Source organism: Flintibacter muris (assembly GCF_943192995.1).
Taxonomy (GTDB): domain Bacteria; phylum Bacillota; class Clostridia; order Oscillospirales; family Oscillospiraceae; genus Lawsonibacter; species Lawsonibacter muris.
In genome coordinates this window covers 225,155-317,948 of record NZ_CALPCP010000002.1, presented here as the reverse complement: position 1 = coordinate 317,948, position 92,794 = coordinate 225,155, and the positions used below count along the sequence as shown (strand labels likewise).

Here is a 92,794-nt window from a genome sequence, read left to right as displayed (position 1 = left end):
GCGGTTACCTCCGGCATGATCTTCTCCGTAATCTTCGTCACCAGGTCCGGTGAGATTTCCACATCATACAGTTCCTTGATCTGCTCCGCGATGTCCCGCTGGCTCATTCCGCAGGAATACAATGCCAGAATCTTCTCCTCCATCCCCTCCGCGTTCCTGCTGTATTTCCCGATGATCTTCGGCTCGAAGCTCCCGTTCCGGTCCCGAGGGACCTTGATCTCTACCTCGCCCAACTGGGTCTTCACTGTTTTCTTCGTGTACCCGTTCCGGTAGTTGGGCGCGCTGGTTGTCTCTGCACGCTGGCAACGTTCCCGTCCCAGCTCCTCGTCCATCTCCACTTCCATCACTGTCTGGACGACATCCCGGAACATCTCCTTCATTGCTGTCATGATCTCTGCTGTGCTGGTGAAATGCTGGCTTTGGACGTACTCTTTCAACAATTCCTGCGGTGCTGTAGTCATGCTTCTTCGACTCCTATCTTGAATTGGTTCTTATTTCCATTCTTGACTGAGTCGTTGCTTTTCATACTTGCAGTTTTTGTCGTTTACACAGATTTTTCGGCGGTCTCTCGCTATCTGGGCTGCTATTCGTACCTAACTTGGGTAGACATCATCTAGGGATCCATTTCATTATTCATTGCTCTTTCAATCCATTCCATCGTCCTGCGGATTCCGTCTGCAAAAGATACCTCCGGTGTAAAACCTGTATCTTCCTGCAACTCCCTGATACTGTACATCTCTTTTCTTAAAGAAACGCCCTTAAAAGAGAACTCTCCAAAGACAAGTTCCGTTTTGGGAGCAACCAATGCCGCCAATTCTGTTAAAAATTCTTTCAAGGGTTTCACCGTACCGCTTGCAATCGTATAGCTGCGCCCTGACTTTCCATATTCTCCAATCAGGCGAAACGCTTTTGCCGCATCAGAAATATAAATAAAATCATAATACTGTTTTCCTTCGCTTAGATACTGGTGTTTTCCCGAAAGCAGATTTTGAATCATACTGTTAATCAAGCGCGGCGAGAACTCTCCCGGGCCATAAATATTGGTTATAATCGGCCAGATAAATTCTATTTTATGCTCAGAGGCAACACTACAGCCTATATATTCACAAGCCATCTTAGCCGTCTTATAGATACGATGCTTGTCATACAAATCCCCCGTCCCATCTACCAGAAGTTCAAATTGCGTGATACTTCCTGAACCGATAAATTTTTTGCAGTTCAATTCTGCCGCAGTTACGATCGCATCCATAACCCATTTGATATTCATAATCTGCGTTGTGTAATCGACAAGTGGTTCTCCTAACAATCCATCCCAAGCAAATTGATACCACACATCAAACACCGGAGCCTTAATCCGATTTTTTATTTGCCCTATATCTTTGATATCGCACTCCAGAACCGCCACATCTAATCCTGCTAAACGGCTTTGTTCCATTTTTTCTAAAAAGCCCGGGCGAACAATAACAGTTACTTCTGTATGATTGGCAAGCAGTTCCTTGACTACAGCACTCCCTACAAAACCAGCTCCTCCACATACAATAGCACGTTTCACACAAATCCCCCTGTTCAGGTTATTTCAAAAAATTTCTGAATTTGATGTTTACAAATCGCTGCCTCTGGAACTCCAGCTGTTTGCTGCTTGAAAAAATTCACCACATCATAAATCGCTTCATCACAGTTCATCTGCGGACTCCAGTCTGTGTCGCGCATTGCCCTTGTACTGTCCAAACCTAAAGTCTGCGACTCCTTTACCTCCAGTGCAGCCCCTGGCACATAATCTGCATCGGAAAAATGTTCCTTTATTTTTTCCATCACCCACACAACTTCTCGGATCCCATCCAGCGTGGGGCCGATATTCCAATGACCGGAATAGTGATATGGGTCCTGCATCATCAGACGTCCCAGAGAAAGATAACCATTCAAAGCATCCAGTACTGACTGCCAAGGACGTGTCTGGTACGGATTGCGCAGCTCCACAGACCTTCCGGCTGAAATTGCGTTCAGTATGGCTGGAATCAATCGGGAGGGAACATGGTCACCCCCGCCCAATACATTGCTGGCTCTCGCTGTAGAAATTCCAACCACATGCTCTCCTGCCTGAAGATAAGAACGCTTATAGGCCTCTGCGATATACTCCACACAAGTCTTACTGCTGGAGTATGGATCGTCACCGCCCAATGGGTCAGTTTCCACATAGGCGGCTCCATCACCTTTGTTGAGATAAACCTTGTCCGTTGTCACAATTACCACACTTTTTACGCTGAGACAACAACGAATCGCCTCCAGGAGGTTGACAGTTCCCATAATATTCGTCTCATAAGTATCATGTGGGTTTTCAAAACACTCTCTTGCCGGAACCTGCGCTGCCAAATGAAAAACCAGCTCTGGCTGAACCTCTGCCAGCGCCTGCTTCATGTGTCCGGCATCTCTCACATCACCAATAATATGGTTGAGCAGCCTTTCACCGCCGATCTTCTCAAACAGACATCCAGCTTCAGGTGCTAAAGCATAGCCGGTTGTCTGCGCCCCCAGTTCATGAAGAACTGCTGTCAGCCATGCACCTTTAAAACCTGTATGGCCGGTAATAAAGACACGCTTATTCCGGTAAAAAGAACAGTTCTTGCGGCTTGATTTTTCTCCTATCACAGTTTTATTCACCCTCTGCATCTAAAAACGGAGCTAAATCGTCATAAGCAGCCGCTTTCAAGCTCCCATCTGGCATCACACGGGAAGCAATACGAGGAGCAAGCGGACCAAATTCCTCCAATATAACTTCACAGACTACAGGCCCGTCCATAGAGAGAACCTGTCGTATCTTTGCTGAAATATCATCGCCGTATTCAATCCGAATAGACGGCAAACCATATGCCTCTGCCACACGGCAGAAATCCGGCAGCTCAACACCGCTGTCAGGTCCTACACCCAGAAAACGATCGTGCATATAATTATGCTGGTTATGCCGAATTAACATATATCCATTATTTTTATACACAAACAGCTTTACTGGCAGCTGATAATGCTTCAGCGTAGCAAATTCCTGAATATTCATAGACACACTGCCATCGCCGGACAAGGCAATTACAGGCTCCATTGCACCGATTGAACCGGCCCAAAAGCCCATACATGACAGCCCACCAGATATGAGATACCTTTGGCCCTTTTTTAAATGCCAGGACTGAGACACAACATTGCAAACACTTCCAGTGTCCACTGTGATTACTGTATCCTCCGGAACCTCTTTTGCCAAAAGGCTGGTAAAATAGTAGGAGTTCAGCGGATTTAATTGTTGATATTCCCGAAGAACCACAGGATAATTTTCCCGCATTTCCCGGCAATATCCTGTCCAATCCACATGCTCAGGTGCCGACACATTCTTCATAGCTTTAGCAAAATTCTGCACTGTATTGTGAATTTTATAGTCAACCGGAACATCGGTTTTATCCAATTCCTTCTGATCGACATCCACCTGCACTTTTACTGCATTCCTGGCAAAATCGGCCGGGTCGTAACCAACTGTTGAAACGGAGAGCCTGCACCCTAAAATTAGTAAAAAATCCGCCCGCTGAATGGCAAAATGCGCCGCACGCTGACCATTTGTGCCGGGACGTCCCACATAATAAGGGTCATCTGAACAAATACACTCAATCCCCATCCGGGAGGTGACCACAGGAATGTGCAGCTGATGGCTGATCAATGCAACACTTTCAGAATCAGCACCGCCGCCAGCCAAAATTAAAGGTTTCCCAGCCTGCGCAATCAGCTCGCAAACCTTATCTGTATCAATCTCATCATATTTCTCTGGAACCGCTGCAAATCCTTTCATCTTCTCAGGCACCTGCTTATTTTGAATATCCACCGGAATATCCAGCCACACAGGTCCCTTTCGTCCAGACATAGCCTCATGATAGGCTCGCTCCAAATGATACCGAATATCTGCCGGATTCATGACCGCTGCAAAATATTTTGTAATTGACGAAACAAGCGGTTCCAGATTTAAGCTCTGCGTTCCATGCTGCCGTATCCCGGTACTTTGTTCATAGGCAAGCAATTTTGAGGATGCCTGCCCAGACAGCACCATCACCGCACTGGAATCCAGATATGCCTGCGCTACGCCGGTGATGGCGTTTGTCGCACCTGGCCCAATCGTAACAAGTGCCGCTCCCAAACCACCGCTTACCCGTGCATTTATATCCGCAGACATAACCGCTGCTTGTTCATGGTGATTGCATATCGCTTTGAGTTTTTGATTGCGGCATAATGCATCTGTCAGCCACATTGCCGAACTGCCGGATACCATAAATACAGTATCTACACCTTTTTCTTCCAGAAAGCTAAATATATATTCTGATACTGTCATTATGTTACTCCTTATCTCTCCACCACTGAATTGTCCTTTCCAATCCTTCCCGGAAGGTGGTAGGACACTGATAATGCAGAACAGATTGCATCAATTCTACATTTGCCGAACAGACATGATACTTTGTCATTCGTTCATCAAATTTAAGAAGTTCCGGACAGCCTATTATGTCAGCAACTGTACAAAATACATCTTTCATCATTCTTGGATATCCTGACGCAATATTCATCGGGCCACAATACTCGCTTTCCAGCAGTCTCACTGTGGCTTCAGCAGCATCATCAACATAGATGTAATCCCAAATATTCCACGGCGCTTTGCACTCAAATACCCTACCTGCCAGCATATTTTGAATTGATGCTGAAAGCGCGCTATAGACAGGACGGTTATCATTGGGGCCATATATTGAAAAATATCTTCCAGATACAAACTCAATGTTGTTTCTCTCACAGAAATTAGCTGCAACCTGTTCAAACGCTAATTTACAAGTTCCATATAATGTAGACTTTTCTGCAATATCCCATTCCACCCGGCCAGAGTAGCCACATCCATACTCGGTATGAGAACCTGCTAAAATAAAACGGGACCCACCATGTTGCTGGAAAAGGCGGCATAAATGGGAACTAGCCTCCAACCATTTTAAATTTTCCTCAGAATACCAGAAATCTTTCCCCACCAGTCCCCAAGCTAAATGCAAGATTATATCTGGTCTGGTATCTCTCATCAACTCCTCACGCTCATTTTCATTCAGCAGATTTGCAGTCTTTACATGGATATTTGAGGGGAATTCCACAGGGTGCCTGCCTGAAATAACCGCTGTTGTCACATATTTGTCCAACTTGGCAAGTCGTTCTATCACTGCGCTTCCTAAAAAGCCGCCTGCTCCAGTTACTAAAATTTTCTTCATTTCATCTGTACCTCCTGGTCTTTACTGTGATACAGCCTGTATAATGGTCTCCGACATGTAATCTGCCTCTGCATCTGTAATACCTGGATAGACGCCGACCCAGAAGCTGTCTTGAAGAATTCTGTCTGTATTCTCCAATTCACCGACCACGCGGTAAGTTTTCCCGTCTCCATAAACCTGGTCAAAGCAGGGGTGCTTGAGAAGGTTCCCACTGAACAACATCCGTGTCTGAATCCCTTTTTCCTCAATGTAGCGGACGATCCGCTCTCTGCTGACACCCTCCCGCACCGTCATCAAAAATCCAAACCAGCTTGGGCAGCTGTGAGGCTCTGGCTCTGGAAGAATCAGCTTATCCGCCGTACAATCCAGATTTCGACGCAGCTGATCCCAGTTGTGACGCCTCCGTGCTACAAAATCGGGCAGCTTTTTAAGTTGTTCGCAGCCAATCGCAGCCTGCAAATCTGTTACCTTCAAATTATAGCCGAAGTGGCTGTATACAAACTTGTGATCATAACCTTTGGGGAGTCGGCCAAATTGACCATCGAACCGATGTCCGCACAGGTTGTCCTTACCAGAGGGACACATGCAGTCCCGGCCCCAATCCCGGTAGGATCTGATCAATCGGTGAAGCAGCGGATCATTGGTATAGACGCATCCACCTTCTCCCATAGTCATGTGGTGGGGCGGATAAAAGCTGGAGGTGCCAATATCGCCCACTGTTCCTGTCAGTCGCTCGTCACCATTCAGTTTATAAACACTTCCCAACGCGTCACAGTTATCCTCAATCAGCCAAAGATTATGCCGGTCACAGAACCCTTTCACCTCTGTCAGATCGAAGGGATTTCCCAAAGAATGAGCAATCATGACCGCTTTTGTCTTTCCGCTCAAGGCTTCCTCCAGCTTTGTCACATCAATGTTATACTGCGGAATCGTCACATCTACAAAAACTGGAACCGCTCCATATTGCAGGATGGGCGTCACCGTTGTGGGAAACGCCGCAGCAACGGTAATGACCTCATCTCCCCGGCAAATCTGCCGCTCTCCCAATTCCGGGGCAGTCAGTGCCGAGAAGGCAATCAAATTCGCAGATGACCCGCTGTTCACCAAGCTGGCATACCGAACACCAAGCCATTGAGCAAACTCTGTCTCAAACCGCTCCGCAAAACGGCCTGACGTCAGCCAAAAATCCAACAGAGCATCGGTCAGTCCACACATCTCACTTTCATCAAATACACGCCCTGCATAGGCAATTCGGTCACCAGGCTGAAATCCTTCTGCCTTTTCTATGTATTTATGATAATAAGATGCAACTAAATTTTTGATCTCCTGACGTGCTTTTTTCTCGTTATCCCACATAGGCATCGTCTGATCCTCCAATCCAACTCAATTTTCATGAAAGGCCGCCATAATATTCCATAAACTCATGAAAGCTCGGAAGATTTTGATCCTTCTCTGATAATATAATCTTTTCCCGCCCACCTGCCAGCTCAAGCGGCCACTGAATACCAAGCTCAGGATCATCCCACCGGATTCCACAGTCATATTCTGAATAGAACTTCTCGCTGTATGTACAGATAGTAGAAGATTCTTCCACTGCCAAATACCCCATTGCACATCCGCAAGGAATAAAAAGCTCCATATCCTCCTTAGCTTTTAAATGAAAGCCCAACCATTTTTTAAAAGATGGGCTATTCTTTCTCAAATCAACCACTGCAATCCATATATGACCGGAAACACAGCAGACAAGCTTATCCGCTTGTTTTACGCGCTGAACATGCAAACCACGGATTACACCAGAATGACTTTTCACTACAATCAGTTCCTCCGATAAATCACACCGGCAGCCATTCGTTTCAAAGACTACCTGTGAAAAATTTTTTGTCAATTTACCACGGGTATCCTCAAAACAAAATGGAGTAATCTTTACTAACCCGATAATTTCAGTCTCATGAAAATCGAATTTGTTTATTACTGCCATAAACACGCCTTTCTCTTATTTGAACTGTCAGACAGGCTCTTTACCTGTCAAGCCTCCACCTTACTCCAAGCCGGCGCAAATGTCTCTTCCATTTGCAGGAAGGATCTTTTTTGGTTCCAGTTGCAATGTGAAGATTGGTAACAGCGCCGGCAGGGCTCGTCCATCCGAAACGTGTTGACCTGCGCCCGGTACTGCTGGAAGTGAGTATCATTCCACATATCCTCAAAGGGCCTATTCATATCAAAGGCGAAAAACTGGACCGGTGTAGACATACAGGGCCGCACCATGCCATCAGATCCCAGAAAAAAATCTCTCCAGGTCACAAAGCAATCCCGATGGAGCGCTTCACCCGCCGGGTCCTCCCCCTGTAAATAAGGCAGTTTTAAAGTAACGCCCAATGACTCTCCCAGTTCGGCGGCCTCCTGGAAAACCGCCTCAACCTCCGTGCGGCAATCCCACAAGCTCTCCTGACTCAGAATGCTGTCAAAGGCAGTCAGGTATACCACTTTTACCTCTTCTAACCCAATATCTGCGGCAAGGTGAACCAAGTCAGGCAGTTCATGCAAATTAGATTTCATGGCACAGAAAACGAAATTAACATACGGATAAGATAGTCCTGAAGTGCGCTGGCGCTGCTTGATCCTCCGAAGTGACTCTACAATTTTATTCAGGTCAGATCCCCTTCGGATACGGGCATTTGTTTCGGCCTTAGCCCCATCTACACTCACAGCAAAAACGTCAACTTGATTGTCAAAAATCGCATTTTCCAACTGACTGAGCTGCATTCCATTGGTGCAAAAATATATCCTGGCATCGTGCTGGTGAATCAGTTCAAGCATCTGGACAAAATCCTTGTGAATCGTAGGCTCTCCCCATCCCATCAGGGTCACCTCTTCCACCGTATCCAGTATAGGTTCAAAATATCGCAGCCAATCCAGTTGAAATACCGTCGGCTGAAACGTTGCCGCATTACGGCCGCACATCATACAATTGAGATTACAAGCGTTGGTCAATTCCAGTACCAGCCTGCGAGGCATGGAGCGCAATACAGTATGCCCCGCCTGAAGTTCTTCCAAATTTAGGCGGGAGTTTTCCCTCTGTTTGGCGCTCAAGGGCCGCCCATGGAATAAATCTTTCGTTTTCGCCCGTATAATCATTGATATCCGCCTTTCTTATGCCCATACCTTCCAGGGAGCCTGACCAGAAGCCCACATTTTTTCCAACTGGTCCTTTTCCCGAACAGTATCCATACATTTCCAAAATCCATCATGCCTATAGGCCATCAACTGTCCAAGCTTTGATACTCTTTCCAACGGAGCCTTTTCCAGAATAGAATCGTCTCCGTCAATGTAACCGATAAACTCTGGCTGGCAAACCATGTAACCAATATTGATTAGATTTCCATCTCCCTGTGCCTTCTCACGAAATTCACGGACACTTCCATCTTCAGCAATACCCAGTATGCCAAAACGCTGTCCAGCATTATAGGAAGAAATTGTAACCAGCTTCCCATGAGATTGGTGGAATTCTACCAACTCTGCAATGTTTACATTTGATACACCATCACCATAGGTCAGCATAAATGGCTCGTCCTCAATATATTCCCGCACCCGCTTTATCCGGCCGCCAGTCATAGTTTGCAACCCAGTATCCACCACCGTCACCTTCCACGGTTCAGAGACATTGTGATGAACAATCATTTCATTTTTCCCACTTGCAAAGTCAAAGGTAATGTCTGAGGTATGGAGAAAATAGTCTGAAAAGTACTCCTTAATGACATGCTGCTTGTAGCCTGCACAGATAATAAACTCATAAAAGCCATAGTGACTGTAAAGCTTCATAATGTGCCACAAAATTGGCATTCCTCCAAGCTCTATCATGGGCTTTGGCTTGAATTGAGACTCCTCTGATATTCTCGTCCCGAATCCGCCAGCTAAAATTACTACCTTCAAGCCGCAAATCAACTCCTTTTCTCTAAAAACTCCTTTACCCAACCACATAGGTCCTTCTCAATTCCTTCAAAATCTATCTGCCCAAAAGGAGTCCCTTTGTCAAAATGGTATTTTGCTACCTGGGCCTGCAAAGAAGATAAAAGGTTTTCTTCTGGAGTGCATAATTTTTGTCTCCGCTTGCAAACCAGCCAATTGAACGCGGTCCTGTTCATCTTTTCAACAAAAGGCAAAATATCTTTTACCCCTAGTTCCTCTATAAGCTGATAATAATTTTTATAATGCAAGGTACAAATGTTTATCCAACTGTACATTTTCTTAAAATCATCGGAATATTCCGGAAGCTTATAATACAGGGAAAGCAGGTCATAATATGTATTCATGCGGTTTGAAAAAATCTCCAGCAGATCTTTTTCGGAAAGCTGACCCTTTACTAGTTTTACTGCATCCACTGATTGGAGAGACCTGCTCTCTGGAGTTTCTGATTTGCGAATTACCCCTTCCCTTCCCCAATCGTCACTCTGTGCTCTTTCTTCCCCAAAATGCCACAGCACAATATTTGAATCTACAACTTTAAACTGAAGAGCCAAAATCACCCCCAATGCGCAATGTGTGTAGATTCTATAGTAGAAATTATTTTCGATCTCCTTCGCGCTTCGGAACAGATCCCGTTCTTTTATGCTATCTAAGTTAAAACAGCAACCAGTCACATAGTTCATGTAGTATGCTCTGATCACCGCATCCGGGCCAGGCTCAAATACCTTTTCCTTATGGACTGCCCATTCTTCAGTTCCGCTGCCGCTGAATATACAAGCGCCAACACCTTCCCGATGATTGCTCAGCCAGTTCAGCGCTGTTCCAATATTCTCTGGAATGATTGAATCTTCATCACTAATAAATAAGACAAATTTTCCCTTTGCCTTTTGAAGGCAATTTAAAATGTTGTTTTGATAGCCTCTGTTTTGTGGAGATCTGTAATACCGAAGGCGCGAATCTTTCATATTTTCAATTTCCTTATACTCCTGTGCCCCTTCTGTTGAACCATTGTCACACACAATAAATTCGATCTCCGCATCATAGTCAGAAGTTAACGCAGTTTTTATCGACTTTAATGCAAGTTTTCCTCTATTATAGGTGGGAATACATATTGATAAAAACTCATTGTTGGAAGGAACTCCACTTTGGATTCTCGCATCATGGATATCCTCAAAAATTTTCTGATACTTTTCCGGTTCCAAAGCAACTATCCTTTTTGGTAAATAGGCATCATGATCTTCCAAAAAGTATTGGCGCATTTCTTCCGTTGTACCAAAAAATTTGATATTTGCAGGAAAGATCGATAGGAACTCTTTTATTTTAAAGAAAGAAGCGAATTTATTGACCTCTTGATTAAAAACAAAATATACATATGACCATTTCTTTTCCAATATAGCGGGAAGTACTTTACGCACATCCCATTCATCAGCAATCAAAATGCTGGAAATTGTCTCCTCACCGCATTTATTTTCCTCAAATGGACTAGGCGTAAATGTACCCAGAATTTTTCTGATTTCTTTGTCTATAATCAAATATTCCCCATCCACCACAGGAACAAAATCCAAAGTACAACTTTCAAATTCTACTGTGCTCCAAATACAACAATTTTCCAAATAGTTTTTTCTAAATACTACTTCATTTGGCTGCACATACCGCATATATAATCTATTAATCGCATCCGGAGAATCACATGCTAGTTTACTGATACGTTTCATATATAATACATCCTCTCGAGCAGTTATCACTCAGTGAGAATCTCTCACTGAGTGCACGGAAGGAGCCTTCCGTGCCAATCGTATTTTTATCTAAAAATACTACAGATTTCAACCGCTATCCGTTCAGCGCCCCTTCCATCGACCGCCTTTTGCATTTGCTCTGACATATGTTGACGCGATGCAAAGTTGTTTGCCAGTGTATTCAGCGATTCAAAAAAGTGCCTTGGAAAATGTACATTTTTCCGTATATCACCAGCACAAGGCATCAATCCCGCTCTTTGAAATGCCTCTGCCCCTTGAATCTGGTTGTCAGCCAAGATATATGTCACCGTTGGTAATCCACAGGCACACAACTCATAAAGGGTAGTTCCTGCCGCAGAGATTGCTATGTCACATTGCAGCATCAGGGAACACATATCTGTTACTTGACGGTGCAGCCTGACAAGCGGAAGTTCCTCTGCAATTATTTCCAGCTCTGCCACATCCTGATTCATGGCTCCAAGTACAAAGTGAAATACCATATTTCCCTGTGGTGGATGTTCTCGCAGGTATTCTGCACAGCGCAAGGCCACATGATATTGATCTGTACCACCGGTGGAAATCAACACATTCTCTGCCCGCTCCCGGACAACACGCCGTTCCAATCCCTGAAACTCCTTACGCAGAGGAGCATACCGGGGACCGAGAAAATATCTTTTATTTTGCGGATATGGAAGCTCCGGTCCATAAATATTGTAGTTCACAACAGCATCCGCCGGATAATCAAATGCGTCCATATCATCAATATAGAGAAGCGGCGCAATATTTTTAATTGCCTCCATGTACTTTGGCGCGACAAAGTAGCTGTCCAATATCACCAGCTCAGGCCGGTCCCGCTCTAAAAGCGGCAGGAAAACAGAAAGCTCCTCCTCCATTTGGTCATAGGCTGTTCCCAACACCGTACATAAATAGCCACGTGCTTGGATTAAGTTCTGAACATATGGTTCCGCTGTAACAAATGCAGCTTTTATATCCTGCTCCCGAAGGGCATCCGCCAGTGAGAGACAGCGCATGATATGGCCTGTCCCAATAAATGGATTGCCATCAGCACGAACAAAAATCATAACTAAACCGCCGTTTGTTTTTTCACAAGTTTTCGATATTCTTCAACTGACATATCATAAGAAACAATCATCCGATGTAAATGTTCTCCATCTTTTAATGAATGATAGCTTCCTTCTCCTATAGCTGTTTTTCGCATCTGAGGCCAATTTTGGTACCACTGAAACGCATCTTGAAATTGTTCTCGAGCCGCTCTGTCTAATGTATCGTAGCTTGTTTTCAGCGTATCTTCTGAAGATAAAGGAACCAGCCTTTGAGCAATGATGTCGCCTTTATCCAATCCCGACGATACGTAATGCAAAGTTACACCTCTTGGACAATCACTTACAATACTCCACAAATTCGGATCTGCGCCACGGTTCCACGGTAAAAACGAATTGTGAAGATTTACTACATTAAAATGGAATATTTGCAGCAGTTCCTCTGGAATAAGGTATCGGTAAGTATAGCTAACTACAAGATCAAAGTTATGCATATGGCTTACCCGCAATCACACCCCTCGGGGGGTAAGTGCCCTGCAAAAAACACTACTGTCCTGCTCTAACTCTATGTCAATTTGTCGAAACCCATTTAAAAGCAGAACCTTTTTCGACGCCTCATTATCTTGTTTCGTGCTTGCACAAAGCTGTGATACATTCAGCTTTCTTTCTGCATAGTTTACTGACATACCAATCAACTTATTACCCAACCCCAAACCTTGATAGTTATCATCAATACTATATGATATTTTTGCCTGTACACCTTGACATTCAAAACGAACAATACCAACAGGACGCTTGCCTAAATATAAAATCAAAACTTTTATGTTCGGATTTTTTAAAACGGAATAAAACCAGCTATGGTGTTCCTCCGGTGTAATTTCGTGAGTTGTAAATGACTGCCGCCGAACTTTTTTTTCATTTCGCCATGATAAAATTTGCTGCTCATCATCCGCGCACGCTTCTATTAAGAACAATTTACAAGTCCAATCACAGCATCCTTGTATCGGTTTGCCGCCAAATCCATCTAAATCCAAAATAAAACCTCATTTCGAATCTGAATTTAATGGACTTCCCCTTAAAACATCTTTAGAAGTCCGCTGGTCTAGCAAGTTAAAATAATATTTGGGCTTAGCTCCATATCCAGGCCGGATACATCTAATATTTTCTGCTGTAAATTGCTCTCCTTTTTGAATATCCTTCACAGCAAAAATCGACCTGCGAAACACAGTGGACGCTCTTTCCGATTCTGTCAGCTCATAGCTTACTCGGCCCCGAATTTGAACAGCGTCTTGCACATCCCGCACCATCTCCGCAAACTCCTGCGGCTCCATAGAAAATTCACTGTCCGGATTCTTGATAGCTCGGCTGAGGCAGAAATGCTTTTCTATCACCTGTGCCCCCAAGGAAACACCCACCACAGCGCCGATGGAACCCATGGAGTGATCGGACAATCCTACCGGCACTCCGAATCGCTCCTGCATATCCGTGATGGTAGCAAGGTTCATATCTCTGTAGTTAGCCGGATACTCACTACAGCATTTCAGCAATACAACCCGATCATTCCCCTGCCGTTTACAAGCGTCCAGTGCATCTTGGATTTCCTCAATGCTTCCCATTCCGCAGCTGATAATCATCGGTTTACCTTTGGAAGCGGCGTATTCAATTAAAGGTATGTCTACCAATTCAAAACTAGCAATTTTATAAGCTTCACAGCCGATTCCTTCTAAAAAATCAACGGCAGTCCAGTCAAACGGCGTCGAGAGAAAGTCCACACCGCAGAGCTCACACTCCTGCTTGATGCGTCCCTGCCACTCCCACGGGGTACCGGCCTCTTTGTACAGGTCATATAGCTTATAGCCGTCCCAAAGTCCACCTTTGATCCGAAAATATTCGTTGTCGCAGTCTATCGTCATCGTATCTGCCGTATAAGTCTGGATTTTTACACAGTCCGCACCAGCTTTAGCTGCCTGACGCACAATCTCCAGGGCATTCTCCAACTTCCCCGCATGATTGGCGCTCATTTCTGCAATTACATAGACCTGATTCGCCGCCAGCTTCTCCCATAACCTAAACATGCTCCGCCTCCGTTTAATTTCGGAAATATTCCACCAGCTTTTTCACTGCCCGGATTACGTCATCTTGATCCTCATCTGTCATACCATAGAATAGAGGTAACGTCATGCTGCTCTCGTAATAAGCTTCCGCATTGGAGCAGAGCCCCTTTCGATAGCCAAGCGACTGATAATATGGGAACCAATATACCGGGATATAGTGCACGTTGACCCCGATATTTTCCGCCTGCATGGCGTCATAGAACTCTTTCCGTCCACAATTGAGGCGGTCAAGCTTCAGGCGAAGAATGTACAGATGCCGCACTGTATCGGAGCCTTCCACTTCTGTCTGAACAATCACCTCTGGAATTTCTTTGAATGCCTCATCATACCGCCGAACCAATTCCTTCCGCCGGGCAGCAAAACGGTCCAGCTTTTTTAGCTGGCTCAGGGCCAAAGCGCACTGTATATCTGTCATACGGTAGTTGTACCCCAACATTTGCTGCTCATAGTACCAGTTGGAATTCCCCTGCGCCTGCAAAAGCGCAGGGTCCCGTGTGATACCGTGCCTGGCAAATAACTCCACCCGCTTCGCCAGCGTGTCATCGTTTGTCAGAACTGCGCCTCCTTCCCCTGCCGTAATAGTCTTTACAGGGTGAAAGCTGAAGGTGGTCAAATCAGCAATACTCCCCACTGGTGTCCCTCGATAGGCAGTTCCTATGGAGTGGGCAGCGTCTTCAATCAGCAGCAGGCGGTGCTTTTCACAGACAGCGCGGATTCCATTGTAATCACAGGGGGCTCCGGTAAAATCCACCGCGATAATAGCCTTAGTCCGTTCCGTGACACACCGCTCAATAGTCTCAGGGTTGATTGTATAGGTCTTCGAATCAACATCCGCAAATACAGGAGTTCCGCCACAATATAAAATTGCGTTGGATGATGCCGCAAAGGTAATCGGCGTAGTGATTACTTCATCACCTGGACCGATCCCGGCGGCAAGACAGGCCACATGCAGTGCAGCGGTGCCATTAGATACCGCTGTACAATGCGCAGCGCCAGTCAAGCTACACAGCGCAGTCTCCAATTCTGACACTTTGGGACCACAGGTCAGGAAATCGCTTTTTAAGACCTCCGTAACCGCTTGGATATCGTCTCTATCTATGTATTGGTGCCCATAGGAAAGCCGCGCTGCACGGACCGGTTTCCCACCATATAACGCTAAATTTGACATGGTCTACATACTTCCTTTTTACTAATTCAAACGCTGAAATCCAGTGTGGCAAACCGGTCCATCCAAATGGTCAGCAATATTTTCTCCCTTATCAAGTATAGCAGCAATCTTCTGAAACACTTGACCGCAGGCAGAAAGGTAGCTGTCCACTATCTGTTCTGTGTGAGCATAGGAAGCATAAAAACCAGTATAGGCCAGATAGCCACTATTTAGCATCTCTTGAGTAAAGTATGTCTTACATGCCAAGGGTTGATTGTTTTCAAAGTCAAAATGGCTCAGCGGATAAATCCCGCCTGTGTGAATCTGTAACCCAACCACCTCAGCTTGACGCACCCATCCTTCCTGAATCAGCTTTCCCATAGACATGAGATGCTCCGCAACATTATGAACGCGATATTCCTGTATCGCTTTGACCGCCGCTGCCAACGCCACCCGTTCTGTCCAGAAAGTACTGCTGATAAACGTGTCCTGTGCGGCCGACATAATCTCCCTTCTGCCAATAATTGCTGCAACAGGGTAACCATTGGTCATGGCTTTGGCGAAAACAGCAATATCGGGCTCTACCCCCAATACCAAATGACTCCCACCACAGCACATCCGGAACCCGGAGGATATTTCATCAAAAATGAGGGGGATACCCTCTTCGGCTGTTATCCTGCGAATCTCTGTCAAAAATCCATCCTGGGGATAGTCATTCCGAATGGGCTCCATAATCACTGCGGCAATTTGCCCTTTGTTCTCCTCCGTCAACTGCTGAAATTCATCCAAACGATTATAGTGGAAAATCAAATTACTGCCAGCAAGCTCTCTGGAAACGCCAGCCGGCTCCAGCCCTTTCAAGTGCACTCCGGCCAAGGGATCGCCCTTGACCAGATTTGCGGCAAGATACCAGTCATGCCACCCATGATAGCCGCAGACAAGTACAATGTCCTTTTGTGTATAGGCCCGAGCAATTCGTACCGCAACTGACATCGCCTCACCTCCTGCCTTGGCATAGCGTACCATATCCGCCCAAGGGTGCAGTTCCAGCAATGATTCTGCAAGCTCTACCTCCTCAGGCGCATTCAGGGTACACATCCCACTGGAGGAAATCGCCTGCTTTGCCGCCTCATCCACCGGCTCATAGGCATAACCGAGCACATTGGCCCCAACGCCCATCAAACTCATGTCATAGTAATGATTGCCATCCAGATCCCAGACCTCACAGCCCTTTGCCCTACTGTAGTAGGCAGGCCACCGCTCCGGAAGAAACATCTCCGGGCGCTTGCTGAGCAACTGTGTACCGCCAGGTATGATCTCCTTGGCCCGCTTATATAAATGTTGTCCCTTTGACATCATAATCCCCCCTACTTTTAAAGCTGTTCCATAATTTTGTCCTCACGAAAAGATTTTTCAAGCCCTTCATTCCGGGCATATTTAGCATTGATCTTACTCAACTCCGGATGTTCGTTGATAAACTCCAGAATATCCTGGGTCAAAAAGTCTTCCTGTCCCATAGAAAGGAAATGGTCATATATTGTTTTAATAAAAACAAAGTCCTCTTGCTCATCCAAAGTCCAGCGCAAATAACCAAAATCTCCAAATGGGCAGACAAAATTTTTGTGTTGAAATTTCTCCGGACGCTTACGGATATACTGCGTCACATGCTCCCGCTCTGAGGCCAAGTTTGCCTTTTGCCAGGCAAGCTTCAACGCACTAAACTTCACAATTTCAATATCTAGGCCATCTGGCAGGGTCTCACCAAAATCAGAGAGATAGTCCGTCTCGAGAGGCATAGACTCTATCGCCTGATCTAATATGCTCCAGTCATAGCAAGGGCAATCCGCTGTAACCCTCACCACATAATCCGGCTTGATCAGCTTTGCCATCTGATAATACCGGTCCAGTACATCATCCTCCGCCCCCGCAAAAACCTGTACGCCTAAATCAGCACACAGACGCAGAACAGGCAGATTATTCTTATCTATGGAAGTAACAACAATAACTTCATCAATATATTTACTCCGCTGCACCCGCTCAATTACCCACTGGAGTACCGTTTTCCCTCCTATGTTCATCAGAATTTTTCCTGGCAAGCGTGAGGATCCACACCGGGCTTGTAGCATTGCGGCATATTTCATATTTTATCCTTCTTTGACAAATTGGTATATATCTTCTATATGCTCCTTAAGAATTCAGCGATAGTTCTAGCTCCTCTTGTATGATCACCGTGAATATTTCTTTCAAAATAGGCGTCCCCTTCACTTTCCAGCAAAAATGCTCTTTGAATCCATGGTTATTAACTCCTTTTCCATAAACTTGGCATTACAATTTCTGCCTCTACATTAGCAAAGCCTGATTTCAAAACTTCTACTACATCAGAAGATAAATCCTTGGAAAACATCATGATGTCTTCCTTCAACTGCTCTATATTTCTCACCCCAAACACTAAGTGGGTAACAGCCTTTTGCTGCTTTACAAACCCTACGGCCAGCTGTGTCCTGGTAAGGCCAGTTTTCCGGCATACCTCACCTACCGCTTGAAGAATTGGTGCTGCTTTCTCCCGCAAAAACAGTGGAACCTCTTCTGGCTCCATCATTACCAGGCCTTGAACAAAAGCACTGCGGGTATGCAATGGGAACCCCTTCGTTTCAGCCAACTCAAAAACTCCGTCATGCAGCATACGCTGGTCCAAAACACTAAAAGGCAGCTGCAAAAAATCCAAATTATCTCGGGAGATTCCTTTTTTTGCTTCATCGATCTCATAGACTGAAACTCCAATTTTTTTGACATACCCCTCTTTTTTCAGCTTCAACAGTGCATCAATGATCGTATCGTTATATACATAACGCGCGCTGTGAAGCAGGTAACCGTCTAAATAGTCGGTATGCAGTTTTTGCAAGGATTCCTCCAAATTGGCCTTCATGACCTGGTAATACTGCTCTGCCAGAACATCATCTAAAAGATTCGGACGAAATTTCGAGATGATATGTATCCTCTGTCGCATTCCTTGGTTCTTCTTTAGATAAGTACCTACTACATCTTCCGCTTCACCATAGGCATTGGCGGTGTCAATTGTACGGACGCCATGATGTATTGCATAATCTATCATATCTAAGGCATCGGAAAGAGAAGGCTTTCTTTTCCCTCGGATACCATAGTCCATGCCAAATTGAACTGTACCAAGACATAGTTCCATCTGCTTCACCTCTCATACCGCATATTGATGTCTTTTCATAACGAGTCAAATAAATCCTGAAAAAGATTATACCTCAACGATTTGCACGACAGTTTAAACATGGCTTTTTCAAATCCTGCCTGATAAAACTTTCCCTGAGTTCCTTCATCATTCTTGAATTCCAGGCATCTAAAATAGAAATGTCCTTTAGATTCCCTACCTTGAAGTAATGATTATACCCAAAGGAACAACACCCAAATATATCTCCATTATAATCTATAACTAATCTCTGGAAGGGATCAGGACAGTGATATTCTTTATATTCTCTGTCTTTCAGATATGTAGTATTGGAGAAATCGATATAGTCTTGAAAATCTACCATATCCGCGACTTTGGCCCATTTATTTAAAAATATTTCTTCGTCCATTAAATTATCTTGCTGTCTGCAAAAACTAACTCTAAGAAATGGTCTTTCACTTCCCATTTCAGTTCTGGCATCTAAAAAGTCAGCAATATTGCGTTCCAACATTTCCAGGCTGCCGCCCCGTATTTTTTTATAGGTTTCACTTGTGGCTGCATCAATTGATACTTCGAGTCTGTCCAGACCAAAATCTATCAAAAATTTTGACAGTTCTTTATTTAAAAGAGTCCCATTTGTAATCAGAAAGAAATCTACTGGATCGATCATACGAATTCTGCGTACGATTTCTTTGAGCTCTGGATGTAAAAGACATTCAGATTCCTGACCAATCAAAATTGCGGGCAAATGAAAATCTTTACATTGCGCAACGATGGTATCAACCATTTCCAATGGCATATTGATATGCTTGCTGTTCAAAGTTTCATCAAAACTTCTTGCACACATTTTGCAACGCATGTTGCAGTCAGAATTTATTGCCAGTTCAATGAAAAGAGGATATTCTGACGCTTCCTCACACTTGCATGTCTGATCCCATGCATTTCGATAATCTATAAAACGCTGGCCATGAATTCTTTTTAATTTCTCAAGCATATTCGATACATCATATCTTGTAACATGTCCTCGATTTTCTGCTTCTACATCGGTGACACCTCTATTAACCGAAATGTCATCGAGCACCCCCCCCCCGCATATTTTATCCATATTTTTGCTCATTTTTTCACTTTTTCCTTTCTTTTTTAAACTTTTTTGCAATTTTCTCATAAGTCAGCAATCAGAGCTCAAAAACCTTTTGCAACAGTTCCTGTAAATCATCTACAGACAACCACTGACTGTTTGTACCAGAAGAATATTCAAATCCACGCATCACCGGTCTTCCCCCTGGCACAGCATTCTTTTCTGTCCACCAAGACATGTGAGGATAAATAACAAAATGCTTACTGTACTCATAAGTATGTAAAGAATCTTCTTTAGTAATCATCACCTCATGGAGCTTCTCACCTTCACGAATACCAACTTCTTTCATTGTGCAGCCCGGTAGAATTGCCTTAGCCAAATCCGTAATTTTAAAGGAAGGAATTTTGGCAATAAAGGTCTCTCCACCTTTGGATTCCGCCAGTGCTTTAATAACCAACTCTACGCCCTGCTCCAGGCTGATCCAAAAGCGCGTCATTTCCAAGTCCGTAATAGGCAGCTCTGTCTCTCCGGCCTCCACCAAGCTGTGGAAAAACGGGATGACTGAGCCCCGGCTGCCTGCTACATTTCCATAACGGACAATGGCAAACCGAGTATCTTTAAAGCCAGAATATGCGTTAGCCGCTATAAATAGCTTGTCCGACACCAGCTTCGTTCCACCATACAGATTAACAGGGTTTACCGCTTTATCTGTAGACAGCGCAACAACCCGCTTAACACTTGTATCCAAAGCCGCTTCAATTACATTCATCGCACCATGGATATTGGTTTTAATGGCCTCGTTGGGGTTATACTCGCAGGCTGGAACCTGTTTCAGCGCCGCAGCGTGGATGACATAGTCCACCCCTTCAAAGGCCCGTCTCATTCTGGCTTCATCACGCACATCACCGATAAAATAACGCATAATTGAATCGTACTCCATCAAGCGGTTGCGCATTTGAAACTGTTTGAACTCATCTCGAGAGTAAATAATAATTTTTTTAGGTTTATAGTGCTGCAAAACATAGCTTGTAAAGTGGTTCCCAAAAGAGCCAGTCCCGCCTGTAATTAGAATTGTTTTATCATTCAGCATTATAATCCCCCCTTATCAAATCAGCTTAATTTCTCGTTACTAAAAGCTAGGCATAGATCTTTATTGAGCGGTGAAAATATCTCTTCAGTATTGTTGATGCAGTTTTGACATAAAAGTCCACTTAATTCATTTCGAAGATGCTTTCTTCGCAATTCAATCATTATTTCAGAATTCCATGCATCAATTAGTGAAGTTTGATGCAAGTCAATCGCTGACAAATATCCATCACTATCTGCACAGCAAGCATTGAGATATCCCTCACATGTAATATGAAGCCTATTAAAACACATTGCACAAGGAGCAACAGATCCGGGGAACATCTCGTCTTCTTTGACAATCCCTTGATCAAGCAGTTTCCTCTTCATCGTCCCTCCTTGATTTGCACAGGGAAAAACATATATTTTATCCACTACAGAATCAAATTCCCTCTCTAATTTTTCGACATCATGTTTATTGAGTTCATTTTTTACAAAGGAAATGAATAATGGCACATTGATTTTATTATTTTCCAAATACTTCTTTAAGTTAAAAATATTTTCCCTAACTATATAAAAATCATCTCTGCCATGAACGGCAATATAACTTTCTCTGGTCGATGCATTTACTGAGAATTTAATACTGCTAATCCCTGCAGAAATCAGTTCCTTACAACGTTCCACTGTTGCTAGCGCACCATTTGTCGTTAAGTAAATATATTCATAGCCAAGACCTTTGGCACAAGAAACATATTCCGCTAAATCGTTGCAAATAAATGGTTCTCCAATCATATAAAAACCGACTTCACGTGTGCCGTTTTCATATGCTTGCTTCATAATATCAAACATGAAATGCTTATCACACATCATTTTCTTGCGTTTCATATTTTTATAACCACAAAACACACATTCATGATTACAAATATTTGCTAACTCCATTAGCATATTATGCGGAAATGGTGGGGTCTCCGAAAAAACAATTGGCCTATCCAGCCTTAATTCTCGTTTTTGAGAACCCATTATACTTTCCTCCTTTGCAAATCTGATACTATCTACGCTACAAAGAATAACCAGCTATCCTAAAGCTCTATCTCATCAAAAATTTCACATTCTGTACGATTTATCTCTGGATGTTCCTCCAAATAACTCTCAGTATACATGTCACGAAACATCCCCTTCAGTCCTACCGGATTGACAGAAATAATCTCCATATCCGGATAGTGCTGTTCTGTAAATAATTTTAACTTCTTATATGCTTCTATCCATTGTGGTACAAAACGCTCCGCAGGTAATAAAACTGTTACTGACGAAACAAGAGGTGTACCATCAAAATGTCCATTATATGAGCAATCGCAACCAATCAGCAAAATTCGCTTTGGTCTTGTAAATACTGCAAATTGCAGTGCTTGAAAGATAATCGAATACCCCCCCATCAAGGGATAATAGGTTATATCCTCATATAATTCATTATTTGGCTCTCCAGTAAAAAATCTCCGACCATTATTTTCTTCAATCAGATACTCTGGAAATCTATCATAGTCATGATGCTGCTCAGTCCATTCATTTCTTGCAAAAAATTTTATAAAATTATATTCTTTTAACTTGTCACACCATTCTCGTTCATAATGACGTATAAAGTAGTAATCTAAGCTCATTCCTTCTTTTAAAAAACTCGCGTTTGTTCCAATGTGCGGAATTCCCTTCACCTGAGTATAATAATTCAGTGTAGGCCCCGTCGCCACTACTGCAACTGTCTGTCCCCGATGACAGCCCTTGAACTCTGCAAATGACGCTTTATGGATATCCCGCAACTCGTTGGCTAGGCACATCATCCGCAGCATGGGGTGAGCGGTTGGCATTCGACCAGGGTTATATAAGTCCTGAAGCATCTCTATTAGATAAAAGGGAGCAATAATAATCTTCTTAAAGCCAGCCGCCTCACATGCAGACCAAGCAGATGCTTCATTTTTTCGTATGACACATAATAAGATCGTCGCCTCCGGTATTAGCTTCGCCCAGGTATCAAGACTGCGAATGGGAAGTCTTGTATCCAAAAAAGTACCAGCATCCACTGTAGTAACTCTGCTGTTGGTCACGCCATGGAGTTTAATATCCGGTTCTTGTGCCAAATAGGGAATTAACATCTTTCCGATTCCGCCAGTTCCAAAGGCAATCAAATCTTTGCCTACAAGGTCGGCAATCAGCCGAGGGTCTAACTGAAGCATATAAACACTCTCTTTCCAGTTCACTTTGAATACAATCTTTCTGCGGTTTCACCGCAGAAAAGCGAAGGGAAGATCTTCCCTTGGACTACAGATCAGGTCTCATCCAACCATCTGAATCAACCGGGTCAGCCGTTCATACAGGTCATACCCGTCCCAGATCAGATCAAAATCCATGGTTTTCCCCACCGGGACAACCCGGTCGATTCCTTTAATTCCAGTCTTGAGCAGCGATATCAGCGTTCCCTTTTCCCCGATACAGGCGACCGTCTGACATCGAGGGTCATTACACAGCTCCCGCAGTTCCAGGATATTCCCGCAGTCATACTCCAGGAAATAACCGGAATTTCCCGTCTGGTCCAGGAGGTCTTTTGAAAGAGCAGGCACCGCAACTCTGTAAATCAGGTTATCCGGACGGGGCTGGACTTGAACACCCTCCTGCCCCGCTGCCAGCAAGCAGCTTTTCACCAGTTTGTCGATCCCCTGCACCGGCTGGAATTCATACCGGGACTTTACCAGTTCATGGAGCGCACCCCAGAACGCCTCCTTCGCCTCCGCCCGGCGTTCACCTAACCAGACAACAATCCTTGGGCTGGTGCAGGCGTTCTGGTCGGTGAGGAAGGTATCGTTGTAAAAATTCTGAGTGGTCCGGTGCCGGTCCGCTTTTTCCAGATACCATTCGCTGTCAATCACCGCCAGGGAGCACCGGTCTGCAAAGGTGATCTCCCCCGCCCTGGGGGCCAGCGGGGATTTTCGCAGCTCCGCAATGGTGGCGTCGCCTCCCCAGACGATTCTGGTATCCGCCAGACGGGACAGCAGGTCGTTGACATCCCGGTTCCGGTCATACCGGGCCAGACAGATGTAGGGCCGCAGGCCGGGGTATTGTTCCAGAACTGTGTTGACGGCCTTACAAATCAACTCCGCCTGAGGGAAACGCTTGGTGGGGAGCCGGACGATATTGGCGTTTCCGGTCAGCAGTCCCGCTGCCAAGGAATAAGCGAAGTTCACCGCCACGTTGGAGGGAGCGATATGGAAGGCCGTGCCCCGGCCAAATCGCAGGTTTCCGTCCTCCCGGGAAAATCGGTCCTTCAGACTTTGGGTAGACGCCTTCCGAATCCAAAAGGCAAAGGTCACCACATCCGGGTACTCCCTTCCGTTAGTGAGAAGGGGCTTGGAGACATCATTCAGAAACTCCAGCACCTCCCCGTCGAAGGGAGGACGGGTAGGCAGAGCGTCCATCCCGGCCACTGTATCCGGGTCTCCAGTGAGGTAGGTCAGCCGCTCCAAAACCGCTTGCTCCTCTTTACTGATAGCCTGCCGCATAGGTATCGCTGCACCCCCTCAGTTCCGCGTTTTTCAGTCTGCCGGTCACCTTGAAATACTTGCCCTTTCGGCCGCAGGGGCAGTCGTCCTCCCCCAGAAGAACCCCCTCGTCCTCCGTCAGCAGGGAGTGGCCTGGGTAGGATTCCGGTATGGTGGAGAGCACCTGTAAAATCCCTGGCTCCCCCACCCCGCACACGCCAAAGTCCAGAGGGCGGCGGACGATTACATCAGAGAAGACACTGGCATGCAGGTGCCCGCATTCGCACTGCATGTAAATACAGCCGGTCTGCTCCACCATGCCGTAGTAGTCATGGACCCAGTCCAGTCCGCACACCGCTTTCAGGCGGCGGCGGAACTCCTGCTGGCCTACCGCTTCGCTTTGCAACCTTTTCCAGCCTCCGCCGTGAATCAGGATACAGTCAGACAGGTCGAAGGTTACGCCCTCCTCTTTCAGCCGGAGCAGCTCCCGGTAAAAGTGCTGCCAGACCATAAAGGTGAAGCCAAACAGGAGGATGGTCTTGCCCTGGTGGACCTCCAAAAACTCCCGCAGTCCCTCCACGTCCAGCCCCATCTCATCATCCAGAGCGTAGAGCTTTTTGGTCCCAAAGATAGAGAAGCCCAGAATGCCCGCCCCCCGGGCGGAGAACATCCGCCTATCCTTCACCACCGACGGGCAGTCGATAATAATCATAGGCATCCGGCCGGAACCGGTAAAGCTGGACACAATTTTCACCAGCCCCTTCTGCTGGTTAGAGGCGGTTGTCCGATCCAGATCAATCTTAGATACCGCCTGCCCGCCGGTGCCGGAGGAGGTCATGGTTTTGACCACCGCTTCCTCCGGGACGCTGCGCAGAGTGAGCTCCTTAAACAGGCGGACAGGCAGAAAGGGAATGTCCTCCAACCCGGAGCCCTCCGCCGCCTGGGAAAAGCTGTTCAGAATACGGGCGTAGGCGGGGCAGTTCTCCCGGTGGAGCCGGGTGAGCTCATTCAGCCGCCTGGACAGCAGCCGCTCCTTCTCCCTGCTGTTCAGGGAGTAGGGCTCAATCTGTAAAAGCTCCTCAAATTCCATCTGTACCCGCTCCCCCCTCCATGCGGTCTACAATCAACTCCGCCAGCTCCTGACGGCGCTGTGTAATAAAGAAGTGGCCTCCTTCAAATTCCACAAACTCACACTCACCTTGAAAATACTTTCTCCAACCCCACATCTCCTCCGGAACAATATCCTGAGCTCCATACAGGCCGGTCAGGGGAATTTCACAGGCAAGGGTCAGTTTGTCGAAGTCGTAATTGGTAATCAGGGTGTAATCCGCCCGGTAGAGGGGCAAATACACCCGCCAGAAGGTCCGGTTTTCCAGCAGTCTTTCCGGCACGCCCCCCAGGGAGATGGTCCGCCGCTTGACCCACTCATCCGCCTCATCCCCCCGAAAGCGCAGAAGCTCCCGCTTGGTACAGGGCTCATGGGCCGCCAAAAACACCCGCTTTGGAGGAGGCAGCTGGCCGTCCTGAAGAACTCGAACCAGAACCTCCACCGCCGCAACGCTCCCCATGCTGTAGCCGAAGAGGGTATACTCCCCGCCGGGGCAGTACAGGCCCTTGACTGTTTGGTACAGGTCGTCTGCCAGCTGGGAAAAATTTTGATAAAAAGGCTCCTGACACCTTGCACCGTGGCCGGCATACTCCAGTTTTACCAGTTCAACGGAAGGGGGAAACCAAGGCTCCAGCTGGCTGAAAAAATCCGCTGTGCCCCCCGCGTAGGGAAAGCAAAACATCTGCATTGGATATCCCCCCTTCTGACTTTCTATAATCTGCCGCCACATGTATGGGCGGCCTGTGGCCGCCCGCCTATTGCAGACAGGCCCATTCGGTTCTGCGGGCGGCCACAGCCGCCTCCACAGCTCTGGTGTCATATTGCTCTAGGTATAATAGGCCTCCAGCTCCCGGTAAAGCGTCTTTCCCGCGTCGTTTTTGGGAATCTTTTCAATGGCAATCACCTGGAAAGCCGCCGGGTTCAGCTTGGTCCGGCGGACTAAAAAGTCCTTCACAGCCTCCCCTTGGGTCCTGTCTGTGATAAACACATACAAATGGTCATCCACCCCGGCGCTGGCACAGTCCAGGGCCGGGAATTTTTCCTTCACCAGTCCATCCACCTCATCCAGGTTCACCCGGTTGCCATAAATTTTCAAAAAGCGCTTTTTCCGGCCAGTGATGTAATAGTAGCCGTCCGCATCAAATTTTGCCATATCACCAGTCTGGAGCACACCGCCCCGCTCGTCCCCCTTGGCCAGGTCCTCTCCCCGCTCCGCGTAGCCAAGGGTCACATTTGCCCCCTCATAGACCAGCTCGCCGGTGACGCCGGGAGTGATAATCTGCCCGCCGTCAGCGTCGATCAGGCAGAATTTTCCTCCGGGGATGGCAATCCCCATGGACCCGCATTTCTCCACCGCCTTCTCCGCCGGCAGATAGGCCATCCGGGCGGTAGCCTCGCACTGTCCGTACATCACCACAAACCGTCTGCCCTTCTTTTGAGCATCCTCAGCGAACTTCTTATGCAGTGCCGGGGACAGCTTGCCTCCCGCCTGGGTCATGGTGCGCAGAGAGGGCAGCTCCATCCGGTCAAAACGCATCTTATCCAGCATCTCGTAGGTATAGGGTACCCCTCCGAAGGAGCTCGCCCCTCCCTGCTTGAAGAAGGACCAGAACTCCCGCTGCATCAGGGACTTCTCGGTGAGCAGCAGTGTCCCTCCCACCAGAAGATGACTGTTGATGATGGACAGACCGTAGGTGTAGCTCATGGGCAGGGTGGTAATTGGGCGCTCTGTCTTATCCAGCTCCAGATAGGCCGCGATAGATTCAGCGTTGGCACGGATATTTCTGTAGCTCTGGCGGACAAATTTGGGACTTCCGGTAGAGCCGGAGGTGGTCAGCAGCAGGGCCAGGTCTGGATGCAGGGGGTACTCAGTCCCGTAACCGGTCCGCAGGAGACAGCAGCCAAAGGCGCTGTACACCTGCGTCATACCCGGGAAAGCATCCAGCTTGTCCTCCGGCGCCCACAAATAGGGAGGCTGATAGGTTTCCAGCAGCCCTGTCAAGGCCTCACCGTCCATATGGCTGTTCAGCAAAAGGGGAACACATCCGCCGTTAATCAGACCGGTATAGCCCACCAGTGCGCCAATCTCGTTCCTGCACAGGACAAACACCAGACAGCGGCGTCCTATGGCATCCGCAAGGCGCTGCCCCTCTTCGGCCAGCGTTCCATAGGTCAGGGATACGCCGTATTCATCCAGTATGGCCGTATTGTCATGGTATTTTTGTAAGTCCCAGATCATCTGTAATCCTCCCTCTTTTGGACCACATAAGTTTCAGCGATAGGGCTTTTGCTTCCAGTAGTCCACAAATTTGTCGGAAAACACCCATTCACCTGGAATGGACGGAGCTTTGCTCCTCAGCTGCTCAAACCGCTGCCTGTCCTTGAAAAAGAACCACATACGCCCCTCTACATGATAGGCACAGCCTGCAAAGCCGTACTGCTCAAACAGCAGGGCCATACTCTTGTTTGTCCACAGCGTACAGTGTCCGCCCAGCAGATAGAACCAGTCCGGGTCCTGCGGCACCTCTTCGCAGACCAGAGTATGCATACAGAGCGTCCCCTTGTCGTTCAGCAGGCCGATAATTTCATCCACATCAGGCCTGCCCAGCAGATGCTCAAACACAGAACAGGAAACTACCATATCAAAGCTGCCGGGCTTCATGTCCTCATCCCGCAAAAAGTCGTTTTCTCCTTCCGGGCGGATAAATTTTTCATATTTCAGGAGCTTATGGGAGGAAGACATCCCTGTTTTGCTGACATTCAGCTCATTTTGCACATAGTCCGCCAGCTTCCCGTCTCCACAGCCGTAGTCCACAAAGCGCATCTCCGGTTCCCAAACACCTTGGTCGGCCAGCCCTGCAAACAGCTTTGCCTGACAGTTCAGCCGCTCTACCCAGCGAGGGTCGTCCGGGTCCTCATCATGCCCAAATTTTTCTCCACATCCGTCATTGATCTGTTTCCATTCCCTATCCGACATTTCATAAACCGTTTGGCAGAGGACAAGGCCGCAGTTTTCACACCGTACATATTCCCATTCCGGCATCTCCGGCAACATCTTTTTTCTAAAATAGCCCTTCATTTCTGAACCACAGACAAAGCACTTCATCAATCCACCCTCTCTAATCCTCAGAATTCAATCTCGTAACTCTTGGACAAAATCTCTTTTCCCTTCTCGTAGGAACTGAAATCAATAATGTCATCCGTGTCCATCATAATATCGAAGGCATCCTCCAGGGTGGCCACCAGACCCATGTGGCCCACGGAGTCCCACTGCTCAATGCCCTGGTATTCCAAACCGGGAAGCTGATCCTCCGAAATTTCCAGAGCCTCCACAAAGGCCTGGTTGTATTTTTCCAAATTCGTCATAGCAATCACCTTTTTACAATGTATTTTGGTTATACGGGCGTCCCATAGCTCTCCTCCAGCGGCTCCACAATCATCTCCCGGAAGAAGGTCTCCCGGTCAATAAAGGGGGACTGGTCCTCAATGGGACGGAAGCCAAACTTCCGCTTGCCGTAGGTCACCAGGGCGTTGTGGAGGTCGAACTGGTCCGGATCGCACATGACCTCACAGATAAAGGGGCCCTCAGAAACCAAAATCTGGTCGATTCCCTGGTCGATCTGTCCGGTATTCTCCACTTTGCAATAGGCGATACCGAAAGCGGCGGCGATTTTTCCATAGTCCGGAAAGTCCAGACCGTTGCTGGGATCGGTGCCAATGGTCTTTCCCCGGAAATGGGCCCGCTGGCCGTGGCGGACACCGGAATAGCCGTTGTTGTTCATGATGACAATCTTGATATTGAACTGATTCCGGACCACCGTTTGCAGCTCCTGCAAATTCATCATGAAGGAGCCGTCGCCAGTGTAGGAGATCACCGGGCCCTCCGCCAGCACGGCAATCCCGCAGGCCCCCGGCAGGGAGTAGCCCATCTCACCCTGGACAAAAGAGGGGATAACCCGGTCCGACGCCTTGATCCGGCTGGCCGCCGGAACGGTAATTCCAGTCAGGCCCGCGTCAGAAATCAATACGCTATGCTCCGGCATCTTCAGGGACAGCCGTTCCATAAATACCTTCAAATCAACCAGATGATCCGGCTCATCCCATTCGCTTTGATGCCGGAAAATTTCCTTCCAATGGCGGCATTTGTCCAGCCACACTTGGGAAGTCCGTCCCAACTCAACTGCATTCAGCTTAGTCAGAAAATCCTTTGCGTCTCCAAGAATAAAACGGTCAATTTTAACGCTTTTTTTGCTGTGTTCCACCCCGTCAATGTCTACTGCAATGATCTTTGCCTCTCTGGCAAACTTTTCAAACTCTGTCCCTGTCGTATCAGAATGGAGCCGGCAGCCGATACTGAGCACCAGATCAGCGTTTTGAATGGTAAAGTTCCCATAGCGGGAGGCTCCTCCCAAAGCACTCACGATTCCCATATGCAAAGGCTGGTCAGAGGGTAAAAAGTCATAAGAAAACCTTGTAAATGTCACAGGGATCGATATCTTTTCAACCAGACGCTTGAATTCCTCAATCGCTCCAGCGCTTCGGATACCGTGCCCGGCCAGAATCACCGGCCGCTGCGCATGCCTCAGCGCCTGCGCCGCATACTGCACATCCTCCTCGGCGGCCCTGGGCAACTCCACAGCCTCCGGTACAAAGCGTTCCAGCCGCTCCTCGTTAACTACAGCGTTCTGAACATTCAGCGGCACATCAACCCAGACCGGCCCCTTCCGCCCCTCTTTTGCCAGATAAATCGCCTTGTCCATGTAATAGCCGATTTTATCCTCGCTCTCTACGGTCACAGAAAATTTTGTAACAGGCTTCATGATGCTTTCCGTATCCGCTTCCTGTACACCAACAGCACGCAGAGGCAGGCCGGATGCCTTAATCGTTTGATGATAGTTCTGCTGTCCTGATATAAAGATGCAGGGGATACTATCCTGCCACGCATGAAGTACACCAGTCATGGTGTTCGTCCCCGCACATCCGGTTGTCACAAGGCAGGCGCCAAAGTTCTCGTTTATGAGCGCATAGGACAGTGCCGCCATGGCTGCCGCCTGCTCATGGTGCATTGCCACACCCTGGATGCCGTCAATTCTGCGCAGGGCGTCCGTAAGGTAGACACACTGTCCCCCCGGAACATAGAACAGATGCCGAACCCCTTCCTCATAAATCCGCTTCATAATGTAGTCCGCTACTCGTATCATTGCCATAACATACTCCTTACCACAACACAGTTAACTTACAACAAACCGCCGTCTACCCGCAGCACCTGACCTGTCATAAACCGGGAGAGGTCTGACCCAAGGAAGACCACCGCATCCGCAATCTCCTCCGGCTGGCCCAGCCGCTTCATGATATTCCTACTCAAGGCAATGGTTTTGACCTCCTCGCTGGTCATTCTGCCCATGTCCGTGTCGGTCAGGCCAGGGGCAACGGCGTTCACCCGGATACCGAAGGCCCCCAGCTCCACTGCCAGCCGCCGGGTCACACCCAACACAGCGGCTTTCCCTGCGGAATACTCAATATTCGAACCTCCGTCAAATGCGGCGGAGGAGGACAGAAATACAATACTGCCCTGTTTGACCCGCATCATACTCTTACTAATCAACTGCGTGAACAGAAGACCGGAAAAGACATTCACCTGAAAGGACTCTTTGACTGCACCCATAGGGGTCATAGCCAGCATTCGCTGAGGGAAGGCGATTCCAATATTGTTGACCAGAATGTCGATCTGCCGCTTGGTTTTCAGGATGCTCTTTGCGGCGGCGGTCACCTCGTCCTCGCTTTCAAAATCCGCATAAACAGTCTGGATTTCCACACCGTGCTCCGTCGAAAGACTGGCGCAGTGCTCAGCAAATTCCGGGCTCTCCCGGCGCACCACTGCAAACACATCCGCGCCGTTGGCGGCCATGCGCTCCAGAATCGCCTTGCCGATCCCCCGGCTGCAGCCGGTGACCACAGCCGTTTTTCCTTTCAGCAGCATCTCAATCACCTCATCCATAGACATACCGGCTCATGCTCTCCACCATTTTGAAGCCGTCCCAGGTAAAAGACAGCTCCATGGTCCCGCCCAGGGGGACTATTCGGTCCACCCCTCGAACACCCCTGGAGAACACCAGCTCCCGGACCCGCTCCCGGTCCACACCCAGCACCGCCACCGTCTGACAGCGCTTGGTCAGCACCGGGACGATCTCCTCCAGGTCCCTGGCGGCATACTCAAAGAAACAGCCGCCGCCGCACTTATAGTCCATCACATCCGCCGTCAGCCGGTCCAGCTCCGCCCGCACCACCAGGGTATCCCCGGGCACATACCGGACGCCGGGGCGGCTCATGCCCAGGGCACAGACAGCGGAATACTTGTCCACAGCCTGGATGGACTGCATGTGGTAGTCCCGTTGGACGATCTTCCCCAGCGCACCCCAGAACCACTCTCGGGCCTCCTGGATTCTGTCCCCCAGCCAGACCACCAGCCGTGGGGAGCTGCACGCGTTCTGGTCTGTGTAGTAGGTATCTGTGTAAAACTTCTTCGCAATTTCTTCCGGATTCTGCTCCAGATAGGTCTCCGTGTCAATGACAGCGATGGAGTACCGGTCCGCAAAGGCCAGCTCCACCGCCCGGGGAGGCAGCGGCGCCTGGCGGATGGTCTCAATGGTGCGGTCCCCGCCCCAGATCACCCGCAGGTCGCACATGGAGGACAGGGCCTGGGTAATCTCCCCGCTGTGCTCATAGCGCAGGACGCAGATGTAAGGCCGCATACCGGCACACTCCCCGTCCAAAAGGAGGTTGATGGCCTCACAGATCAGGTCCACCTGGGGAAAGGGCTTGGCGGACACCCGAACCACGGTACAGTTCCCCGCCAGAAGGGAGGAGGTCATAGACACCGCAAAGTTTACCGGCACATTGGAGGGGGCGATATGCAGGGCCACCCCCCGGCCCAGCCGGTTTTGAAAAACTCCCTCCCGGGCGGCCGTCTCCAGTGAGGCCCGGCGAATCCAGTAGGCGTAGGACTTCACGTCTACACTGCCCCGCTTATCCCGGAGAAGCAGACGGGACAGGCTTGCCAAAAAATTCACCGCCCGCTCTGAAAAGGCGGGAAGGGCGGGGGTCTCAGGCATCTGGCGCAGCCGCTCCAGATTCCCCACCAAAAAGGTCAAATTATCGGAACTCAGCCCCATAGGTATCACTGCACCCCCTCAGCTCCGCGCTTTTCATGCGCCCCAGAATCTGGATATACTTGCCCTTCCGCCCGCAGGGGCAGTCGTCCTCCCCCAGAATAACCCCCTCGTCCTCGGTGAGAAGGGAATGTCCCGGGTAGGAACGGGGCAGGATGGAGACCACCTGAATGATCCCCCGTTTTCCTGCGGGAAGAGGGAAAAAGTCCCGGTGATCCCGGATGATGACATCAGAATAGATACTGGCGTGGAGGTGGCCGCACTCGCACTCGGCGTAGATCGTGCCGGTCTGCTCCACCATGCCGTAGTGGTCCAGAAAATGGCGGATACCGCAGGTCTCCCGGAGCCGCCGCTTGAATTCCTCCTGAGAGACCGCCTCACTCTCCAGCTTCTTCCAGCCGCCCCCCGTCATAAGGAAGGCCTCAGACAGGTCGAAGGACTGGTTCAGCCGGAGCAGCTCTCGGTAGAAGTGCTGCCACACCAGAAAGGTAAAGCCGAAAATGACAAACCGCTTTCCCTGGTATTTCTCGGTAAATTCCCGCAGCTTGTCCACATTCAGCGTCATGTCGTCGTTGAGGACAAAGACCATCTCCCAGGCGGCAAACTGCAGGCCCAGAATGGCCGCCCCCCGGGCGGTGAAGGACTTCCGGTCCTTCAACACCGCCGGAGTATCCACCACCAGCATGGGCAGCCGGCCCTTCCCCCAAAAGTCCCCCAGAATGCGGAGCATCACCTTCTGCTGGAGCATAGCGGTCTTCTGATCCACAAAGATTTTGGAAACCCGCTGGCCCGTGGTGCCCGAGGAGGTCATGGTCTTGAAGACCTCCTCCCGGCCGATACTCAAAAGGTCGAACTCCTTGAACAGCCGCACCGGGAAAAAGGGGATATCTGCTGGAGCAGTCACCTTTGTCTCATCATAGCCCACGGTCTCCAAAAAATTGGCGTACTCCGGACAGCGCTCCCGGTGAAAGCGGGTGAGCTCCTTCAGCTCCTCTGTGAGCATCCGACTCTTTTCTGCCTTCTCCAGGCTGTAGGGATTCAGTTGGTGGAAATCCTCAATCATGCCTCTTTCTCCCATTCCTGTGCAATTCGCTCCGCAAGCTGAGTGTCCGTCAGCCCAGCCTGTTCCCAGACATAGCGCTGACTTCCCGCCTGGCAGAAGGTGTTTTGAAAGCCCAAAAACACCTGCCTGGGCCCGTTGGACAAGGTAGACTTGTACTCCGCCACGGCGCTGCCCATGCCGCCGGTCACCATGTGCTCCTCCACCGTGACCACCAGGCTGTGCCGGGCAAATATCTCTGACAGGCCCTCTTTATCAACAGGCTTTATAGTGTGCATATTGTAAAGGGCGCAGGAAATTCCCCGCTCCTCTAACATTGCCGTTGCCTTCAGTGCCTCGCTGACCATCAGTCCCGTGGCAATGACGGCGGGGCCGTCCCCCTCCCGGAGCCTGACCAGCTTACCGGGGATAAACTCATAGTCCTCCTCGTAGACCACAGGACAGCTCAGTCCCCCGCTCAGACGCAGGTACACCGGACCCTCCATGTCCGCCGCCCACCGGGCCATTTTCACAGCCTCCAGGCTGTCCGCCGGGGAGAGCACCGTCAGCTTGGGCAGGGCACGCATAAAGGCCAGGTCCTCAGTGGCCCAGTGGGAGATGCCCGACTTGGCCGCCGCCGTCCCGGCGCTGGAGCCGATTAGCTTCACGTTGCAGCCCATATGGGCCAGGTTCTGCCGGACCTGCTCCAGGCTGCGCACCGCAATAAAAGAGGCATAGGTGGAGGCGAAGACGCAGTATCCTTCCATAGCCAGCCCGGCGGCAATTCCGATCATATTCTGCTCCGCAATACCCACATTCAGGAACTTGTCCGGGTATTTTTTCACATACCGCTCCATACCGGACAGGAGGGCCAGGTCCGCCGTCAGCAGCTTGACCCGCTCTTTTCCGGCGGCGATATCCGGCAGGGCAATTCCAAAAACGGCCCCCCGCTGGCCCATTCTGGCCCACATTTTGATATTTGCCGGTGTGTACTTCATAGACTGTCTCCCAAAATTTCTCCTCTGGCCCGGTCATACTCCTCCTGGGACAGGCGGTGGTGGTGCCACTCCGGGCGGTTCTCCGCAAAGGAGATTCCCTTTCCCTTCACCGTCTCGGCAATCACAACGTGGGGGTGGCCCCTTTCGGTATCCCAGAAAGCCTCCAGCAGCGCCTGGGCGTTGTGGCCGTCACACTGTGACACATGCCAGCCGAAGCTGGCCAGCTTGTCTTTCAAACTGTCCAGCCCCATCACCGCCTCGGTGTCCCCGTCGTAGGACAGGCGGTTGCGGTCAATGATGGCCGTCAGGTTGTCCAGGCCGTAGTGGGTGGCGGACATAAAGCCCTCCCACACGCTGCCCTCGTTCAACTCGCCGTCCCCCATCAGAATGTAAATTTTGGAGGGCCGGCCCTGCTCCCGGGCCGCCAGTGCCATCCCAATGCCCACGGACAGGGCCATGCCCAGGCTGCCGCCGGAGTACTCCAGGCCGATTTCCGGCCGGCGGGGGTAGCCGGTCAGCCGTCCGCCGTCCTTCTGGAACTCCAAAATCTCCTCACGGGGGATGAAGCCCGCCTCAGCCAGAGCCGGGATGTGAGCCAGCACGCAGTGGTTCTTGCTGGGGATAAAGCGGTCCCGATTGGGGTCCAGAGGATTTTTGGCATCAAAGCGCAAAACTTCCCCGTAGAGCACCGCCAATATCTCAATGCAGGACAGACTGCCCCCCACGTGGGAGCCTCCGCTCCCCGCCGCCAGCGCCATGTCCAGGGCGTTCAGCCGTATCCGCCTGGCCATCTCAGTCAGCCGTAGGGTTTTTTCTGCAAGCTCGCTCATATCCTGCCTCCGTCCAATACCATAATATGGCCCGTCATAAAGGACGCGTCCTCCGACGCCAGATACACCGCCGCCGCCGCGACCTCCTCCGGACGGCCCAGACGGCCCAGACTGGTTCGGCCCAGCACCTTGTCCCGCTCCGCCTCCGGCTTAAAGCCGCCCATGTCCGTATCAATAAGGCCGGGAGCAATGCCGTTCACCCGGATGTTGTAGGGTCCCAGTTCCCGGGAGGCGCACCGGGTAATCCAGATCATGGCCGCTTTGCTGGAGCCGTATGCCAGGTAGCCAGGCTGGGCCTCAATGCCCCCCACCGAACACAGATTGATGATACAGCCCCGCTTTTGACGCATCATCCGCCGGGCCACCAACTGCATGATCTGCACCTGGGCGAAGACGTTCACCTGGTAGACCTCCCGCAGCTTGTCCAGAGGGGTCATGGTAAACAGCCCGCCGCAGGGAATCCCGGCACAGTTGAGCAGCACGTCTACATCCCGCTTTTCCCTCAGGATTTGCTTCACGCCCGCCCGGACCTCTTCCTCATTCAGCAGATCGAAGCAGACCGGCGTGATGGACGCACCGGTCCGTGCCGCCTCTGCCGCCATGTCCGCCTCAAAGGCCTCACTGGGCTTTCGGGCGCAGGCCCAGATGTCGTAGCCCTGTTCCGCGAAAGCCTTTACAGACGCCCGCCCGATTCCCCGGTTCGCCCCGGTAATGATAACTGTCTTTCTCATTTAAACACCTGATGATCCTTATTTTCCGCAATCTCCCGGGCCGGGTTTCCCATGGCGGTCCGCCCCGGACGGACACTTTTCATCACTACCGCACCCATGGCGATAATGGCGTTTTCGCCAATTTCAATGTGGTCCCGGACACAGGCTGAGATGCCCACATATACCCCCGGGCCAACCTTCGTGTTCCCGGCAATGACCGCATGGCTGGATATCTGGCAGTGCTCGCCAATCTCTACGTCGTGTCCAATCATGGAGATACCATTTATGTAGGCGTTATCTTTAATAACGGCCCCCGCTGAAATGGACACGCTGTCCTTCACAATTACACCCTGTCCAAATACCGCACTGGGGCTCAGGGCACAGGTGGGATGGATGATAGTCGCCAGATGGTAGCCGGCTCCGGTCACCCGCTCGTAAAGTGCCTTCCGTCCCGCCGGCTCACCGATCGCAATGGCCACCTCAATATCATCCGCCGGGAATAATTCGCAGAAAGAGGCAAAAGGAACCATCCGGCAGGAGAGAAATTCCCCCTCCGGCTTGGTGTCGTCAATAAAGACAATCTCTTCCCATCTTCCATCCCACTCCCTGGTAACAGTGATGATCTCGTACAGCTCCCGCCCCGATCCGCCGGTACCGTATATGGCAAGCTTCATTGGTCATCTTCCCCTTTTACTCACAGTGGTCGTACACCACGGCAATTTCCTTTAGAAGTTTCCTCACAGGCAGGCGCTGCGGGCATGCCTGTTCGCATTGGCTACAGCCAATGCAGTCGCTGGCTTTGCCGTACTTCGTGGTATAGTGGAGATAAGTACCGTAGTTATTCCAATCCTTGAGCTTTTTCCGCTCATTCATGCAGGCAAATAACCTGGGAATCAGGATATTTTGGGGGCACCCCTCCATGCAGTACCGGCAGCCGGTGCATGGGATCAGGTCCTGCCGTTTCAGGACATCCCGTACCTGATCGATCGCCTCCAGCTCCCGTTCGGTCAGAGGCTGGAAGTCACTCATAAAGCTGACGTTGTCCTCCACCTGCTCCATATTGCTCATGCCGCTGAGTACCGTTACCACACCTTCAAACGACGCCGCATAGCGGAGGGCATAGCTGGCAGGACTGCCGCCATGGAGGTCTTCCAATATTTTTTTGGCCTCATCCGGCAGGTGGTGGGCCAGGCCGCCGCCCCGCACCGGCTCCATAACCAGGATGGGCTTGCCAAATTTCCGGCAGACCTCATACACCGCACCGCTTTCGATAATCGGATCGTCATAGTCAGCGTAGTTAAGCTGGATCTGGACCACCTCAATTTCAGGGTGTTCCCGAAGTATCCGCTCCAGCACAGCAGGCTTGTCATGGAAGGAGATGCCTATATGACGCACCTTCCCCTCCGCCTTGAGACCCAACACTACATCGAAGGCGTTGCAGTTTACAAACCGCTCATAGAGCCGTTCACTCAGTCCGTGCATCAGGTAGTAGTCGAAATACTCCACCCCGCAGGCCTCCAGCTGTTCCTGAAACAGAGGGCGGATATCCGCCTCTGTTTTGAACAGCGGCGTGGTGAGCTTGTCCGTCAGCAGAAAACTTTCCCGAGGGTAGCGCTTTACCAGCCCCTCACGAATTGCTGTCTCGCTTTTCCCATTCAGGTAGGAATGGGCTGTGTCAAAGTAATTGAATCCCGCTTCCATGAAACGGTCCACCATCCGGTTAAACAGCGCCTGATTCACCGCTCCCCCCAACTCGTCAGTTAATGGGAGACGCAGGCAGCCAAATCCCAATTTTTTCACAGATACACCCCCCTCTAATCTATTGAGGCATATAGCACTGTTTCATAATAAAATGACGCAGCCGATAGCGGTCTTCTGGCACTGATTCATGCAAATAGTCCATGATCGCCAGCATATCCCCTGGCTGATGATATATTATATTTGACATAGATGGCTCAATATCTACAACTAGACGAGCCATGAAAATTTTCTTTGATAAATCGTCTTGTAGATAGTTATAAGATTCTTGTGCGCTTTTGATAAGACCATACATTATCTGCCAACTACTTTCTCTAAATACTTTTAATCTCACCAGCCAGATCTTAACGGTTCAATAGCCAAGATAATATCTGGGTCAGTGTCACAACATCTCCTTGGAATTCCTTTTTGACTGCTGCGAGTTTTTCCGGAACCCGCTCCAAATCGCAGACCACCATGCAGTCCGCCTCGGGCAGCGGGTCGTCTCCTACCCGGTAGACGGTCAGCGACTCATGTACCGCCGCGAAGTTGTCGATCTCCGCACCAAATTCAACAGAGATTTTCTCATGTTTCTTCAGTGCGTCAAAGAGGCGCCTTCCTTCCCGGTTCATGCCGAGAATTGCTGCGGTTTTGTATCCGTGAGTCAAAAAGTATTCCGAAAAATCCGCGCCCTTCTGCTCCAACATCAGCCAGGTGTAGAGCAAGTCCCGCTCCCGGCTGATGGTGCCCAGCTCATTTTTCTGTTTGCGGTACTTGTCCAGCCAGACCTTCTTTACCAGCACGCCTCCAGCGACAGCGCCTGCCAACACTCCGGCTGTTCCCCAAATAATACCCCTGCTCATTGTTTGTTTTCCTTATCCTCGTTCAGCAGTTCCTCCAAATTGACAATCGGCCCCTGGAATTTCCGGTTGCGCAGGTTATCCGTCCAATGCGCCTGATCGTAGGAGTCCAGCATCAGGATAGCATCCGCCATCTCCGGGCGGAGATTTTGCAGCGAAATTGTGGGAATTTCTCCCTCCTCGTCCTTAAACCGAGTCAGCCGGAAAGCAAGCTCCACATCTGTCTTTTGCAGCAGCCGGAGCATTGCCTGGGAAAATTCATCCTCCCCGTAAACGCCGATTCGGCTTCCACACACACGTTTCACAGCTGCTCCAAGGTAATCTTCCGGGGACATCCCCTTGTCATTTTCATAGATTTTCAGCAGAAGCTGGTTATTAATCTGCTCATGGCTCAGGGGGTGCAGCCTGGCCTCACGGATATTGTGGCAGCCCCAGTTGAGCACCTTCGGCTCCTTCCAGCAGTCATCCTCTAATATTCTCAGATAAGCTTTATGATAGGGATGAAGCGGATTAAGAATATTTTTAAACCAGTAGGTATCATGCTTCATCCCATACCAGTTGTAGACCGGTTTCAGTATAATTTGGTCTGCCTCGTAATCCTCTGAGTGGGCAAATGTACGCACATACTCCGGAATTTCCCAGAAATTGGAGTCCTGGACCACCATAGTTACCATCAGCCAGTTAATCTTATTCTCTCTGCGCAGTCTGCTGAGAAATTTCAAATTGTTCAAAGCCTGCTCCAGCTTATCAAATCCGCCGGTGAGATACTGATAGGTCTCCCGCCGCAGGCTGTTTATGGTCACAACAACATTCAGATAGTAGTCCTGCAAATGAGAAAATTTCGCCCAATGCTCCTCGTCAAACAGGATGCCATTAGTTTCAAATGTAATCTGAAAATCCTCCCGCTCCGGACGCAGCCTTTCCAGCAGCTTCACAAAGCTGGGATTTGCCAAAAACTCACCGTACCCATTTAAATCCACATGCTTCGCGCGATTTAGAACAGGCAAAAGCCGCTCCAGCATCACATCCAGCTTCTCACGGTACCCCTCCTCCGGACAGAAAAGGGATGTACGGCAGGTTGTGCAGGCAATATTACAAATCTTATCGTTCGCCACAGTAATAAGTTCCGGCGACTCCGCGGCAACAGCCCGCTCTTTTATTTCCTCCTCGGACAGATCCGGCAGTGTTCCCCGTTCAATAAACTGGCAGGAGGTTTTCCGGCAGAATGCGAAGGAACCGTCCAAAATTGTTTCACGCGCCGCCTTTGCCGCATCACTGTTCCAAATTTCATCCAAATCCTGATCGTTCAGACTCCCCATCACAAAGTGCATCCAGGCGCAGGGCCAAACTTCACCGCTGGGCGGCAAATAAATACTATTAAAAGGTCTCTCACAAAATTTCATAATGTATTCACTCCATTTCAATCAGTGCTTTCAGAATTGTCCAGCCATACTTGGCCGGCTGATGGCTGCCCGCCACCATCTCGGCCAGATATTTCACCCTTGTCCAAGACGGCTCTCTCACCAGTTCCTCCACGAACCGGCAGAACCGGTACTCGCTCCGTTTTCCGAAGTGCTTGTTCCGGGGCAGGTCCATATGCTTCCTGGCCCAGGTTTCCAGCTTGCATGGGTACATAAACATATCGTAGTTTCGGTACGGGTTGCTGTGGTGAATGGAAAACCAGTTGTGTTTTCCGCTTTTGTCTACACGGCGGTAAGCAGACAGAACCTCGTTACTGCAATAAATCGGCCCCTTGGACAGCAGTACCAGCACACTGGTCTTGTCCCCTACATTGCGATGAATATGGCTCAGCGCAGGGTCTGTATCTGTCACACGCCTGTACATCATGGTGCCCGCCTGTCCGGGCACATTCCAGCTTTCGATCAAGTCATCCAAGGTAAAAATCTTTTTGTTCCAGACAAAATGGGGAACCTGTGTGTAGTCCGGCTGTCCGTTTTCATCTACAATCAGACATTTTCCGCAGCAAGCACTGTACTCCGGATGGGATTCCAGAAATCCCCACTGTTTTTGCAGCTTGTACGGGTCCAGCCAGAAATCGTCTCCCTCCAATATTGCGATATACTTCCCCCGCGCCCGCTCCAACAGCTCTGTCCCATTTTGATTTGCCCCTACATTTTCTTCACGCAGGGTAGGAAAAATAACATCTGGGTATCGGGCCGCATACTCCTTGATGATCTCCGGCGTTCGGTCCCGAGACGCGTCGTCTCCAATCAAAACCTCGTACCGGAGACTGGTCTCTTGATCTAAAATGCTGTCTAACGCCTGAGCAATATATGTTTCATGGAAAAAACTCAAAACGATAACACTGATATCTACCTGCTTTTGTAAATCCATCCTGATTACTCCCCATTTATATGGCATAGATGATAGAGTCCAGCCCAATCTGGCGGTAATTTCTGAAAAATAGCTTATAGTCCGGACGCAAGCTCTGAATATACTGGGGAATCGTGACCAAATCCTCCACGCGATGATAGACACAAATCGCTAATTTAGGCTTCCAGCGCTTAATTGTCTTTTCTGCACCCCTCAGCCCTTTCAACTCACATCCCTCTATATCCATTTTAATAAACGTTACTTCTTCGTCGCCTATAGTCTCATCAATTGTTGTCGCCTCAATCCTGCTTCCTTCATCCGCAACCATAGAACCCATCGTACCGCTTTCCGAAAAATGAAGTGTACACACCTTGTCATATACACCTTTCACAATCAGTTGCACATTTTCCAGCCTGGACAAATTTTTCCTCAATTTGTGCGCATTACCCTCATCCGCTTCAAAAGCGTATATTTTTTTGTAGCCGGAAATACCTTTCTCTTTCAACGCATCACAGAATGCCAAAATACTGTCTCCATCATAGGTTCCACAGTCAACAAACACCTCGTCTTCTGACAGCAATATGATCTCATCATCAAAATACTCCGGTTTATGAGAATAAGGCTTGCAGAATACACCTGTATTCCTTTGGTGAATAAATTCATCCAGCGCCTGCTTAGATGCCTTGTCAGAAAGGTCTTCTCGCAATCTAGTCAAAATTGCTTCATTCTCATTCAAAAAACTATCATACATTTGACCATCCCAACCAGCCGCATTTTTGCCAACAAAATCAATTTGGTAACACTTGTTCACATTAGCATGGCTCTCCAACTGCTCTATTTTATTGGCAGGGCAGTCGACAAAGGCAAGAATCACATTATATCGCGCCGTTTTAAGGAGCTCATCCATATCAAAAATAGTCAATCCATCTAAACTTTTATTCTCCGGTAAGAAGCCCCGGTCAACGGCAAAGCCATAGATATTTATATTATTCTTTTTCAGATAGGTGTATATTGCCTCGCCGACCCAACCGGCACCATAAATAACTAATGGATACGGAGAAACTTTAATCTCATGGATTGTTTCTTCAAATATATTCATTTACAGATGCTCCTTTGCATTTTTAGTGGCTTTCACCGGTCCCCATACATTTTCTCATAGTAGTCCAGGTACTTTCCTGAGACGATCTCCTCCCACCAGCTCCGGTGTTCCAGATACCAGCGGACGGTCTGCCGGATGCCCTCGTCAAAGCGGGTCGCCGGCTGCCAGCCCAGCTCCTGCTGGAGCTTCCCAGCGTCAATGGCGTAGCGCAGGTCGTGGCCCTTTCGGTCTGTCACATAGGTAATCAAACTCTCCGGCTTCCCCAGTTCCTGGCAGACACGCTTTATCATAGCAAGATTGTTCATTTCGCAGTTCCCGCCGACGTTGTAGACCTCTCCGGGCTTACCTCTCCGTAAAATCAGGTCGATAGCTCTACAGTGGTCCTCCACGTACAGCCAATCCCGGACATTTTTTCCTGTGCCGTACACCGGCAGGGGCTTATCCTGGAGGGCATTTGCAATCATCAGGGGGATCAGCTTTTCCGGAAACTGCCAGGGCCCGTAGTTGTTGGAGCAGCGGGACACCGTGGCAGGCAGGCCGTAGGTCCGGAAGCAGGCCAGGGTCAGCAGGTCGGCTGAGGCCTTGGAGGCGCTGTAAGGCGAGCTGGGCCGCAGGGGGGACTCCTCAGTAAACCGTAGGCCTGGGCGGTCCAGGGGCAGATCCCCGTAGACCTCGTCGGTGGACACCTGGTGAAAGCGGAGCGTCCCATATTTCCGGCAGACATCCAGCAGGGCCGCCGTCCCCATCACGTTGGTCCGGAGGAAGACCTCCGGGTCCTCGATAGAGCGGTCCACATGGCTCTCCGCCGCGAAGTTCACCACCGTGCCGGGGTGTTCCTCTGCAAACAGCCGGTCCAGCGCCTCCCGGTCACAGAGATCCGTTTTGACAAAGCGAAAATCAGGATGTTCCAGCACCGCTGACAGGGTGGACAGATTCCCGGCGTAGGTTAATTTATCCACACAGAGCACCCGGTCACCGGGGTGGGCTTTCAGCCAGTAAAATATGAAGTTTGCGCCGATAAAACCGGCGCCTCCCGTTACCAAAACCGTCATAAATGTATTTCCTTTCTTGCTTTCCGCTCTTTGGACCGAAAGCAAGGACCTTTTAATAGGAGAATCTGTTCTCCGCCACCCGCAGCAGGTGCTCCCCGTAGGGCGACTTCCCATACAGCGCGGCGGCCTTCCGCAGCTCCCCCTGACCAATCCACTTGGCCTGATAGGCGATCTCCTCCGGCGCGGAGATGACCACCCCTTGCCGGTTCTGCACCGCCTCTACAAACACGGCGGCCTGCATCAAGCTTTCCACCGTGCCGGTGTCCATCCAGGCAAAGCCCCTGCCCAACACCTGGACCCGCAGCCGGTCTTCCTCCAGGTACATCCGGTTCAGATCGGTAATCTCCAGCTCCCTCCGGGCGGAAGGCTTCAGTTTTTTGGCCAACTCCGGTGCCCGGCCGTCGTAAAAATACAGGCCGGTGACGCAGTAGTTGGACTTGGGCCGCTCCGGCTTCTCCTCCAGAGAGAGGATGCGGTAATTCTGGTCAAACTCCACCACACCGAACCGCTCCGGGTCCCGGACGTAGTAGCCGAAAATGGTGGCCTTTCCATTCCGGGCGTTTTCCACCGCCACACGCAGCCCTCTGCGAAACCAGCCGCCATAAAAAATGTTGTCCCCCAGCACCATGGCGCAGGGCTCGCCACCCAAAAATTCCTCCCCAATAAGAAAGGCCTGGGCCAGCCCCTCCGGGTGGGGCTGTTCCGCGTAGGACAGGCGGATGCCGAAATGGCCCCCGTCCCCCAGCAGCTCCCGGAACCTGGGCAGGTCCTCCGGGGTGGAGATCAGCAGAATGTCCCGGATGCCGGCCAGCATCAGGGTGGACAGGGGGTAGTAAATCATAGGTTTGTCGTATACGGGCAGCAGCTGCTTGGACACCACTGCCGTCAGCGGGTAGAGCCGCGTGCCGGAGCCCCCGGCCAGGATGATCCCTTTCATGGCGCCCCTCCCCGCTTTGGACAGTTCAAAATCACATCACAGATGCGGTCCACCGTCTCTCCGGACAGCTCCCCATACATGGGCAGGCACAGCACCTGACGGCTGGCCTCCAGGGCAATGGGGGTAATTCCCGGGTCAAACCGTCCCTGATAGCAGGGGAAGGTGCTGGTCAGGGGGTAGAAGTATTTCCGGGCAGAAATTCCCTGTTCCCCCAGGGCGTCCCGGACCCGGTCCCGGCTCACGCCGAAGACTTCTTCATCAAAAAGGACGGGAAAATAGATATGGTTGGGCTGGACCTCCGGCTGGACAGCTTTCAGTCTCAGACCGGGGACGCCCTCCAGATGTTCCCGGTAGCGCGCCTCCGCCCTGCCCCGCTTTTCGATCTCCTCCTCCACATGCCGCAGGTTGCACAGGCCCATGGCCGCCCGGAACTCGTCCAGCTTGGCGTTTCCGCCCCAAGCCGTCGCCGTCTCCGGGTCGTTGAGGCCGAAATTTTTCAGCCGGGCCAGCCGCTTACCAAAGGCCCCGTCCTGAAAGCAGGAGCCGCCCCCCTCCAGGGTGTGGAACACCTTGGTGGCATGGAAGCTGAAGCAGGATACGTCGCCGTATGCCCCCGCCCCCCGGTCTCTGTACCGGGCGCCGAAGGCATGGGCGGCATCGTACAGCACCTTTAAGCTGTGCTTTCGTGCAATCTCTCCAATAGCCTCCACATCACAGAAATTTCCATAGACATGGACGGGCACAATGGCGCAGGTCCGCTCGGTAATCAGCGGCTCAATCTTCGCCGGGTCCAGGGTCAGGGTAATTGGGTCCACATCACAAAACACCGGTGTCAGGCCGTTTCGTACAATCGCCTGGGTGGTAGAGGCAAAGGTAAAGGGCGTGGTAATCACCTCTCCCTCAAGCTCCAGCGCTTGAAGCGAGAGCTCAAGGGACAGGTGTCCGTTGGTCAAAATATCCATATGAGGGGCGTCCAGATACTCCGTCAGCTTTTCTTGCAGCTGCCGGTGTTTGGCTCCCACGTTGGTCAGCCAGCGGCTGTCCCACAGCTCTTTAATCTCTTCGCAGTACTCCTCAAAGGGGGGCATGGAGGAGCGGGTCACATTGATGGTTTCCATTCTGTCCCCTCCTTTCGTTGTGTTTTCAGGCATTTATAGCGGCCATCAAATTCGCTGCCATATGCAGGGGCGGCCTGCGGCCGCCCGTCTGCAACAGACAGGCCTATTCTTTTCCGCGGGCGGCCACAGGCCGCCCCTACTGCTCTGACATCAACCATTTTAAGGCTTGTTATAAAAGCCAATCCAGCTCCAGCTCCCAGGCCGCCAGCTGAATATCCGGCTTTACCTTCTCACCGTGAAAGTCGCTGCCGCCGGTTATGTGCAGATTGTATTTCTTCGCCAGGCGGAGATAGAAGGCCGTCTGCTCGGTTGTATGCCGGGGATAGTAGCACTCAATGGCGTCCAGGCCGTCCTCCTTGAGCTGGGCGACCAGCTCCTCCAGCGCCCCGTCCTCCAGGCCGACCTGGTAGGGGTGTGCCAGGGACGCCTTGCCGCCGGCGGCCTTGATGGCCTTCAGACAGATTTTCGCCTCCGCCTTGAACCGCTTCACCTTTTGGTGGTAGTCCTCCGTGTCCAGCCAGCGGTCAAAGGCCTCCCGGTTGCTGCTCACATAGCCCCGGCGGACCATGGCCTGCGCGAAGTGGGGCCGGCCAATGATGCTCCCCCCGGCCAACGCCTCTACCTCCTCCAGGGTCAGCTCAAAGCCGTTTTCATGCAGATAGTTCAAAATCCGGAAGCTTCGCGCATCCCGCCCCGCCTTGAATTTTCTGCACAGTTCCGTCAGCTTCGGGGCCTCAGAGGAGACGTTGTAGCCCAGAATGTGCAGGTTTTCATACTCCGCCGCACCGATCTCAATGCCCCGGAGCACCTTGAGTCCCAAGCGCTCCCCGGCCCTGACCGCCTCCTCCACACCGTCCAGAGTGTCGTGGTCCGTGAGGGCCAGCACCTCCAGCCCCCGCTCCTTTGCCTGGCGGACTACCTCCTCCGGGGCGTACTGTCCGTCTGAGGCCGTACTGTGGGTGTGTAAATCAACAATTCGCATTTATGGCTCACTTCTCTTACTTTCTCTGAGAATTGCAACGGTCTGCGTAATCGCTTCCTCCGTCTGAGGTCGCCAGCCCAGCGCCTCCAGCCGGGAGGCATCCAGCACCGCCCGGCTGACCTTGGAATAGCCGGCCCGCTCCAGTTCACTGGGCTCCTTAAAAATCACCTGACAGCCGCCCGCCTGGGCTGCCCGCCTGGCAAAATCACAGATCCGCATCTGATACCGCCTGTCCGCAACGTTGTATCCCCTGCCCCGCTCCCCCTGCGTCAGCACAGCCAGCAGCGCCTGGGCGGCGTCTACCACATAACAGTGGGAGCGCTCCATCAGACCTGCGCTCTTCATCACAATATCCCGGCCCTCCGCTGCGCTCCGAAGAAACTCAGAGACCGCCCGGCTGTCCCCCCGGGCCATGGTCGGTCCAAACAGGTGGCAGGGCCGCACAACCGCCGCATCCGCCCCAAACTGGCTGATATAGCTCTGGCACAGCACCTCCGCCGCCCGCTTCCCCTCGGGATAACAGCTGCGGGGACCGGACAGGTCCAGAGGACCGCAGTAGTCCTCGGTAAAATCGTCCATATTGGCGTTGGGCCGGCCATATGCCTCCCCGGAGGAGACAAACAAAAAGCGTCTCATCCCGTGGGACAGGCCATAGTCCAGCAGATTTTTTGTCCCCTGCACGTTGGCCATCAAAGTCCCTGCCGGGTCTTTTGCCATACGCACCGGGTCCGCGTTGCTGGCGGCGTGGATGATATAGTCCACATCTCCCAGGCCCTGTGTTACAGGCTCTGACACATCCTGCCGGCAGAAGGAGTATGTATCATCCGCCGGGCCGAACCGCTCCTCAAGGGCAGACGCATTTCTCCCCATGGCAATTATTTCGCACTGTCCATAGCTGCGCAGCAGGTCCACCACGCAGCTCCCCAGCATCCCTGCGGCCCCGGCAACCAGAACCCGCCTCCCCTGCAAGGGTGACAGCTCCAGGCCGGACAGCGCGCGGGCAAGGGAGGCGGCATATCGCTGGTTTTCAACAAGTCTCATAGCTTCTCAAGTCCGGGCACCGGCATCTCTGAGCGCCAGCAGCGCCTTAAATATCTTCAGATCATCCGGCGTAGTCAATTTGATGTTGGTCTCCGCACCAATAGAGAAAAATATTTCTTCCCCCAGCTCCACCATCAGGGTGCAGCTGGCAATGGAGTTGGTGATCCCCAGCTCCAGCGCCTTCCGGTGGGCGTCGGCCAGGCGCTTGATGGGGAAAGCCTGAGGTGTCTGGGTTACAGCCAGCTCTTCCCGGAGAACCACCTCCTGGGAGCTCTCCTCCGTTGTGCGTCTGAGCACAACTGTGTTGCAGGGGGTGACCACAATGGCGGAGCCGTGCTTTTTGCACTGCACGATACAGTCTGAGATGATCTCCTGGGACACCATGGGGCGGATCGCGTCGTGGACCAGGATGATATCGTCCCCCGCGTACCGCCGTTCCGCCTCAAAAACGCCGCTGCGGATGGAGGCCTGTCCGTTTTCTCCGCCGGGGGCAATCCATTCCAGCTTGTCGATCCCATACTGCCTAGCATAGGCCCGCAGGATGTCGTACCAGCCGTCCAGGCAGACCACTCCGATTTTGTCGATATCCGGGTGGGACTGGAACGCCTCCAGGGTATAGATAATAACCGGCTTGTCGTTCACATTCAGAAACTGCTTGGGAATCTCCTGCTGCATCCGCTGCCCGCTGCCGCCGGCGATAATCAAGGCAATGTTCATAAGCCGCTCCTTTACAGTCCAAACATGCCCCTGAGCCGGGATACGATCTCCTCTGGGGTCTCCTGGCCGTCGTTCTGGACCACCACGTCGGCGTCCTGGGGCTCATCATAGGGCAGGTCCACCCCCACCACTTCCTTCCGTCCGGAGGAGTACAGCTGCTTCTGGTCCCGGCGATACAGGGTCTCCCGGGTCACCTTGATGTAGATTTCCTTATAGTTTTCAATGTTTTCCCGGTTCCAGCGCTGGATCTCCTGATACATGGCAATGCTGCACACCACCACGTCGATTCCCTGCTCGGCCAGCTCCCGCCACAGGCGGAAGCCCCGCCGGGCCGCGTCCAGACGGGCCTCGGTGGAGTAGCCTGAACGGCCAAAAATGCTTCGGGTCTGGTCGCCGTCGGCCAGAAAGACGTTGGACTTCTGCGCCTTCAGCCGCTGGTAAAACAGCCCGCCGATGGTGGTTTTGCCCGCGCCGGCCAGGCCGGTGAAAAAGTAGACAGTTCCCTTTTCGCTCATATGTATTGATTCCCTTCTCTAGTGGTACAGCGGCTGCTCCAGCAGCTCGGGGCTGGGTTTCAGCAGAGGCATCATGTGCAGGGGCTGGCCGTTTTTGCCCACAAAGCGCAGATCATTCATCAGGACATCCGCCATCTTCCGCCGGCTTTCCCAAACGCGCTGTATATAGTTGTCCACCATCTGTTCGTGTACCTCATCCCGGACTTTCTCGTCCTCAACAAGCACGCCGTCCTGCCAGACCTCTGTTCGGGCCACTGCCAGCCGCCAGGTTTTTCGAATATAGCTGTCTATGGTGTCAAAGCCCTTCAGCAGCTCGTCCACCTGTTCTTTGTCCATCGGCTTTCCGTCATAGTAGTGAAAATCATAGCCATAATACTGGTAGGCGTCCCGGAGGAAAAACTCGATAAAAATGCGCTCTTTGTCATTGACATACTCGTCATAGGTTTTATAGACAGTCACCGGGTCAAACCCTGTGGCCTTACCGGGTACAATCGCCTCTTTGCCGCAGTCTGTGCATTTAGTCATGGTCTGGGTATAGGGTAGGTCCAGGAAGGCGGCCAGGGCGGTGAAGGTCGCTGTGGGATTAAGCTTGCCGTCCTCAAAGCGGACGATTACGCTGTCACGGCAAATGCGGTCCTGCTTGTCCACCATAAAGCTGCGGTTCATCACCCGTTCTGAGACGGCGTCGGTGGCCACTGTTGTCACGCCGTCCTCATTCCTGTGTTCATTTTCATAGGCGGCCATGCCGTCCATAAACTTCACTGTGCCGCCGTGGCTGGTGGTGGGACGGCGCATGGGCAGAAAGGTCTTAATATACTTAAAGCCCAAAAACACCGGCGAGGTCCGTATTGTCTCGTATTCCTCCGAGTACAGCACAGTGCGGCCCTTGGAGTCTGAGCGCATGGAATAAATGATGTTGCTGAAATGGGGCTGGAAAAACAGGGCTGGGACAATGCGGGAGTTGGGGTCTAAAAATCCTGTGTACTCCTTTCGGTACAGGTACATACCGATCAAAATATCCTTATCTGTCCGGGCCCGGTTGTGGTAGAGCTCCTCAATCAGCTTCGGGTCGTTCCAGTAGCTGAGGCGCTGCTGGGCCTCGGCCAGGCTGCCGCTCTCCTCCAGTTCCCTCCGGGTCACTTCAATGGTCTCCTCTATATTCGACATCAGGATGGAGGGCATGGCGATCAGGTTGGGATGGGCGTCGAACACCTCGTTGAACAGGTCACCGCCGTTATGGCTGCTCAGCTGTCCGTGCCAGATCATCCGGGTGACTTCACGAATGGCCAGGGGTCTTACATTCAGCTTGCTGTAGTCAATCCGGAAGCGCTCTTTAAAGTCGATGGGGTATTGCTCGATCTCCTCCTCAAAGAGGAAGACAATTTTTTTCTCCTCCAGCAGGGGCTTTATATTCAGGCAGGCAAGGCAGGCGCAGAACTCCCGCCAGCTGGTGTAGTGCAGGTAAATATGGTTCTCCCGGGCCACGTCCTCACTGCGGCGCACGTTGTCCCGGAGGTATTCCAGTTCATATTGTGAATAAACATCCTTGGCCAGGATGGGATTTTCCAAGTCATTGAAAAAATAGTGCTTAATAACCGGCTCTCTAAAGTCTATATAGTCGCCAAACCGCTCCTCCTCCACGTAAAAGGGGGTATAGCTGTTGTCATCAAAGGGGTAAAAGCGGATGGGAAGGTCCTCAAATTTCAAAAAGTCCTTTCGGAAGATATAGGGGTATTTCCCCAGCAGGGCGCAGTTTTTCCGGTAGCGCGTCTGCATCAGCTTGAGATTCGGGGTGTAAAAGGCCCCGTCCATAATCTGTAACATGTCCTCTTTGCAAAAGCCCGCGTTGTACAGGTCACGAAAAACTGTGTAAGAGATTTTATAGTTCTCCCCGCTGCCAAATTGCAGGATATACAAGGCGGCCTCCAGCTCCGTATCCGGGTCCGCGCCGCCGAGCTCATGCAGGGCCAGAATATAGGCCTGGCACGCCTGTTCCGTCTCATTTAACTGGGCAAGCCGCCGCGCGATTTCTACTGTTCTCATTCCGGAAGTCTCCTTTTTTCACTCAAAAAGGGGGCCGGGCACAGGCCCAGCCCCCTTTTAATTGTGCGTATAGATAATGTTTCAGCCGTTGAGGGATTAGCCCAGCAGCTGGAGCACGCCCTGAGGCACCTGGTTGGCCTGGGCCAGCATGGCCTGGGCGGACTGAACCAGAATGTTGTTCTTGACGTAGCTCATCATTTCCTCGGCAACGTCGGTGTCGCGGATGGTGGACTCGGCGTCCTGGATGTTCTCGGCCATCACGGACAGGTTGTTGGCGGTGTGCTCCAGACGGTTCTGGACAGCGCCCAGATCACCACGGACGGAGGACACGTTGTTGATGGCGGCCTTGATGGTCTTGATAGCATCCTGAGCGCCGGTCTGGGTGCCGATGTCCACAGGATCAATGCCCAGAGCGGAGGTGTGCATATCGCCGATGATAACGCTCATCTGGTTGAAGCTGTCAGCGGTGTCGCCGATCTGGAGGGTCAGACCGCCATCCTTGCTGGCGCTCAGGCCGCCGGTGGCGCTGTACCGCACCATAGCCACGGCGCCGTCGCCGGTGCCGTTCCAGTCGGCATCCGTATCAGCGCCAGCATTCTTCTTGCCCACCATGTCGTTCTTATAGGGGCGGTTCTCGTTCATCTTCTCGGTCAGATACACAGTGCCGGTGCTGTTATCGCTGGTCACCTTGAACCACTTGTTGCCGCTGGCGACAGAAGACAGCACGCGGGCCGCTTCCTTCTCGATATCGGTGTCGCCTTCCTTCATGTGCTTCAGGTCGATCACGTTGTTGCCCTTCACCGTGCTGTCCTTGCCAACCGCGAAGGTGTAGACGTCCTGACCGATGCGGATCTGGGCACCGTCCTTGATCTGGTCAGAAGTGAGAGTAAATTTACCCTGGGCGTACTCGTTGTTCGCCTCCTTATAGGCGGGCTTCTCAACGGTGACAGCCTCAGGCAGACCCTGGTTACCGGCACCAGCTGTGGAACCTGTAAGACCACTTGTGGTGACCTTCATATCAGTGGTAAAGTCAGTCTTGGGAATGGACTTCATCGTCAGTTTGATCTTGTCGCCCTCCAGCTTAACATCAAACTTGGTGGTGCCGATTGTCACAGTGCTCGCAATAGTGCCAGCCTTGATGTCGGCAGCGGTAACGGTTGCGGGCTTGCTCGCGGTAGCGCCGGTAACGGCCACTGAGGCGACGGTCTTGCCGCCCACCTTGATGGTGACGCTGGTGCCGGTGGTCTTGCCCTCAAAGTTGCTCAGGTCAACACTGTACTCACCCTTCTGTCCGGTTTTGGCGGGCTGCTCAGCGTCCTTAACGGCAGTGACAGAAACCAGGTCACCGGCGTCCATGGCGCTGGTGGTGCTACCGGCCTGAGTGCCGTCCAGCAACTGGATGCCGTTGAAGTTGGCGCTGTCGGCGATACGGTTGATTTCCTCTTTCAGAGCGTCAACCTCTTTCTGGAGGTTCTCACGGTCCACCGCGTCCTGATAGGTGCCGTTGGCGGACTGGGTGGCCAGGTAGTCCATGCGGTTGAGCATGTCCTGAATCTCCTGCATGGCGCCCTCAGCGGTCTTCACCAGGGAGATGCCGTCCTTCACGTTCTTCTGAGCGGCTTCCAGACCGGTGATCTGGGCGCGCATCTTCTCGGAAATAGCCAGACCGGCGGCATCGTCACCGGCGCGGTTGATCTTGTAGCCGGAGGACAGCTTCTCCAGGTTGCCGGACAGCTTGCTGGCGTTGTTGTTGTAGTTGCGGTAGGCATTCATAGCCATAATATTGTGTTGAATACGCATGGGATTGACTCCTTTCAAATTTTAGTGTGCCTTATCGCATCCTTGCTTCCGGCACAAATCTGTTTTGCGCCTTCCATGGTTGAGCACGTGGCCACAATGCTCAACATTTTCAGCGCGGTACTATATTCCAACCGGCCTAGGACCGGGTGAAATATCAGGGGGTTAAGGACCTTTTCCGTTGTCCTTAACCTTTTATCGTCCCCAATTCCGGAAAGATAAGGGGGTTTAGAAAATTTTTTTAATTTTTTTGCTGCTCAGCGCCCCTAAAATCCGCCCCCGCTCCGCAAATGTTGTCTGTAAGGGTTCTGGCTGCCAGGGCCGGTTCAAACCGTCCCGGCCTTCTTCACACATTCTTCACAAAAAGTTCCAAGTCTGGTGAAGATTAGCGGAGGCCAGTGTGGTATTCTATGGGCAGATCAAGGAACTGATCTGGTTTTCCTCCTGGGGCGGCAGCCGCTGTCCCCCGGTCCGGCAAGCCGCGGAAAATGCCGGACATATTACCAACCTCCGGCGTAAACCACGCCACCTACTGCCGCCCTGCGGGCGTCCGCCCCGGCGCGGCAGACCAAAGATTCCCGTCTTGCAGACGGTTTATCATATTGTCATATACCTTCCCTTTCTTTTATGCAGCAAGGACGCCTGCCGGTCTCCCGGCGGGCGTCCTTGCGCTATGTGATCATCCCGGCCCACTCCAGGACCAGCTGGTAGTAGTCGCAGTCCAGAATCGTACCCGAGTAGGCCACCCGGTTTTGCACCTCGGCCACCATTCCGGCCACCTCCTCCAGGTCGGGCTCCTCCCCGTCCCAGCGGGTGAACTGGTCCAGAAGGGAATCGTAGTAGCCCTCCCCATTGATAAAGCTGTAGTTGGCGAAGATGACCAGAGGCTGTGTGCTGGACAGGATGTCCGAGCCCATGATAAGCCGGGAATCGTAATCCAGGCCGAACAGGTTGGACAGGGTGGGCATCACGTCCAGGCTGGAGCAGTATTTGTTCACATGGACGGCGGTGCCCTCCATGTCGCCGCTCCAGAGGATAAGGGTGTTTTGGAAAATTTCAAACACCGGGTCTACCTCGTGGCCCAGCAGCTCACTGTATTGCTCGTCGGTCAGACCGTAGGGGTAGTGGTCGGCGGACAGGACGATCACCGTGTCGTCCAGCTTCCCCGCCGCCTCCAGCTGGCTGAGAAGGCTGTTCATGGCCAGCTCCAGTTCCATCTGGCAGGCCAGGTAGCACCGGACCTCCTCGCTGTAGGGAAGGCCGGCCACCGTGTCCCAGTGGCGCCGGGACATGGCGTTGCTGTCCAGGGTGTAGGTCAGATGTCCGCTGACGGTGAGGCAGTAGACCATAAATTTTTCTTCCTCGACAAACATGGGGACAATTTTTTCCATCATCTCCAGGTCGGAGGGAGGCCAGACCTCCTCCAGCTCCAGCCCTTGGCCGATGGCGTAGTAGTCATAGCCCATGTTGGGGTGGGACTTGTCCCGGTCGTAATAATTATAAAGGTAGTCATGAAAGGCGAAGGTGCGATAGCCCTCCTTGCGGAACTGCCTGCCCAGGGCAAAAGGCATGTAGTTCTCTGAGGACAGGGAGTAACTCCACACCCCAGACTTGGGGATGAGGCCGGTGGTAGTGACGTACTCCCCGTCAGAGGTGGACACCCCCCACAGCGGAGTGTAGAAGTTGTCAAAGACAAAGCCCTGGTGGGACAGCTTCCACAGCGTGGGGGTCCGCTCCGGGTCCATGGCCAGGGTGGAAAAGCCCTCCGCCACAATCCAGATGAGATTTTTGCCCTCAAAGTAGCCCGTCCACAGGTTTTCCGGGGTGGGGGCGCGCTGGGAGAACCACAGATGAGCGCTTTTCAGCCCCTCGTCCTCCTCCTGCTCAATCAGGGAGTCAAAGTCGATAGGCAGGGTGTGGTAGCCGGGGATTGCCTCCGGGGAAAAGACGCTGCCGGTGGGGGGAGCGTCGTCCGGCGGGGGGAGGGTGGGCTCCAGATCGGGCGGAGCTTTGTCGGGCTCCGGCTCATCCTCCAGCTCGGTGCTGTCCGGCTTGATGCCGAAGAGTACCCGCCTGACCTCCAGCTGGGTCTGGGTGAACACGCCGAAGTTTTGGACCTCCAGCTCCGGGGAGGCGGTGCGGTAGTAGATGTACCGCAGAGATAGCACCCCGCCGCCGCACAGCAGCACCAGTCCCATGGACACCAACTGAACCGCGGCGGCCATGGCCGCCCAACGGGGACGCAGCCCTCTGGCTGCGTCAGAGCCGTCCGGAATCAGCTTGCCCCGGAATATCCAGGCCAGGATGGAGGGCGCGGCCATCATGGAGATGGGGAACCAGCTGGCAAAAACCTGGCCCACCGCCATGTCGCCAAAGGCCCCGGCCACCATGGCCATCTTGGTCAGGGAATAAATGGTAAGAAAAGTTTTAAACAGATGGTAGTACACCAGCTGAGCGCCAATCCACAAAGAGACCAGCGCGGTAATCAGGGGCAGCAGGGCCCGTCCCCGCCTGGGGGACACGCCGCCGCACAGCAGTCCCAGCAGCAGGGCCACAGGCAGAGTAAATAAAAAGGTGAAGACCGCCCCTGCCGCCGTCAGGGACCGGAAGCAGTAGAGCTTTAAAAACAGCTCCTCATAGTAAATAACCGCCAGCAGGAACAGGGAGGGGGCGGCCAGCCGGCCCCATTTGGCCCAGGGGGTTGTTCCATTGTCCACAGATGTTCACCTCCTGATCGGAAAAGGAAATCAAGCCTGGACTATTGTACTGGATTGGGACAGGGTTGTCAACGGACCCCCGTTTGAATCGCGGGAAAATCAATGTTAGAACATCCGCCTTATCTGTAGGGCGGGACGACTCGGCCCGCCGCTGGTTGGCAGCCTTTGTAAACGGCGCGCCGGGGTCGTCGCGCCCTGCAGCGACAAAATTGCTGACACCAGCTTCGTAGGGGCGGCCTGTGGCCGCCCCTACAGTTCAATCTGCGAACGGAGCGCTTTTCACTTTCACGGTACTATGCATTAGCGTGAAAAAACAACTTGTTGGGCTTCATTCTTTGTATAGATACACCAAAGGTTTTTCTTGAAAAAAATGGGATGATCTGCTATGATTATGGTGCTTCACAATTTATTCATAAAGTCCCCCCAAGGGAAGGGGAGAGAAAGAGAGGAACGCTGTGTCTCAGCTCAGTGAACAGGTCCTGAAGGGGCTGAAAGACGCCTACGCCGCCTATTATGACGTGGAGGATGTGAACGACGGCACGGCCCTGAAGGCCCTGTGCGCCTACCACACCCGGGACAGCCAGTATGTACTGGTGAAAAAGGCGGAGCTGTGGGCGGCGGAGAACCACGAGTACCTCTACCTGTGGGACGCGGGGGAGCTGGACAGAGCCGCCGTGGAGGAGATATTCCAAAGGACCCTGGCCGACGGCGAGCCCCGGGTACGCCCCCACTCCCAGCACATGTATACCTACCTTACCGCCGTGGTGCTGTACGACAGCGCCCAGCCGGACGCTCTGGACCAGCTGAAAAAGCTGAAAAAGCGCCGGGAATTTAAGCTATCGCTCCATGGATGGATGGAGTTTAGAATAGCCGCCGTGGACCTGTCCACCGGCGAAGTGACCGTCAACCGCGCCGGAAGGGCCCTGAAAAAGGACCTGGAGCGGCTGACGGGCCGTATCATCCCTGCAAATCATTAAGGAGAGGAGAAAAATCATCAATGAATGCAGTACTGGTACTTTTAGTCGGCTGCGCCATTCTGATCGCCGGTTACATCTTCTACGGCGGCTGGCTGGCCAAGCAGTGGGGCGTGGACGACAGCAAGACCACTCCAGCTCATGAGCTGGAGGACGGCATGGACTACGTCCCTGCCAAAGCCCCCGTCCTGATGGGACACCATTTTTCCTCCATCGCCGGCGCCGGCCCCATTAACGGCCCCATCCAGGCGGCCGTCTTCGGCTGGGTCCCCGTGGTGCTGTGGGTCCTCGTTGGCGGCATCTTCTTCGGCGCCGTCCATGACTACGGCGCGCTGTTCGCCTCCATCCGCCACAAGGGCCAGACCCTGGGCGAGGTGGTGGCCGCCAACATTGGCGAGCGGGCCAAAAAGCTGTTTATCGTGTTCTCTTACCTGACCCTGGTGCTGGTGGTGGCCGCCTTTGCCTCCATTGTGGCCGGCACCTTCAACGGCTTTACTGCCGACGGCGCTCACAACGAGGACAACGCCGCCGTGGCCATGATTTCCATCCTGTTTATCGTGATGGCTATCATCTTCGGCCTGTGCGTGTACCGCCGGGGCGCGCCTTTGTCCGTGGCCACTGTGGTGGGCGTAATCGGTATTGTGGCCTGCCTGGTTATTGGCCTGAACTTCCACCCCATCTACCTGAGCAACAACGTGTGGATGTGGATTATCGGCGTGTATATCCTCATTGCCTCGGTGGCTCCGGTGTGGATTCTGCTCCAGCCCCGTGACTACCTGTCCTCCTTCCTGCTCTACGGCATGATGATTATCGCCTTTGTGGGCGTGGTAGGCGCCGGCCTCACCGGCAACAACCTGAGCATGGAGATCCCCGCCTTCACCGGCTGGGTAGACACCATCAGTACCACCTCTCTGGGCACCATGTTCCCCGCCCTGTTTGTCACCATCGCCTGCGGCGCCATCTCCGGCTTCCACTCCCTGGTGGGCTCGGGCACTACCTCCAAGCAGCTGGACCACGAGCGGGACGCCAAGCCTATCGCTTACGGCGGCATGCTCATTGAGTGCGCCCTGGCCCTGATCTCCCTGTGCGCTGTGGGCTTTATCTGGCAGGAGTACCTGGACGGCCTGCGCACCCCCACCACCGTCTTCGCCACCGGCCTGTCCCGGATGGTGGCCTGCATCCCCGGCCTGGAGGCTACCCAGCCCACCGTTCAGGCCCTGCTGGTGCTCACCGTGTCCGCCTTCTGCCTGACCTCCCTGGATACCGCCACCCGTCTGGCCCGGTATATGTTCCAGGAGTTCTGGCTGGCCCCCGGCGAGACCTATAAGGATGTCAGCGGCTTCCGCGCCACCCTCACCAACCCCGTGGTGGCCACCGCCATCACCGTGGTGCTGGGCGTTGGCCTGGGTATGACCGGCTACGGCAAGATCTGGCCCCTGTTCGGCGCTGCCAACCAGCTGCTGGCCGCTTTGGCCCTGCTCACCGTCTGCGCCTGGCTGGGCAACATTGGCCGGAACAACAAGATGTTCTACATCCCCATGCTGTTTATGCTGGTGGTTACCCTGTGCTCCCTGTTCCAGACCGTCACCGCCCGGGTGAAGCTGATCGCCGTCGGCGCTGAGAGCGTGGACTGGGGCACCTACGCCCAGGCTATTCTGGGCACCCTGCTCTTCGTGCTGGCTATCGTGCTGGCGATTGAAGGCTGCCGGGTCATCTTCGGCGGCAAGAAGAAAGCCTAAACTTCCCTGTTCCATCCAAACAGAGCAAAAAGCGGGCCTGGAATACCGGGCCCGCTTTCTGAAACATCTGGAGGTATCTAATGAAAACCAGCAAGCCCCTGTCTGTCATTCTGTCCGTTTTGATTGCCCTGGTGGTGCTCACGGGCTCTGTCGCCGTCCCTCTGCTGTGCCGGAGCTTTTACTACGCCCATATCGGCCCCATGGGTTTAACCGGCTATGGCCTGACGGAGGAGGAGATCAAAACCGCCTACGACGAGATGATGGACTTCTGCCTGGGGAAGCGGAAGGACTTCTCCGCCGGGGTGCTGGCCTTCTCCCAGTCCGGGGCGGACCACTTCGCCGACGTGCGGGGACTGTTCCTGCTGGATCTGCGGGTGTTGAGGGCCGCGCTGGTATTGCTGCTGGCTGTGCTGGTCATTTGTAAAATGAGGAAGATGCGTCCCCACCGTTTTCTGGGCCGGGGACCCGGTCTGTGGGCGGCGGCAGGGCTGGGAACCTCCTTTCTGACCGTAGGCGGACTGGCGGCCCTGGACTTCGACCGGGCCTTTGTCATCTTCCATGCCCTGTTTTTCCCGGGAAAGGACAACTGGATTTTCGACTGGCGGAGCGACCCTATTATCCTCTTTCTGCCCCAGGATTTTTTCCGCAACTGCGCCATTTTGATTCTGGTCCTGCTGCTGGTTTGGTGCGCTGCCCTCATCACTGCTGATTTGTGGACAGGAAGGGGCAGACGGCGGGCTTGAATTTTGTGGAAACTGCTAATTGCGCGGCGGGACAGTTTCTGATATGATACTTCGGGTAGAAAAAAGGAGGGGAACGCCATGTTTGCGCTGATGTACGTTTATTCTGCCCTTGGCGGCCTCTGTATTTCTATTTCGTGACGGCAATCACATTGGTGATTGCTTTTTTTATGCGTGCGAGAGAGAAAGGAGAACAACATGAACAACAACCAACCCATCCGCGACGCCAGGCAGCTGGGCCTGCCCAAGATGCTGATCCTGGGCTTGCAGCACATGTTTGCCATGTTTGGGGCCACTGTTCTGGTGCCCATCCTGGTCCAGGGCTACGGCCTGCCCCTGTCCATCCAGACCACCCTGCTCTTTGCCGGCCTGGGTACCCTGTTTTTCCACTTCTGCACCAAATGGAAGGTGCCCGCCTTTCTGGGCTCCTCCTTCGCCTATCTGGGCGGCTTTGCCGCTGTGGCGGAGCTGAACTCCGGCATCTACGCCAACATGACCGGCGAGGAGAAACTGCCCTACGCCCTGGGGGGCATTGTGGTGGCTGGACTGCTCTACCTGGTGCTGGCCGGACTGATTAAGGCGGTGGGCGTCCACAAGGTGATGCGTTTTCTGCCTCCTGTGGTCACCGGCCCTATCATTATCCTCATTGGGCTGTCCCTGGCTCCCAGCGCTATCAATAACGCCTCCACCTGCTGGTGGCTGGCCATTTTGTCCATTGCCGTCATTGTGGCGGCCAATATCTGGGGCAAGGGTATGGTTAAGATCATTCCCATCCTCCTGGGAGTGCTCATCCCCTATGCGGTGGCGCTGATAACAAATCAGGTGGACTTTTCCGGCGTGGCCTCCGCTGACTCCGTGGGCCTCCAGCCCTTTGTGCTGGCCAAATTTGATATCACCTCCATCCTGGTCATGGCCCCGATTGCCATTGCCGCCATGATGGAGCACATTGGCGATATGTCCGCCATCTCCGCCACGGTGGAGGAAAACTTTATTGAGGACCCCGGTCTGCACCGCACCCTGACCGGCGACGGCGTGGCCACCGCGATCGCCGGCCTGTTTGGCGGTCCCGCCAACACCACCTACGGCGAGAACACCGGCGTGCTGGAGCTGTCCCGGGTCTTCGACCCCAAGGTGGTCCGTCTGGCCGCCATCTACGCTGTGGTGCTCTCCTTCTCCCCCAAATTCGCCGCCGTCATCAACTCAATCCCCACCGCCATCATAGGCGGCGTGTCCTTCATCCTCTATGGCATGATCTCCGCCATCGGTGTGCGCAACGTGGTGGAAAACCGGGTGGACTTTACCAACTCCCGGAACCTGATTATTGCCGCCGTTATTATGGTGTGCGGCCTGGGCTTTAAAATCTGGGGCTTTAACAACGAGTTCTCCGGCCTCACCTTCAACGTGGGGGGCACCTCCATCACTCTTACCTCCCTGGCCATTGCCGCGATCGCGGGTATTGGCCTCAACGCTATCCTCCCCGGCAAGGACTATGAGTTCGGCTCCGACGTAACCAAGGGCCGCTCCGGTGACTTTGGACGGTATTAAAAGTGAATTTCAGCATCAGCGGGCCTCCGGTACAGCCGGGGGCCCGCTTTCATAAAAAGGGAATATACTTCTCATGAAAAAATCATTAAATAAAGATAAAGCCACTTGCGCTCGGGGAGAAAATCAGCTAGAATAGAGGCAACGAACGGGGAACCGTAATTTTAAGGAGGTTACTGTAATGGATTTTAAGAGCACTTTTGAGTCCCTGAAGGACAGAGCTGCCGATCTGGCCCAGGCGGGCGTGGCTCAGTCCAAGCGTCTGGCGGAGATTGCCAAGCTGAAAACCGCCAATATGGCCGAGGAAGACGCCATCAAGAAGGCCTATATTGAGCTGGGCAAGCTGTACTACGCCGAAAACGGCGCCGCCCCCGACGGAGCCTACGCCGCCGCCTGTGAGCGGATTACCGCCTCCAAGGCCCTGATTGAGACCAACAACGAGCGGATTGCGGAGCTGAAGCAGCCCGGCGACCCTGAGCCCGAGGTTGTGGATGTAGATGTGGAAGTTGAGGCCGTGGAAGCAGCCGAGCCCACAGAGGAAGCGCCTGCGGAGGAAGACAAGCAGGACTGATTGATGTTCAAATCGTAAAAATGCGGATGGAGAGGACTTTTAAAGTCCTCTCCATTTTTCTATAAGACATTCAGCGGTACAGCGGGTAGCGGGCGCACAGCTGGGTGACGCCCTGGCGCACGGACTGGGCGGTGTGTTCAAAATCAAAAATGGTATCGGCAATCCAGCCGGCGATCAGGTCCATCTCCTCAGGGCCAAAGCCCCGGGTGGTGACGGCGGGGGTGCCCAGGCGCAGGCCGGATGTGATGAAGGGACTGCGGGGCTCATTGGGAACGGCGTTTTTGTTGGCGGTAATATACACCTCGTCCAGCCGGTTTTGCAGCTCCTTGCCGGTGACGTCCAGCCCCCGCAGGTCCAGCAGCATCAGGTGGTTGTCCGTGCCGCCGGAAACCAGGTTCAGCTTTCGTTTCAGCAGTCCCTGGGCCAGGGCCTGGGCGTTTTCAATTACCTTTTGGCCGTATTCCCGGAAAGAGGGCTGGAGGGCCTCCCCAAAGCACACGGCCTTGGCGGCGATCACATGCATCAGCGGCCCGCCCTGGGTGCCGGGGAAGATGGCCTTGTTGAATTTCTTGCCCAGCTCCTCGTCCCGGCAGAGGATCACACCGCCCCGGGGGCCGCGCAGGGTTTTGTGGGTGGTAGTGGTGACCACGTCGGCGTAGGGTACCGGGTTTTGGTGAACTCCCGCGGCCACCAGGCCGGCAATGTGGGCCATATCCACAAAGAGGTAGGCTCTCACACTCCTGGCAATATTGGCGAAGCGGGCAAAGTCAATGGCCCGGGGGTAGGCGGAGGCCCCGGCAATAATCATTTTGGGCTTTTTCTCCTGAGCCAGCTTTTCCAGAGCGTCGTAATCGATCAGACCGTCTCCGTCCACGCCGTAGGGGATGATGTTGTACAGCAGGCCGGACTGGTTTACAGGGGAACCGTGGGTCAGATGCCCGCCGTTGTCCAGGCTCATACCCAGCACTGTATCGCCCGGCTGGCAGAGGGCCTGATAGACCGCCATGTTGGCCTGAGCCCCGGAGTGGGGCTGCACGTTGGCATAGGAGGCGCCGAACAGCCGGCATACCCGGCGGATGGCCTCCTCCTCCACCAGGTCCACGTCTTCACAGCCGCCGTAATACCGCTTGCCGGGGTAGCCCTCGGCATATTTGTTGGTGAGCACCGACCCCATGGCCGCCATCACAGCTTCGCTGACAATATTTTCAGAGGCAATCAGTTCAATATTCCGGTTTTGCCGCTGAAATTCCAGATCGATCATCCTCCCGATTTCCGGGTCCATCTCCTTAACCAGGGCCAGGTTATCTTGAAACATTTGAGGTCCTCGCTTTCATTTGTAATAGTCAAAGCGCTTCAAAAGAACCAAAATGATTCTTTTGAGCTCTGGGGCAATTCCCGCCGCAGACTGCTGGCTTGGGATTTTATAGACAACACTTGCGTTTTTTAAGTGTATTGACTATATGAGGGGGATTGTAACATATTTGGAGGATATTCGCAAGGCTTTTGGGGATACAGCCAGGCCGGTTTACGATGGACACTGCCGTCCTGTGTGGTCAATGGTGTAGGTTCCGGTAAGAATAATCTGGGAGATGGGCACAAAGGTGTAGCCCTCTTGAAGAAGGGTCTGGATAATGGTGGGCAGGGCCTCGGGCGTGTGGAGGGCGGCGTTGTGGAACAGGACGATAGACCCTGGCTGAACCTTGGAGGTCACCCGCTGGATGATCTCCCCGGCGGCCAGATCCTTCCAGTCCAGGCTGTCCACATCCCATTGGATCGGCTCCATACCGATGGAGCGCACGGCGTTGATGGAATTGTCGTCGTAGTCGCCATAGGGCAGGCGGACCAGGGTGGGGCGCACGCCGGTGACCTGTTCGATCTTGTCATTGCAGGTGTTCAGGTCGGCTACCACCTCGTCGGCGGAGAGCTGGGGATAGTGGGCGTGGGTATTGGAGTGGTTCATCACCTCATGGCCGGCGTCGTGGAGGGCCTTGACCGACTCAGGGTACTTATCCACCCATTCGCCCACCACAAAAAAGGTGGCCGGAACCTGATACTGTCCCAGAATGTCAATAAGCTGCTGGGTGTCCTCGTTGCCCCAGGCGGCGTCGAAGCTGATGGACACCAGCTTCTGGTCCCGCTGGACGCAGTAGATGGGCAGCTGCCGCGTGGTGGCGGAGGCGCCCACGGCGGCTGGGTAGTTGACCACATAGAACATTACCGCCGCCAGACAGAGGCAGGCGGCCGCAGTCCACCACCTTCGTTCGATGAAAAAAATTCTGATCTGATCCCGTTTTTTTGCCATAGTCAGCACTTCCTTTTCCTTGATCGGCCTCCCCGTAAGGAGGCAGCTGTCGATGCTATCCTATGAAAAACGCGCCCGGAACATGAACATTCCAGGCGCGAAGGTGTTTTTTATAGCAATCGTCGGAATTGCTGCCACTTGCAGGGGCGGCCTGTGGCCGCCCCTACTATACCGGTCAGGACCCGGCAGGGACGGGCTGGACAGTGAACTGTAAAACAACAGGGGAGTGGGGGTATTGCCGGACGAAGGCTCTGACGATTCGCTGGCAGACCATACGGCTGTTTTCGTACCCGGACTGGGGCAGCAGCAGGACGAACTGGGAGATGCTGCACCGGGCGGCGGCGTCACCTCGCCGCAGCTGCGTCAGGATAAGGGCCTGGAGGTTGTCCATAGCCCGGTCCAGGCTGTGCCGGGCCAGCTCTCTGCCCTCCGGTGCGGCGAGGGAGAGCAGGGCGATATGGAGCGGTTCGCCGCTGCGTCCGGCCCTTCGGGCCATGGAGTGGCAGATTACCCGGAAGAAATCAAAGTCGCACAGCAGTGCTCCGGGCTGAGGGGGCTCCTGAAGGCGCTCTAAAAGGGTGACGGCGGAGATGGCCCGGGGGTTGTGAAGGCTGTGTGCCTGGCGGTAGAGCTCCCGCAGCCGGTCGGAGGGCATTACCCCCAGCTGGTTCAGCAGCCGGTCCTGAAATGCCTCATAGACCAGGATGGCCTCCCGTTGACGCTCCAGACGGAGCAGGGCCTCCATCCGCTGGCGGCACAGCTCCTCGTGGCAGGGCTCCAGGGCGAGTGCATTCCCTGCCGTTTGGGCGGCCTGTTCCCAGCGCCCCGCCGCCTCCAGCCGGGGCAGGACCTCCAGCGTGGTCTGGAGATAAAGCCGGTGAAGCATTTCGGTCTGCTCCGCCGCCCAGGGACAGCCGGACAGGGCGGGGAGAAAATCCCCGCAGTAGAGGGCCAGGGCATCCAACTGGAGGGAGAGCCGCCGGTCCTCCCGCTGGGCCTGCCCGGCGTTCTGGAGGAGCTGGAGAAAGCGCTCACAGTCCAGGGTGAGGGGAATTTGATCGTTCCACTGACAGCCGCCCTCCCGGCTGAGGATCAGGGTCCGTCCGGCCCCCTTCTCCAGCTGGTCCAGACAGCCTCTGGCGCGGTGAAGGATGCCCTTCAGCGCGTTAAAGGAGTTGGCTCCCCGGCCGTCCTCATCCCAGAGCAGTTCAATCAGCTCCTCATAGGGAACAGGGCGCTCCCGCCGGGAAATGAGAAAGGCCAGCAGCAGGCAGAGCTTTCGGGAGCGACCGCTGACGTTAAATTCCCTGTCTCCCCGGCGGATGGTGAACCCGCCCAGAGTGCAAACTTCCAAAGCAGTGGCGTTCAACAGCATCCGACCTTTCTGTGGAGATAAATTCTTTCCAAAATATAGCATATTTTTCCGGCAAATGCAACGGATATTTTATAGCAAACGTCAAAATCTTGACAAATAAGCCGGCCAGGAGGCCGACTCCGGCAATAGGGACCGCAATTTTGAAGCTGGCTGCGTTGACCTGCCCATATTTTGGGGAAGTTATACAAAAATAAAAAAGATGAAAGTTTTTTTGAGAAAAGTACTTCACATTTGAGTTAGGTTGTGCTATACTGACCATAGCGTCAAGGGGAAAAGCCTTGCTGCGTCCCGTTCCTGGACGTGAAAGATAGTAAAACCGCTTATGTTTGAAATGAGGTGTTTATGATGAAGCTTTGGAAACGATTGATTCCTTTGGGCCTTGCGCTGGTCCTGCTGCTGACCGGCTGTGCTCAGGCCGGCGCCCCCGCCGCCAGTGGCGGGGTGAATGAGGAGGACATTTATCTGGACCGGGTCTCCGTGGAGGAGATTGAGATTGAGGATGAGGCGGTGGCTCTGGCCGGCGCCCCCGCCGCGCTGAACGACCTGGTCATGCCCGTGGCCTCCGGCAAGCAGACCAAGCAGAACAGCCGGGCTGTAATCGACTACTCCAACGTGAAAGACGGCTATGTGATGGTCAAGTTCACCGGCACCACCAAGACCCGGCTGAAGGTACAGGTGACCTGCCCCACCCCCAAGCTGGTGTACACCTATGACCTGCCTGTGGGCGAGTGGACCACCTTCCCCCTGTCCGACGGCAGCGGAAGCTATACGGTAACCGTACTGGAGAATACCCAGAAAACCTCCTATGCCCAGTTGCTGTCCGCCAGCTTCAAGGTGACACTGGCCAACGAGTTTGCCCCCTTCCTGCGGCCCAACCAGTATGTAGACTACAGCGTGGCCCCCAACGCTGTGGCCAAGGCCGCCGAGCTGGCTGGTTCCGAGACCGACCCGCTGAAGCTGGTGGAGATTATCTACGACTATGTGGTGAACAACCTGACCTATGACAAGGTGCTGGCTAAGACCGTCAAGAGCGGCTATCTGCCTGTGCTGGACAATGTGCTGGCCGCCAAGAAGGGCATCTGCTTTGACTACGCCAGCCTGATGACCGGCATGCTCCGCAGCCTGAACGTCCCCTGCAAGCTGGTTGTAGGTTACGCCGGCAAGCAGTACCACGCCTGGATCAACGTCTGGTCGGAGGAAACCGGCTGGGTGGACGGCGCCATTTTCTTTGACGGCAGCGCCTGGCAGCGGATGGACCCCACCTTCGCCTCCTCGGGCAAGAGCAGCGAGTCCATTATGAACTATATCGGCGACGGCAGCAACTACAAAGAACAGTATCTGTACTGAGCCGAAAATAAAAAATTGGAAAACCTCTTTACGAACGGACAGATTTGAATTAAAATGGGCTTGCGGCTTTTGCAAGCCCATTTTACATACACACATCATAAAAGTAGATTGGAGTCATTTCATGGACAAGAACATCATTTCCCATGAGGCGATTTCCTCCCTGTGCCTGGAGCTGTCGATGCTGTTCCACGCCGGTGTGGGGACGGGAGACGCCCTCACGCTGCTGGCCGAGGAGAGCGACAAGGCCTATGGCCCCATGCTGGCCGCCATGGCCGATCAGGTGGACTGCGGCGCGTCGCTGTCCGCCGCCATGAAGGAGACGGGGCGGTTCCCCGTCTATGTCTGCGGACTGGTGGAGGTAGGCGAGCGGGCCGGCCGCACTGAGGAGGCCCTGGCCGCCCTGGCCCGGTACTACGAGGGCCGGGCCCGGCTGGACCGGCGCATCAAGAGCGCCCTGCTCTATCCGGCGGTGATGCTGCTGCTCATGCTTGTGGTAATTGCGGTGCTGCTGGTGCGGGTGCTGCCCATCTTCAACGACGTGTACGCCTCCCTGGGCGGGCGGCTCACCGGTGTAGCCGGGGGACTGCTGGCCCTGGGACAGGTGCTGGACGGGGCTATGCCTGTGCTGTGGGTTGTGCTGGCCGCCCTGGTGGCCCTGCTGGCCGCCTTTGCCGCCCTGCCCGCCTTTCGGGAGAAGGTTACCGGCCTGTGGCGGGGCAGCCGGGGTGACAAGGGCATTGCCCGTAAGATGAACGACGCCCGCCTGGCCCAGGCCCTGGCTATGGGTATGGCCAGCGGAATGCCCCTGGAGGAGGCGGTGGAGCTGGCCTCCGGCCTGATGGAGGACGTACCCCAGGCCAAGGCGCGCTGCCTGGACTGCCGGGCCCGGCTGGACCGGGGGGAGCGGGTGAGCACCGCCATGAAGGACAGCGGCCTGCTGCCCGCCGGCCCATGCCGTCTGCTGGAGCTGGGTCAGCGGGGAGGCGCGGGAGACTCCGCCATGGAGAAGATTGCCGCCGGCCTGTCGGAGGACAGTGAGCTGGCTCTGGAGGAACAGGTGAGCCGGGTGGAGCCCGCCCTGGTGCTGGTGTGCTCCATTCTGGTGGGACTGATTCTGCTGTCGGTGATGCTGCCCTTGATGCACATCATGTCGGCCATTGGGTGACGGGCTATGAAGAGAAAAAAAACGCCCTGGGGGGGGCTGCTGCGCGGCCTGCTGCTGCCCGCGTTCTGCGTTGTGGTGCTGGTAGCCTTCTCCACCGCCTTGAACAGCCTGAACAGCGGCCATGAGGCGGAGGACCAGCGCCAGTTGGAGGAGGCCCTGCGCCGGGGCTGCGTGGCCTGCTACGCCACAGAGGGGGTTTATCCCCCCAATCTGGACTATTTAAAGGAGCGCTACGGCGTCCAGGTGGACGAGGAGCGGTACACGGTGTTTTACAGCGTGTTTGCCGACAATCTGATGCCGGACATTACAGTGCTGGTGAATGAGCCATGAAACAAAAACCCATACAACATCATATTGACGGACTGGCCGCCCTGCTGCTCTTTGGGGTATTCGCAGCCTGCGTGCTGGCGGTGCTGCTCACCGGGGCGGACGCCTACCGCCGCCTGACAGCGCGGGATCAGGCCGCCTTTGACCGGCGCACAGGCGTACAGTACATCACCACCAAGGTGAGGCAGGCCGACGCCGGATACGGCGGCATTGTGGTGGAGAATATTGAGGGCGTGCAGACCCTGATTCTGGACGCCCAGGCCGAGTACATCACCTATATTTATCAGTACGACGGCTGGCTGTGGGAGCTGTACACCTGGTGCGGGGAGCCCATGGTGCCCGGCGACGGCAGACAGCTGGTGGAGTCGGAGGGCTTTGCGCTGTCGCTGGAGGAGCAGCTGCTGACGGTGGAAATCACCGCCCCCGGCGGAGTAAAGGATACCCTCCTGTTGAATCTGCGGAGCGGGGAGGGGATTGACGCATGACAAGAAGTAAAGCGCCCCTGGCTATGATGGAGCAGATGGTTATGCTGCTGGTATTTGCCCTGGCCGCTGCTCTGTGCCTTCAGGCCTTTGTCAAGTCGGACAGCATGTCCAAGGGTGGAGAGGCCCAGGACCGGGCGGTGCTCCTGTGCCAGAATGTGGCGGAGGCCCTGCGCAGCAACGGCGGAGACCCGGGCGAGGCCCTGTGCACCGTGACCGGACAGAGCCTTGCCACCGACCAGGGCGATTATACGGCCCGGTTTGACGAAAATTGGGAGCTGATTGAGGGCGGCCAGTCCCTCAGCTCGGGAAAGCAGTACTATTTCGCCCGGGTCAGCGAGCTGGACAGCGCAATTCCCGGCCTGGGCAAGGCAGAGGTCTATGTGGAGTCCGTCGCCCCCGCAGACGGGGAGATTACCCGCATTTTTGAGATTGAGGTGGCCTGGCAGGAGGTGAGCGCCCATGGCTGAGCGGAAAAAAGAGAGCTTTTCCCCCCCGGCGCTGGGCGGGTCCTCCCTGCTGGTGGTCTTCGCCGTGCTGGCCCTGACGGTGTTTGCCCTGCTGAGTTTGTCCACCGTCCGGGCGGACGTGCGCCTGGGAGACGCGGCGGCTGAGGCGGTGAGCGGCTACTACGAGGCTGACTGCAAGGCCCAGGAAATTCTGGCCCGGCTGAGAAACGGCGAGGTGCCGGTGGAGGCGGAGAGCCATCAGGAGGACTCCTGGCATAGTCCCCTGATGATCCGCTACACCTATGAGATCCCCATCTCTGACACCCAGGAGCTCCAGGTGGAGGTGCTGGTGAACCCGGCGGACGGCAGTTACAGCATTCTGCGCTGGCAGGCTGCGGCCGTGGGCGCGTGGGAGTACGACGACAGCCTGGATATCTGGGACGGGGAACTGTTCTGAACACATAAGAAAAGGAGTTGCGCTATGGCACAGCTGTTGGATTATTTAAAACGGGCGGTGGATGACAAGGCCTCCGACCTGTTTATTGTGGCAGGCGGTCCGGTGTGTGAGAAGCTGGACAAGAAGATGATCCCCATCGGGGAGGAGCGCATCTTCCCCGAGACGGCGGAGGAGTTGATTACCCAGCTCTACACTCAGGCCGGCAGGCCTATGGACAACTATATGCGGGATGGAGATGACGACTTCTCCTTCTCCGTGGGCGGCCTGGCCCGGTTCCGGGTGAATACCTACCGCCAGCGCGGCTCCATGGCCGCGGTAGTCCGGGTGGTGGCCTTCGGCATCCCGGATTGGCAGACCATGCACATCCCGCCCCAGGTAATGGAGCTGGCCAGTCTGACCCACGGCATGGTGCTGGTCACCGGCACGGCGGGCAGCGGAAAATCCACCACCCAGGCCTGCGTGATCAACCGCATCAACCAGACCCGCAGCGGGCATATCATCACCCTGGAGGACCCCATTGAGTACCTCCACCGCAACGCCAAGAGTATCGTCAGCCAGCGGGAGATCGCCATTGACACCGAGGACTATCTGGCCGCCCTGCGGGCCTGCCTGCGCCAGGCCCCGGACGTAATCCTCCTTGGCGAAATGCGGGACCGGGAGACCATCCACACCGCCATGACGGCGGCGGAGACAGGCCACCTCCTGATTGCCACCCTCCACACCAAGGGGGCCGTGAATACGGTGGACCGCATTGTGGACTCCTTCCCCAGCGGCCAGCAGGAGCAGATCCGGGCCCAGCTGTCCATGGTGCTGCGCACGGTGGTGTCTCAGCAGCTGCTGCCCGACAAAAACGGCGGCATGGTGCCCGCCTACGAGATCATGCATGTCAACAGCGCCATCCGCAGCCTGATCCGGGACAACAAGAGCCACCAGATCGACAACGTTATCGCCTCCGGAGGGGCGGAGGGCATGATCGCCATGGACCAGTCCATCATGGCCCTGTGCAAGGCGGGAGAGATCACAGCGGAGACGGCTCTGGAGTACTCCGACAATCCGGAACAGCTTCGCCGCCGTTTGGGATAGGCTATTTGGGCAATTTACAGTAATCGTCAGATTTGCTGCCATACATGGGGCGGCCTTTGGCTGCCTCTGCAGCCCCGGCTGTCAGCAATTTTGAATATTGCTCGAAATCCCGGCCTTATGGCCGGGATTTTTGCGTTTTACTGTGAGCCTTTAAGCCTCCTCCTCATCATCCAGGCCGTTTTCCATCATTTAGGCCATCTTTTTTGTAGCTCCGGTGATCTGCTTTGAAGGCACCGCAATGATATGAGTGCATAAAAAAGCGCGTTTCTGTTCTTGCTGTATTGGAGTATAGAAACGCCGCATATCCTCAACTCAACATCGTAAACCATATTGGACAAAACAGGGAAACGATAAATCAGGTCTTAAACCGGCTTGAAGCACTGCCCAGCCGCCTGCTCTATGCGCTGGCCAAGGTATCTTGAAATTTCCAGACAATCTCAATCTCGCCGGGGCCATAGACAACGATACGCTCAATGGCATCATAAAGATGGTCTCGAAGCTGTTTTTCTGTCAGCCGGTTCAAATGATTTACCGACCTCTGCTTTTCATCCAAAGTTTCCATCGCCTGCTGATTCGCTTCCTGCTGCTTTTCGCATTCTGCGATCTGCTCTTTCAAGATCTTCTGCTTCAAGGTCAGCTGGTCACGGCTGAACAAAAATTCTTCATCCGTAATTCTGCCCTCTCGAAAGGCTTCATATTGTGATAGCTTTTCTCTTCCGCAAGCATCATACTGTGTGTGCAGAGCTGCAAGCTGACATTGCAGACTGCTTCCCTTATTTTGAGCAGCAGATTTGACATTGGCGGTTTCGATCCGAGCGACCTCGATTTGAACCTTCAGGGCCTCAAAAACAGCATCTTCCAGAGCATCCTTCCGCCACCGCACCTCCTCACAAGGGCTTACAGAATGGTATCGGTGAGACGGACAGGAAAAGGATGTTCCATTTGCCTTTTCCAGCTTCCTTCCACAGTGACCGCAAAAATATATTCTGTCAGACTGATCGTGCTGCGAACGAACCGTTTTTCTTCTGCGGCTGATGGCCTCCTGTGCCAGATTGAACTCTTCCAGCGTGACAATCGCCTCATGGGCGTTTTCCCGAAAATACCACTCTTCCTTTGGAACACGCCGCTGGTTCCCATCCCGGATATGCCGGCTTTCCCGTGTGTGATTTACCATCGTTCCGGTGTATTTCAGGTTTTGGATGATGTTCAAAATCATGTGATGCGTCCACTGGGGCGCTTTGTGGTCTGCCCTGCGGCGGATGGATTTGTGTTCGGCTGGAGTTGCGACTCTCTCGCTGTTCAGTTCCTTTGCAATCTGGCTGGTCGTTTTCCCGGCAATCATATCCAAAAAAATGCGGCGGACAATGACAGCCGCTTCCTGGTCGATCACCAGCTGGTGTTTTTCGGTAGGGCAGATTTGATAGCCATAGGGGGCACAGCTGACGTAGCGTGCCTCCCTCTGCTTCATCCCCATTGCCGACTTCACTTTTTTTGAGAGGTCTTTGCAATAGTAGTCATAAATCAAGTTCTTAAACGCAACATCCATCCCGATGGTCTTCCCGGAATGCTTCATGCTGTCATAGTGGTCGTTGATCGCCACAAATCGAACGCCGAGGAATGGAAAAATATGTTCCAGGTAGTCTCCGACTTCCAGATAGTCTCTACCAAACCGGGACAGGTCCTTGACCACAATACAGCTAATCTCCCCACGCTTGACCAGCTCAATCATCCTGGAAAATTCCGGACGGTTAAAGCTGGTGCCCGTATATCCGTCATCACAAAATTCCAGACGCAGGAAATTGCACAGCGATGGGTTCTGGTCCAAGTGACGGGTAATCAAAAGCCGCTGTGCAGAAATGCTGTTGCTCTCATCTTTGATCTGACTGGTTCGTTTGTCCATGTCCTCCTGTGAGAGCCGTAAATAAATTGCTACCTGCTGCTTCATCACGCACTCTCCTTTCGGATTTGTTCACAGGCATCCATAAGGGCAGCAAATTCGTCCATATAATTTAGCTTGATCTCCAAGCTGCCGTCTTGATGCAGTTTTACCGTCTCCACAAAAGCCTCGACCATCTCGGAAGACAGACCGGCGGCGCCTTGAAATTTCCGAATCATATCCTGCCACTTCATCTTCCCAAGCAGCAGATCATGGGTTTTGCTGTTCGCGCTTTTCTGTTCCGCCAGTTCCCCTTCGATTTTATGGATGTCTGCATCAATACTCTCCCGGGTAAAAAGGTAATCCTGTCGGGATAACAGCCCTTCCTTATAGTCCACATACAGACCGCTCAGGATAGACTTTTTGTTTTCCAGTTTCTGTTGCAGTGCTTTACGCCTTGACCGGGCATGGCCCTGCTCAAAGCTCCCTGCCTTAACTGCCAGCAAACGTTGCAAGGTGCGTTCCATATCAATAAATACGGCCATCTGCGCCTTGATAAACGAAAACACTGCCGCATCCAAATCTGCTTTTCGTATTTTGATATCCGAACATCCCTTGGCTCCGTGTTCTGCATAAGTCGGGCATTTGAACGTGAAATACGCCTTGTCCCGCTTTGTGCTGAAGGACCGATGGAGCTTCAGCACAGCTCCACAGCCAGCACAGGTGAATTTCTTCCCAAAAATATTTTTCTCCCTGGGGAGATGGGCATATTTACCGGAATTCTTTTTGATGCGTTCCGCAGTCTCCCTGTTGATTTTCTGTACCGTTTCAAATAGATCCCTGCTGATAATGGGTTCATGGGTATTCTCCGCAATGATCCAGTCGCTCTCGCTGGTAATATGATACGCAATCCCTGCATAGAGACATTGGCTTCCCTTCTTCTGGGCGAGGTGGCCGATATAAACAATGTTATTTAAGATTTCTGTGACCATGTGCTTGTTCCAGAGGACGGGGCGGCCTTTGCGGTTATTGTTGGTTTGAATCCCGTGTTCCAGCCGGTATTGCCCAGGAGATGGGATACCGGCCTTATTGAGCCGCCGGTTGATCCCCATGTAACTGACGCCCTCAGAGCGCCATAGGAATATCTGGCGAATGACCGGGGCGGTCTCCGGGTCAATGACCAAATGATTCTTGTTTTCCGGATCTTTGCAGTACCCATGAGGCGCATAGTTTCCGATATAGTCGCCCCGCTCCATTTTTGTTTGCAGAGCAGAGGTTACTTTGCGGGAGATGTCCTTTGCATAATAATCGTTTACGATGTTGGACAGCGCCATAGACAGCTGTGCCGCGTTTGTGACCGCTGCCGTATCAAAGCTGTCATTTACCGCAATAAAGCGCAGTCCATAGAAAGGACAGATTTTCTCAATAAACTGCGATGTCTCAATATAATTCCGGCCCAGGCGGGACAAGTCTTTCACCACAATGCAGTCGATCACACCAGACTGAACCGCCTTCATCATCCGGTTGAACTCGGGCCGCTGGAAATTTGTGCCGGTGAAGCCGTTGTCCGCGAACAACTCAATCTTACTCAAATCCGGACACCCAGAAACATAGGATTCCAGGAACGCGATTTGGTTCTCAATCGAATCGGCATCTTTTCCGTTATCTTCTACAGATAGTCTAACATAGAGCGCAGTTCTCCAAATGTGGGAGGCCGTCTCATTGATTGGGATGTTTTTCCGCTTTCTTGATACACGCGCCATGCTATACCGCCTCCCTCCCAAGGGGAATGATCTTTGCATCTCGCCTAAACTGCTGCTCACTCAAAAATGCCACAATGGAGGCGAAGTGGTCTCTGTGCAGAAGACACACATCAATATCCTTGTTCTCACGAATCTCGATACGGTCAACTAAAGCCGCCACACTGTTTCTGGAAAGCTCCTGAATGTTCTCATACTTCGCAAATTGAGACAGCCAGCCCTGCTGCTTTGCCAGACCGCCCATAATGCTGTTCCGCTCCTGATCCAGCTGTGCAATCGCGTCCATGGCCGCCCGAATTTGACGTTCAAACTGTTCTGTAAAGGTTTTATAGTCCTCTCTGCTGATAAACCCATTTTTGAAGTCATCATATGCTCCGGCCTTCAGACGCCTGTTTTTGTCTGCAATCTCCTCTTGGAACGCACGTTTCGACTTGATCCGCTCTAACTCCCGGTTTTCCCACGCAAGGCTGTCCACCTGCCGCAGTGCTGCCGACATATCCATAGCAGCAGCGATCTGAGCTTGTATGACAGCCAGCACAGCATCATAAACGGTGCGTTCCCGAATCATGTGGCTGGAGCAGAGATGTTTGTCAGCCTTGTTTCCACCGCAAATAAAATATGTGTATTCGTACCCATTCGTGTGAGAAACCTTCCGCACCATTGCACTGCCGCAGTCCGCACAAAAAACTTTGCCGGAAAACAGATGCACACCGTTTGCTCCTGCGGGACTTCGCGTATCATCCTGCATAAGTCTCTGAACCAGGTCAAACTGTGCTGGTGCTATGATGGCCTCATGGGCGTGTTCTGTTCTGCACCACTCTTCAGGCGCCTTGCGCACCGTCTTTTTCACCTTATGATTGGGTGAAGTCGTTTTCCCTTGGACAAGTGTACCGATATACATTTCATTTCTCAGAATGCGGTAAATCGCCACCGCGCTCCACTGTGCAACCTCTTTCGTCTGGAAGCTGGTTCGCTGCTTTGACCCTTTCCCCTTCTTATACTCGATTGGCGACGGGATGTGATTGCGATTGAGCCTGTCCGCGATTTGTGCCGGAGACTGCCCATCAATTTTCCAGCGAAATATATCCTGAACCACAGCAGCCGCTTCCGGGTCAATGACCAGCAAATTTTTGTTGTCCAGGGCTCTCATATATCCATAGACAACTTTGCTTCCCACAAACTGACCGTTCCGACGTTTCGCCTCCAGGTTGCTTCTCACCTTAATGGAAATATCCCGGCAATAGGAATCGTTCATCAAATTTTTGAACGGCAGGATCAGCTCATCGTCCGCCGCCCCAGGCTGGGCGTTGTCGTAATTGTCGTTGATTGCGATAAACCGGACTCCAAGTACGGGAAACAGTTTTTGAATATAGGCCCCGGAGTCAATATACTCTCGGCCAAAGCGGGAAAGGTCTTTCACAACAATACAGTCTATCTCACCTCTTTGGACCGCTTCTATCATCTTCCGAAAATCCGGACGGTCAAAATTGGCGCCAGTATAGCCGTCGTCACAATATTCCCTGACAAATGTGATTTCCGGGCACTTTTTGAGAAAGTCCATAATCACCAATCTCTGGTTTGAGATACTGTTGCTTTCAAGTTTCTCGCTGGAACAAGAAAAGTCGCCATCTTCCCGGGATAATCTCAGGTAGATGGCGGCTCTATAATGCCTGTCTAAAGATAATTTCAACATCAGTCACCACTCCTTTGTGATATTCCCTGCCCAATAATCGGAAAACACAAGGGTGGTGTTTCGCGTGATTTTGTCCATTTCGATGATAACATACCACTACACAAAAGTCCAGTGAAATATGAAACTCCAATCAGACAGTATTTTCCAATTACTCCATATCTAACCTACATACTCGACAACAGATTTACAAAATTATCGTTGATTGTTGCCTGCGTATTGGCATAGGAAACACGAACCACCGTACCGCCGACCTTGAACATATACGGGTTCTTGATCTGTTCCACATAGGATTTCATACGCTCCTCAACAGGCTGCGCAGGGTCAATCTTCACGGAACGAATATCGACCAGGGAATCCAGAAGTTCCTCCCTGCTCTGTGTGCTTGACATTGGTTCACCCCCGTTTCCTCCATCAGTATTGACCAAAATTTCCCTTTTCATTCGGTGCATAGCCGATTTCTCCAAACAGCTGAAACGGCAAGACCATCGACAATTCCCTTGTTCCCAGTTTAAAAATCCAGCGGGATTTGTCGATGGCCTATAGCTTTTAAGCCTATATCCATATCAGTGAGTGCTAAATATGCAACGTTAATCGGTTTCACATTCTTTTTTGTGATTCGGAAAAGGAAGGAGCGCAAGGAGCTATAGAACCTTGTCTTTGAAAATATCAGCCAAGTGTTCCAAAGCGCATTGTCCCGGCAGAAAATCGTACTGCTGTCAACGCATATCGTCTGATGTAGAGGCGCGATACAGCGAACGTGTACCGCAGCGATAAAAGCATCTGAGGTTTTGGCGCAGCGAGTGGCAATGCCCCTCCAGCGTTTCAGGGATAGAAAGCAGTTTTCTACCAAGTGACGCAGCTTATAGAGATATTTATCGTAGTCGCGCTGTTCTTTCCGATTCTTCTTCGGCTAAATCACGGGTTTCATCTTCCTCTCCCCTGTCTTTTAAGATACTTCCATTCTATCACAATCCCCTTATCTTGTGTAGACACTATCTAATGCTTGTACAATAAGCTGGCTGCATAGTGTCACGGAATCCCCGGTGAAAACCGGGGACTTATTTTGTGTTTGGGATTGTTTTTCGTCACAACAGCGTGTATAATGTAAGCTAGTGAAATACTAACCACATGATGAGGAGGAATATCATGGAAAAACTGCTGGAACTGCTGGAGCAGGACTGCACCATGCCCATTTCGGCGCTGGCCTCCGCCGCAGGAATGACCGAGGCGGAGGCCAAGGTCGCCGTCAAGCAATATGAGGACGACCGTACTATCCTGGGCTATCAGGCCATTATCGACTGGGACCGGGTGCGCAAGGAGACGGTAACCGCCCTCATTGAGGTCAATGTCACCCCCCAGTCCATTGACGGCTTTGACCGCATTGCCGAGCGCATCTACCAGTATGACGAGGTGGAGAGTATGTACCTTATGAGTGGGTCCTTCGACCTGACCGTTATCATCTCGGGCCGCACCCTGCGGGAGGTGGCCCAGTTCGTGGGAGAGCGGCTGGCCCCCATCCAGGGGGTCACGGGAACGGCCACCCACTTTATACTAAAAAAATACAAGGAAAAGCATCTGGTGTTCCGTCCCCAGGACCCGGAGGAAAGGGAGTACATCTTCGTATGAATTATGACAGCATTCTCAATCAAAAAATACAAAATATCAAGCCCTCCGGCATCCGCAAGTTCTTTGACATCCTGGAGGAGATGACTGACGCCATCTCCCTGGGCATCGGCGAGCCCGACTTTGTCACCCCTTGGCACATCCGGGACGCGGGCATCTACTCCCTGGAGCGAGGCCACACCAAGTATACCTCCAACGCCGGCATGCTCCAGCTGCGGCGGGAGATTTCCGCCTATCTGAACCGCCGGTTCGACCTCCAGTACGACTATGCCAGCCAGATCCTGGTCACCGTGGGGGGCAGCGAGGCCATTGACCTGGCTCTGCGGGTGCTGGTCAATCCGGGGGACGAGGTCATTGTCCCCACCCCCTCCTTCGTGTGCTACGGTCCCCTGGCCGAGATGGCGGGGGGCGTGCCCAAATACCTGGAGCTGAAAGCGGAAAATCAGTTCCGCCTCACCCCGGAGGAGCTGAAAGCGGCCATCACGGATAAGACCAAGGTACTGGTACTGCCCTTCCCCTGCAACCCCACCGGGGGCACCATGGACCGCAAGGACCTGGAGGCCATTGCCCAGGTGCTGGAGGGCAGCGATATCATGGTCATCTCCGACGAGATATACGCCGAACTGACCTACGGCCGCCGACATATCTCCCCCGCCAATCTGACGGGTATGTATGACCGGACCATTGTAGTCAACGGCTTCTCCAAGAGCCACGCCATGACGGGCTGGCGCATGGGCTACGTCTGCGCCCCCAAGCCCATCATTGCGGCCATGACCAAGCTGCACCAGTTCGGCATCATGTCCGCCCCCACCACCAGCCAGTACGCCGCCGTGGAGGCCATGCGCAGCGGCGACGGCGACATTGAACACATGCGGGAGGAGTACGACCGCCGCCGCCGCTACCTGGTGGAAAATCTCAACCGTATTGGCCTGGACTGCTTCGAGCCCAAGGGGGCCTTCTATGTCTTCCCTGACATCCGCTCCACCGGCCTGACCTCAGAGGAGTTCTGCGAAAAGTTCCTTTTGGAGGAGAAGGTGGCCGTCATCCCCGGCTCCGCCTTTGGTCCCGGCGGCGAGGGCTTTGTCCGGGCTTGCTACGCCGCCTCTATGAAGGATATCGCCGAGTCCATTGCCCGAATGGACAACTTCCTCACTAATTTGAGGCGGAAACAGGGGAGAGAGGGGTAACCTGCATCCCGCCCGCAGACGAAAAAGCCTCCCTTCGCAAAGGGAGGTGTCACTTGCGAAGCAAATGACGGAGGGTTTTCCCAAATCGAAAAGCAACCGTCTTTCGGAGAAAACTCCCACCGCCCCCCGGGCGGAGCCCCCTTTGCGAAGGGGGCCTGGGTGCAACCCTTTGCCGGGAGCTTTCTCTGGGAGGGGCTGGGGGAGCTCAATGTTAGAAAGGATGGAGCATGATGAACATTGTATGCTTAGACATGGAGGGCGTACTGGTCCCTGAGATCTGGATCGCCTTTGCTGAGGCCAGCGGTATTCCCGAGCTGCGCCGCACCACCCGGGACGAGCCCGACTACGACAAGCTGATGACCTGGCGGCTGGGGATTTTGAAGGAACACGGCCTTGGCCTGAAGGAAATCCAGGCGGTCATCGCTAAGATCGACCCCCTGCCCGGGGCCAAGGAGTTCCTGGACAAGCTGCGCGCCGAGACCCAGGTGGTCATTTTGAGCGACACCTTTGAGCAGTTCGCCAAGCCCCTGATGGAAAAGCTGAACTGGCCCACCATCTTCTGCAACACCCTTGAGGTGGGGGAGGACGGAGCCATCACCGGCTACAAAATGCGCTGTGAGAAGTCCAAGCTGACCACGGTGAGGGCCCTGCAATCCATGGGCTACGATACCATTGCCGCCGGGGACAGCTTCAACGACCTGGGCATGATCCAGGCCAGCAAGGCGGGCTTCCTGTTCAAGTCCACTGACGCCATCAAGGCCGCCCACCCCGAGCTGCCCGCCTTTGAGGAATTCGACGCCCTGCTTGCCGCCATTGAGGGAGTGTTATAATATGTTCTGGACCGTGCTGCTGATCGTGTTCATCCTCGCCATTCCCGCTTTTGCCCTGTTGGGCTGGCTTGGAATGTTGATCGGGGAGTGGGCCATTCTTGTAGCAGGCGCTCTCCTGTTGGCGGGCGTGGTCACAGCGTTTCTTTCGGCCTATCAGAAGATTATGAACCGGCTGGACCAGTTGGAAAAGGCTCTGAGTCAAACACAGAAAAGTGAAAATGAGTGATAAGCTATGACAAACTATTTTGAAGGGCTGCCCTTCCAGCCCGCCGACATCTTGCTGCCCCGTAACTGTGACCTGACCCTGTGGTCGGTGGTGGCCTGCGACCAGTACACCTCCCGGCCCGAGTATTGGCAGCGGGTGGAGGAACGGGTGGGCCGGGCTCCCTCCACTCTGCGGCTGATTCTGCCCGAGAGCTGCCTGGAGGGTCCCAGCGTGGAGACGGACATTATGGAGATCAACAGCAACATGAGCCGTTATCTCCGGGAGGGCCGGTTCCAGGAATACCCCGACGCCCTGATCTATGTGGAGCGCACCCTGTCCAACGGCTGGGTCCGCCGGGGACTGGTGGGCATGGTGGACCTGGAGCAGTATGATTACGAACCCGGGTCCCATTCCGCCATCCGGGCCACCGAGGGCACGGTGATGTCCCGCATTCCGCCTCGGGTGGCGGTGCGAAAAAACGCCCCCATTGAACTGCCCCACGCCATGGTGCTGGCCGACTGCAACGACATTATCCCGCCCCTGTCCAGCCAGACGGATGAGATGGAGCTACTCTATAACTTTGAGCTGATGGAGGGGGGCGGCCACATAAAAGGCTGGCTGCTCACCCAGGAGCAGCAGGAACAGACCGCCCAGGCCATCCGGTACTGGAAGGAGTGGGCGGACCGGGAGCGGGACGGCCTGCTCTTTGTGGTGGGGGACGGCAACCACTCCCTGGCCGCCGCCAAGGCCTGCTACGAGCGGCGCAAGGGGCTGACCGACCCATCCCAGTGGCCCGATCTGCCCTCCCGGTACGCCCTGTGTGAGCTGGTCAACTTCTACGACGGCTCGGTGGAGATCGGGGCCATTCACCGGGTGGTGTTCGGCGTAAAGCCAGAGGAGCTGCTGGAGGCCCTGATGGACCATTATCCCTCCGCCGTGCAGGGCGATGGGGAGGGGCACTCCCTGTCCTACGTCATCAACCGGTGGAGCCAGGGGACGGTCACTGTCACCAAGCCCCAGGCCAGCCTTCCGGTGGGTACCCTCCAGAGCTTTCTGGACGACTACATAGCCGCCCACCCCAAGACCCGGGTGGACTACATCCACGGCGAGACGGAGGCCCGGGCCCTGGCCTGCGAACGGGAGGATGCCATTGCCTTTCTGCTGACCGCGCCGGAGTGGGAAGGGCTGTTTGACAGCATTGTCCAGGATGGCCTGCTGCCCCGAAAGACCTTCTCCATAGGCGAGGCCCACGACAAGCGTTTCTATCTGGAGGCCAGAAAAATCAGAAAATAAGGGGGCAGCCTCTGTGAAGATACAGGCCCGCGCAAAACTGAACCTGACCCTGGATGTGCTGGGCCGGCGTCCCGACGGCTACCACGAGATGCGGATGATTATGCAGTCGGTGGAGCTGGCCGACACTCTGGACCTGGCGTTTAACAATACCGGGGAGCTGCGTGTGAGCACCAACCTCCACTTTCTGCCCAACAACGAGAAAAATCTGGCCGCCCAGGCCGCCCTGCGCTGGTGGGCGGCCCAGGGCGAGCCGCCCCGGGGGCTGGATATCACCATCGACAAGCATATCCCCGTCTGCGCCGGAATGGCCGGGGGGAGCAGTGACGCCGCCGCCGTCCTCCAGGCGCTGAATGTGATAGAGGACAGGCGCCGTTCTCCGGAGATGGTTGCCAGGGTGGGGGAGCTGGTGGGCTCCGATGTGCCCTACTGCGTTCTGGGCGGCACCGCCCTGGCGGAAGGACGGGGGGAAATTATCACTCCCCTGCCCTCCCTGCCCAAATGCTGGGTAGTGCTGTGCAAGCCGGAATTCTCCATCTCCACCCCAGCCCTCTTTGCTAAAATCGACAGCGTAAAGCTCCGCTGCCGTCCCGACACCCAGGGGGCCATCGCCGCCCTGGAGGCGGGAGACCTGGCCGGAGTGGCCAGGCGGATGTACAATGTCTTTGAGGACGCCCTCCCGGAGCGCCAGCATGCCCGGGTAAATGACATCAAAAATGCGCTGATCCAGTGCGGAGCCCTGGGAGCCAGCATGAGCGGCACCGGCCCCACCGCCTTCGGTCTCTTCAGCAACGAGTCGCTGGCCCAAGAGGCACAGGAGCGCCTGCTGGAATTCAGCGGAGATGTTTTTTTGACCCGGACTGTTTAAAATGATTGAAAACCGCCCATACTGTAAGAAATTTACAGTGCGGGCGGTTTTTCGTCCGGGGAGGATATATGGACCGAAAGTTAAAAACCTGGGAGATTGCGCTGATGTTCGGCGTATTGATTGCGGTGGTGGCGGGCAGCTGGCTGAGTAAGGAGCAGACAGAGCTGGCGGACAGTGTCATTCGCTTCCATGTCATTGCCAACTCGGACAGCGACGAGGACCAGGCCTTGAAGCTGGCCGTCCGGGACCGGGTGCTGGCCCGGGCGGAGGAAATTTATCCGGAAAACGCTACTTTGCCCCAGGTCCAGGCCGCGCTGGAGGGTCATCTGAACACTCTGGCCGCCGCCGGCCGGGAGGTGGTGGAGGAACAGGGCTATGACTATCCTGTCACCGCCCAGCTCACCGACTGCTGGTTCCCCACCAAGGAGTATGAGGGCTTTGCCCTCCCGGCGGGGAACTATACCGCCCTCCGGGTGACCATCGGAGAGGGCAAGGGGCAAAACTGGTGGTGTGTGGCTTTTCCGCCCCTGTGTCTGGGGGCAGCCAGTGAAACGATAGACCAGGCCCTGGAGGCCGGATACTTCACCCCCGGTCAGGGGGCTCTGGTCACCGGAGAGGGTGAGGGCTACGTCCTCAAGTTCAAGGCCCTGGAACTGCTGGGTGAATTGCAGGGCCTGTTTGACTAGCGGCCCGGTCCAGAGAATATCCTATTGCGCGTTTGATACTATCCGTAGGGGCGGCCTTTGGCCGCCCTTACACTTACATCTGCGACTGGGATAGGCTTCCTTGCCTGTTTTATGGGAGCAGCCACTTGTAGTCCTGCCTGCTATCAATCATGTATTCAATATAAACTGTATGATCTTGAATCTTGTATAGGAGCAGATACCACTTGCCAAAGACCATTTTTCGGTATCGTTTGCCCGGAAGTTCGTCAGCCTCAAAGGCTGGCATCCGATATGGCATACTTGCCAGCGAATCCGCCGCCGCCTGAAATTCGTCCATCAATTTAAGCGCGTATGCTCCCTCCAGCCGGGCGGCGAATGCGGTGTGTTTGACCAGCTGGTGTGCGGCCCGTTTGGAGACCACAACGCGATATTGTCTAGTCTCCGACATGACGCACCTCGTTGATGGCGTCCTTCATCTGCGCAAGGACCTCATCAACTGTATAATCTTTAGCACCGTGAAGCCGGTCCTCCTCAACAGCCAACAGCTCCTCTTTCAGCTTGAGCATTTTTTCCTTCCGGGTAAAGGACTCGATGTCCATAACCACCAGGTCGCCCTCGCCATTTTTGGTCAGGTAGACCGGTTCCCCGGTGGAGCGGCACAGCTCAGCGATTTCGTTGTAATTCTGGCGGATGGCAGCACTGGGTTTAATATTCATAACAGGCGTCTCCTTATTGCTTTATTATGACTATATTATAGCACAATACTGCTATCCATACAAGGATGATTTTTCCCGCCTCTCCCGCATACCCTGTTGTGGAGAGGGGGGATTATTTTGGTTGGACAACTGGTTTTAACCGCTGGCGGGCGGGGGAAGGCGGTCCGGGGCAGGTTGTATGGCCTGCCCGTCCTGCGGGCGGAGGCGGACCTGGCAGGCTTCTGGGGGGAGCGCCGGCTGCGCCGGGCGGGCCGGGAGCTGCGCCGGGGGGGCGTTCTGCGGCTGCTCACACCACCGGACTTTCCGGGGTGGCCCCAGTTGGAGCGCCTCGGACTGCGGCAGGTGGACCCGGAGTCCTTTGTCCGATGCCAGGCGGTCTCCCTGGCGCTGGAGGCCCTGGAGCGCCGGGGACAGTCTCCCCAGCGGGCCACGGTGGCCCTTCGGGGCCTGCGGGCAGACCGGGATATGGCCTGGACAGCGGCGGAGCTGTGCCCTGTGGTACGCAGTTTGATTATCGACGCTCCTCAGGGCGGCCCGGAGCTGGCCGGCTGGCTGCGCCGGGAGTTCGGCATGGCCATCCTTCCCCGGGAGGAGCGGGGCCAGGTGGCCCTGACCTTTCAGGCAGGCTGTCCCCAGACGGAGGAAACCTCCCTGGAGCTCTTTGGCTCCCGACCCAACCTGGCCGGGCTGGGACTCACAGCCCCCGCTCTGGCGGAGGAGGACCGGGGGCATCTTCCCCTGCTGGCCGCCCTGTGGGAGGGAGGAAAACTGTCCCAAAAAGACATAAAAATCACTTGACAGACCGGAGGGAAACCAATATAATAGCACAGAATGTATGATTGTACCCAGTAGGGGCCGGCCCGCTGGCCGGCCCGATTGTCAGAAATTATGACATCTGCTCCGTTCCCGCCCTTATGGGGCGGGAACGCTAATCATAGTTCAACAGAAAGGTGTGCGGATTATCATGGCGAAGGAATACAAACTGAGCCACCAGCGGCTCAAGGAATTGCAGGATGAGATGAACTACCTCAAAACCGTCCGGGAGAAGGAGGTAGCCGAGCTGATTAAAGAGGCCCGCTCCTTTGGCGACCTATCGGAGAACAGCGAGTATGACGAGGCCAAAAATGAGCAGGGCAAGCTCTACGCCCGAATGGCTGAGCTGGAGGAGATTCTGGCCAACTACGTGGTCATTGAGGAGGACGAGACCGAGGGGGACTACGTCCGCCTGGGCTCCACCGTCACGGTGCTGGACAAGGAGTTTAACGAGGAGGAGACCTACAAAATTGTGGGCTCCCAGGAGGCCGATCCCATGAACGGGGCCATCTCGGAGGACTCCCCCTTTGGCAAGGCCCTGCTGGGCAAAAACGCTGGGGACGACGTGGTGGTGGACGCTCCTGCCGGCCCGGTGGAATATAAGCTGCTGAAGATCGAAAGATAATATAAAAGACTAGGAGTGGTCAACATGGCCGAGAAGAACAACCAGAACGCAGTCCCGGAGCAGGAGAACCTGTCCCAGCTGCTCCAGATCCGCCGGGACAAGCTCAAGCAGCTCCAGGAGAGCGGGAACGACCCGTTCCAGATAACCCGGTACGTGGCGGACAACGACTCCGCCAATATCAAGGACAATTTTGATGCCCTGGAGGGCAAAGAGGTGTCTATCGCCGGCAGGCTTATGTCCAAGCGAGGGATGGGCAAGGTGTCCTTCTGCGACCTCCAGGACAAAAGCGGCCGCATCCAGCTCTACGCCCGGAAGGACGAGATGGATGAGGAGGAGTATAACCGCTTTAAAAAGTATGACATTGGCGACATTGTGGGCGTGAAGGGTGTGGTTTTCCGTACCCAGCGGGGAGAGATGTCCGTGCGGGTGGTTACCGTCACCCTGCTGTCCAAGTCGCTGCTGCCCCTCCCGGAAAAGTTCCATGGCCTGACCAACACCGAGCTGCGCTACCGCCAGCGGTATGTGGACCTGATTGTCAACCCGGAGGTGAAGCGGAACTTCATTATCCGCTCCCAGTTCATCAAGCATGTCCGTGACTTTATGGACGGCCGGGGCTTTATGGAGGTGGAGACCCCGGTGCTGAACACCATCTCCGGCGGGGCCACTGCCCGGCCCTTTATCACCCACCACAACACCCTGGACATTGATATGTACATGCGCATCGCCACCGAGCTGCCTCTGAAGCGGCTCATCGTGGGCGGCATGGACCGGGTGTATGAGATCGGCCGCATCTTCCGCAACGAGGGGATGGACCCCAAGCACAACCCGGAGTTCACCACCATTGAGCTCTACCAGGCCTACGCCGACTTCAACGACATGATGGACCTGTTTGAGGACCTGCTGTCCTCCGCCGCCCAGAAGATTCTGGGCACCTATCAGGTGGAGTGGCAGGGGGAGAAGATCGATCTGACCCCCGGCTGGCCCCGCATGTCCATGCACGAGGCAGTAAAGCAGTACTGCGGCATCGACTTTATGGCCATCACCTCTGACGAGGAGGCGGTGGCCGCCGCCAAGTCCATCGGCGTGGAGCTGCCCGAGACTGCGGACAAGACCTGGGGCAACGCCCTGTACGAGTGCTTTGACCAGAAGGTGGAGGAGAAGCTGATTCAGCCCACCTTCATCACCATGCACCCGGTGGACGTCTCCCCCCTGGCCAAGCGCTCCCCCAAGGACCCCCGGCTCACCGAGCGGTTCGAGCTGTTTATCTGCCACAGCGAGATGGGCAACGCCTTCTCCGAGCTCAACGACCCCATCGACCAGCGCCAGCGCTTCCAGAAGCAGGTGGAGCAACGGGAGCGGGGGGATGACGAGGCCGGCATGATGGACGAGGACTTCCTCACCGCCCTGGAGTACGGACTGCCTCCCACGGGCGGTTTGGGTATCGGCATCGACCGCTGTGTCATGCTCCTGACCGGCTCCGACTCCATCCGGGAAGTGATTCTCTTCCCCACGATGAAGCCGTTGGATTGAATTTCGGTGTGAAATGTTCAAAAAATCCGCTGTTTTTATCAAAAAAGGCTAACGACTTGATTTATTGCAATCCTGTAAGTGCGATTTTCGGTTTTACGACAGATTTACGACAAACGAAAAGGATTTGGTATGGCATAACGCAAGAAAAGGGGACGCGCCTTAGACGCGTCCCCTCTGCTATTTTATTTTAGCCCAGGGTCACCAGAAGGTCGTCGGTGTTGACGGCGGTGCCAACGGAGGCGGCGACGGACTTGACGGTGCCGTCCACAGGGGCGGTGACCTCAATTTCCATCTTCATGGCCTCCAGGATGACCAGCACGTCGCCGGCCTTCACGGCCTGGCCGGGCTTGCACTCCACCTTGAACACGTTGCCGGGCATGGGGCTGGGGACGGGAGTCTCACCAGCGGCAGGCGCGGCGGGAGCGGGTGCCGCGGCGGGGGCAGGAGCGGGTGCAGGAGCCGCGGCGGGAGCGGGGGCAGGGGCGGCAACCGGCGCGGCGGCTACAGGAGCGGCAGGAGCCGCAGCGGGGGCGGGTCCGTCAGCGGCGGCCACGGAAACGGCGTAGGCCTTGCCATCGATGGTGATGGTGTAGGTGCCGGGGCAGGTGTCCATGGCGCCCATCACCAGGTGGGGAGGTTGATAGCTGGCCGCGAAGGGCTGGATAGGCCGGGCGGTCACGCCGTTAGAGGCGGAGGCGGGCACATTGGCGTAGTACACATGGCCCTGCCATGCGGGCATGGGGGGCAGGTCGGCAGCCTTGGGCGCGGCGGGAGCAGCAGCGGCCTTCTTGGGGTCCTCCTTCTTGGGGAAGCCGGCCTCCCGATCCTTGAAGAAGGCCATAGCCACCTGGGGGAAGGCAATGTAGCTCAGCACATCCTCGTCGCTCTTGGCGGTGGCGCCCAGCTCCTTCTTGGTCTTTTCAAATTCGGGCTCCAGGGAGTCGGCAAAGCGGCCCTCCACCACAGGGGTATTGCCCAGAATTTTCTTCTGTATTTCGGGGTCGATGGGGGCGGGGGTGCGGCCGTACTCGCCCCGGCAGTAGGCCTTGATCTCCTTGCCCACCACCTTGTAGCGCTCGCCGGCCAACACGTTCTGCACGGCCTGGGAGCCCACCATCTGGCTGGTGGGGGTGACCAGGGGAGGATAGCCCAGGTCGGCGCGGACCTTGGGGGTCTCGGCCAGGGCCTGGTCCAGCTTGTCGATGGCGTTCATCATCTTCAGCTGGGAGATCAGATTGGACAGCATGCCGCCGGGAATCTGGTAGTTCAGGCACTGGGTATCGGTGGTCAGGGAGATGGGGTCCAGAGTGCCGTCCTTGATGAAGTCGGCCCGGACGCCCTTGAAGTAGTCGGCCATCTGGATGAGCACCTTGTCGTCCAGATCCACCTGATAGCCCAGGGAGCGCAGGGCGTAGGCCAGGGTCTCGGTGGCGGGCTGGGCGGTGCCGCCGGACATGGGGGAGATGGCGGTGTCCAGCACGTCGGCGCCCGCCTCCACGCTCTTCAGGCAGGTCATGAAGGCCAGACCGGTGGTGCAGTGGGTGTGGATGACCAGGGGCAGCTCAGGCACGGCGTCCTTGATGGCGGACACCAGGTCGTAGGCCTCCTTGGGGCCCATGATGCCGGCCATGTCCTTGATGCAGATGGACTTGACGCCCATGCTCTTCAGGTCCTTCACCATCTGGACATTCTTCTCCAGGGTATGGACGGGGCTGGTGGTAAAACAGATGGTGCCGGAGGCGTGGCCGCCCTGCTTGACAGTCTCGTCAATGGCTACCTCCAGGTTGCGGGCGTCGTTGAGGGCGTCGAAAATGCGGATGATGTCAATGCCGTTCTTGATGGAGTACTCCACAAACTTGCGCACCACGTCGTCGGGGTAGTGCTTGTAGCCCAGGATGTTCTGGCCGCGCAGCAGCATCTGGAGCTTGGTGTTGGGCATCTTCTTGCGGATCTTCCGCAGGCGGTCCCAGGGGTCCTCCTGCAAATAGCGCAGGCAGACATCAAAGGTGGCGCCGCCCCACACCTCGGCGGAGTAGTACCCGGCCTTGTCAATGGTCTCCAGAATGGACTCAAACTTGCTGTAGGGCAGACGGGTGGCGATCAGGGACTGGTTGGCGTCACGCAGAACGGTTTCGGTGAAGCCCACCTTTCTGGTCTTGCTGGTATTAGCCTTGCTCATAATAATCGACCTCCAAATTACTCCCCGGAAGCAAAGGGTCGGGGAAAGCTCGCCCCTTGGGGCGGACGTTTTGTCGCTTGTTCTATATTTTAGTATAAACCTTCCCAGAAAGCAAGTCCCTCCTGCGGAATATTCTGACCTTTTTTCTGCGGTTTCTTGTGCAAAAAAGCGTGGGGACCAAGGTGCGTTCACTCCTGAAAGACAAACTGAAAACCGCTCAGCTTTGTTCTTCTGGATTTTCCATAAAAGTACAGCTCATATGGTCCGCAGAAAATGAACCGGTTGAGAAATGTCAGTTTGCCGTCAACCAATCCCTGTGTCTCTCCCTCCTGATAATATTCAGGCATATTTTTACAGACCCAACGGTGGATTTCATCAAAGGTCGCGCCGTAGGCGATTACATCATCTATCGTATGATATGCCAGCGGGGCCGCGTCATCTACAGGGAATGTGTCCAACCCCAGCCCCGCTTTCAAGGCTTCCGTATTGGAAAAGTGGTACATCCCAACCGCATATTCCCCTGGCTCGCCGTACTCCACCCGCTGTATCCCTTCCACGCGAAAGCACCTGGGGGAATAGTACACCACAAATCCCTTGCCGTGATAATAGGCAGGGCGGTCTTCCAGTTGAAACATGGGCATGCCGATGACCTGATCCAGCTCCGATTTGGTGGTAAACTTCTTGACGTGTTTCAGTGTGTTCCACATTTCTATCTTTTCTCCTGTCAACGGTCTATAGCAAGTATCAAAATTGCTGTAGGGGCGGCCTGTGGCCGTCCGCAGAATCAAATAGGCCTGCCTGTAACAGACGGGCGGCCAAAGGCCGCCCCTACGCGTGTCAGCAAATCTGATGATTGCTATATGTATGATCTGTTCCCGATTATAAAAGCATCGCGGCCTTTGCCGCGATGCCTGCGCTTTTTAATGTTTGGCTGCTCTCAGTGCCCGGCGCAGCTTCTCCAGGTCGGGGTCACAGAGCAGGGGAAGCCAGTCTGCCAGCTGCTCCGGCGGCAGATCCCACCAGCGGAAATCCAGCAGCAGAGCGGTCAGCTCCTCATCGAACCGGGGCTTCAGAGGCTTTGCCGGGTTGCCTCCCGCCACCCAGTAGGGCGGGATGTCCTTTACCACCACGGAATAGGCGGCCACAATGGCGCCGTCCCCAATCTTTACCCCGGGCATAATCACGCACTCACGGCCAATCCACACGTCGTTTCCGATCACCGTGTCCCCCTTCCGGGGCAGCTGGTCCATATGGGGCGGGACCCGTTTGGCCCATTCCCCGCCGAAGACGGCGAAGGGATAGGTGGTGGCGCTGCTGATGCGGTGGTTGGCCGGGCCCATAATGAATTTGGTCCCGCTGGCGATGGCACAGAATTTGCCGATAGTAAGCCGGTCCCCAAACTCCGGATAGTTGAACAGCACGTTGTTCCGTTCAAATCCGGCGGGGTCTGTATCGCCGTCATAGTAGGTGTAGTCGCCCACTGAGATGTTGGGGGCGGAAATCACATTTTTGATAAAGCAGGTGGTTCCAAACTCATTGGGGAACACCTGGCCGGGGTCTGGAATGTTGTACATAATATCCTCCTAAATCTTCAAAATCACATCCTTTCCCCCAAATATTCCGTGGCTGCCGCCCGCTTTTTACGCATTTCCCGCATAACAATCACTCCTCACAAAAACACCGCAGAGACCGGAAAGGTCCTGCGGTGTTTCATTCCTTCCCATCAGCCTTCCGCTGACTTCCAACACCTGTCAACGGTCGCTGCAAGTGTCTTCCTCATTGGTATGATAAGCATCATAATTGAAAATCAGATCATCAATGTCCCGATCCTCACGGACCTTGGACCAAACGCTGTTCACTTCCCGCTTGGGCATTGTCATACGTGCCGCCTCCTTTCTGTGCTAACCTGAAAATGGGTATAAAAACACCACCGTCTGCGCTGCAAACGATGGGAGAAAAAGCTGTGTAGACGTTGAAGGTACGGCCCATCAGGCCGCAGAGACGCGCACAGTATGCTCCGATCGCTTGCAGAGGAAATAGGCTCCCTGGGTGACATAACGCTGTTGCATCTGTGCTCACCTCTTTTCCGCAGTATCCGCATAGGAAGGATGCACTCCCCCATTGCTATCATTATAGTAAACCCTCTTTCCCTATTTGTCAAGAGGAAATTAGTAGCTTTTTTGAACGGCCCGCTCTGCCTCCCTCTGCCTCTCGGTTATTTTGACGGGAGGCACAAAAGAAGCAGGGGCCGCCGTTCTCAGCGGCCCGCTGGTCCAGGATATCCATTAGCGGCTTTGCCGCTTACGGATTCGCGTCCCCCCTGCGAGGAAAGGGGACCTTGCCCTGCTCTACGGGGACAGAGGGTTTTTGACAGTTTGAGGGGCGGCCAAAGGCCGCCCCTGCAGATTGCGATAGCCGCTGTACCGGCTTAGTAGGTGGACATAGTCAGCTCAAAGCGGTCGCCGTCGGCGATTGGGGTGGTATCCGCCCCGGTGTCCACCCGCTGTCCCTCCTTGGTGACGCACCACCACTGACGCAGGCTGTCCTGGGCGGTCTCGCCGTCCACCGTGGTGATGAACAGGCCGTAGGTGCTCTGTTCCCCCTCCACCAGCTGTTCGGCCAGCAGGACCTCACCCAGATATTCGGCGCTGGTGTGATAGGTAAACTCCTTGGTGCTCTCGTCGCTGTGGACTACCTCCACCACAACGGTCTTGTCCCCCGCCTGAGTCTGGGGGAGGCTGACATACCACAGCCCCAGCATCAGAACTGCGATGACCGCCAGAGCGGCCACAGCGAACAGAGTCTTCTTGTTTCCTTTCATTGAGAAAAACCTCCTTGTTGTCACTCGCAACATGAGTGCATGTTTCCCCAGGCAGGTCTTCTGACTTGAGGCTCAGTGCCTGACCTCACCTTCCCGGTTTCCCAGTGGTCTTTGAGGCCCGGCTCCCCTCTCACAGCGGCGGGACCGTGACTTTCTTCCCTATTCTCCCGGATTTGTCCACCCGGGCACCTGGGGCGGAGGCATTATATCACACCTTCGACAAAAAGCCAACTGGACTTTTTCCGGTTTTTGCGGTAAACTGTTCTCTGACTTTCTATACCAAGGAGAACGACTATGGACCTGATTATTCAGACCCTGGCTCAGGAACTGGGCCGAACGGAGGAACACGTCAACAATGTGGTCACCCTTATTGACGAGGGGGCTACCATCCCCTTTATTGCCCGCTACCGCAAGGAGCTCCATGGCTCTATGGATGACCAGCTGCTCCGCCAGCTGGCCGACCGTCTGCAATACCTGCGCAGCCTGGACACCCGGAAGGGGGAGGTGAAGACCTCCATTGAGAACCAGGGCAAGCTCACCCAGGAGCTGGCCGCCGCCATCGACTCCGCCGCCACCCTGGCCGAGGTGGAGGACCTGTACCGCCCCTACAAGCAGAAGCGGCGCACCCGGGCCACCATTGCCCGGGAAAAGGGGCTGGAGTCCCTGGCCGCCCTGGCCTTCGCCTTGGGGCCCGCCGTGGACATGGAGACAGCGGCCCAGGACTACATCAACCCTGAGAAGGGGGTAGAGACCATTGAGGACGCCCTCCAGGGGGCCAACGACATCATAGCTGAGCTGATTTCTGACGACGCCGACATCCGCAAAATGCTGCGGGAGCTGTATCTGCGCCGCAGCCTGCTGGTGTCCAAGGCGGCGGACAAGGAGCCGGAGGACACTGTCTACCGCCTGTACTACGACTTCAAGCAGCCGGTGGGCCGGGTTCAGGGCTATCAGGTGCTGGCCGTCAACCGGGGGGAGCGGGAGGATATCCTCAAGGTGTCGGTGGAGCTGGACCCGGAGACCGCCCATATCGCCGTCCGGCGGATGGTGGTGCCCAACCGGGCAGCCATGGACTTTGTCCGGGCGGCGGCGGACGACGCCTACGACCGGCTTATACAGCCCTCCATGGAACGGGAAATTCGGAATACCCTCACCGACCAGGCCAACGAGGGGGCCATCCACATGTTCGCCCTGAACCTGAAGCCCCTGCTGATGCAGCCCCCTGTCAAGGGGAAAGTAACCATGGGTTTGGACCCGGGCTACCGCATGGGCTGTAAGGTGGCGGTGGTGGACCCCACCGGCAAGGTGCTGGACACCACGGTGGTCTACCCCACCCACGGCGACCGGAAAAAGGCGGAGTGCATCAACATTCTGGCCTCTCTTATCAAAAAGCATGGGGTGGAGCATATTGCTATCGGCAACGGCACCGCCAGCCGGGAAACCGAGCAGATGACGGTGGAGCTCATCAAGGAGGTGGGCGGCGGCGTATCCTACATGATTGTCAGCGAGGCGGGGGCCAGCGTCTACTCCGCCTCCAAGCTGGCCGCCGAGGAGTTCCCCCAGTTTGATGTGAACCTGCGCTCCGCCGTATCCATTGCCCGGCGGCTCCAGGACCCTCTGGCCGAGCTGGTGAAGATCGATCCCAAGGCCATTGGCGTGGGCCAGTACCAGCACGACATGCCCCAGGCCCGGCTGGGAGAGACCCTGGACGGCGTGGTGGAGGACTGCGTCAACGCGGTGGGTGTGGACGCCAACACCGCCTCCCCCTCCCTGCTCCAGCGGGTGTCCGGCCTCACCTCCGCCACCGCCAAAAATCTGGTGAAGTACCGGGAGGAGAACGGAGCCTTTACCGCCCGGAAACAGCTTTTGAAGGTGCCCAAGCTGGGGCCCAAGGCCTTTGAGCTGTGCGCCGGGTTTATCCGAGTGCCGGAGAGCAAATCCGTGCTGGACAACACCGGCGTCCACCCGGAGAGCTACGGCGCGGCGGAGAAGCTGCTTACAGCCTGCGGGTTTACGCTGGAAGATGTGAAGTTGGGGAATATCGCGGAGCTGAAAAGCAAGGCAGAGGCCATTGGCTACGAGACCCTGTCTGAGACCTGCGGCGCGGGTGCGCCCACCCTGACGGATATTGTAAAGGAGCTGTCCAAGCCGGGCCGGGACCCCCGGGATGAGCTTCCGCCTCCCATACTCCGCACCGACGTGATGGAGGCCAAGGACCTGAAGCCCGGTATGGAGCTCCAGGGCACGGTGCGGAACGTGATCGACTTCGGCGTCTTTGTGGATATCGGCGTCCACCAGGACGGCCTGGTCCACATCTCCAAGCTCTCCCGACGGGTGAAGCACCCCTCCGAGCTGCTCAGCGTGGGAGATGTGGTTACCGTGTGGGTTGTGGAAGTGGACGAAAAGAAAAAGCGCATCTCCCTGACCATGAAAAAACCGGGATAAACGGGCATAGGCTTATAGCAAGCTTCGAAATTGCTGATACCGGCTTTGCAGGGGCGGCCACAGGCTGCCCCTGCAGAAGCACAAAGGCCCCCTTCGCAAAGAGGGGGGCTCCGCCCGCAGGACGGTGGGGGTTTTCTCCGAAAAACAGATGCGCTTTGGAGAAG

The 92,794-nt window shown here is 54.0% G+C and carries 88 protein-coding genes, 1 pseudogene and 1 riboswitch; of the genes and pseudogenes, 23 read left to right on the top strand and 66 right to left on the bottom strand.

All coding sequences use genetic code 11. From position 1 onward, the window contains the following. From NFS22_RS03755 to NFS22_RS03505, 51 genes are all read right to left on the bottom strand, one after another. The coding region (locus NFS22_RS03755) for a transposase (protein WP_251316423.1) at positions 1-461 on the bottom strand (461 nt) is incomplete at its 3' end. Between the two features lie 152 nt (positions 462-613). Next, positions 614-1,552, bottom strand: a complete 939-nt coding sequence (locus NFS22_RS03750) for an NAD-dependent epimerase/dehydratase family protein (RefSeq protein WP_251316422.1) — start codon at positions 1,550-1,552, stop codon at positions 614-616. A 14-nt stretch (positions 1,553-1,566) separates the two neighbouring features. Then, positions 1,567-2,646 carry a CDP-glucose 4,6-dehydratase gene (gene rfbG, locus NFS22_RS03745; protein ID WP_251316421.1) on the bottom strand — a complete coding sequence of 360 codons (1,080 nt, stop codon included), beginning with the start codon at positions 2,644-2,646 and terminating at the stop codon, positions 1,567-1,569. Between the two features lie 4 nt (positions 2,647-2,650). Further along, positions 2,651-4,357, bottom strand: coding sequence for a thiamine pyrophosphate-binding protein (locus tag NFS22_RS03740; protein WP_251316420.1), 1,707 nt, complete (start codon positions 4,355-4,357; stop codon positions 2,651-2,653). Between the two features lie 4 nt (positions 4,358-4,361). After that, a complete protein-coding gene (locus NFS22_RS03735) occupies positions 4,362-5,264 on the bottom strand; it encodes an NAD-dependent epimerase/dehydratase family protein (RefSeq protein ID WP_251316419.1) in 903 nt (300 codons plus the stop codon). Between the two features lie 21 nt (positions 5,265-5,285). After that, positions 5,286-6,620 carry a lipopolysaccharide biosynthesis protein RfbH gene (gene rfbH / locus NFS22_RS03730; RefSeq protein WP_251316436.1) on the bottom strand — a complete coding sequence of 445 codons (1,335 nt, stop codon included), beginning with the start codon at positions 6,618-6,620 and terminating at the stop codon, positions 5,286-5,288. A gap of 34 nt (positions 6,621-6,654) precedes the next feature. After that, positions 6,655-7,242 (bottom strand): dTDP-4-dehydrorhamnose 3,5-epimerase family protein, encoded by a 588-nt coding sequence (locus NFS22_RS03725; RefSeq protein ID WP_251316418.1) that lies wholly within the window; start codon positions 7,240-7,242, stop codon positions 6,655-6,657. Between the two features lie 47 nt (positions 7,243-7,289). Then, complete coding sequence (locus tag NFS22_RS03720) at positions 7,290-8,399, bottom strand: radical SAM protein (protein ID WP_251316417.1); 1,110 nt, start codon at positions 8,397-8,399, stop codon at positions 7,290-7,292. Positions 8,400-8,414: 15 nt separating this feature from the next. Continuing rightward, positions 8,415-9,194 carry a glucose-1-phosphate cytidylyltransferase gene (gene rfbF, locus NFS22_RS03715; protein ID WP_251316416.1) on the bottom strand — a complete coding sequence of 260 codons (780 nt, stop codon included), beginning with the start codon at positions 9,192-9,194 and terminating at the stop codon, positions 8,415-8,417. A gap of 8 nt (positions 9,195-9,202) precedes the next feature. Beyond that, positions 9,203-10,942, bottom strand: coding sequence for a glycosyltransferase family 2 protein (locus NFS22_RS03710; protein WP_251316415.1), 1,740 nt, complete (start codon positions 10,940-10,942; stop codon positions 9,203-9,205). An 86-nt stretch (positions 10,943-11,028) separates the two neighbouring features. Further along, positions 11,029-12,045 (bottom strand): UDP-2,4-diacetamido-2,4,6-trideoxy-beta-L-altropyranose hydrolase, encoded by a 1,017-nt coding sequence (gene pseG / locus NFS22_RS03705; protein ID WP_251316414.1) that lies wholly within the window; start codon positions 12,043-12,045, stop codon positions 11,029-11,031. A 2-nt stretch (positions 12,046-12,047) separates the two neighbouring features. After that, positions 12,048-12,518, bottom strand: coding sequence for a formyltransferase family protein (locus NFS22_RS03700; protein ID WP_251316413.1), 471 nt, complete (start codon positions 12,516-12,518; stop codon positions 12,048-12,050). 15 nt (positions 12,519-12,533) lie between these two features. Further along, positions 12,534-13,058 carry a GNAT family N-acetyltransferase gene (locus tag NFS22_RS03695; RefSeq protein ID WP_251316412.1) on the bottom strand — a complete coding sequence of 175 codons (525 nt, stop codon included), beginning with the start codon at positions 13,056-13,058 and terminating at the stop codon, positions 12,534-12,536. A 9-nt stretch (positions 13,059-13,067) separates the two neighbouring features. Then, positions 13,068-14,099 (bottom strand): pseudaminic acid synthase, encoded by a 1,032-nt coding sequence (gene pseI, locus NFS22_RS03690; protein WP_251316411.1) that lies wholly within the window; start codon positions 14,097-14,099, stop codon positions 13,068-13,070. 13 nt (positions 14,100-14,112) lie between these two features. After that, the gene (gene pseC / locus NFS22_RS03685) at positions 14,113-15,306 is read right to left on the bottom strand and encodes a UDP-4-amino-4,6-dideoxy-N-acetyl-beta-L-altrosamine transaminase (RefSeq protein WP_251316410.1); all 1,194 of its coding nucleotides are present in this window, start codon (positions 15,304-15,306) and stop codon (positions 14,113-14,115) included. A gap of 21 nt (positions 15,307-15,327) precedes the next feature. Next, positions 15,328-16,641 carry an aminotransferase class III-fold pyridoxal phosphate-dependent enzyme gene (locus tag NFS22_RS03680; RefSeq protein WP_251316409.1) on the bottom strand — a complete coding sequence of 438 codons (1,314 nt, stop codon included), beginning with the start codon at positions 16,639-16,641 and terminating at the stop codon, positions 15,328-15,330. 17 nt (positions 16,642-16,658) lie between these two features. Next, entirely contained in the window at positions 16,659-17,426 is a 768-nt protein-coding gene (locus tag NFS22_RS03675; RefSeq protein ID WP_251316408.1) for a cytidylyltransferase domain-containing protein, read from the bottom strand. Positions 17,427-17,584: 158 nt separating this feature from the next. Continuing rightward, the gene (locus tag NFS22_RS03670) at positions 17,585-18,484 is read right to left on the bottom strand and encodes an aldo/keto reductase (protein ID WP_251316435.1); all 900 of its coding nucleotides are present in this window, start codon (positions 18,482-18,484) and stop codon (positions 17,585-17,587) included. Between the two features lie 73 nt (positions 18,485-18,557). Further along, entirely contained in the window at positions 18,558-19,646 is a 1,089-nt protein-coding gene (locus tag NFS22_RS03665; protein WP_251316407.1) for a radical SAM/SPASM domain-containing protein, read from the bottom strand. 10 nt (positions 19,647-19,656) lie between these two features. Next, positions 19,657-20,649 carry a UDP-N-acetylglucosamine 4,6-dehydratase (inverting) gene (gene pseB / locus NFS22_RS03660; RefSeq protein WP_251316406.1) on the bottom strand — a complete coding sequence of 331 codons (993 nt, stop codon included), beginning with the start codon at positions 20,647-20,649 and terminating at the stop codon, positions 19,657-19,659. Between the two features lie 20 nt (positions 20,650-20,669). After that, positions 20,670-21,644 carry a radical SAM/SPASM domain-containing protein gene (locus tag NFS22_RS03655; RefSeq protein WP_251316405.1) on the bottom strand — a complete coding sequence of 325 codons (975 nt, stop codon included), beginning with the start codon at positions 21,642-21,644 and terminating at the stop codon, positions 20,670-20,672. Positions 21,645-21,703: 59 nt separating this feature from the next. Continuing rightward, the gene (locus NFS22_RS03650; RefSeq protein ID WP_251316404.1) at positions 21,704-22,849 is read right to left on the bottom strand and encodes a motility associated factor glycosyltransferase family protein; all 1,146 of its coding nucleotides are present in this window, start codon (positions 22,847-22,849) and stop codon (positions 21,704-21,706) included. A gap of 99 nt (positions 22,850-22,948) precedes the next feature. Next, positions 22,949-24,169, bottom strand: coding sequence for an acyl-CoA reductase (locus NFS22_RS03645; RefSeq protein WP_251316403.1), 1,221 nt, complete (start codon positions 24,167-24,169; stop codon positions 22,949-22,951). After that, a complete protein-coding gene (locus tag NFS22_RS03640) occupies positions 24,150-25,238 on the bottom strand; it encodes a LuxE/PaaK family acyltransferase (RefSeq protein ID WP_251316402.1) in 1,089 nt (362 codons plus the stop codon). The genes NFS22_RS03645 and NFS22_RS03640 overlap by 20 nt, the downstream gene beginning before the upstream one ends. After that, positions 25,228-25,944 (bottom strand): thioesterase II family protein, encoded by a 717-nt coding sequence (locus NFS22_RS03635; RefSeq protein ID WP_251316401.1) that lies wholly within the window; start codon positions 25,942-25,944, stop codon positions 25,228-25,230. Before NFS22_RS03635 ends, NFS22_RS03640 begins: the two co-directional genes overlap by 11 nt. A 138-nt stretch (positions 25,945-26,082) precedes the next feature. After that, entirely contained in the window at positions 26,083-27,495 is a 1,413-nt protein-coding gene (locus NFS22_RS03630) for an AMP-binding protein (RefSeq protein WP_251316400.1), read from the bottom strand. Between the two features lie 33 nt (positions 27,496-27,528). After that, a complete protein-coding gene (locus NFS22_RS03625; protein WP_251316399.1) occupies positions 27,529-28,299 on the bottom strand; it encodes a class I SAM-dependent methyltransferase in 771 nt (256 codons plus the stop codon). Positions 28,300-28,382: 83 nt separating this feature from the next. After that, on the bottom strand, positions 28,383-28,622 hold the full coding sequence (locus NFS22_RS03620) for an acyl carrier protein (protein ID WP_251316398.1): 240 nt from the start codon (positions 28,620-28,622) through the stop codon (positions 28,383-28,385). 29 nt (positions 28,623-28,651) lie between these two features. Then, the gene (locus NFS22_RS03615) at positions 28,652-30,463 is read right to left on the bottom strand and encodes a thiamine pyrophosphate-binding protein (RefSeq protein ID WP_251316397.1); all 1,812 of its coding nucleotides are present in this window, start codon (positions 30,461-30,463) and stop codon (positions 28,652-28,654) included. 29 nt (positions 30,464-30,492) lie between these two features. Then, a complete protein-coding gene (locus NFS22_RS03610) occupies positions 30,493-31,260 on the bottom strand; it encodes an SDR family NAD(P)-dependent oxidoreductase (protein ID WP_251316396.1) in 768 nt (255 codons plus the stop codon). Next, positions 31,247-32,428, bottom strand: a complete 1,182-nt coding sequence (locus tag NFS22_RS03605; RefSeq protein WP_251316395.1) for an acyl-CoA reductase — start codon at positions 32,426-32,428, stop codon at positions 31,247-31,249. Before NFS22_RS03605 ends, NFS22_RS03610 begins: the two co-directional genes overlap by 14 nt. Then, positions 32,409-33,488 (bottom strand): LuxE/PaaK family acyltransferase, encoded by a 1,080-nt coding sequence (locus NFS22_RS03600; protein WP_251316394.1) that lies wholly within the window; start codon positions 33,486-33,488, stop codon positions 32,409-32,411. The genes NFS22_RS03605 and NFS22_RS03600 overlap by 20 nt, the downstream gene beginning before the upstream one ends. Further along, positions 33,485-34,462, bottom strand: coding sequence for a transketolase family protein (locus NFS22_RS03595; RefSeq protein ID WP_251316393.1), 978 nt, complete (start codon positions 34,460-34,462; stop codon positions 33,485-33,487). The genes NFS22_RS03600 and NFS22_RS03595 overlap by 4 nt, the downstream gene beginning before the upstream one ends. Next, entirely contained in the window at positions 34,459-35,292 is an 834-nt protein-coding gene (locus NFS22_RS03590) for a transketolase (protein ID WP_251316392.1), read from the bottom strand. The genes NFS22_RS03595 and NFS22_RS03590 overlap by 4 nt, the downstream gene beginning before the upstream one ends. Beyond that, a complete protein-coding gene (locus tag NFS22_RS03585; RefSeq protein ID WP_251316391.1) occupies positions 35,289-36,023 on the bottom strand; it encodes an SDR family NAD(P)-dependent oxidoreductase in 735 nt (244 codons plus the stop codon). Before NFS22_RS03585 ends, NFS22_RS03590 begins: the two co-directional genes overlap by 4 nt. Continuing rightward, a complete protein-coding gene (locus NFS22_RS03580) occupies positions 36,020-36,676 on the bottom strand; it encodes an acetyltransferase (protein WP_251316390.1) in 657 nt (218 codons plus the stop codon). Before NFS22_RS03580 ends, NFS22_RS03585 begins: the two co-directional genes overlap by 4 nt. Before the next feature lie 16 nt (positions 36,677-36,692). Further along, a complete protein-coding gene (locus tag NFS22_RS03575; RefSeq protein ID WP_251316389.1) occupies positions 36,693-37,802 on the bottom strand; it encodes an aldo/keto reductase in 1,110 nt (369 codons plus the stop codon). A gap of 302 nt (positions 37,803-38,104) precedes the next feature. Next, the gene (locus NFS22_RS03570; protein ID WP_251316388.1) at positions 38,105-38,602 is read right to left on the bottom strand and encodes a hypothetical protein; all 498 of its coding nucleotides are present in this window, start codon (positions 38,600-38,602) and stop codon (positions 38,105-38,107) included. Next, positions 38,599-40,002, bottom strand: coding sequence for a radical SAM/SPASM domain-containing protein (locus NFS22_RS03565; RefSeq protein WP_251316387.1), 1,404 nt, complete (start codon positions 40,000-40,002; stop codon positions 38,599-38,601). The genes NFS22_RS03570 and NFS22_RS03565 overlap by 4 nt, the downstream gene beginning before the upstream one ends. Positions 40,003-40,009: 7 nt before the next feature. Then, complete coding sequence (locus NFS22_RS03560) at positions 40,010-40,954, bottom strand: glycosyltransferase family 2 protein (protein ID WP_251316386.1); 945 nt, start codon at positions 40,952-40,954, stop codon at positions 40,010-40,012. Between the two features lie 16 nt (positions 40,955-40,970). Then, positions 40,971-42,032 carry an FkbM family methyltransferase gene (locus tag NFS22_RS03555; protein WP_251316385.1) on the bottom strand — a complete coding sequence of 354 codons (1,062 nt, stop codon included), beginning with the start codon at positions 42,030-42,032 and terminating at the stop codon, positions 40,971-40,973. 32 nt (positions 42,033-42,064) lie between these two features. Next, complete coding sequence (gene rfbB / locus NFS22_RS03550) at positions 42,065-43,084, bottom strand: dTDP-glucose 4,6-dehydratase (protein WP_251316384.1); 1,020 nt, start codon at positions 43,082-43,084, stop codon at positions 42,065-42,067. Positions 43,085-43,136: 52 nt separating this feature from the next. Continuing rightward, positions 43,137-44,021 (bottom strand): glucose-1-phosphate thymidylyltransferase RfbA, encoded by an 885-nt coding sequence (gene rfbA, locus NFS22_RS03545; RefSeq protein WP_251316383.1) that lies wholly within the window; start codon positions 44,019-44,021, stop codon positions 43,137-43,139. Continuing rightward, entirely contained in the window at positions 44,018-45,139 is a 1,122-nt protein-coding gene (locus NFS22_RS03540) for a DegT/DnrJ/EryC1/StrS family aminotransferase (RefSeq protein WP_251316382.1), read from the bottom strand. The genes rfbA and NFS22_RS03540 overlap by 4 nt, the downstream gene beginning before the upstream one ends. Before the next feature lie 169 nt (positions 45,140-45,308). Next, positions 45,309-46,121 (bottom strand): PHP domain-containing protein, encoded by an 813-nt coding sequence (locus tag NFS22_RS03535; protein WP_251316381.1) that lies wholly within the window; start codon positions 46,119-46,121, stop codon positions 45,309-45,311. Further along, the gene (locus tag NFS22_RS03530; RefSeq protein ID WP_251316380.1) at positions 46,122-47,162 is read right to left on the bottom strand and encodes an NAD-dependent epimerase/dehydratase family protein; all 1,041 of its coding nucleotides are present in this window, start codon (positions 47,160-47,162) and stop codon (positions 46,122-46,124) included. A 6-nt stretch (positions 47,163-47,168) separates the two neighbouring features. Beyond that, positions 47,169-47,879, bottom strand: a complete 711-nt coding sequence (locus NFS22_RS03525) for an IspD/TarI family cytidylyltransferase (RefSeq protein ID WP_251316379.1) — start codon at positions 47,877-47,879, stop codon at positions 47,169-47,171. 11 nt (positions 47,880-47,890) lie between these two features. After that, entirely contained in the window at positions 47,891-48,394 is a 504-nt protein-coding gene (locus NFS22_RS03520; protein ID WP_251316378.1) for an adenylyl-sulfate kinase, read from the bottom strand. Positions 48,395-48,412: 18 nt separating this feature from the next. Next, the gene (locus NFS22_RS03515) at positions 48,413-50,437 is read right to left on the bottom strand and encodes a hypothetical protein (protein WP_251316377.1); all 2,025 of its coding nucleotides are present in this window, start codon (positions 50,435-50,437) and stop codon (positions 48,413-48,415) included. A gap of 96 nt (positions 50,438-50,533) precedes the next feature. Beyond that, positions 50,534-52,237, bottom strand: a complete 1,704-nt coding sequence (locus NFS22_RS03510) for a flagellin N-terminal helical domain-containing protein (RefSeq protein ID WP_251316376.1) — start codon at positions 52,235-52,237, stop codon at positions 50,534-50,536. 668 nt (positions 52,238-52,905) lie between these two features. Then, positions 52,906-54,951, bottom strand: a complete 2,046-nt coding sequence (locus NFS22_RS03505; RefSeq protein ID WP_251316375.1) for an LTA synthase family protein — start codon at positions 54,949-54,951, stop codon at positions 52,906-52,908. A 455-nt stretch (positions 54,952-55,406) separates the two neighbouring features. Between NFS22_RS03505 and NFS22_RS03500 the strand changes: the two genes are divergently transcribed. The 5 genes from NFS22_RS03500 to NFS22_RS03480 all read left to right on the top strand — a co-directional run bounded on the left by NFS22_RS03500 (position 55,407) and on the right by NFS22_RS03480 (position 60,517). Continuing rightward, positions 55,407-55,928, top strand: coding sequence for a DUF8052 family protein (locus NFS22_RS03500; protein ID WP_251316374.1), 522 nt, complete (start codon positions 55,407-55,409; stop codon positions 55,926-55,928). Between the two features lie 20 nt (positions 55,929-55,948). After that, positions 55,949-57,664 (top strand): carbon starvation CstA family protein, encoded by a 1,716-nt coding sequence (locus tag NFS22_RS03495; RefSeq protein ID WP_251316373.1) that lies wholly within the window; start codon positions 55,949-55,951, stop codon positions 57,662-57,664. Positions 57,665-57,744: 80 nt separating this feature from the next. Continuing rightward, complete coding sequence (locus tag NFS22_RS03490; protein ID WP_251316372.1) at positions 57,745-58,407, top strand: TIGR01906 family membrane protein; 663 nt, start codon at positions 57,745-57,747, stop codon at positions 58,405-58,407. A 195-nt stretch (positions 58,408-58,602) separates the two neighbouring features. Further along, the gene (locus tag NFS22_RS03485) at positions 58,603-59,949 is read left to right on the top strand and encodes a uracil-xanthine permease family protein (RefSeq protein WP_251316371.1); all 1,347 of its coding nucleotides are present in this window, start codon (positions 58,603-58,605) and stop codon (positions 59,947-59,949) included. A gap of 178 nt (positions 59,950-60,127) precedes the next feature. Next, positions 60,128-60,517, top strand: coding sequence for a serine proteinase (locus tag NFS22_RS03480; protein WP_251316370.1), 390 nt, complete (start codon positions 60,128-60,130; stop codon positions 60,515-60,517). 70 nt (positions 60,518-60,587) lie between these two features. Here NFS22_RS03480 and glyA read toward each other — a convergent pair whose 3' ends face one another. The 3 genes from glyA to NFS22_RS03465 form a co-directional block, all read right to left on the bottom strand. Then, positions 60,588-61,832, bottom strand: a complete 1,245-nt coding sequence (gene glyA, locus NFS22_RS03475) for a serine hydroxymethyltransferase (RefSeq protein ID WP_277614736.1) — start codon at positions 61,830-61,832, stop codon at positions 60,588-60,590. A 210-nt stretch (positions 61,833-62,042) separates the two neighbouring features. Beyond that, positions 62,043-62,819 (bottom strand): polysaccharide deacetylase family protein, encoded by a 777-nt coding sequence (locus NFS22_RS03470; protein WP_251316369.1) that lies wholly within the window; start codon positions 62,817-62,819, stop codon positions 62,043-62,045. A 175-nt stretch (positions 62,820-62,994) separates the two neighbouring features. Further along, positions 62,995-64,194: an AfsR/SARP family transcriptional regulator gene (locus NFS22_RS03465; protein WP_251316368.1), complete on the bottom strand. Its 1,200-nt coding sequence runs from the start codon at positions 64,192-64,194 to the stop codon at positions 62,995-62,997. 342 nt (positions 64,195-64,536) lie between these two features. Between NFS22_RS03465 and NFS22_RS03460 the strand changes: the two genes are divergently transcribed. The 7 genes from NFS22_RS03460 to NFS22_RS03430 all read left to right on the top strand — a co-directional run bounded on the left by NFS22_RS03460 (position 64,537) and on the right by NFS22_RS03430 (position 69,504). Then, complete coding sequence (locus NFS22_RS03460) at positions 64,537-65,541, top strand: transglutaminase-like domain-containing protein (RefSeq protein ID WP_251316367.1); 1,005 nt, start codon at positions 64,537-64,539, stop codon at positions 65,539-65,541. A gap of 121 nt (positions 65,542-65,662) precedes the next feature. Next, positions 65,663-66,706, top strand: a complete 1,044-nt coding sequence (locus NFS22_RS03455; protein ID WP_251316366.1) for a type II secretion system F family protein — start codon at positions 65,663-65,665, stop codon at positions 66,704-66,706. 6 nt (positions 66,707-66,712) lie between these two features. Then, on the top strand, positions 66,713-67,036 hold the full coding sequence (locus NFS22_RS03450) for a hypothetical protein (RefSeq protein ID WP_251316365.1): 324 nt from the start codon (positions 66,713-66,715) through the stop codon (positions 67,034-67,036). Beyond that, complete coding sequence (locus NFS22_RS03445; protein ID WP_251316364.1) at positions 67,033-67,518, top strand: DUF4860 domain-containing protein; 486 nt, start codon at positions 67,033-67,035, stop codon at positions 67,516-67,518. Before NFS22_RS03450 ends, NFS22_RS03445 begins: the two co-directional genes overlap by 4 nt. Next, entirely contained in the window at positions 67,515-67,985 is a 471-nt protein-coding gene (locus NFS22_RS03440; protein WP_251316363.1) for a hypothetical protein, read from the top strand. Before NFS22_RS03445 ends, NFS22_RS03440 begins: the two co-directional genes overlap by 4 nt. Then, the gene (locus NFS22_RS03435) at positions 67,978-68,421 is read left to right on the top strand and encodes a hypothetical protein (protein ID WP_251316362.1); all 444 of its coding nucleotides are present in this window, start codon (positions 67,978-67,980) and stop codon (positions 68,419-68,421) included. The genes NFS22_RS03440 and NFS22_RS03435 overlap by 8 nt, the downstream gene beginning before the upstream one ends. Before the next feature lie 24 nt (positions 68,422-68,445). Continuing rightward, complete coding sequence (locus NFS22_RS03430; protein ID WP_251316361.1) at positions 68,446-69,504, top strand: type IV pilus twitching motility protein PilT; 1,059 nt, start codon at positions 68,446-68,448, stop codon at positions 69,502-69,504. Positions 69,505-69,901: 397 nt separating this feature from the next. Here the strand turns inward: NFS22_RS03430 and NFS22_RS03425 are convergent, their stop codons facing one another. From NFS22_RS03425 to NFS22_RS03405, 5 genes and pseudogenes are all read right to left on the bottom strand, one after another. Beyond that, on the bottom strand, positions 69,902-71,404 hold the full coding sequence (locus NFS22_RS03425) for a recombinase family protein (RefSeq protein ID WP_251316360.1): 1,503 nt from the start codon (positions 71,402-71,404) through the stop codon (positions 69,902-69,904). 44 nt (positions 71,405-71,448) lie between these two features. Next, positions 71,449-73,143 (bottom strand): recombinase family protein, encoded by a 1,695-nt coding sequence (locus NFS22_RS03420; protein WP_251316359.1) that lies wholly within the window; start codon positions 73,141-73,143, stop codon positions 71,449-71,451. A 1-nt stretch (position 73,144) separates the two neighbouring features. After that, positions 73,145-74,833, bottom strand: coding sequence for a recombinase family protein (locus tag NFS22_RS03415; protein WP_251316358.1), 1,689 nt, complete (start codon positions 74,831-74,833; stop codon positions 73,145-73,147). A gap of 164 nt (positions 74,834-74,997) precedes the next feature. After that, entirely contained in the window at positions 74,998-75,282 is a 285-nt protein-coding gene (locus tag NFS22_RS03410) for a DUF6870 family protein (RefSeq protein WP_251316357.1), read from the bottom strand. A gap of 293 nt (positions 75,283-75,575) precedes the next feature. Continuing rightward, a pseudogene (locus NFS22_RS03405) lies at positions 75,576-75,740 on the bottom strand (IS5/IS1182 family transposase); the annotation flags it as partial. Positions 75,741-75,979: 239 nt separating this feature from the next. Between NFS22_RS03405 and NFS22_RS03400 the strand changes: the two are divergent. From NFS22_RS03400 to spoIIR, 7 genes are all read left to right on the top strand, one after another. After that, positions 75,980-76,459, top strand: a complete 480-nt coding sequence (locus tag NFS22_RS03400) for an Lrp/AsnC family transcriptional regulator (protein WP_251316356.1) — start codon at positions 75,980-75,982, stop codon at positions 76,457-76,459. Then, positions 76,456-77,643, top strand: a complete 1,188-nt coding sequence (locus NFS22_RS03395; protein WP_251316355.1) for an aminotransferase class I/II-fold pyridoxal phosphate-dependent enzyme — start codon at positions 76,456-76,458, stop codon at positions 77,641-77,643. Before NFS22_RS03400 ends, NFS22_RS03395 begins: the two co-directional genes overlap by 4 nt. Before the next feature lie 230 nt (positions 77,644-77,873). Beyond that, positions 77,874-78,473: a bifunctional phosphoserine phosphatase/homoserine phosphotransferase ThrH gene (thrH, locus tag NFS22_RS03390; RefSeq protein ID WP_251316433.1), complete on the top strand. Its 600-nt coding sequence runs from the start codon at positions 77,874-77,876 to the stop codon at positions 78,471-78,473. Between the two features lies 1 nt (position 78,474). Continuing rightward, complete coding sequence (locus NFS22_RS03385; RefSeq protein ID WP_251316354.1) at positions 78,475-78,699, top strand: hypothetical protein; 225 nt, start codon at positions 78,475-78,477, stop codon at positions 78,697-78,699. A gap of 6 nt (positions 78,700-78,705) precedes the next feature. Beyond that, complete coding sequence (locus tag NFS22_RS03380) at positions 78,706-79,971, top strand: DUF1015 domain-containing protein (RefSeq protein ID WP_251316353.1); 1,266 nt, start codon at positions 78,706-78,708, stop codon at positions 79,969-79,971. A gap of 13 nt (positions 79,972-79,984) precedes the next feature. Continuing rightward, positions 79,985-80,836, top strand: a complete 852-nt coding sequence (gene ispE / locus NFS22_RS03375) for a 4-(cytidine 5'-diphospho)-2-C-methyl-D-erythritol kinase (RefSeq protein WP_251316352.1) — start codon at positions 79,985-79,987, stop codon at positions 80,834-80,836. A gap of 68 nt (positions 80,837-80,904) precedes the next feature. Continuing rightward, positions 80,905-81,522 carry a stage II sporulation protein R gene (gene spoIIR / locus NFS22_RS03370; RefSeq protein WP_251316351.1) on the top strand — a complete coding sequence of 206 codons (618 nt, stop codon included), beginning with the start codon at positions 80,905-80,907 and terminating at the stop codon, positions 81,520-81,522. Between the two features lie 109 nt (positions 81,523-81,631). On the opposite strand, the gene NFS22_RS03365 is transcribed toward spoIIR, so the two are convergent. Both NFS22_RS03365 and NFS22_RS03360 read right to left on the bottom strand, forming a co-directional pair. Further along, positions 81,632-81,949 carry a type II toxin-antitoxin system RelE/ParE family toxin gene (locus tag NFS22_RS03365; protein WP_251316350.1) on the bottom strand — a complete coding sequence of 106 codons (318 nt, stop codon included), beginning with the start codon at positions 81,947-81,949 and terminating at the stop codon, positions 81,632-81,634. After that, positions 81,936-82,217 carry a type II toxin-antitoxin system Phd/YefM family antitoxin gene (locus NFS22_RS03360; RefSeq protein WP_251316349.1) on the bottom strand — a complete coding sequence of 94 codons (282 nt, stop codon included), beginning with the start codon at positions 82,215-82,217 and terminating at the stop codon, positions 81,936-81,938. The genes NFS22_RS03365 and NFS22_RS03360 overlap by 14 nt, the downstream gene beginning before the upstream one ends. A gap of 117 nt (positions 82,218-82,334) precedes the next feature. On the opposite strand from NFS22_RS03360, the gene NFS22_RS03355 reads away from it, so the two are divergent. From NFS22_RS03355 to lysS, 3 genes are all read left to right on the top strand, one after another. Continuing rightward, a complete protein-coding gene (locus tag NFS22_RS03355) occupies positions 82,335-83,015 on the top strand; it encodes a hypothetical protein (protein WP_251316348.1) in 681 nt (226 codons plus the stop codon). A gap of 160 nt (positions 83,016-83,175) precedes the next feature. Then, entirely contained in the window at positions 83,176-83,655 is a 480-nt protein-coding gene (gene greA / locus NFS22_RS03350) for a transcription elongation factor GreA (protein WP_251316432.1), read from the top strand. A gap of 24 nt (positions 83,656-83,679) precedes the next feature. Continuing rightward, positions 83,680-85,185: a lysine--tRNA ligase gene (lysS, locus tag NFS22_RS03345; RefSeq protein WP_251316347.1), complete on the top strand. Its 1,506-nt coding sequence runs from the start codon at positions 83,680-83,682 to the stop codon at positions 85,183-85,185. 187 nt (positions 85,186-85,372) lie between these two features. Here the strand turns inward: lysS and NFS22_RS03340 are convergent, their stop codons facing one another. From NFS22_RS03340 to NFS22_RS03325, 5 genes are all read right to left on the bottom strand, one after another. Continuing rightward, positions 85,373-87,364 (bottom strand): pyruvate carboxylase subunit B, encoded by a 1,992-nt coding sequence (locus tag NFS22_RS03340; protein WP_251316346.1) that lies wholly within the window; start codon positions 87,362-87,364, stop codon positions 85,373-85,375. A gap of 188 nt (positions 87,365-87,552) precedes the next feature. Beyond that, positions 87,553-88,071: a hypothetical protein gene (locus tag NFS22_RS03335; protein ID WP_251316345.1), complete on the bottom strand. Its 519-nt coding sequence runs from the start codon at positions 88,069-88,071 to the stop codon at positions 87,553-87,555. Between the two features lie 213 nt (positions 88,072-88,284). After that, complete coding sequence (locus NFS22_RS03330) at positions 88,285-88,938, bottom strand: CatB-related O-acetyltransferase (protein ID WP_251316344.1); 654 nt, start codon at positions 88,936-88,938, stop codon at positions 88,285-88,287. 177 nt (positions 88,939-89,115) lie between these two features. Beyond that, positions 89,116-89,244, bottom strand: coding sequence for a hypothetical protein (locus tag NFS22_RS23675; RefSeq protein ID WP_277614734.1), 129 nt, complete (start codon positions 89,242-89,244; stop codon positions 89,116-89,118). A gap of 548 nt (positions 89,245-89,792) precedes the next feature. After that, complete coding sequence (locus tag NFS22_RS03325; RefSeq protein WP_251316343.1) at positions 89,793-90,185, bottom strand: DUF4430 domain-containing protein; 393 nt, start codon at positions 90,183-90,185, stop codon at positions 89,793-89,795. Between the two features lie 33 nt (positions 90,186-90,218). After that, positions 90,219-90,393, bottom strand: a riboswitch (cobalamin riboswitch). Between the two features lie 86 nt (positions 90,394-90,479). Between NFS22_RS03325 and NFS22_RS03320 the strand changes: the two genes are divergently transcribed. After that, entirely contained in the window at positions 90,480-92,630 is a 2,151-nt protein-coding gene (locus NFS22_RS03320; protein ID WP_251316342.1) for a Tex family protein, read from the top strand. The last annotated feature ends 164 nt before the right edge of the window (positions 92,631-92,794 follow it).

Excerpts from the sequence above, each read along its gene's own strand:
- NFS22_RS03605 (WP_251316395.1), bottom strand. The coding sequence starts at position 32,428 with ATGGGGCTGAGTTCCGATAATTTGACCTTTTTGGTGGGGAATCTGGAG.
- rfbH (WP_251316436.1), bottom strand. The coding sequence starts at position 6,620 with ATGTGGGATAACGAGAAAAAAGCACGTCAGGAGATCAAAAATTTAGTT.
- NFS22_RS03555 (WP_251316385.1), bottom strand. The coding sequence starts at position 42,032 with ATGAATATATTTGAAGAAACAATCCATGAGATTAAAGTTTCTCCGTAT.
- NFS22_RS03495 (WP_251316373.1), top strand. The coding sequence starts at position 55,949 with ATGAATGCAGTACTGGTACTTTTAGTCGGCTGCGCCATTCTGATCGCC.
- NFS22_RS03620 (WP_251316398.1), bottom strand. The coding sequence starts at position 28,622 with ATGACGAATTTGGAAAAATACAACCAGGCCTTTGTGGAGGCTCTGGAA.
- NFS22_RS03465 (WP_251316368.1), bottom strand. The coding sequence starts at position 64,194 with ATGCTGTTGAACGCCACTGCTTTGGAAGTTTGCACTCTGGGCGGGTTC.
- NFS22_RS03445 (WP_251316364.1), top strand. The coding sequence starts at position 67,033 with ATGAAACAAAAACCCATACAACATCATATTGACGGACTGGCCGCCCTG.
- NFS22_RS03425 (WP_251316360.1), bottom strand. The coding sequence starts at position 71,404 with ATGGACAAACGAACCAGTCAGATCAAAGATGAGAGCAACAGCATTTCT.
- NFS22_RS03655 (WP_251316405.1), bottom strand. The coding sequence starts at position 21,644 with ATGGGTTCTCAAAAACGAGAATTAAGGCTGGATAGGCCAATTGTTTTT.
- NFS22_RS03480 (WP_251316370.1), top strand. The coding sequence starts at position 60,128 with ATGGATTTTAAGAGCACTTTTGAGTCCCTGAAGGACAGAGCTGCCGAT.
- NFS22_RS03420 (WP_251316359.1), bottom strand. The coding sequence starts at position 73,143 with ATGGCGCGTGTATCAAGAAAGCGGAAAAACATCCCAATCAATGAGACG.
- NFS22_RS03720 (WP_251316417.1), bottom strand. The coding sequence starts at position 8,399 with ATGATTATACGGGCGAAAACGAAAGATTTATTCCATGGGCGGCCCTTG.
- glyA (WP_277614736.1), bottom strand. The coding sequence starts at position 61,832 with ATGTTTCAAGATAACCTGGCCCTGGTTAAGGAGATGGACCCGGAAATC.
- NFS22_RS03340 (WP_251316346.1), bottom strand. The coding sequence starts at position 87,364 with ATGAGCAAGGCTAATACCAGCAAGACCAGAAAGGTGGGCTTCACCGAA.
- NFS22_RS03665 (WP_251316407.1), bottom strand. The coding sequence starts at position 19,646 with ATGAGAAAATTGCAAAAAAGTTTAAAAAAGAAAGGAAAAAGTGAAAAA.
- NFS22_RS03395 (WP_251316355.1), top strand. The coding sequence starts at position 76,456 with ATGAATTATGACAGCATTCTCAATCAAAAAATACAAAATATCAAGCCC.
- NFS22_RS03520 (WP_251316378.1), bottom strand. The coding sequence starts at position 48,394 with ATGAGCGAAAAGGGAACTGTCTACTTTTTCACCGGCCTGGCCGGCGCG.
- NFS22_RS03470 (WP_251316369.1), bottom strand. The coding sequence starts at position 62,819 with ATGGCAAAAAAACGGGATCAGATCAGAATTTTTTTCATCGAACGAAGG.
- NFS22_RS03525 (WP_251316379.1), bottom strand. The coding sequence starts at position 47,879 with ATGAACATTGCCTTGATTATCGCCGGCGGCAGCGGGCAGCGGATGCAG.
- NFS22_RS03680 (WP_251316409.1), bottom strand. The coding sequence starts at position 16,641 with ATGTCAAAGGGACAACATTTATATAAGCGGGCCAAGGAGATCATACCT.
- NFS22_RS03380 (WP_251316353.1), top strand. The coding sequence starts at position 78,706 with ATGACAAACTATTTTGAAGGGCTGCCCTTCCAGCCCGCCGACATCTTG.
- NFS22_RS03700 (WP_251316413.1), bottom strand. The coding sequence starts at position 12,518 with ATGCATAACTTTGATCTTGTAGTTAGCTATACTTACCGATACCTTATT.
- NFS22_RS03645 (WP_251316403.1), bottom strand. The coding sequence starts at position 24,169 with ATGCGGCAGGCTATCAGTAAAGAGGAGCAAGCGGTTTTGGAGCGGCTG.
- NFS22_RS03490 (WP_251316372.1), top strand. The coding sequence starts at position 57,745 with ATGAAAACCAGCAAGCCCCTGTCTGTCATTCTGTCCGTTTTGATTGCC.
- NFS22_RS03435 (WP_251316362.1), top strand. The coding sequence starts at position 67,978 with ATGGCTGAGCGGAAAAAAGAGAGCTTTTCCCCCCCGGCGCTGGGCGGG.
- NFS22_RS03335 (WP_251316345.1), bottom strand. The coding sequence starts at position 88,071 with ATGTGGAACACACTGAAACACGTCAAGAAGTTTACCACCAAATCGGAG.
- NFS22_RS23675 (WP_277614734.1), bottom strand. The coding sequence starts at position 89,244 with ATGACAATGCCCAAGCGGGAAGTGAACAGCGTTTGGTCCAAGGTCCGT.
- NFS22_RS03675 (WP_251316408.1), bottom strand. The coding sequence starts at position 17,426 with ATGAAATATGCCGCAATGCTACAAGCCCGGTGTGGATCCTCACGCTTG.
- NFS22_RS03710 (WP_251316415.1), bottom strand. The coding sequence starts at position 10,942 with ATGAAACGTATCAGTAAACTAGCATGTGATTCTCCGGATGCGATTAAT.
- NFS22_RS03600 (WP_251316394.1), bottom strand. The coding sequence starts at position 33,488 with ATGATTGAGGATTTCCACCAACTGAATCCCTACAGCCTGGAGAAGGCA.
- NFS22_RS03515 (WP_251316377.1), bottom strand. The coding sequence starts at position 50,437 with ATGAGAACAGTAGAAATCGCGCGGCGGCTTGCCCAGTTAAATGAGACG.
- NFS22_RS03385 (WP_251316354.1), top strand. The coding sequence starts at position 78,475 with ATGTTCTGGACCGTGCTGCTGATCGTGTTCATCCTCGCCATTCCCGCT.
- NFS22_RS03415 (WP_251316358.1), bottom strand. The coding sequence starts at position 74,833 with ATGTTGAAATTATCTTTAGACAGGCATTATAGAGCCGCCATCTACCTG.
- NFS22_RS03630 (WP_251316400.1), bottom strand. The coding sequence starts at position 27,495 with ATGATCTGGGACTTACAAAAATACCATGACAATACGGCCATACTGGAT.
- NFS22_RS03325 (WP_251316343.1), bottom strand. The coding sequence starts at position 90,185 with ATGAAAGGAAACAAGAAGACTCTGTTCGCTGTGGCCGCTCTGGCGGTC.
- NFS22_RS03330 (WP_251316344.1), bottom strand. The coding sequence starts at position 88,938 with ATGTACAACATTCCAGACCCCGGCCAGGTGTTCCCCAATGAGTTTGGA.
- NFS22_RS03540 (WP_251316382.1), bottom strand. The coding sequence starts at position 45,139 with ATGGAAACCATCAATGTGACCCGCTCCTCCATGCCCCCCTTTGAGGAG.
- NFS22_RS03570 (WP_251316388.1), bottom strand. The coding sequence starts at position 38,602 with ATGAGCAGGGGTATTATTTGGGGAACAGCCGGAGTGTTGGCAGGCGCT.
- NFS22_RS03635 (WP_251316401.1), bottom strand. The coding sequence starts at position 25,944 with ATGCAGATGTTTTGCTTTCCCTACGCGGGGGGCACAGCGGATTTTTTC.
- NFS22_RS03640 (WP_251316402.1), bottom strand. The coding sequence starts at position 25,238 with ATGGAATTTGAGGAGCTTTTACAGATTGAGCCCTACTCCCTGAACAGC.
- rfbB (WP_251316384.1), bottom strand. The coding sequence starts at position 43,084 with ATGACGGTTTTGGTAACGGGAGGCGCCGGTTTTATCGGCGCAAACTTC.
- NFS22_RS03365 (WP_251316350.1), bottom strand. The coding sequence starts at position 81,949 with ATGTCGGAGACTAGACAATATCGCGTTGTGGTCTCCAAACGGGCCGCA.
- NFS22_RS03615 (WP_251316397.1), bottom strand. The coding sequence starts at position 30,463 with ATGGCAATGATACGAGTAGCGGACTACATTATGAAGCGGATTTATGAG.
- NFS22_RS03450 (WP_251316365.1), top strand. The coding sequence starts at position 66,713 with ATGAAGAGAAAAAAAACGCCCTGGGGGGGGCTGCTGCGCGGCCTGCTG.
- NFS22_RS03510 (WP_251316376.1), bottom strand. The coding sequence starts at position 52,237 with ATGCGTATTCAACACAATATTATGGCTATGAATGCCTACCGCAACTAC.
- NFS22_RS03725 (WP_251316418.1), bottom strand. The coding sequence starts at position 7,242 with ATGGCAGTAATAAACAAATTCGATTTTCATGAGACTGAAATTATCGGG.
- NFS22_RS03580 (WP_251316390.1), bottom strand. The coding sequence starts at position 36,676 with ATGAAGCTTGCCATATACGGTACCGGCGGATCGGGGCGGGAGCTGTAC.
- NFS22_RS03595 (WP_251316393.1), bottom strand. The coding sequence starts at position 34,462 with ATGAAGTACACACCGGCAAATATCAAAATGTGGGCCAGAATGGGCCAG.
- rfbA (WP_251316383.1), bottom strand. The coding sequence starts at position 44,021 with ATGAAAGGGATCATCCTGGCCGGGGGCTCCGGCACGCGGCTCTACCCG.
- NFS22_RS03460 (WP_251316367.1), top strand. The coding sequence starts at position 64,537 with ATGATGAAGCTTTGGAAACGATTGATTCCTTTGGGCCTTGCGCTGGTC.
- NFS22_RS03535 (WP_251316381.1), bottom strand. The coding sequence starts at position 46,121 with ATGCGAATTGTTGATTTACACACCCACAGTACGGCCTCAGACGGACAG.
- NFS22_RS03565 (WP_251316387.1), bottom strand. The coding sequence starts at position 40,002 with ATGAAATTTTGTGAGAGACCTTTTAATAGTATTTATTTGCCGCCCAGC.
- NFS22_RS03560 (WP_251316386.1), bottom strand. The coding sequence starts at position 40,954 with ATGGATTTACAAAAGCAGGTAGATATCAGTGTTATCGTTTTGAGTTTT.
- lysS (WP_251316347.1), top strand. The coding sequence starts at position 83,680 with ATGGCCGAGAAGAACAACCAGAACGCAGTCCCGGAGCAGGAGAACCTG.
- NFS22_RS03485 (WP_251316371.1), top strand. The coding sequence starts at position 58,603 with ATGAACAACAACCAACCCATCCGCGACGCCAGGCAGCTGGGCCTGCCC.
- spoIIR (WP_251316351.1), top strand. The coding sequence starts at position 80,905 with ATGGACCGAAAGTTAAAAACCTGGGAGATTGCGCTGATGTTCGGCGTA.
- thrH (WP_251316433.1), top strand. The coding sequence starts at position 77,874 with ATGAACATTGTATGCTTAGACATGGAGGGCGTACTGGTCCCTGAGATC.
- NFS22_RS03650 (WP_251316404.1), bottom strand. The coding sequence starts at position 22,849 with ATGCTTCAGTTAGACCCTCGGCTGATTGCCGACCTTGTAGGCAAAGAT.
- NFS22_RS03320 (WP_251316342.1), top strand. The coding sequence starts at position 90,480 with ATGGACCTGATTATTCAGACCCTGGCTCAGGAACTGGGCCGAACGGAG.
- NFS22_RS03530 (WP_251316380.1), bottom strand. The coding sequence starts at position 47,162 with ATGAGACTTGTTGAAAACCAGCGATATGCCGCCTCCCTTGCCCGCGCG.
- NFS22_RS03410 (WP_251316357.1), bottom strand. The coding sequence starts at position 75,282 with ATGCACCGAATGAAAAGGGAAATTTTGGTCAATACTGATGGAGGAAAC.
- NFS22_RS03590 (WP_251316392.1), bottom strand. The coding sequence starts at position 35,292 with ATGAGCGAGCTTGCAGAAAAAACCCTACGGCTGACTGAGATGGCCAGG.
- pseC (WP_251316410.1), bottom strand. The coding sequence starts at position 15,306 with ATGTCAAATTTAGCGTTATATGGTGGGAAACCGGTCCGTGCAGCGCGG.
- pseI (WP_251316411.1), bottom strand. The coding sequence starts at position 14,099 with ATGTTTAGGTTATGGGAGAAGCTGGCGGCGAATCAGGTCTATGTAATT.
- NFS22_RS03440 (WP_251316363.1), top strand. The coding sequence starts at position 67,515 with ATGACAAGAAGTAAAGCGCCCCTGGCTATGATGGAGCAGATGGTTATG.
- NFS22_RS03400 (WP_251316356.1), top strand. The coding sequence starts at position 75,980 with ATGGAAAAACTGCTGGAACTGCTGGAGCAGGACTGCACCATGCCCATT.
- NFS22_RS03430 (WP_251316361.1), top strand. The coding sequence starts at position 68,446 with ATGGCACAGCTGTTGGATTATTTAAAACGGGCGGTGGATGACAAGGCC.
- NFS22_RS03670 (WP_251316435.1), bottom strand. The coding sequence starts at position 18,484 with ATGGAACTATGTCTTGGTACAGTTCAATTTGGCATGGACTATGGTATC.
- NFS22_RS03735 (WP_251316419.1), bottom strand. The coding sequence starts at position 5,264 with ATGAAGAAAATTTTAGTAACTGGAGCAGGCGGCTTTTTAGGAAGCGCA.
- NFS22_RS03585 (WP_251316391.1), bottom strand. The coding sequence starts at position 36,023 with ATGAGAAAGACAGTTATCATTACCGGGGCGAACCGGGGAATCGGGCGG.
- pseB (WP_251316406.1), bottom strand. The coding sequence starts at position 20,649 with ATGCTGAATGATAAAACAATTCTAATTACAGGCGGGACTGGCTCTTTT.
- NFS22_RS03360 (WP_251316349.1), bottom strand. The coding sequence starts at position 82,217 with ATGAATATTAAACCCAGTGCTGCCATCCGCCAGAATTACAACGAAATC.
- pseG (WP_251316414.1), bottom strand. The coding sequence starts at position 12,045 with ATGATTTTTGTTCGTGCTGATGGCAATCCATTTATTGGGACAGGCCAT.
- NFS22_RS03610 (WP_251316396.1), bottom strand. The coding sequence starts at position 31,260 with ATGTCTATGGATGAGGTGATTGAGATGCTGCTGAAAGGAAAAACGGCT.
- NFS22_RS03625 (WP_251316399.1), bottom strand. The coding sequence starts at position 28,299 with ATGCCGGAATGGGAATATGTACGGTGTGAAAACTGCGGCCTTGTCCTC.
- NFS22_RS03740 (WP_251316420.1), bottom strand. The coding sequence starts at position 4,357 with ATGACAGTATCAGAATATATATTTAGCTTTCTGGAAGAAAAAGGTGTA.
- NFS22_RS03455 (WP_251316366.1), top strand. The coding sequence starts at position 65,663 with ATGGACAAGAACATCATTTCCCATGAGGCGATTTCCTCCCTGTGCCTG.